This window comes from Alteromonas halophila (assembly GCF_014651815.1).
GTDB lineage: Bacteria > Pseudomonadota > Gammaproteobacteria > Enterobacterales > Alteromonadaceae > Alteromonas > Alteromonas halophila.
Window position 1 is genome coordinate 572,689 of the sequence record NZ_BMXP01000002.1, and the last position, 115,343, is coordinate 688,031.

General features: G+C 49.9%; 91 protein-coding genes and 3 pseudogenes. 54 read left to right on the top strand and 40 right to left on the bottom strand.

Features of this window, described 5'->3' with window-relative positions:
• The 4 genes and pseudogenes from IE054_RS06590 to IE054_RS06605 all read right to left on the bottom strand — a co-directional run.
• Positions 1-444, bottom strand: a pseudogene (locus IE054_RS06590) (transposase); the annotation flags it as partial.
• A gap of 134 nt (positions 445-578) precedes the next feature.
• Positions 579-2,108 (bottom strand): exopolyphosphatase, encoded by a 1,530-nt coding sequence (ppx, locus tag IE054_RS06595; RefSeq protein ID WP_189404556.1) that lies wholly within the window; start codon positions 2,106-2,108, stop codon positions 579-581.
• A 21-nt stretch (positions 2,109-2,129) separates the two neighbouring features.
• The gene (ppk1, locus tag IE054_RS06600; RefSeq protein WP_189404557.1) at positions 2,130-4,199 is read right to left on the bottom strand and encodes a polyphosphate kinase 1; all 2,070 of its coding nucleotides are present in this window, start codon (positions 4,197-4,199) and stop codon (positions 2,130-2,132) included.
• Between the two features lie 262 nt (positions 4,200-4,461).
• Positions 4,462-4,968, bottom strand: coding sequence for a glycine cleavage system transcriptional repressor (locus tag IE054_RS06605; RefSeq protein ID WP_189404559.1), 507 nt, complete (start codon positions 4,966-4,968; stop codon positions 4,462-4,464).
• A gap of 150 nt (positions 4,969-5,118) precedes the next feature.
• Here IE054_RS06605 and IE054_RS06610 point away from each other — a divergent pair, with 150 nt between their 5' ends.
• The 5 genes from IE054_RS06610 (at position 5,119) to IE054_RS06630 (ending at position 12,003) form a co-directional block, all read left to right on the top strand.
• Positions 5,119-7,344: an ABC transporter permease subunit gene (locus IE054_RS06610; protein WP_229805022.1), complete on the top strand. Its 2,226-nt coding sequence runs from the start codon at positions 5,119-5,121 to the stop codon at positions 7,342-7,344.
• A gap of 4 nt (positions 7,345-7,348) precedes the next feature.
• On the top strand, positions 7,349-8,905 hold the full coding sequence (gene pstA, locus IE054_RS06615; RefSeq protein WP_373293848.1) for a phosphate ABC transporter permease PstA: 1,557 nt from the start codon (positions 7,349-7,351) through the stop codon (positions 8,903-8,905).
• 6 nt (positions 8,906-8,911) lie between these two features.
• Positions 8,912-9,718: a phosphate ABC transporter ATP-binding protein PstB gene (pstB, locus tag IE054_RS06620; protein ID WP_189404560.1), complete on the top strand. Its 807-nt coding sequence runs from the start codon at positions 8,912-8,914 to the stop codon at positions 9,716-9,718.
• A gap of 15 nt (positions 9,719-9,733) precedes the next feature.
• Positions 9,734-10,450 (top strand): phosphate signaling complex protein PhoU, encoded by a 717-nt coding sequence (gene phoU, locus IE054_RS06625; RefSeq protein WP_189404562.1) that lies wholly within the window; start codon positions 9,734-9,736, stop codon positions 10,448-10,450.
• Between the two features lie 281 nt (positions 10,451-10,731).
• Positions 10,732-12,003, top strand: a complete 1,272-nt coding sequence (locus IE054_RS06630) for an inorganic phosphate transporter (RefSeq protein ID WP_189404564.1) — start codon at positions 10,732-10,734, stop codon at positions 12,001-12,003.
• Positions 12,004-12,069: 66 nt separating this feature from the next.
• On the opposite strand, the gene IE054_RS06635 is transcribed toward IE054_RS06630, so the two are convergent.
• The gene (locus IE054_RS06635) at positions 12,070-13,056 is read right to left on the bottom strand and encodes a universal stress protein (protein ID WP_189404566.1); all 987 of its coding nucleotides are present in this window, start codon (positions 13,054-13,056) and stop codon (positions 12,070-12,072) included.
• Positions 13,057-13,322: 266 nt separating this feature from the next.
• Between IE054_RS06635 and IE054_RS06640 the strand changes: the two genes are divergently transcribed.
• From IE054_RS06640 to IE054_RS06655, 4 genes are all read left to right on the top strand, one after another.
• On the top strand, positions 13,323-14,231 hold the full coding sequence (locus tag IE054_RS06640; RefSeq protein WP_189404568.1) for a hydrogen peroxide-inducible genes activator: 909 nt from the start codon (positions 13,323-13,325) through the stop codon (positions 14,229-14,231).
• Positions 14,232-14,448: 217 nt separating this feature from the next.
• Positions 14,449-14,979 (top strand): RNA polymerase sigma factor, encoded by a 531-nt coding sequence (locus IE054_RS06645; RefSeq protein WP_189404570.1) that lies wholly within the window; start codon positions 14,449-14,451, stop codon positions 14,977-14,979.
• 3 nt (positions 14,980-14,982) lie between these two features.
• Positions 14,983-15,663, top strand: coding sequence for a hypothetical protein (locus IE054_RS06650; protein ID WP_189404572.1), 681 nt, complete (start codon positions 14,983-14,985; stop codon positions 15,661-15,663).
• Between the two features lie 18 nt (positions 15,664-15,681).
• Complete coding sequence (locus tag IE054_RS06655) at positions 15,682-16,605, top strand: hypothetical protein (RefSeq protein ID WP_189404574.1); 924 nt, start codon at positions 15,682-15,684, stop codon at positions 16,603-16,605.
• A 65-nt stretch (positions 16,606-16,670) separates the two neighbouring features.
• On the opposite strand, the gene IE054_RS06660 is transcribed toward IE054_RS06655, so the two are convergent.
• On the bottom strand, positions 16,671-17,144 hold the full coding sequence (locus tag IE054_RS06660) for a protein-tyrosine phosphatase family protein (RefSeq protein WP_189404576.1): 474 nt from the start codon (positions 17,142-17,144) through the stop codon (positions 16,671-16,673).
• Complete coding sequence (gene trhA, locus IE054_RS06665) at positions 17,141-17,788, bottom strand: PAQR family membrane homeostasis protein TrhA (RefSeq protein ID WP_189404578.1); 648 nt, start codon at positions 17,786-17,788, stop codon at positions 17,141-17,143. The genes IE054_RS06660 and trhA overlap by 4 nt, the downstream gene beginning before the upstream one ends.
• Positions 17,789-17,954: 166 nt before the next feature.
• Between trhA and IE054_RS06670 the strand changes: the two genes are divergently transcribed.
• Positions 17,955-19,832: a M1 family metallopeptidase gene (locus tag IE054_RS06670; RefSeq protein WP_189404580.1), complete on the top strand. Its 1,878-nt coding sequence runs from the start codon at positions 17,955-17,957 to the stop codon at positions 19,830-19,832.
• 25 nt (positions 19,833-19,857) lie between these two features.
• Here IE054_RS06670 and IE054_RS06675 read toward each other — a convergent pair whose 3' ends face one another.
• The 7 genes from IE054_RS06675 to IE054_RS06705 form a co-directional block, all read right to left on the bottom strand.
• The gene (locus IE054_RS06675) at positions 19,858-22,947 is read right to left on the bottom strand and encodes an efflux RND transporter permease subunit (protein ID WP_189404582.1); all 3,090 of its coding nucleotides are present in this window, start codon (positions 22,945-22,947) and stop codon (positions 19,858-19,860) included.
• Positions 22,948-22,956: 9 nt separating this feature from the next.
• Complete coding sequence (locus IE054_RS06680; RefSeq protein ID WP_189404584.1) at positions 22,957-24,075, bottom strand: efflux RND transporter periplasmic adaptor subunit; 1,119 nt, start codon at positions 24,073-24,075, stop codon at positions 22,957-22,959.
• A gap of 101 nt (positions 24,076-24,176) precedes the next feature.
• The gene (locus IE054_RS06685) at positions 24,177-24,779 is read right to left on the bottom strand and encodes a YigZ family protein (protein ID WP_189404585.1); all 603 of its coding nucleotides are present in this window, start codon (positions 24,777-24,779) and stop codon (positions 24,177-24,179) included.
• Positions 24,780-24,946: 167 nt separating this feature from the next.
• The gene (locus IE054_RS06690) at positions 24,947-26,182 is read right to left on the bottom strand and encodes an ATP-binding protein (RefSeq protein ID WP_189404587.1); all 1,236 of its coding nucleotides are present in this window, start codon (positions 26,180-26,182) and stop codon (positions 24,947-24,949) included.
• Between the two features lie 5 nt (positions 26,183-26,187).
• A complete protein-coding gene (locus tag IE054_RS06695; RefSeq protein ID WP_189404589.1) occupies positions 26,188-26,889 on the bottom strand; it encodes a response regulator in 702 nt (233 codons plus the stop codon).
• Positions 26,886-27,245 (bottom strand): DUF3019 domain-containing protein, encoded by a 360-nt coding sequence (locus IE054_RS06700; RefSeq protein WP_189404591.1) that lies wholly within the window; start codon positions 27,243-27,245, stop codon positions 26,886-26,888. Before IE054_RS06700 ends, IE054_RS06695 begins: the two co-directional genes overlap by 4 nt.
• Positions 27,246-27,261: 16 nt before the next feature.
• Positions 27,262-28,131, bottom strand: a complete 870-nt coding sequence (locus tag IE054_RS06705) for a MipA/OmpV family protein (RefSeq protein WP_189404593.1) — start codon at positions 28,129-28,131, stop codon at positions 27,262-27,264.
• 304 nt (positions 28,132-28,435) lie between these two features.
• Between IE054_RS06705 and IE054_RS06710 the strand changes: the two genes are divergently transcribed.
• Entirely contained in the window at positions 28,436-28,657 is a 222-nt protein-coding gene (locus IE054_RS06710; RefSeq protein WP_189404595.1) for a hypothetical protein, read from the top strand.
• Between the two features lie 59 nt (positions 28,658-28,716).
• Here the strand turns inward: IE054_RS06710 and IE054_RS06715 are convergent, their stop codons facing one another.
• The 3 genes and pseudogenes from IE054_RS06715 to IE054_RS06725 all read right to left on the bottom strand — a co-directional run bounded on the left by IE054_RS06715 (position 28,717) and on the right by IE054_RS06725 (position 31,487).
• The gene (locus IE054_RS06715) at positions 28,717-29,943 is read right to left on the bottom strand and encodes a methyl-accepting chemotaxis protein (protein ID WP_189404597.1); all 1,227 of its coding nucleotides are present in this window, start codon (positions 29,941-29,943) and stop codon (positions 28,717-28,719) included.
• A gap of 277 nt (positions 29,944-30,220) precedes the next feature.
• Positions 30,221-30,459 (bottom strand): annotated as a pseudogene (locus IE054_RS17845) (tryptophan 7-halogenase); the annotation flags it as partial.
• Positions 30,456-31,487: a LacI family DNA-binding transcriptional regulator gene (locus tag IE054_RS06725; RefSeq protein WP_189404599.1), complete on the bottom strand. Its 1,032-nt coding sequence runs from the start codon at positions 31,485-31,487 to the stop codon at positions 30,456-30,458. The pseudogene IE054_RS17845 and the gene IE054_RS06725, both read right to left, overlap by 4 nt.
• A gap of 286 nt (positions 31,488-31,773) precedes the next feature.
• Between IE054_RS06725 and IE054_RS06730 the strand changes: the two genes are divergently transcribed.
• The 15 genes from IE054_RS06730 (at position 31,774) to ggt (IE054_RS06800) (ending at position 53,444) form a co-directional block, all read left to right on the top strand.
• Entirely contained in the window at positions 31,774-32,661 is an 888-nt protein-coding gene (locus tag IE054_RS06730; RefSeq protein WP_189404601.1) for a glucosamine kinase nucleotide-binding domain-containing protein, read from the top strand.
• Positions 32,658-33,656, top strand: coding sequence for a glucosamine-6-phosphate deaminase NagB-II (gene nagB-II / locus IE054_RS06735; RefSeq protein ID WP_189404603.1), 999 nt, complete (start codon positions 32,658-32,660; stop codon positions 33,654-33,656). The genes IE054_RS06730 and nagB-II overlap by 4 nt, the downstream gene beginning before the upstream one ends.
• Before the next feature lies 1 nt (position 33,657).
• Entirely contained in the window at positions 33,658-34,803 is a 1,146-nt protein-coding gene (gene nagA, locus IE054_RS06740; protein ID WP_189404605.1) for an N-acetylglucosamine-6-phosphate deacetylase, read from the top strand.
• Positions 34,800-36,125 (top strand): sugar MFS transporter, encoded by a 1,326-nt coding sequence (locus IE054_RS06745; protein WP_189404607.1) that lies wholly within the window; start codon positions 34,800-34,802, stop codon positions 36,123-36,125. The genes nagA and IE054_RS06745 overlap by 4 nt, the downstream gene beginning before the upstream one ends.
• A 265-nt stretch (positions 36,126-36,390) precedes the next feature.
• Complete coding sequence (locus IE054_RS06750; RefSeq protein ID WP_229805024.1) at positions 36,391-36,963, top strand: hypothetical protein; 573 nt, start codon at positions 36,391-36,393, stop codon at positions 36,961-36,963.
• 21 nt (positions 36,964-36,984) lie between these two features.
• A complete protein-coding gene (locus IE054_RS06755; RefSeq protein ID WP_229805025.1) occupies positions 36,985-38,280 on the top strand; it encodes a hypothetical protein in 1,296 nt (431 codons plus the stop codon).
• A gap of 24 nt (positions 38,281-38,304) precedes the next feature.
• A complete protein-coding gene (locus IE054_RS06760; protein ID WP_189404609.1) occupies positions 38,305-39,729 on the top strand; it encodes a soluble NSF attachment family protein in 1,425 nt (474 codons plus the stop codon).
• 29 nt (positions 39,730-39,758) lie between these two features.
• The gene (locus tag IE054_RS06765) at positions 39,759-41,741 is read left to right on the top strand and encodes an SUMF1/EgtB/PvdO family nonheme iron enzyme (RefSeq protein ID WP_189404611.1); all 1,983 of its coding nucleotides are present in this window, start codon (positions 39,759-39,761) and stop codon (positions 41,739-41,741) included.
• 147 nt (positions 41,742-41,888) lie between these two features.
• Positions 41,889-42,659 carry a MotA/TolQ/ExbB proton channel family protein gene (locus IE054_RS06770; RefSeq protein ID WP_189404771.1) on the top strand — a complete coding sequence of 257 codons (771 nt, stop codon included), beginning with the start codon at positions 41,889-41,891 and terminating at the stop codon, positions 42,657-42,659.
• Positions 42,660-42,671: 12 nt separating this feature from the next.
• On the top strand, positions 42,672-43,730 hold the full coding sequence (locus IE054_RS06775; protein WP_189404613.1) for a vWA domain-containing protein: 1,059 nt from the start codon (positions 42,672-42,674) through the stop codon (positions 43,728-43,730).
• Positions 43,730-44,677, top strand: coding sequence for a VWA domain-containing protein (locus IE054_RS06780; protein WP_189404615.1), 948 nt, complete (start codon positions 43,730-43,732; stop codon positions 44,675-44,677). The genes IE054_RS06775 and IE054_RS06780 overlap by 1 nt, the downstream gene beginning before the upstream one ends.
• A 379-nt stretch (positions 44,678-45,056) precedes the next feature.
• The gene (locus tag IE054_RS06785) at positions 45,057-46,334 is read left to right on the top strand and encodes a type III PLP-dependent enzyme domain-containing protein (RefSeq protein ID WP_189404617.1); all 1,278 of its coding nucleotides are present in this window, start codon (positions 45,057-45,059) and stop codon (positions 46,332-46,334) included.
• Between the two features lie 90 nt (positions 46,335-46,424).
• Positions 46,425-48,125 (top strand): gamma-glutamyltransferase, encoded by a 1,701-nt coding sequence (gene ggt, locus IE054_RS06790; protein WP_189404772.1) that lies wholly within the window; start codon positions 46,425-46,427, stop codon positions 48,123-48,125.
• A gap of 457 nt (positions 48,126-48,582) precedes the next feature.
• The gene (locus tag IE054_RS06795; RefSeq protein WP_189404619.1) at positions 48,583-51,606 is read left to right on the top strand and encodes a TonB-dependent receptor domain-containing protein; all 3,024 of its coding nucleotides are present in this window, start codon (positions 48,583-48,585) and stop codon (positions 51,604-51,606) included.
• A gap of 98 nt (positions 51,607-51,704) precedes the next feature.
• On the top strand, positions 51,705-53,444 hold the full coding sequence (ggt, locus tag IE054_RS06800) for a gamma-glutamyltransferase (protein WP_189404621.1): 1,740 nt from the start codon (positions 51,705-51,707) through the stop codon (positions 53,442-53,444).
• Positions 53,445-53,551: 107 nt separating this feature from the next.
• Here ggt (IE054_RS06800) and IE054_RS06805 read toward each other — a convergent pair whose 3' ends face one another.
• Positions 53,552-54,439 carry a LysR family transcriptional regulator gene (locus IE054_RS06805; protein WP_189404623.1) on the bottom strand — a complete coding sequence of 296 codons (888 nt, stop codon included), beginning with the start codon at positions 54,437-54,439 and terminating at the stop codon, positions 53,552-53,554.
• A gap of 13 nt (positions 54,440-54,452) precedes the next feature.
• Entirely contained in the window at positions 54,453-56,168 is a 1,716-nt protein-coding gene (locus tag IE054_RS06810; RefSeq protein ID WP_189404625.1) for a Na+/H+ antiporter NhaC family protein, read from the bottom strand.
• A gap of 259 nt (positions 56,169-56,427) precedes the next feature.
• Between IE054_RS06810 and IE054_RS06815 the strand changes: the two genes are divergently transcribed.
• The 4 genes from IE054_RS06815 to IE054_RS06830 all read left to right on the top strand — a co-directional run bounded on the left by IE054_RS06815 (position 56,428) and on the right by IE054_RS06830 (position 61,061).
• Positions 56,428-57,549, top strand: a complete 1,122-nt coding sequence (locus IE054_RS06815; protein ID WP_189404626.1) for a M14 family metallopeptidase — start codon at positions 56,428-56,430, stop codon at positions 57,547-57,549.
• Complete coding sequence (locus tag IE054_RS06820) at positions 57,546-59,123, top strand: N-acyl-D-amino-acid deacylase family protein (protein ID WP_189404627.1); 1,578 nt, start codon at positions 57,546-57,548, stop codon at positions 59,121-59,123. The genes IE054_RS06815 and IE054_RS06820 overlap by 4 nt, the downstream gene beginning before the upstream one ends.
• A gap of 320 nt (positions 59,124-59,443) precedes the next feature.
• The gene (locus IE054_RS06825) at positions 59,444-59,602 is read left to right on the top strand and encodes a hypothetical protein (RefSeq protein WP_189404628.1); all 159 of its coding nucleotides are present in this window, start codon (positions 59,444-59,446) and stop codon (positions 59,600-59,602) included.
• A gap of 115 nt (positions 59,603-59,717) precedes the next feature.
• The gene (locus IE054_RS06830; RefSeq protein ID WP_189404630.1) at positions 59,718-61,061 is read left to right on the top strand and encodes an aminotransferase; all 1,344 of its coding nucleotides are present in this window, start codon (positions 59,718-59,720) and stop codon (positions 61,059-61,061) included.
• A 181-nt stretch (positions 61,062-61,242) separates the two neighbouring features.
• Here the strand turns inward: IE054_RS06830 and IE054_RS06835 are convergent, their stop codons facing one another.
• From IE054_RS06835 to IE054_RS06850, 4 genes are read right to left on the bottom strand one after another with little or no spacing between them, the layout of a single operon-like run.
• Complete coding sequence (locus IE054_RS06835) at positions 61,243-63,357, bottom strand: putative bifunctional diguanylate cyclase/phosphodiesterase (RefSeq protein WP_189404632.1); 2,115 nt, start codon at positions 63,355-63,357, stop codon at positions 61,243-61,245.
• A gap of 2 nt (positions 63,358-63,359) precedes the next feature.
• Complete coding sequence (locus IE054_RS06840) at positions 63,360-63,854, bottom strand: Rab family GTPase (protein ID WP_189404634.1); 495 nt, start codon at positions 63,852-63,854, stop codon at positions 63,360-63,362.
• Positions 63,851-65,617, bottom strand: coding sequence for an OmpA family protein (locus IE054_RS06845; protein WP_189404636.1), 1,767 nt, complete (start codon positions 65,615-65,617; stop codon positions 63,851-63,853). The genes IE054_RS06840 and IE054_RS06845 overlap by 4 nt, the downstream gene beginning before the upstream one ends.
• 11 nt (positions 65,618-65,628) lie before the next feature.
• Positions 65,629-66,213, bottom strand: coding sequence for a hypothetical protein (locus IE054_RS06850; protein ID WP_189404638.1), 585 nt, complete (start codon positions 66,211-66,213; stop codon positions 65,629-65,631).
• A gap of 182 nt (positions 66,214-66,395) precedes the next feature.
• On the opposite strand from IE054_RS06850, the gene IE054_RS06855 reads away from it, so the two are divergent.
• Positions 66,396-66,953, top strand: a complete 558-nt coding sequence (locus tag IE054_RS06855) for a YceB family lipoprotein (RefSeq protein WP_189404640.1) — start codon at positions 66,396-66,398, stop codon at positions 66,951-66,953.
• 44 nt (positions 66,954-66,997) lie between these two features.
• On the opposite strand, the gene IE054_RS06860 is transcribed toward IE054_RS06855, so the two are convergent.
• Positions 66,998-68,587 (bottom strand): ABC-F family ATPase, encoded by a 1,590-nt coding sequence (locus IE054_RS06860; RefSeq protein ID WP_189404642.1) that lies wholly within the window; start codon positions 68,585-68,587, stop codon positions 66,998-67,000.
• A 322-nt stretch (positions 68,588-68,909) separates the two neighbouring features.
• On the opposite strand from IE054_RS06860, the gene IE054_RS06865 reads away from it, so the two are divergent.
• The 3 genes from IE054_RS06865 to IE054_RS06875 are packed head-to-tail and all read left to right on the top strand — an operon-like array spanning position 68,910 to position 71,487.
• Positions 68,910-69,323, top strand: coding sequence for a type 2 periplasmic-binding domain-containing protein (locus IE054_RS06865; RefSeq protein WP_189404644.1), 414 nt, complete (start codon positions 68,910-68,912; stop codon positions 69,321-69,323).
• 10 nt (positions 69,324-69,333) lie between these two features.
• Complete coding sequence (locus tag IE054_RS06870) at positions 69,334-70,452, top strand: putative porin (RefSeq protein ID WP_189404646.1); 1,119 nt, start codon at positions 69,334-69,336, stop codon at positions 70,450-70,452.
• 12 nt (positions 70,453-70,464) lie between these two features.
• Positions 70,465-71,487: a hypothetical protein gene (locus IE054_RS06875; RefSeq protein ID WP_189404648.1), complete on the top strand. Its 1,023-nt coding sequence runs from the start codon at positions 70,465-70,467 to the stop codon at positions 71,485-71,487.
• Positions 71,488-71,649: 162 nt separating this feature from the next.
• Here the strand turns inward: IE054_RS06875 and IE054_RS06880 are convergent, their stop codons facing one another.
• The 4 genes from IE054_RS06880 to IE054_RS06895 form a co-directional block, all read right to left on the bottom strand.
• Positions 71,650-72,072 carry a hypothetical protein gene (locus IE054_RS06880; protein ID WP_189404650.1) on the bottom strand — a complete coding sequence of 141 codons (423 nt, stop codon included), beginning with the start codon at positions 72,070-72,072 and terminating at the stop codon, positions 71,650-71,652.
• Between the two features lie 41 nt (positions 72,073-72,113).
• Entirely contained in the window at positions 72,114-74,681 is a 2,568-nt protein-coding gene (locus IE054_RS06885) for a PAS domain-containing protein (protein WP_189404652.1), read from the bottom strand.
• Between the two features lie 188 nt (positions 74,682-74,869).
• Entirely contained in the window at positions 74,870-76,669 is a 1,800-nt protein-coding gene (locus tag IE054_RS06890) for a hypothetical protein (RefSeq protein WP_189404654.1), read from the bottom strand.
• 121 nt (positions 76,670-76,790) lie between these two features.
• Positions 76,791-77,171, bottom strand: a complete 381-nt coding sequence (locus IE054_RS06895; protein WP_189404656.1) for a hypothetical protein — start codon at positions 77,169-77,171, stop codon at positions 76,791-76,793.
• A gap of 295 nt (positions 77,172-77,466) precedes the next feature.
• Here IE054_RS06895 and IE054_RS06900 point away from each other — a divergent pair, with 295 nt between their 5' ends.
• The 5 genes from IE054_RS06900 to rluF all read left to right on the top strand — a co-directional run bounded on the left by IE054_RS06900 (position 77,467) and on the right by rluF (position 83,838).
• The gene (locus IE054_RS06900) at positions 77,467-78,837 is read left to right on the top strand and encodes a hypothetical protein (protein ID WP_189404658.1); all 1,371 of its coding nucleotides are present in this window, start codon (positions 77,467-77,469) and stop codon (positions 78,835-78,837) included.
• 496 nt (positions 78,838-79,333) lie between these two features.
• On the top strand, positions 79,334-80,191 hold the full coding sequence (locus IE054_RS06905) for a PKD domain-containing protein (protein WP_189404660.1): 858 nt from the start codon (positions 79,334-79,336) through the stop codon (positions 80,189-80,191).
• Positions 80,192-80,201: 10 nt separating this feature from the next.
• Positions 80,202-81,509, top strand: a complete 1,308-nt coding sequence (locus IE054_RS06910; RefSeq protein WP_189404662.1) for a YfaP family protein — start codon at positions 80,202-80,204, stop codon at positions 81,507-81,509.
• 272 nt (positions 81,510-81,781) lie between these two features.
• Positions 81,782-82,990 carry a M24 family metallopeptidase gene (locus IE054_RS06915; RefSeq protein ID WP_189404663.1) on the top strand — a complete coding sequence of 403 codons (1,209 nt, stop codon included), beginning with the start codon at positions 81,782-81,784 and terminating at the stop codon, positions 82,988-82,990.
• Between the two features lie 110 nt (positions 82,991-83,100).
• Positions 83,101-83,838: a 23S rRNA pseudouridine(2604) synthase RluF gene (gene rluF / locus IE054_RS06920; protein WP_189404665.1), complete on the top strand. Its 738-nt coding sequence runs from the start codon at positions 83,101-83,103 to the stop codon at positions 83,836-83,838.
• Here the strand turns inward: rluF and IE054_RS06925 are convergent.
• On the bottom strand, positions 83,835-84,581 hold the full coding sequence (locus tag IE054_RS06925) for a TrmH family RNA methyltransferase (protein ID WP_189404667.1): 747 nt from the start codon (positions 84,579-84,581) through the stop codon (positions 83,835-83,837). The genes rluF and IE054_RS06925 overlap by 4 nt on opposite strands.
• A gap of 94 nt (positions 84,582-84,675) precedes the next feature.
• Between IE054_RS06925 and rlmE the strand changes: the two genes are divergently transcribed.
• Positions 84,676-85,296 (top strand): 23S rRNA (uridine(2552)-2'-O)-methyltransferase RlmE, encoded by a 621-nt coding sequence (gene rlmE / locus IE054_RS06930; RefSeq protein ID WP_189404669.1) that lies wholly within the window; start codon positions 84,676-84,678, stop codon positions 85,294-85,296.
• Between the two features lie 127 nt (positions 85,297-85,423).
• Here rlmE and ylqF read toward each other — a convergent pair whose 3' ends face one another.
• The 4 genes and pseudogenes from ylqF to IE054_RS06950 all read right to left on the bottom strand — a co-directional run.
• A complete protein-coding gene (ylqF, locus tag IE054_RS06935; RefSeq protein ID WP_189404671.1) occupies positions 85,424-86,428 on the bottom strand; it encodes a ribosome biogenesis GTPase YlqF in 1,005 nt (334 codons plus the stop codon).
• A gap of 216 nt (positions 86,429-86,644) precedes the next feature.
• On the bottom strand, positions 86,645-86,830 hold the full coding sequence (locus tag IE054_RS06940) for a hypothetical protein (protein ID WP_189404673.1): 186 nt from the start codon (positions 86,828-86,830) through the stop codon (positions 86,645-86,647).
• A 24-nt stretch (positions 86,831-86,854) separates the two neighbouring features.
• Positions 86,855-87,118, bottom strand: a complete 264-nt coding sequence (locus IE054_RS06945; RefSeq protein WP_189404675.1) for a hypothetical protein — start codon at positions 87,116-87,118, stop codon at positions 86,855-86,857.
• 242 nt (positions 87,119-87,360) lie between these two features.
• Positions 87,361-87,627: pseudogene (locus IE054_RS06950) on the bottom strand (hypothetical protein); the annotation flags it as partial.
• Positions 87,628-87,771: 144 nt separating this feature from the next.
• On the opposite strand from IE054_RS06950, the gene IE054_RS06955 reads away from it, so the two are divergent.
• From IE054_RS06955 to IE054_RS06975, 5 genes are read left to right on the top strand one after another with little or no spacing between them, the layout of a single operon-like run.
• The gene (locus tag IE054_RS06955) at positions 87,772-90,738 is read left to right on the top strand and encodes a SusC/RagA family TonB-linked outer membrane protein (RefSeq protein WP_189404680.1); all 2,967 of its coding nucleotides are present in this window, start codon (positions 87,772-87,774) and stop codon (positions 90,736-90,738) included.
• Between the two features lie 26 nt (positions 90,739-90,764).
• Positions 90,765-92,480 (top strand): RagB/SusD family nutrient uptake outer membrane protein, encoded by a 1,716-nt coding sequence (locus tag IE054_RS06960; RefSeq protein WP_189404682.1) that lies wholly within the window; start codon positions 90,765-90,767, stop codon positions 92,478-92,480.
• A gap of 41 nt (positions 92,481-92,521) precedes the next feature.
• Positions 92,522-93,832, top strand: coding sequence for a sugar porter family MFS transporter (locus tag IE054_RS06965; protein ID WP_189404684.1), 1,311 nt, complete (start codon positions 92,522-92,524; stop codon positions 93,830-93,832).
• A 13-nt stretch (positions 93,833-93,845) separates the two neighbouring features.
• The gene (locus tag IE054_RS06970; protein WP_189404686.1) at positions 93,846-95,921 is read left to right on the top strand and encodes a glycoside hydrolase family 32 protein; all 2,076 of its coding nucleotides are present in this window, start codon (positions 93,846-93,848) and stop codon (positions 95,919-95,921) included.
• Between the two features lie 23 nt (positions 95,922-95,944).
• Complete coding sequence (locus IE054_RS06975; protein WP_189404688.1) at positions 95,945-97,177, top strand: MFS transporter; 1,233 nt, start codon at positions 95,945-95,947, stop codon at positions 97,175-97,177.
• On the opposite strand, the gene IE054_RS06980 is transcribed toward IE054_RS06975, so the two are convergent.
• A complete protein-coding gene (locus IE054_RS06980) occupies positions 97,158-98,150 on the bottom strand; it encodes a LacI family DNA-binding transcriptional regulator (RefSeq protein ID WP_189404690.1) in 993 nt (330 codons plus the stop codon). The genes IE054_RS06975 and IE054_RS06980 overlap by 20 nt on opposite strands.
• Before the next feature lie 286 nt (positions 98,151-98,436).
• On the opposite strand from IE054_RS06980, the gene IE054_RS06985 reads away from it, so the two are divergent.
• The gene (locus IE054_RS06985) at positions 98,437-101,877 is read left to right on the top strand and encodes a glycoside hydrolase family protein (RefSeq protein WP_189404692.1); all 3,441 of its coding nucleotides are present in this window, start codon (positions 98,437-98,439) and stop codon (positions 101,875-101,877) included.
• Positions 101,878-101,940: 63 nt separating this feature from the next.
• A complete protein-coding gene (locus IE054_RS06990; protein WP_189404694.1) occupies positions 101,941-102,903 on the top strand; it encodes a carbohydrate kinase family protein in 963 nt (320 codons plus the stop codon).
• A gap of 188 nt (positions 102,904-103,091) precedes the next feature.
• Here IE054_RS06990 and IE054_RS06995 read toward each other — a convergent pair whose 3' ends face one another.
• Together IE054_RS06995 and IE054_RS07000 are read right to left on the bottom strand one after the other, a co-directional pair.
• Positions 103,092-103,682 (bottom strand): hypothetical protein, encoded by a 591-nt coding sequence (locus IE054_RS06995; RefSeq protein ID WP_189404696.1) that lies wholly within the window; start codon positions 103,680-103,682, stop codon positions 103,092-103,094.
• Positions 103,683-103,880: 198 nt separating this feature from the next.
• Positions 103,881-104,312: a MerR family transcriptional regulator gene (locus IE054_RS07000; RefSeq protein ID WP_229805027.1), complete on the bottom strand. Its 432-nt coding sequence runs from the start codon at positions 104,310-104,312 to the stop codon at positions 103,881-103,883.
• Between the two features lie 27 nt (positions 104,313-104,339).
• Between IE054_RS07000 and IE054_RS07005 the strand changes: the two genes are divergently transcribed.
• Both IE054_RS07005 and IE054_RS07010 read left to right on the top strand, forming a co-directional pair.
• The gene (locus IE054_RS07005) at positions 104,340-106,382 is read left to right on the top strand and encodes a TonB-dependent receptor plug domain-containing protein (protein WP_189404698.1); all 2,043 of its coding nucleotides are present in this window, start codon (positions 104,340-104,342) and stop codon (positions 106,380-106,382) included.
• Between the two features lie 344 nt (positions 106,383-106,726).
• On the top strand, positions 106,727-108,043 hold the full coding sequence (locus tag IE054_RS07010; RefSeq protein ID WP_189404700.1) for a site-specific integrase: 1,317 nt from the start codon (positions 106,727-106,729) through the stop codon (positions 108,041-108,043).
• Between the two features lie 112 nt (positions 108,044-108,155).
• Here the strand turns inward: IE054_RS07010 and IE054_RS07015 are convergent, their stop codons facing one another.
• Complete coding sequence (locus IE054_RS07015; RefSeq protein ID WP_229805028.1) at positions 108,156-108,512, bottom strand: ion channel; 357 nt, start codon at positions 108,510-108,512, stop codon at positions 108,156-108,158.
• Positions 108,513-108,661: 149 nt separating this feature from the next.
• Between IE054_RS07015 and IE054_RS07020 the strand changes: the two genes are divergently transcribed.
• Both IE054_RS07020 and IE054_RS07025 read left to right on the top strand, forming a co-directional pair.
• A complete protein-coding gene (locus tag IE054_RS07020) occupies positions 108,662-109,183 on the top strand; it encodes a DUF305 domain-containing protein (RefSeq protein ID WP_189404704.1) in 522 nt (173 codons plus the stop codon).
• Position 109,184: 1 nt separating this feature from the next.
• Entirely contained in the window at positions 109,185-109,916 is a 732-nt protein-coding gene (locus IE054_RS07025; protein WP_189404706.1) for a MauE/DoxX family redox-associated membrane protein, read from the top strand.
• Between the two features lie 82 nt (positions 109,917-109,998).
• Here IE054_RS07025 and IE054_RS07030 read toward each other — a convergent pair whose 3' ends face one another.
• The 3 genes from IE054_RS07030 to IE054_RS07040 are packed head-to-tail and all read right to left on the bottom strand — an operon-like array spanning position 109,999 to position 111,715.
• Entirely contained in the window at positions 109,999-110,460 is a 462-nt protein-coding gene (locus IE054_RS07030; protein WP_189404707.1) for a YybH family protein, read from the bottom strand.
• Positions 110,461-110,470: 10 nt separating this feature from the next.
• Positions 110,471-111,352 (bottom strand): CopD family protein, encoded by an 882-nt coding sequence (locus tag IE054_RS07035; RefSeq protein WP_189404708.1) that lies wholly within the window; start codon positions 111,350-111,352, stop codon positions 110,471-110,473.
• Positions 111,353-111,361: 9 nt separating this feature from the next.
• Complete coding sequence (locus IE054_RS07040; RefSeq protein WP_189404710.1) at positions 111,362-111,715, bottom strand: copper resistance CopC family protein; 354 nt, start codon at positions 111,713-111,715, stop codon at positions 111,362-111,364.
• 428 nt (positions 111,716-112,143) lie between these two features.
• Here IE054_RS07040 and IE054_RS07045 point away from each other — a divergent pair, with 428 nt between their 5' ends.
• The 3 genes from IE054_RS07045 to IE054_RS07055 all read left to right on the top strand — a co-directional run bounded on the left by IE054_RS07045 (position 112,144) and on the right by IE054_RS07055 (position 115,190).
• Positions 112,144-112,536 (top strand): hypothetical protein, encoded by a 393-nt coding sequence (locus IE054_RS07045; RefSeq protein ID WP_189404712.1) that lies wholly within the window; start codon positions 112,144-112,146, stop codon positions 112,534-112,536.
• An 80-nt stretch (positions 112,537-112,616) separates the two neighbouring features.
• Positions 112,617-114,431 (top strand): copper resistance system multicopper oxidase, encoded by a 1,815-nt coding sequence (locus tag IE054_RS07050; protein ID WP_189404714.1) that lies wholly within the window; start codon positions 112,617-112,619, stop codon positions 114,429-114,431.
• Between the two features lie 9 nt (positions 114,432-114,440).
• A complete protein-coding gene (locus IE054_RS07055) occupies positions 114,441-115,190 on the top strand; it encodes a copper resistance protein B (RefSeq protein WP_189404716.1) in 750 nt (249 codons plus the stop codon).
• The last annotated feature ends 153 nt before the right edge of the window (positions 115,191-115,343 follow it).

The window sequence follows — 115,343 nt, forward strand, 5'->3', positions numbered from 1 at the left end:
TTCATTCAGCGCACGCATAAACCAGCTGATGTCGTACAGCCTGGCCCGGTATACCTCGGCGGTCTGGCGAACCGACTCCAGCTCAGCCGGGGAGAGTAAAGCGGCCTGTTTCGGACAACAGTATCGCTGCGTCAGGTGTGTGCCGCGAAACACCCTATGCCAGCGACTGAGTATTTCGAAGTGACTCCAGGTTTGTGTGGCAGCCTTATCTGCTTTGAGTACGACATGGGTGTGGTTACTCATTACTGAGTAGGCACACATAAGCACCGAGAAGGCCTGGACAAGGACTATCAGACGGTCTTCTACCCACTGACGTCGATGCTCATAAGACTGACCCGATAGCGGATCATGGCCACACAGATAAGCCCGGCGCACACAGCGTGATACACAGTGATAGTAGGGTGTATCATCCAGACAGATAAGCTCAGAGCGGGGCCGGGCCATGATAAAGCGTCACAGTTAAACAGGTTATACCCGTAGCATGGATGATGCGGCGGGAAAAATCACCGGGACCTTAGGCCAGAATGGTGGGTGTCTATTGACTAACTGTGGGTGTCCACGAATGTGGATGGTTGCTATCAGGCGAACGTTAACGCAATGCCTATGGTCTTGAGGTAGCTCTTTTCACGCTTGAGATCGGCATGAATGATAGGACGTTGAGACAGCCAGCCCTCAGGAAACGTTAACGTGAGTGATGACTTGTCAGCACTAACAATAAAATCCGGCACGAAGCCTTGCTGACGTTTAATATTAAGCAATACGCCCAGCCGTAAGAGTGCCACTAGTTTGAAAACTGACTGGCTGTCATACTGAGAAAAATATGGCGCATCATCTTTACGAATTTTTTTACGATGAAAGCGGACTAGTGTCGCTAGTAAGCTTTGCTGCTCCTGCGTAAAGCCGGGCATATCGACATTTGCCAGAATATAGCCACTATGTCGCTGAACGCCTCGCGAGTTAATTTGAATACCGACTTCATGTAGCAGCGCAGCCCACCCGAGCATACTGCGAAAGTCCTGCTTTTTCAGCTTCCACGGCTTTTGTACCTGATCGAGCAAAAACAGTGAGGTGGTTAACACCATAGATGCTTGTTTAGTATCTACGTCATAACGTGTAGCAAGGCTACTGGCTGTTCGTCCGCGTATATCCGCATGATGGAGCTGTTCTTCCATCTCGTACAGCACACCTTCCCGAAGCGCGGCTGACGAGTAAACGAGCCCCTCAATACTAAGCGCTCTGAATGCGCCGATAAGAATTGCCAGCCCACCGGCGATCACTACTCGACGATCATCTGACAGTCCTGCCATTGTCAGCTTGTCAGTGTGACCGGCGTTGATGAATTGCTTCATCAGTCCTTTGAGTCGTCCCAGTGTCACTGGCACATCGTGCGCGCTATCTTCATCGTTCTGGGCCAGTGTGAACAAGGTTCGGATTGTTCCCGACGTACCTATGCACTGCGTCCATCCCAGATTTCTGAATTTGGTTTCAACCAGTTCGAGTTCTTGCTGTGCAGAAGTAATGGCTGTTTCAAATGCCTCTGGGGTGAGTGCGCCGTCGGGGAAAAAACGCTTTGTGTAGCTCACACATCCCATCTGCAAGCTTCTGCACAGCAGGGGATCAAAGCCTTTACCCACGACAAACTCGGTCGAGCCTCCTCCAATATCAATGACCAGTTGCTGGCCATCGGCGTGATTGGTGTGCGCGACACCACTGTAAATGAGACGTGCTTCTTCGGTTCCTGAAATCACTTCAATGGGGTAAGGCAGGATGTCCTTTGCTGCCCGAATAAAGTCTGCGGCATTTTTTGCTTTGCGAAGCGTGTGTGTGGCTACAATACGCACAGAGTCCGGTTCAAACCCCCGTATACTTTCGGCCACAACGCCCAACATATGCAAACCACGGTCCATTGCTTCCTGCGAAAGCATGTTCTGCTCATTCAGGCCATCCGCAAGGCGAACTTTTTGCTTAACGCGATGGAGGATTTGTACGGAGTCAGCGACAATCCGCGCTACCACCAGATGAAAGCTGTTAGAGCCGATATCCAGCGCCGCCACTTTGCTGCTCTCTCTGGACGCGACACTGTCTAGCGCGGATTCGTGTTGTACCATGGGTAAAAGATTGCGTTCCGGTTAGCCGTTTTCCTGTTGCTTCAGGTAGTCGTAAATTTCGATTTGCGAGCGCAACTTCTTACGATTACCTCTGCGAACGTACCGGTTCGTCTGATCCTTGTCAATAACGCGCGCTTTGAGGGTGTCACGAAATTGTAGTTCAAGAATATCGATAATTTGCTTCTTCAGGCGCGGGTCGTATATCGGACAGCCTACTTCTATGCGGTTATCCATGTTCCGTGTCATCCAGTCTGCCGAAGAAATAAAGACTTTTTTGTCACCGCCACTCTCAAATACCATCACGCGGGGGTGTTCGAGAAAACGGTCTACTACGGAGGTGATTTCAATGTTGTCACTCACCCCTTTCAGACCGGGTACCAGCGAACACATGCCACGCACAATACCACGAATCTTCACACCAGCCTGGCTGGCCCGGTATAAATCATCAATCAGCTCTTTATCAACCAGGTTGTTGAGCTTAAAGGTAATACCGGCCTCGCGACCTTCCTTTAAAAACTGGATTTCCTGACGGATCAGTGACTGTATCTTGGTACGTGAATTAAGCGGAGATATTTGAAGATGCTGAAACTTGTAGCGACGATACGGGTACTGTATGAGATCAAATACCGACGCGGCTTCTTCAGCCAGTTCCTGATTGCGTGTGAACAGACTGAAATCAGTATAAATTTTTGCCGTTTTCTCGTTAAAGTTGCCAGTGCCAAAGTGCGCATAATTAACCAGCGATCCACGCTCCTCACGGGTAACCAGGCATAACTTACTGTGGATTTTTAATGTAGGTATTCCCAGTACTACTCTGATCCCTGCATCGGTCATGCGCTTTGACCATTCAATGTTGGCCTCTTCGTCAAAACGCGCGCGCAGTTCCACGACGACGGTCACTTTTTTGCCATTATCAACGGCATCAATCAGTGAATTGACAATACGCGATTTACTGGCCACGCGATAAATGTTGATGCGAATAGCTTTCACATTGGGGTCAAACGCGGCCTGACGCACAAACTCAGTAAAGTGGAGAAAGCGGTGATACGGGTAATACAACAAAATGTCATGGGCGGTAATCGCGTCAAACACCGTGTTGTAGGCAGAAAACTGTTTTGAATCAATCGCCGGTAGTGCTGAATGCTCAAGGTAATCTCTACCAACGTTAGGAAATCCGATAAAGTCTTTAAAGTTACGATAGTGACCCGCTGCGTGCATCGTGTCCAGCGACGTGATCTTTAAACGCTTACGCAGATCCTTCACCATATCCTGAGGCATATCAGTGTCATAGATTACGCGCACTGGCTCGGCGATAAGGCGCTGTTTCATACTTTCCGACATTTTTTCTACGTAGCTCTCATCAATTTCATCATTGATGGAGTATTCGGAGTCGCGGGTCATTTTAAAGGAGTACGCTTCAATACTGTCGAACTTCGCAAATCCGCGGAAAATCTGTTCCAGACATAACTGGATCATGTCATCAAGCATAACCAGGTGCTTCTTCTTGCGGCTTTTTTCAGGTGGGATAAGCATGAAGCGTGACATTTCCGTGGTCGGCACCTGAACGACCGCAAATTTGGGGGAACGATCTTTGCGACGCAGCGCCACATAAAGGTATACCGATGTTCCGTTCAGTCGACTGAGCAGGTCGGTTTTCTTATCAATTAAAATGGGAGCAATATGGCGTAACACTTTGTTCACAAAGAAGTTTCGAACCCAGGTTCGCTGATATTCATTGAGGTCATTGCGGCGTAAAATGTGGATGTTGTAGCGAGCAAGGGTTTTGACAACATCTTTATGGATGGTGTCGAATTTATCGGAAAGCTGCACAACCTTCGCCTGAATTTTCTCCATGAGCGCAATTTGTCGCTCTGCTTCTTCATCATTGCCATCGTTTTGAGCGATAGTTATCTGACGTTTAACATCGGCGGCTCGTACCCGAAAAAACTCATCCAGGTTATTTGAATAAATGCCAAGAAAACGAATGCGCTCAACAGCGGGCGTATTCACGTCAGCCGCTTCCTGAAGCACACGTTCATTAAATGCAAGCCAGCTAATTTCTTTGGGGTAGTAAAGTTCAGAGTTATCCATGATACCCATGTAATTCTTTTAAAATGTTCAAAGACTGACAGGTGTCAGTGACAAAATGGTGACAGCTGCGAAAACTCATGCAACGAATGGTATTTTACCATTTTGCTGAAGATAAAGTTGCGACGCTATGGGTGTCCACATTTATCAATAGGGTGGACGCCCATATGTCAAAAACTGCCATGTTGTGTGGGTGTCTTCTCAAAGGCACAGAGCTGATCTGTGGGTGTCCATTTATCACACTTGTCGGCTTGGTACTGTGTACCTAGTACGTTGTGTGGATGTCCACGACCAGATCATTGGCCAGGTTTTCCAGAGCCTGTTGCAGCCGATCCTGGTCAAAGCTTTCTGGTACGGCAATAACTGCCGTGGCCTTAAACATCAGGCTTCCCCAGTTTGGAGCACTTTCGCAATGCGAATCAAAATTTACGATATTTAAGTTAAATTCGTTCAGCACGGATGTCAGTTCCTGCACGATACCTGACTTGTCGTTGCCCATTATTTCCACCTGAAGTCGCGTCGTATGCGATGACGCAGAATCAGCAGCAGAAACTGATTGTACGGTTAGATCCGGCATTTGATCCAAAGCGGCAATCAACGCCTGGTGGCTGTCCGCGGGTGCATGAACCTCTACGAATCCGGTAAACATACCCGCCATATGCGCAAAGCTGGAGCCCTGCCAGTTGCCACCATGCTGGTATACTTTCTTGGCGAGTGCGTCCACCAGACCGGGCTTGTCTTTGCCCAATACTGAAATAATGAGTGGTTGCATATGTGGCTCCTTGTAAACGAGACTAAGTACTTGCCGTTGTTGGTATTCGGCGCGTGGTCAGCGTACAATCCTGCAGCAGGTAAGTATCGCTGACGGGTGTTTCTCAAAATAGCATGAAATGCCAGTCTGTTAATTCATAATAGTGCCAAATTGTCTTATGCAACAATGAATTCCGATAACAAGCAAACTACAGCGAGGCGAACTCGCAAAGACAATCTGGTAAAAATTATAGTGACCGGGTTCGGTGGCCTGGTACTCCTTACGCTGGTGGTCCTGATCACTCACTTACTCATGCAGGCTTTTCCACTGGTACTCTCGCCGTCGTTCGAGCAACAGGCTCTGCCAGATTATTCGAGTCAAAAGGGCGGGCCGATTGTCGCAACCGGTGATTTGCTGGAAGGTCAGCCATTGGTGGTGCGTTCTCCCGCCTGTGCACTCTCAGCTAAATCGCTTAATTCCGGCGTTTATCAACAGGCAGGACAGGTCAGCCGACCCTGTACGCATGCGCTGGATGTAGTTAGCAGTCTCGGGCAACAATACATTGTTGACATTTCACCGGCCGGCCAGGTGCGTATACAAACCGTGCGAGGGTTGACCGCCAGTGACAGTGCAGAAGTCGCAACCGGCGCTTACAGTGCCACCCTAAGTGCGCCGGCCCCAGGAGGGGACAGCCTGTCGTTTGCTATTCCTGCCGATACCTGGCAAGACCGTCAGAGCTGGCACGTGAGGCTATCTGAACAATGGGTTGTGACGGTGATAAACACATCAGAGCAAGTCTATTTGTGGTGGGTAAACCGCAAGACACCCACAGAAATTGTTACGCAGACGTTTCCTGTTTCTATGCGTGTCCTGCCATTACCCGGCAGTCGCCAGACAGCGGTATATGATGAAAGCACGCTCCGCTTTCATGCCATACGTGATGCACATAAGGTGGGTGTCCAATTGGAAGAGCGGGATACGACAGTGGCTGTCCGGCTGGATGCACCAATGACATGGTGGCAGTCACTGGAAAAAGACCGCACGCTGTTTATTGCCGATACACAGGGCCAGCTGACGCGCTGGACACTGCGTAGTAAGGGAGGGCAAATGCGCTTTGCACCTACCTATACGATTACTGATGCATCGCTAGCTACACCTCAGGCTATACGGGATCATGCCAGTACGAACATGCTGGCACTTCTGACCAGGCAGGGTGAGGTCGCATTATTAAATCGTATTACCGGAGAAACAGTCGCGCTGCAGCAAATTGGACAAGGGTTTGAGGATATTCAATGGTACGGCAACCGGCTTTATGCCAATGGCAAAAACAAGGTGGCTGTCTGGGATATCGATCAGCTCAGCGGCGTGACGACCTGGTCATCGCTGTTTGAGCCACAGCAGTATGAAGGCTACCCAACGGCATCGACTGTCTGGCAAACCACCAATGCGTCAGACTATCTTGAAGCCAAATACAGTATTACTCCTTTACTTATCGGCAGTCTGAAAGCGTCACTGCTTGCCTTGCTGGTAGCCATTCCTATCTCACTCTGTGCGGCCGTCTACACGGCGTTTTTTGCTCGCAGCCGCTTACGCCATGTGCTGAAACCGGCCATCGAAATGCTTGAGGCCGTACCCAGTGTACTGATTGGTTTTATTGCCGCGATATGGCTGTCTCCGGTGGCGGGGCAGTTTCTTTTTTCCTTTGTGTTTTTTCTGATTACCGTGCCGGTTATATTGTTGATCCTGGCCTTGTTTCAGCACCGGCTGTCACTCAAACTTCCTGTGTTTATGCGTCACAGCAGTGAACTGGTGATAAGTTTGCTGGGCATTGTATTACTGGGCTATATCAGTGTTGAGTGGGCTCCATGGCTGCTTGAAGGATTGTTTGGGATCGGCAGTCTCGAGCAGCTCTCAGACAACACCCAGAGTCCGATTGGCAAAAGTACGCTGGTCGTGGCCATTGCGCTGGGTATTGCCATCTCGCCAAGTATCTATTCGCTGACAGAAGATGCTATCAGTGGTGTCCCTGAGTCACTTAAGCATGCCTCCTATGCACTGGGAGCCACCCGCCTGCAAACACTGATGCATGTGGTCATTCAGGTAGCGACGCCGGGGATCCTGGCGGCTGTAATGCTGGGCTTCGGACGGGCCTTTGGCGAGACCATGATTGTACTGATGGCAACCGGCAATACGCCGGTCTCAAGCTGGAGCCTGTTTGAAGGATTGCGGGCGCTGACGGCCAACCTTGCCATCGAGCTTCCCGAGGCTGACGTCGACAGTGCGCATTATCACATCCTGTTTTTTACTGCCTGTATTTTATTCGGCTTTACATTCGTGGTGAACACGCTGGCGGAGTTTTTACGCCGACGGCTAAGGAGCAGGGCGTACCGTGGTTGAGTTTTTGCGCAATATGACCACTGCGGCCCAGCGGCAGTCGTATGCTATCAGTCTGTCTGCGTTTTTATGCAGTATGTTGTTGCTGGTGATGATCAGTATTTTAATGTTGATCGTTGTGCGTGGCGCCGCTTACTTCTGGCCCGAGCCAATCGAACAACTGGTCTATACATCAGCAGAGTCTGGCGAACAAAAGCAGGTTTATGCGCAGACATCGCTGCATCAGACAGCCCCTCACAAGGTCTGGCAGCTGCAATACAGTGACGCCCGCTTCCCATTCGGCAACAAAGCGCTGGTCAATGCCGACGTCCTGAAGAGTCGTCGCAATGCCGCTGATGCCGCCTCGGTACGTTTACATGATGGCCGTCAGCTATTCGCCCGGCCACTTACCGTGACCATGCCACAGTCACACCCTTTTTCGGCCGAGCGTTTTGCCAAGGCGCAGCAGCATGAACTGGCGTTATCACAGCAAATTGAGCAGATCCGGGTGCAGGAGCTGGCCGCAATACACATTAAGCTTGCAGAATATGACCGGCGAAATGTTGAAAAGGAAGCGCCGGCCCGGGAAAAGCTCAGAGCACAGTTTGCGCACTGGCACAAAAAAATTCTGGCACTGGAAGAAGAACGTAATGCGTATACTTTGCAGGTCGCTTTCGCCAATCAGCAGCGCTATACGTTGCCCCTTGCAGACATTGCCAGCCTTGAGTTTGTCAGTCGCCTGAGCTGGATGGAAAAGTGGGGTGTTGCGTTTGACAATATTGCGGTTTTTCTGACGGAGTCCCCAAAACAGGCGAATACTGCCGGAGGCGTATTTCCAGCGCTGTTCGGCACGGTGCTGATGGTCTTTCTGATGACCATTATTGTTACGCCATTTGGCGTTCTTGCCGCAGTTTATTTAAGCGAATACGCGCCGGATAACGGGTTTACGGCGGCCATTCGTATCAGCGTGAGTAATATGGCCGGAGTTCCATCAATTGTTTATGGCGTGTTTGGACTTGGTTTCTTCGTTTATACGTTGGGCGGCAACCTGGATGCGTTGTTTTTTACTGAGCAATTACCCGCGCCAACCTTTGGTACGCCGGGGGTATTCTGGGCGGCACTGACGATGGCGATCCTGACACTGCCGGTGGTCATTGTGGCCACAGAGGAGGGACTGCAGCGCGTGCCAGACGGCCTGAAAGCGGGCAGTTATGCGCTGGGCGCGACCAAAGCTGAAACTATCATGCGTACAATTTTGCCCATTGCATCGCCGGGTATTATGACGGGCGTCATTCTGGCTATCGCCAGGGCAGCCGGCGAGGTGGCGCCGCTAATGCTGGTCGGGGCGGTGAAGTTTGCGCCAAACCTGCCGGTTGATGGCGAGTTTCCGTATCTGCACCTCGAGCGCCAGTTTATGCATCTGGGCGTGTTAATTTATGATGGTGCCTTTCACAGTCAGACTGACGCAAAAGGGGCGCCGATGATGTTTGCTGCCTGCCTGCTGCTACTGGCGGTCGTCTTTGTATTAAATATCGTGGCGGTAATACTGCGTACCCGCCTCAGAAAACGTTATCTGGTAGGTTGAAGTCTCATGCTGAAGCTGTTCGAACACGACAAACTCAATGTCCATGAATTAAGCGACGCGCAGACCGCGATTGATGTGCGGGATCTGAACCTGTGGTTCGACACCAAGCATGTACTGCATGATATTTCTATGCGCATTCCCAAGCACTGTATCACGTCATTAATAGGCCAGAGCGGCTGCGGAAAGTCTACGTTGATCAGCAGTTTCAACCGGCTTAATGATTTGCATCAGGGGTGCAGGTACACGGGCGAAGTCAATATTGATGGACACGATATTAACAGTAAGAAGCAAAATGTGTCGCAGCTTCGCACACGGGTAGGAATGGTATTCCAGCGCCCCAATCCATTTCCATTAAGTATCTATGAAAACGTGTGTTACGGACTGCGCCTGCAGGGGGTGCGTACCCGTCGCGCCCTCGATGATGCTGTCGAGCAGGCGCTGAAAGATGCCGCGCTATGGGATGAGGTTAAAGACCGCCTATTTGAGTCGGCACACATTCTGTCCGGCGGACAGCAGCAGCGTCTGGTCTTTGCCCGTGCACTGGCACTCAAACCTGAAATACTGCTGCTGGATGAGCCTACATCGGCGCTGGATCCGCTCACTACGTTGTTTATTGAAGAGCTAATGGCGCAGCTCAAATCCCGCTGTACGATTGTTATTGTCACCCACAATATGCAGCAGGCCGCGCGGGTTTCAGATTACACGGCGTTCTTGCATCAGGGGCAGCTTATCGAATATTCAGACAGCGATACCCTGTTTACGATGCCGGATAAAAAGCAGACCGAAGATTATATAACCGGCCGCTACGGCTAGGTTCTGGAGGTAGCGATGAGACAAGTTGCATTGAATACCCACATTTCCGGCACCTTTAATACGGAACTGGAAAACTTGCGAAATTCGGTGCTGACCATGGGCGGTGAAGTGGAGCTACAGCTAAACCAAACCCTTGAGGCAATCAGGGAAAACAACGGCGGCCTCGCTGAGCGTGTGGTACTGAACGATCTGAAAATAAACTCCATGGAAATTCAGATTGATCAGGAGTGTCTGAGAATTATCGCCAAACGCCACCCTACTGCCAGTGATCTCAGGCTAATCATGACGATTTCGAAAGCGGTCACCGATATAGAGCGCATGGGCGACGAGATTGAACGGATTGCCAGGCTTATTACCAAAAATAAACTGCCCGTATCAGAAACGATTAAAAGCAGCATGATTCTGATTGGTGATCGCGTGGCCGCAATGATGCGCGGCACCTTTGATGCTTTTGCCAGACAGGACGGCGATGCGGCGCTGCGCGTTTACGACCAGGATAACCGTATTGACAGCGAGTATAAAAAACTGCTGTCTTACACCACCTCAGAAATGGAAAAAAGCAAAGATGACATGCAGGACTGGCTTGATGTGTTGTGGTCATTGCGATCACTGGAAAGGATTGGCGATCGCTGTAAAAATGTTTGTGAGTACGTCGTATCTTTGAGTGAAGGCAAAGATTTGCGCCATGCGGCCATTGAATCGATGCAGCAGAAGCTGGATGAATTGTCGTGAATCGCTGGGAACGTGTCATAAAAATGAAACATTTGTTTCAAATACCAGCAAGTTATATAAAAGGCCTTCGAATTTGACCTTTTTCGCAAATGAAACCCTATTGCTGGCTGCACGATTACGTTATCATTCGCGCCAGCCGAATCCGGACTTGTTTGAAAAATACTCTATGTGTGTAATGTGTAACGTTGAAACTTCACACCCGACTTTGTATCTGAGCCAACGTACAGGCGTGAAAAACGTCGGCGCCGGTTCAGATTGCGGTTAAGACAGGAGCGATTTTCGTGGAATTTTTTGAAAGCTATGGTCTCATCCTGATAATCCTTGCTGCTACAGTTGGGTTTGTGATGGCATGGGGAATTGGCGCGAACGACGTAGCCAATGCGATGGGAACCTCTGTTGGGTCTAAAGCACTGACCATTAAACAGGCAATATTCATCGCGATGATTTTTGAATTTGCCGGTGCCTATCTCGCGGGGGGCGAAGTCACCTCCACAATACGCAAAGGCATTATTGACGCGAGCTACTTTGCAGATATACCCGAGTATCTGGTTCTGGGTATGATTTCGTCGTTGCTGGCAGCCGGTATCTGGCTGGCCGTCGCATCCTGGCTGGGCTGGCCCGTATCAACCACACATTCCATTATTGGTGCCATCGTTGGTTTTACGGCCGTCGGTGTCAGTATGGATGCTGTCTCTTGGGGAAAGGTGGGCGGTATCGTTGGAAGCTGGATAGTGACGCCCGCTCTGTCCGGTATCATCGCCTTTCTTATCTTTATGAGCGCACAACGTCTTATCTTCAGTACCGCAACACCGCTGGTTAACGCCAAACGTTATGTGCCCATCTATATGGCGCTGGCAGGCTTTGTAATGTCGCTGGTCACCATTAAAAAAGGTCTGAAGCATGTCGGGCTTGAGTTAAGCGAAATGAACGGTTATCTGGTGGCGATTGGGATAGCTGTTGGCCTGGGCATACTAGGTAAATATTTCATTGGCCGTATGCGCTTTAATGAAAATGAAAGCAAAGATATTCAGGCCGCAAACATTGAAAAAGTTTTTGCTTTGCTGATGGTGGTAACGGCATGTTGTATGGCCTTCGCGCACGGCTCAAATGATGTGGCCAATGCCATCGGTCCGCTGGCTGCTGTGGTCAGTGTCGTGACCAACGGTGGCGAGATTAATGCCAGCGCACAACTGGCGCCTTGGATCCTGCCACTCGGCGGTATTGGTATTGTTGCCGGTCTGGCACTGTTTGGTCATCGGGTCATAAAAACCATAGGTCAGGGCATTACACATCTGACACCAAGCCGCGGCTTTGCTGCTGAACTCGCTGCAGCCTGCACCGTGGTTATTGCATCGGGGACCGGGTTACCCATTTCCACCACACAGACGCTGGTCGGAGCGGTATTAGGTGTAGGCCTGGCCCGCGGCGTGTCTGCGTTGAATCTAGGTATCGTGCGCAATATTATCGTGTCGTGGGTGGTCACTCTGCCCGCCGGCGCCATTCTATCGATTATTTTCTTCTATATTCTTAAAGCCAGCTTTGGTGTGGCGTAAGCTCAGACAACGTAGGTAGTTAACTACAAAGGGGGCCTCGCGCCCCCTTCTTTTGAATTTATAGCGTTAGCTACCGGGTTTAGGCAGTAATGGCGATACGAATCCCCGAGGCTTAATGCCGACCAGCGCACAGTCAATTTGCTGAATGGTGTCTTCCGCGGTGCCGCCCATAACAAAGCCGGGCACTCCCAGGCGGGCGACTGTGCCCATAACCAGAACATCGGCCCCCAGCGATCGCGTTGTCGCTGCAATTTCCCGTCGTGGGTAACCGTGTACGATATGCCGCTGCGGCTGCAGATAATCCATCACGCCTGTGTCTAATTCTGATTCTAACTGGGCGAGCAATCTGTCCAGCTCCTGCTGTCGCTCATCATGAATCTTCGACAGGTCATGCTCCATACGATCATTGTCCACACTGATAAAGCCACTGCGAACAATCGTATCTGGCACAGCATCAAATACGTGCACAATATGCAGTTCAGCAAATTCAAGCAGCGCTATCTGAGATGCGGTGCGCAAGAGATCCATGTTCAGCGCCTTACGCACGGAAATTTCATGTTCAGGGTAGTGATAATTCAAGTCCAGCGCTGCGACGACTTTTTTATATTTTCTGCTATTTCCGCGGTGTAGTATCCACACTGGACACGGACATTTGCGTAGCAAGCGAATATCATCACTACCAAACAGCCGGTCCATAAAATCATCATCAGACAGCTTCACCAGCAAGTCAATGTCGCGTTCACCAACCAGCGAGACAACGTCCAGCAGTGGTTGCCCTATGCAGAGCTCTGTTTTAATCGGGTAGTCGGCCGACCACTGCTGCTGCTTATCTTCAAGCCATTGCCTGGCAGAAGACTGCATCGACTGTTCGGAGTCAATATATGAAAACGACTCCATAACAATGTTGGCATTTGGTGGCAGCGCTTCAAGTGCAAGGGCCAGGGTCAGTTTGGCCTGGTGACTTTTGGCGATATGTATGGCCTGTTCAATAATTTCGTCTTGCTCATGGGTGTCGTTGAGTACGCACAAAATATTTGAAAAATGACCTTTCATTGCTTCTCCATTATTCCGCATCTTTCTGAATCAGATGTTCTGCTTGTCATCGTAGTTCAACACTATGACAGTTGTGTGGGGTTATTAACTCAGTATACGTGTAATTGTCTGAATTTGCTGTTTCTTAGCGCACGCGTCAGATGAAAAATTTACGCAGCTTTTTGTATCCACGGGATCAGCTACGGTGCAGAAGGAGAACAGGATTGCCACCGTGTTAATCTTCATGGTAGATTGTTTTTGTTGTTTTTAATCATAAAAGGGGATTTATGAAGTGGCCCAATCTTAAGCATCTGCATTATCTGGTGACCTTGCATCAGGAGCAGCATTTCCATCGTGCTGCACAGCGCTGTAATGTCAGTCAGTCGACCTTAAGTACAGCGATCCAGAACCTTGAAGAGCACTTCGGTAGTCAGTTGCTGGAACGTGAACACAAAACGTTTGTGTTCACCTCACTAGGGCTGGACGTGGTAGAGCGCAGTAAAGCCTTACTGCAGGATGCGGCAGAACTGGTAGAGTATGCACAGAACGCTGGCCAGTGGCAGCGCGGCAAGTTACGTATGGGGGTTATTCCTACCATTGCGCCCTTTTTGTTTGAAGGCATGATCGGGGCATTCAATACGTTTTTACCTGAGATCCAGCTGGAACTACAGGAAGACACCACGGAAAATTTGTTGCAGCAGCTGCATGATGGACGCATGGATCTGCTGATCCTGGCACTGCCCATGCAAACTCCTGGCTGCAAACAAATGGTGGTGGGTCACGATCCCTTTCACCTTATCGCCCACAACGATACGGCCGCGTCACTGCCTGAGCCGGTAGATATCTCGCAACTGCCCAAAAAAAGCATCTTTTTGCTTCAGCAGGAGCACTGCATGACTGATCATGCTGTGAGTGCCTGTAACATTAAGCACAGTGAACAGGTTAGCAGTGTCGCGGCCAGCAGCCTGTATACCCTGGTGCAACTGGCGAACAGCAAACTGGGCTACACCTTTTTACCCGAGCTGGCACTCAATCAGAACATCCTGGAGCACACTGAACTGCGAGCATTCGCCGCGGAAGATAAGGCGTTTCGTGAGATTGGCCTGGTCTGGCGTAGCGGTACAACCCGCATGCAGCTGTTCCGTCGCATCGCAGAGATTGTCTCGCCGCTACTCCCCATTCCGACCCTCAAATAATCGCGGCCTGGCACTTTTCTGTTTTCAGCGTAAAAAAATTCAAACTTTTTCGTTGGGTGTCCCGACTATAGTTGTATGGGAAGTGCGGCAGGCCATGTCAGGTAGTAATACTCTGCCTGTAAGGACGAATAGTAATGCTTTGGCTCTTCCTTACTACAATAACAACGCAGGAGAGGGACATTGCGGCACCCAGACTCCTTTAATCTGAGGGCACACTGTGTTTGAAGTACGGGACGAGCGACTGGTCAAAAAAGCATTGAAAGGCGATAAAAAGGCCTGGCTTACGCTTATTGACCGGTATGAAAAGCAGATTTTTCATTATGCGATACGAATGACCGGTAACACGCATGATGCCGCGGATCTAATGCAGGATATTTTTTTGTCGGTGTTCCGCAGCCTGGATAATTTTCGCGGTGACGGAGCATTTAAAGCCTGGTTATTTCGTATTGCTCACTTTCGCTGCATGGAATTTTATCGGCGTAAGCGGCCAGAGCAGGGGCTGGATGATACCCCCGAGCAACCCTGTGACAAACCCTGTCCTGAGATGCACCTTCATGGCTCGCAACAAAGTAGTGCGGTTGTCACTGCCATGCAGGCGCTGCCGCTGGCACAGAAGGCCGTTGTAGAGTTGAAATTCTTTGGCCAATTTACGTTTGAGGACATTGCTCTGCAGCTAGGCATATCCCCCAATACGGCAAAGTCGCGCCTGTACAGCGCGCTTGCCAGACTTAAACTGGAGTTGGAGTAACCCATGACAGAAAACGACAAACACACACTGTTGGCTGCATGGTTGGAAGACAGCCTTACTCAGGCGCAGCGCAAAGCGTTCGAGCAGTTATGTACAGAGGATGCAGACTTTGCTCTCCGGGTCGAAATGGCGGGGCGCTGCTTTAGCGCCACTGAAAGCTTCACAGCGCCCGCACCACCTGCCTGGAATAAGTCAGCCACGTTTACCGATAATGCATCTCCACGCTGGTATCAATGGCAGGGGTTACCAGTGGCTTCTATGGCAATGTCGGTACTGGCTCTGGTGATGGTAATTACCGGTTTCCGGGTTGAAGTTAGCGACAGCCGTTTGTCACTGGGCTTTAGCGAGCGTCTGGATGCACAGGAGGTTGCTGCGCTGGTCGAGGACAGAGTCGATGCTTACAAGCAGGCTAATCAGGCTGTTTTCCGCGACTATGCGGATGCGCTGGCCAGCCAGCAGCGTCAAAGCAGCGCAGAGCTGACTGAATACCTGCTGGCGTCAAGCCGAAAGGAACGTCGCGAGGATTTTGCTGAGCTGGTGAAGTTTATTAATCAGCAGCGCAGTGACGATCAGCAATTTTATGCCAGACAGCTGCACAACCTGCAACAGGATGTGTCGGCACTGGAAAAACATCAATCAATGAATCCGTTAATATCTGGCGGCGACCCACTTGCCGACGAATAACGATCAGGAGTAGTGACTATGAAGCCTTTACTGTTATGTGCCCTACTGGCCAGCCCACTAATGTGCAGTGCCGCAATAAGCAGCAAACAAATTAATGCGTTAAATGATGAGCTGGAAATTATGTCGGGGGTTATCGACACCGCGCTTAAGCAAAATAATGAACGTGAGGGATGGCGGTATCGTCAGCTGCAAACTACCTACCTGGCCAGCCAGGGCGTGGTATTCACGGTGTCGGTAAATCAGGGCGCACTGCACGGTTTTTCCTTTGATGGTACCAGTATGCGGATCCCGCCTATCCCGCCAATCCCCGCTGTTGCGCCCATCGTGGTTGAGGGCGGAGACCGGGATATTCATATCGAGCTGGACCGGGAATGGGAAGCCTTTGCTGAAGAAGCCAGTCGTCAGGTGTCGCAGTTATTCCGAGAGTCTAACTCACAGTTACGTGATTTGCGGGATCGTGAGCGGGAACTGGCCTGGGAGCGTCGGGAACTGGAGCGGCGTAACCGCGATTTGAATTTTGAGTTGCGTCAGGCCGAGGGCGAACGCCGCGAAGAAATACAGCGTGAAATAGAGGGAATCGAGCAGGAACTTACGAGTTTTGCAGAGCGTGAAAAAGAGTTGCAGCAGTACGCCACGGACATCGAAAAAGAGCAGAAAAAGCGGCTGGAAAAACAAAAGCAGGCGCGGGATAAAGCGTATAAACAGTTTCTGACACGGTTTGAAAGCAGTATTGGGAAAACCTTGTGCCGGTTTGGCTCAGGTCTGCGCGGCCTCAGCGACGATGAGAATGTCAGCTTTGTCATCAAAGATTTTGTGCTTGGCGAGGATGGAACCCCCCAGGATAAAATCTATGTATTTGCTAAACGTAATATTAAAGCCTGTGTGCAGGAAAAAATGGATGTTGCAGCGCTACTGTCGTCGGCGACCAGTTACGCCTTTTGACCGCAGCGACGATAACTTTTTATCACTCTCAGCCTGAGCAACCGGCGCGGGCGCACCTCGCCGGCTTATCCGTACAGGTTCATATTAGCAACGGCACTCAGCTGAGCGCGTTTGACCTGATGAGTCTGATCCCCGGTCAGCGACCAAACTGCGAAATAGGCTGAACTCGTCGACATGCCCGCGTTAAGACATAACGCATAACTAAGCAGTATGCAGCGGGTAGCACTATCGTCACAAAATACATGAATTTTGGCTGGCTGCATGAGCATCGAACGCAGACTACTCAGGTAACGTCGCAAATAGTGGGTGTCACTGGCTTCATCAAGTGCAGATAGGGTGTAAGGCAGCCAGGTCCATTGAAGCCCCGCCTCGCGGGCACGTGACGGCAACGTCTCTTCAATTTCGCTGTCGGTCAGGCAACAGCCCACGTGCGTGTATCCCTGGTCAGCGAGCGTTCTGAGCTTTTCGTTATCAGGAACGGCACCTAGGCTTAACTGGCCTTGCCAGAGACTGATATTGTCGGCGTGTGATTGGGTCATACAACAAAATAATAAATGGAAAAATAGTGACAGCTACAGCCACCCAGCACAAACAAATGCCAGATTGCATGCGTATATTTTACCTTTTTTGCCACGTAAAAAAACACCCCAACGCTAAAGCAAAGGCCGCCGGCAACCAGCAACCATAAACCGCCGCCCGGCATCGCCAGATACAATGGATAAATAATCCCCAGGGCAATCCAGCCCATCAGCAGGTAGGTCATCACAGATACCTTGGGGAAGCGATGCTGTGCAACCAGCTTAAAGGCGACCCCACCAAGTGCCAGGCTCCAGATGATAGCCGTCATGGTGATCCCCAGCCAGCCGCCCACGGCCACCAGCAATAATGGCGTGTAGGTCCCGGCGATAAGTAAATAGATAGCGCTGTGATCGAACAGTTTGAGGATCCCTTTCGCCCTTTGATTTGAGATGCCGTGATAAAGCGTTGAGCTAAGAAACATCATGATCAGCGTGGCGCCGTAAATTGCCGCCGCACTGATTGCGACCGGATCGTCTGCTCTTAAGAGCATAAATACTAACCCGACGATGGCAGCAATCAGCCCAATGCCATGGCTGACACTGTTAAGCCATTCTTCTACTACGGAATAGGCCTGCCGGGTCATGTTGTCCAGGGATTTATTCATCTTCATATCGCCATTATAAATTTTCAGCGTACATGTGTACACTAAAACAATACGGAAGATTTACGACATTTGGATGACAAAAATCGCAGATTTCTTCGCCTGGCAGATGTCGATGATGAACTCTGTTAGGATGGCATCTTCCCTAGATACAGGAGTACCACCTACTATGAACAAAGCGCTTTGGTTGTTAACAGCCTCTCTGTTGCTTGCAGAGCCGCTGGCGGCGCAGCAGGGCCCTTCTGAAAAGAGCCCGGAAACCTCATCGCCCATTCAGGCTGGCAAAGATTACCATTCTTTTGCGAATCCTGATGAAATCAGGGTCACGCATCTCGATCTGGATTTAACCGCAGATTTTGACGCCCGGCAGCTAAAAGGCAGTGTGACCCTGTCGGTGAAGCGGGAGGATAAAGATGCGACCGCACTGGTACTGGATACCCGGGCACTGGATATTCTCAATGTAAGCGCAGAAGGACAGCCGGTGGATTATACACTGGGCAAGACCGATGCCGAACTGGGCACGCCGCTGAAGATATCGCTGCCAGCGGGCGCAGACACGGTTAGTATTCAGTATGAAACGTCACCCAAAGCCTCCGGGGTTCAGTGGCTTAGCCCGGTGCAGACCGCCGGGAAAAAGCATCCGTTTTTATTTACACAGGCTCAGGCGACGCATGCCCGAAGCTTCATTCCCCTGCAGGATTCTCCCAAAGTACGGGTCACCTACGAGGCAAACATTCAAACGCCGGAATCGCTGCTGGCGGTGATGAGCGCCGCCAATACCCCCAACACGCCGCGCGATGGTGACTATTCGTTTTCTATGCCACAGCCTATTCCGTCATATCTGATAGCGCTGGCCATTGGCGATCTTAAATTTAAAGCAATGGGCGAGCGCACCGGTGTGTACGCCGAGCCCTCAATGCTGGATGCGGCCGCCAGCGAGTTTGAAGATACCGAAGACATGCTGGAGGCCACTGAAGAAAAATACGGTCCGTATAGCTGGGATCGGTATGATCTGCTGATCCTGCCCCCCTCATTTCCATTCGGCGGCATGGAAAACCCGCGCCTGTCATTCATTACCCCGACGGTGATTGCCGGCGATAAGAGCCTGGTATCGCTGATTGCTCACGAACTGGCGCATAGCTGGTCAGGCAATACGGTGACCAATGCCACCTGGCGTGATCTCTGGTTGAACGAAGGGTTCACTACGTATCTTACCTACCGTATCATGGAAATGATTTATGGCCACGATCGCTATAAAAAAGAAGCGGTGCTGGGCTATCAGGATTTAATGGCGGACATCGACGCGCTACCGGCAAAGGATCAGATACTGGCTATCGATCTGCGGGGCCGCAATGCGGATGATGTCTTTTCTAACATCCCGTATGAAAAAGGCGCACTGTTTTTACGTGAAATTGAGCAGAAAATCGGCCGCGACAACTTTGACGCCTTTCTGACCCAGTATTTCGAAGACTTTGCGTTTCAAAGCATTACCACCGATACCTTTATCGACTACCTCGATAAGACGTTGCTGGCTGACTACCCTGAAAAATTGAGTGAAGCGCGGATCCGGACCTGGATATTTGAACCCGGGATCCCAAAAGGCGCACCAAAACCAGAGTCTGATGCGTTCGTAAATATCGACAAGACGCGCAGTGCCTGGCTGGATGGCGAAATCAGTGCCGCAGACATCATGACCGGCGACTGGACCGTGCATGAGTGGCTGTACTTTCTGAACAACATGCCTGACACCCTGTCTGATACGCAGCTAAAGGCCCTCGATGATGCCTTTGCGCTGACCAGTACCCAGAATAATGAGATAGCGCACAGCTGGCTTATGATTGCGGTGAAAAACACCTATAAAGCCGCCTATCCGCGTCTGCATAATTACCTGGTTAATATTGGCCGCAATAAGCTGGTGAAGCCGCTTTACCGTGAGCTGGCGAAAACCAAAGACGGCAAAGCGTTTGCCAAAAAGGCCTTTGAGCAGGCGAAGCCGGGCTATCACCCGCTGACCATAAAAGCCAATGAAGGGTTTGTGAACGACTAACCATGCTGGCGTGACGCGGCTTGCGTCACGCCTTGCTGCGGTGTTTAGCGGGTTGTAAACGAAAGAACAGAGAATACAGCACCGGCACCACACCCAGGCTTAGTATCGTGCCTACAGCAAGCCCATATGCAATGGCACTGGCCATGGCATAAAACAGCACATCGCCACTGACCAGCAACGGCACAAGCCCTAAAATAGTGGTAAACGCTGACATCAGAATGGGTCGCAACCGCCTGACACTGGCGGTGACTACTGCCTCGGCATGATCGCCATCCTCACCCAGCTCCTCGCGCTCGGCATCAATACGCTCAATCAGCACAATGGCGTTGTTTACAATAATACCGGCCAGCGCATAAAGTCCCAGGATCACCATAAACCCAAAGTTACCCTGCATCACAATCAGACCCATCGCCGCGCCAATAATAATCAAAGGCACGGTCAGCATAATAATGGCGGCGCGACGGTACGAGCGGAACTGAGCGACAAGCAGCAGCACGATAATACTGATACACAGTGGCAGGTATTCATTCAGCGAGCGCTGAGATTTTGCTGACTCTTCAATCACGCCGTCATATTCAATCTCGTAGCCATAGGGGAGGGTGTCGCGCAATGCCTGAATATCGGCATCGATCATGGGCACCATTTCCTCGGCGTTGTGCAGCGCATTTTTGGCTTCCACGGTAATGGTTCTGAACAGGTTTTCCCGGGCAATACGGGAAAAGCCGGTCTCATAGCGGATCTCGGCCACCTGGGTGAGCGGTACGCTGGTATTACGCGACTGTGAGAAAATATTCACACTTTTTATGCGTGATAAGTCGAAGCGCTCGCTGTCGCGACCACGCACCACAATAGGCAGAATATCGTCACCTTCCAGAAACTCTGAAATGCCGCGGCCACTGAAATAGGTGTTTAGCGTCTGTGAAATATCGGCCGAGCTGATCCCGGCGCGCCGGGCCTTTTGCTGATTGATGTCCAGCTTGATCTGGGTAACGCGGTTTTCCCAGTTATTTTTAATGTCGTAGGTGCCGGGTAATTGATTGAGTATTGCCTCAATATCGCCGGCGGTGCGGTACAACTTATCTTTATCCGGCCCTTTGACCTGGATATCGATTTTGCTGGAGTCGGACGGGCCCAGAAACATTTTGGTGACGCGCGCCGATACAGACGGAAAGTCTCTGGCGAACATGGCGCGCAGCGAATCTATCGTAGCAGCCACATGCTTGCGCTCACCGACATCGATCATCACAAAGCCTTTGGAGGGTTCGGGATCAATCGGGGTAAGCGATAGCACAAAGCGGGGGCCGCCGAAGCCTCCGTAGCCCACATGCTTCATTATATGTGGAAAATGTTCTCGATTATCGAGCCGGGCAAAAACCGATTCCAGCGTACGGTTGGTTTCGCGAATAGAACTGCCTGCGGGCAGATCCAGGTAAACCAGCACCTGGGCCCGGTCGGAGTCAGGAAAGAACTTGGCCGGCACTTTTGATAATCCGTAGCCGCCAACAAAGAACAGGCCGACCATGACCAGCAAGAATAAGGCGCGGTAATTAAGTAGCCGCCGTACACCGGATTCGTACAGCGGATTTAGTTTAGTGAAATAATGACTCACGCCTGCTTTTTCTTCATCTTTGCCTTTGGGAGGCGGGATAAAGTGATAGCAAAGATACGGTGTGATGGTCTGCGATAATAGCCAGGACACCAGCAAGGAGATCAGGATCACCAGTGAAATTGAGCGGGTGTACTCGCCCGCAACACTGTCAGCCAGCATCAGCGGCAGAAACACTAAAATGGTGGTCAGCGAGGAAGTCAGCAAGGGAAACGACAGCGAACGGCTGCTGTTGGCGAGCGCCTGTTCGCGCGCTTCACCATCTTCCAGGCGGCGCTTAAAGTCCTCTGCAACCACAATACCGTTGTCGACCAGCACCCCCAGTGAAATAATCAGCGTGGCCAGTGACATACGCTCCAGCACCATGCCAGAAAAGGCCATAACGGCAATGGTGATGAGGATAACGCCGGGCACAATTGCCCCTACAATGAGTCCGGCGCGTAAGCCCAGAAACAGCACGACCACACTACAGACGATCGCCAGGGTTTGCAGTACATTGATACTAACTCCGTTTACCGCATTCTCAACCACTTCCGCCTGCCGGGTAATGATGTCCAGTTGCATACCGGCTGGCAGCGTCGCGTTAAGCGCGGCGATTTCCCGTTCCATGTCCGGGGTAAATTTCAGGACATCCACATGGGCATTTTTGGCGATGGCAAATACAATGGCTTTTTCACCATTGAAATACGCGGTGCGGCTGGGCGGATCAACCACTTCGCGCTGAACATCAGCAATATCACGCAGCAGAAATGATTCCTGCTCTCCGGGTACGGTAATCAGGGCGTTGCGCACATCATCGACAGTTTCAAAGTACCCTGAGGGCTGAATGGCAAAGTTCTGGCCATTGGCATCTACAGTTCCACCAGGCTGTATAATATTCTGCTGCTGCAGAATGCTGATAAGCTGATTGGGCGACAGGTTGGTTTGTGCAAGTTTGCTGTTATTCACCTTGATGGTGATTTGCTCTGGCAACACCCCAAGCAGATCAATGCGTTTGACGCCGTCGATTTTGAACAGGTTGTCCCGGATGTGCTGGGCATAATCAGTGCGTTCACCCTCGGTGTAACTGCTATCCATTAACAACGCCACCGTCAGAACCGCCACATCACCAAAGTTATCGTTCACCAGCGGGGCGGAGGTGCCACTGGGCAGGTCACCCTGAACCTGTTCCAGCTCGTCTCTGAGATCGTCCCAGATTTGCTCAAGTGCAAAATACCGGTCCTGAATTTTGACATGCATAATCGACTGACCGGTCATCGACACCGAACGAATTTCATCGACTTCCGGTAGCTTGCGGGCTGCTTCTTCCAGTGTTTTGGTGATCAGCAGTTCCACCTTATCAGCCGGCAGGCCGGGGAACGTGGTGGTGACAACGGCTTCGCGGATGGTAATTGACGGATCTTCCTGTGCCGGCAATGTGATATAGCTGTACAGGCCAAACGCCATCAGCAGGCTGACAATCGCCAGCATCAGCCTGTTTTGCTTAAGACTCAGCTGAGAAAGTGACATGACCCACTCCTACTGATTAAACAGGCGGGTATCGCCATTGGCCAGATGGACGCGCTGACCGTCGCTCAGCAGACTGGCCCCGGATCGCACGACCTGCATGTCTGCTTCGAGGTTACCTCGCACCCGGGCGACATCAGTTTCCAGTGAGACGACCTCAACCGGCTGACGCATAGTGGTGTAAACAGGAATATCCTTGTCTGAGCGTGACGCATCCGCGCGCATCAGCTGCCACACGTAATGCTGATTGCGGTCTGATGAGACCAGCGCGCTTAAGGGAATTTCAAAGGTGGACTCGTTGCCCGGTTGTGAAAATGTGAAGGTGACCTCGGCACTCATTCCAGGTTGCAATCCTGGCACCTCATCGGTTAACCGCACGGTTACCGGAAACGCATTGGCGCTCTGAGCGCGGCTGCCAATTTCAAATATCCGGCCGCTAGCGTGCTGGTTGTCCAGGGCAAAAATTTCCACATCCACATTATCACCAGAGTGGATTTTATTGACCATGTTTTCCGGAACGGCAACCGAGATCTCAATGCCCGCCTGTCCTTCTATACTAAATGCGGGCTGGGCTGGTGTGATACGTTGTGACGGTTCAATCAGGCGCTCGGCAATGCGCCCCGGGTAGGGCGCGATAAGCCGTGTATCACTGAGCTCCTCTTCGGCAATACCCAGTTGCGCGCGGGCCACGTCCAGCTGATCCCGCAGCGCGGCGAGCTGAGTCACGGCGACATCCAGCTCAGCTTCTGAAACGGCACCGGAGGCCTGCAACTGACGTTTCCGTTCAACGTCACGCCGCGCTTCTCTGAGCCGCGCCTCAATTTCGGAGAGCGCTCCCTGGCGTTGCTTCTGATTAAGCTCAAACACTTTACTATCGATGGTCGCCAGCACATCGCCTTTGCGGATCATGTCACCAAGGTTAACGTTGACTGTTTCAACAATGCCGGCAACCTCGAAACTTAACTGACTGGTTTCAGCAGACTGGGCAACGCCCGACAAAATATGCTGCTGTTGTCCATCAAAGGGGGTCACCGGCGTCGCTACCACCGTGCGCAACAGATCTCTGTGCTGCGGCGGGTTATCACAGCCAGCAATGAAAAACAGGCACATCACAAGCGAAAGCGTGCGCATTGAATATAAACTCCTGATGTTTCCGGAGAAGGGATGCTTCCCGGGGATGGTTGGGGTTACTTTTTATTTTTGACTTTTACGGTGCTCTCACCATTTTAGTTTTATTCGGTGGCTCGTCGAACCTGAATATTCAGCGCGCCAATGCTCGTCTCGAACGGATCCGTTGCCTCATCGGGAAGATGCAGTGTCAGCGCGACGTTGTCGGTATAGACGACATCACTGATCTGGCCCTGATGCGTGTCGGCGAAATGTCTGATGAACTGCTCATGACGAAAGTCACTGACAATGGAAAGTGCTGTCAGCGAGACATGGTGTTTAATGGCAAGATCGGCCATTGCTGCCTGCGCAGCCCCTGAGTAAGCACGTACTAATCCGCCAGCGCCAAGTTTGATGCCGCCAAAATAGCGCACTACGACCACCATCACATCACTGACATCTTTGTGCTGAATGACATTCAAAATGGGCTTCCCGGCGGTCCCCGAGGGCTCGCCATCATCCCCCATCGCCGCGCTGGTGGGCGTGTCGGGGTGACCCAGCTGATACGCCCAGCAATGATGCCTGGCATCTGGGTAGTCGGCGCGGATCTTCTCGAGTATCGTCAGCGCCGCGTCGCGGCTGTCGGCATGGCTGGCAATACCAATAAACCGGCTTTTTTTCACTTCCAGCTCTGAGATAGCTGTTTTTGCAGGGATCGGATAATTCATGGGGACAGTGTAACGCAGTTTTGGCGGTGGCTGTAGCGTGCTTAATCTCAGTTTTGGTTCTCAGCGGTTATCTGGCGAGTGCATAAAAGTGAGCCTGTGCCCGTTGGCCAGCAATGGTACTGCAGTTCGCAGAGCGCCGACATCGTGAAAGACGGCACTGACATCGGTCACGTCTGGGCCCGGGATAACCTAAAGCGCAGCGAAAAGCGCGCGCCCCCTAGCGGACTCTTTGTTACTTTGCATGAGGCGTTAAGCCAGTTGGCAATACGGCTGACAATCGCCAGTCCCAGCCCTGCGCCGCCATCTGAACGGCTGCGGGCAGTATCCTGACGGTAGAAGGGTTTGAACACCGATTCCCTTTGCGATTCGCTGACGCCCTCGCCATCGTCATCAACATGAACAGTCACAGCCTCGCAGGTATGCTCCACCACCACTACGACCTGCCGTCTGGCATGTCGTACTGCATTATTTAAGAGGTTATCGAGCGCCTGCGCCAGAAAGTGCGCATCCGCATTAAGCTCTGGGTTGTCGCCTTGCACGTCTATCTTAAGCGACACGGGATGCAGACATCTCTGAACCCGGTCGCAGCAAAAATCATACAGCGGAATACACTCAATATGCAGGTCCGGCTGGCGGGCGTTCATGCGTGTAAAATCCAGCATCTCCTGAACCAGTGTGTCGAGTTCATCAATATCGCGCCGTGCCTCCTGAGTTTGCGCGGCACTCATACCTTCGTCGTCCGCCATGGCAAATTTCAGTCGTGCCAGTGGCGTTTTAAACTCGTGCGTTACCGCGCCTGCCAGCTCCTGTTGCTGGCGCAGCAGATGCGTCACCCTGGTGCTTAACTTTTCCAGTGCCCGGACGATCGCACGCAGCGGCGAACGTGAAGAGAGAGCCGGCACGGCAAGGCTGCCATCATCATTGAGTTGCTCGGTTGCCGCAACCAGTTTACGTAAATCCCGCCATAGCGGGTATAACCACAGGGCGATTCCCACGCCCAGTAGAATAAAAAACAGACTACTTACCAGCCACCAGTTACCGGCTTTGTCGGCTGGCGTAGCGAAACGGACGACAAACACATCCTGACCGGCAACCGGCACATAAACCTGCCAGTTGTCATCAAAGAAACCATGGACAAGCTGACCGCGTTCGAGCTGGGATGACAGGGTTGTGCTGGTGGTGAGTTCACGTCCGGCGAGCACCGAGTAAGATAAACCGGCGTCGCGAAGCTGGCGGTCAAGCAGGACACGGTTATCCTGATTGGCTTCAAACAGCGACAACCAGGCCTGCTGGTAAGGCGTTAATCTGGGCTGCGCTGGCTGAAACAGCTGATCCAGTCCAAGTGTCAGCGTGATAAGGCTAAGCGTTATGAAGACGTAAAGGCTGAAAAAAAGGCGCGTCATACTGTTTATTGCCAGGCGTCAGCGACGAAAAAGAACCCCTTACCCCAGATAGTTTTGATCCGGTAGGGCTGCTGGGTATTGTCGTTAAGCTTTTTTCGCAATCGCGAGATACGTACATCCGCAGAACGGTCAAGCCCATCGTATTCGCGACCAATGATGTCGCGGTAAATATGTTCACGGTGGACAACACAGCCAGCGTTTTCGGCCAGCATATACAGTAAATCAAATTCGTGGCTGGTCAGGCTGATGTTTTCATCACCAAGGGTGACAGATCGTGCTTCTTTGTCGATATACAGGTTGCCAAAGCGCAAAGACGCGTTTAATGCGCTCTGGCGTTGTCGGGTGCGGCGCAGCAGCGCCTGAATGCGAGCCAGCAGCAGGCGTGGTTCCACTGGCTTGCTGACGTAGTCATCCGCACCCAGTTCCAGGCCCAGAATTTCATCGACCGCATCGTTTTTCGCGGTCATAAACAGTAACGGCCCCTGATAGTGTTTGCGTAATTGCTGGCATAGCGACAGGCCGTCCTCACCTGGCAGCATGATATCCAGCACGATGACATCGGGCGGACTTGCACTGACGGTCTGTTGCAGTGTCTTACCGTCGGCCAGGGCAATAACAGTGAACCCTGATTGTTCAAGGTACTCGGTGACCAGGTGTCGCAGCCGGGTGTCGTCCTCAACCAGAATAAGCGTAGCAGACTGACTCATTCAAACACACTCCATGGTAATCGTACCCGCCGGCGTCGGGGACGTTGCTCAATGATCTGATACGGCAGCAGAAAGCTGTCGAGCTTTTCACCCTCAGCAGAGAGCAACGTGAAACGGGTATCGCGGGTAATTTTTAACGGAAGGATCATACGGTTACTGGTAAAGCAGCCTGCCGGTTTCTCGTTTACACGCAGGCAGGGGAGCGGCGTAATCCCTTCAATCTGAACCTCAACGTCAGCCTGACAAAATTCGTCATCTGACGACACCAGACATGCGCCTGGCTGAACCTCCCACTCCACTGCATCCGTCGCTGAGGCGGTAATTAAAAGGCCTGCACAAAGCAGTATGCGAAGCATGTCTTATCATCCTTCCCTAGAATCGATAGGCTACACCAGCAAACATCGTATAAACCGTGTTGTCTTCGACCAGCGGGCTGTCTGTCATACCACTATGCAGGCGACGCGCGCCCACCCGGGCGAGCCAGCGCCAGTGGTTGTTAATACGGTACAGGGCACTGATATCAACGCCTATCTGCATGCCTCCGGCAGCGGTATACACGGTAGCCGATGCTGGCTTATCATCAGCATGGATTCCATAATAATAGTCACTCAGACCCTTTCCTTTATACAAAAGTTTCGTGCCAACTGCGATCCGCAGGTGCTGGGTGGGCGATGTGGTATATCGGTATTCCAGTGCGCCATGCTGTCCGTTATACACACTGCTGATGTCGCTGGCCAGCATCAGCCGCACATGATGGTTACGATTGTGCCATTGCCAGCGTACGCCGGCATCCAGTGCCCAGCGCCGTGAAGACACGTCATCGACAGATATCCGCTGAGGCTCCTGCTGCGCCTTATCGACCAGGCCATTGCTACTCAGTGTAGCGGCAGGTATAAGAATATTGGCGGAGTGCCAGAAACTGAAGTTTGCCTTCTCAGCGTTGGGGACCACAAACACATCAATACTGGTATTTGAGGATGGAAAAAACTGAACGCCGGTTTCTAAATTATCAAAATAGAACGTTTCGCCGTAGTAGGCAATATCGGGCAGCAGAACATAAGGGATGGTGTCGCCGTCGACCAGCGGGTTGCTACGACCGCCAATTCCCACTGCCACTCCCAGTTGCCAGCTGTTGGCAGTGATACAGGACTGCCCGTCGCTGCACTGCGAACCGGCACTGTATGCTGACAAACTGTAAATGCAGGCGCACCACGCCAACAGGCTTACAAATCCACGTTTCATTGCTGACCACACCTATTTTCTGTCGCTCGCTACGCTGCGCGAGTGTAATACACCTCATGATGGCCCATAAGCAGCAAACTTTCGGTACATTGTGCACAAATACGTCCGGGTTGCAGACTTATCACCGCGCTGGACACGCACACCGAGGAACATCAGGAGAAGGTGGTGATAAATTACCAGAAGCCGGGGAACCAGACACGGGCCAGTTACAATTAATCACAAATATGTGCATATTCGATCGTTTTTTCTAAAAGTGATTGGGTAGCCTGTTAGCTAAACGATAAGCGTTAAGGGACTCACAAAAATGCGACCTGACAAAGATTTACTGACTTATCTGCTGGCAGTATGTATTGGCTTAACGGCGCTCGTCACCGGGCAGCGCGATAACACTGTAACTAAGGCCAGTGAACCGGCTGCGTCTGAACGCGCCGTGACAATCCTCACTGCCAGCCCGCGCCAGGCTGACCAACTTCTGGTTCGTCATCTGAAGGCGCAGGATAACAGCGCATCTGTTTATCCACTGTAACCGGCTCTACTTGGCCCGTTCAGGGCTGTTTGGCGTCCGGGGCATCCCGGCCGCCTTTTTTATTCAATAAACCGTGCCAGCTGCTCGCTGGTATTGCCGGACAGCGCCTGCGCCTGCTTCGCCTGACGATCAACCTCCTGCATCTGATGCTGGACCTGGTCACTGAGCTTTCGAATATCTGAGACGGAGTGTTCGGTATGTGTATATTTGTCTTTCAGGGAGCCCACCGCACTAAGAATATTGTCAATCTCGCGGGTATTGCGCTCAAAATCCTCAACCATGGTGGTAAAGGTCGTGGCTGTGTTGTCGAGTTGTTCACGCATGTCTTCGGACTCGCCCATCACTTTGGTCGACTCTTTCTGGGTGTTTTCGACCAGCGACTCCATATCGGTGAGAAAACGGCTTATCTGGCCCGTCGCATCGGCTACTTTCGCTGACAGCGTTCTGACCTCATCGGCAACCACCGCAAAGCCGCGTCCTGACTCGCCGGCACGGGCCGCCTCAATGGCTGCATTCAGTGCCAGCAGATTAGTCTGATCGGCAAACTCTTCCACCATTTTCAGAATGTTTCTGACATTCCCGGCGTTTTCCTGTAAGCCGTCAACGGTTTGTGAAAACTGCGAAAGCAGCGCGTTGATACGGGTGATCTGGCGCTGGCAATGCTGCAACTGATCGCTGGCCTGATTGGCACTGGTCATATTGTGCTGATTACGATCGGAAACCGTTTCCGATGCACCAACAATGTCCTGAATGCTGTTGCTGATGTCTTCGCTGGCCGCTGCCACATCGTGACTCAGTTGTTTTTGGCGGTCGGCGTTGCCATAGGTGTCCTGCACAGTCAGTGCAACCTCCTCATTAGCCAGGCTGCCCTGCTGTGCCTGCGTATGGATCTGCAGCATCAGGGCGGCCAGATTCTCAACAAACAGGTTGTAGGCGTCGGATAATTCGCGAAATTCATCGCGGGTAAATGCCGGCAACTGACCACTGAGGTTACCGCGGGTATGATTAATATTATTCAGCGATGCAAGCAGTGCCTTCACGGGGCGGACAATCAGGTAGTGAAGATAAAAAATGGTAAACGCGACACACAGCACGCTGCCAATAAACAGTACAAGGCTCCAGAACTTCAGGCTTTCGCGACTGTCTTGTGCGCCGCTGGCATACTGGTACAGCAGGAAAAAACTGGCCAGCTGGAATAAAAACAGAAATAACACATTGCCAATAATCTTGCGGTTTAAGGTGAAGAAAAAGGTTTTCTCAATGGTGCTGTAAAGGTTCCGGAACATAATAGTATGGCGGTTGCTGCAGGTCGCAGAAAAGATAGCGGAAACCGGCTGGCCTGTCGACCAGCCCCTGTGATCTGAATCAAGTAAGGTGCAAACTGGTGTGTCAGGCAGTGGGGAAATACCGGTTTACCAATGGTGTGACCTTTCCTTCGATGCGTCTGGGTTTGTCTTTTGTTCGGGGAAGCCGTCCCATACCGGCAAACAGGCAGTACCAGGAAGGCTTCAGGTACACCAGTTGCTCGCGCACCTCATTGAGCGCACCGTCAAAGTCGCCGCACCAGTTTGAAAAGCTGATCCCTACTTTATAGGTGGCATCACAGGCGCTCATCCAGGTCGCCTCGCTGATTCCCAGTGTTTTAAAAAAGGCGTAGAGCCCTCTCCCACACCTACGGTGCCGATGTCGGCAGACTATATAAGCGTGATATGTGATGCAGGCCAGTGTTTCGACAGCAGGCAGGCCGACATCCAGCCCGCCGTGCCGCCCCCTACGATGACAACCCTGGCCGGCGGTGTCATGCGTCCCTCCGGGTGGACGCGCGAACCAATAGCTCCGGAACAAAATAGACTGGCTCTGCTGGACTTAATTTGCCAGTGCGCTTACGCACTTTCAGGCTACTGATCAGTGACGAGGTAGCCGAGCGGGCAATATCCGCCGTTGGCTGCGTCGCCGTGGTCAGTGGCGGAAAAGTCTGGCGCGAGAAGGGGCTGTTTTCAAACCCGGCAATGGCGAGATCGCCCGGCACATCAAAGCCCTTCATACGTGCGCCATACAGCATACCGGCGGCAATTTCGTCGTTACAGGCAAATACCGCGGAAGGAGGGAGATCCAGCGAAAGCAACGATTCTGCACTGTGTACCCCGGTACCGAATGAGTAGGTACCGTCGATCAGCAAGGAAGGATCCTGCGTAATACCATGTTTGTTCAGTGCCGCCAGATAGCCGTTTTGCCGCTCGATGGTCGAGTGGTGCTCCCGTTCTCCGGCAATAAAGGCGATACGCCGGTGACCTTCTGTTATCAGGTGTTCAGTGATCGCAAACGCGGCCTCATAGTCGTTTATCAGCACACAGGGCAGAGATGTATCTGGTGCTTTCTCTCCAGACAGGACTCTGACATAACAGATCCCTTTGTCATCCAGTGCCTGCAGCACGTCGGGCATTTCTGAGAGGGGCGGAGAGAGGATCAGGCCCGCTACGCGTGCGCTTTCCACCATGGTCATGATTTCCGGAATAATGCCGGGACTTGCAGCATTACAGGGGTGGATTAACAGTTCATACCCGTTGTGACGGCATTCCTGCAAAATACCCTGCTGCATATCAATCACATAGTAGGCATTTGGGTTATCGTACACATAACTTAAAACGAAGTTTTCACGGCCTGCGAGATCCCGCGCTGCTTTATTGGGCCTGTAATCCAGCGCAGCAATTGCATCCTGCACTTTCTTCAGCGTGTCCGGCTTTACGGTGCCTTCGTTATTGATTACCCGTGACACAGTTTTTATCGACACCCCGGCTTGCTCTGCCACACTTTTAATGGTTGCTGGCACTGACGATCTCCAAAAAATTACCTTATTTCAGTAAGTTAAAATGTAATTTGGCGTAAAAAATACACAGGTTTTAACATTTGTTTAAATTTGAGTTTGCAAGAGTACTACTTCTGATGTAATGCTAACAATCAATGACAGCGTTGTCATTATTCTTGGCGAATAAGTGCAACGACTTGTCATTTTATTTCACAATAAATGACAGCGTTGTCATCTTGCGTTATGGTGACAATGTTCAGGAAGCCTGAAATACTTCCCTCTGCCTGAAGAGGGACAAAAACAGAGTGTAATGATGACGAAATATTTTATTGGCATTGACGGAGGCGGAACCCGCTGTCGCGCAAGACTTGAGGATGCGCATGGCAAGCTGCTAGGTCAGGGTGAAGGAGGGGCGGCCAACATTATGCGCAACCCGGCTCAGGCGACGACATCAATCGTCGATGCGTGCACCCGGGCAGTCGCGGCGTCAACGCTGCCGGTACAGTTAAAAGAGATTACGGTGGGAGCCGGACTGGCAGGCGCCAATATCCCCAGTGCCTGTCACGCATTCAGCAACTGGCAGCATCCCTTTGACAGCCTGTCAGTGTTAAGTGACTTGCACGCGGCCTGCCTGGGCGCGCATGACGGTCAGGACGGCGCCGTCATTGTGTGTGGCACCGGCTCGTCGGCCACACGGTGTGTGAATGGCGAATTTATTGATATTGGCGGACACGGCTTTCTGGTCGGTGATATTGCCAGTGGCGCCTGGCTGGGCCTGAAGGCGGTACAGCATACGTTACTGGCACTGGACGGACTGATTCCACGAGATCCGCTGTGTGAAGCGGTATGCGCAACCTTTGACGTGCAGGACGACAGCGCGCTGATTCAGAAAGTCAGCGCCTTTGAAGCAAAAGACTATGCCGTGCTTGCCCCGGCCATGGTAACCCTGAACACCGACGGTGATGCGGTGGCACGCAGCCTGTTTGACGAAGGCAGTGCCTATCTTCGTCGCATCGCGCATCACTTACTGGACAACAGCAACCTCCCGCTGTGCCTGATTGGCGGATTATCGGATACGTACAAGCCCTGGTATGACGAATCGGTTCGCGCGCGTATACAGCCATGTAAGTCAAGCCCGGAGCAGGGTGCGATTGCCTTTGCCAAACAATCAATCAAACAGGGAGCACAGCAATTATGAGAATGTCAATGATGGCGACTGAAGCCCGGCAGGCGCCGCAGGTGATTGCCCGGCAACTGGCCGACAATGCCGTGATTTGTGAACACATCGCAGAGCGACTGCGCGCTATTGCCCCCCATATGATTATGATTATCGGGCGTGGCTCTTCCGATCATGCCGGTGTGTATGCCAAATACCTGTTTGAGATTGAGATGGGCATACCGGTCTGCGCCGCAGCCCCGTCGGTATCCGGCGTTTACGGCCGGGACTTACAGCTGGAAGGAACGGTTACGATTGTGATTTCTCAGTCTGGGCGCAGCCCCGATATTCTGAATCAGACCGAAGCGGCCAAACGTGGCGGCGCCTACACCATTGCGCTGGTCAATGACGAAACTTCGCCTCTGGCTGAGATGGTAGATGCTGTGATCCCGCTGAAAGCCGGTCAGGAAAAAGCGGTCGCTGCCACTAAGAGCTACCTGGCAACGTTGTCAGCATTGCTGCAGCTGTGCACGTTCTGGAGCCAGAATAACGCACTGTCACAATCTCTGGCGGGCCTGTCTTCACAATTATCTGCAACGCTTACGCAGGCGCAGCAACTGTCCCGGGAAAAACTCGAGAATATCAGCAGTGCTGTAGTGCTTGGCCGGGGGCTGGGCTACGCGGTTGGCCGGGAAGTCGCCTTAAAGCTAAAAGAAGTGCTGGGACTGCACGCCGAGGCCTTCAGCAGTGCCGAGTTTATTCACGGGCCGGTGACCCTGGTAGAAAAACAGCTGAGCATCATCGAACTGAACGTAAACGATGCATCAAAGCCGGTTCATGATGAGATCATGCAGGATATTGTTCGTCGCGGCGCCAAAGTCCAGTCGCTGTCCTGCAATGGGGGCGATGTGCACCCTCGCCTTCAGCCGCTGTTACTGCTTCAGCGCTTTTATCTGGATATTGAAGCGATTGCTGTGGCGATGAGACTGGATCCCGATACGCCGCCGGGTCTCAACAAAGTAACCAAAACGGTGTGATATGAAGATTACCGCGAAAAAGGTACTGACATCTGCCGGCTGGGCAGAGAAGCAGACGGTAGAGGTGAATAAGCAGCACATTGTCAGTATCCGCCAGGCGAATGATGATGAGCTTAACCAATGCCTTGACGGCTATCTGATCCCCGGCTTTTTTGATACCCAGGTGAACGGCGGTGGTGGCATATTGTTTAATGCCACGACCAGCTACGAGGGGATCTGTCAGATGGCGGATGCACACCTTCAGTATGGCACCACCAGCATGCTGCCAACGATTATCACCGATAATGCCGACGTGATGGCGAAGGCTGCCGACGCGATCAGTGCGTGTATCGCACAGCAGCATCCGCAAATCGCCGGGGTTCATTTTGAGGGGCCATTTTTAAGTGTGGCTAAAAAAGGGGTGCACAGCGCTGAGCTGATTCGCCCGCCATCCGACCGTGAGCTGGCCATACTGTGCCGCAAAGACATTGGCCGGGTACTGACTACACTCGCGCCTGAACACACCGATGCAGGGCTTATTCGCGAGCTGGTCAGTGAGAATGTGGTGGTGGCCCTTGGCCATACCAACGCCAGTTATGAGCAGGCCCGCGCCGCGCTGGATGCAGGCGCATCAGGCTTTACCCATTTGTACAACGCAATGTCAGCCATGACCTCCCGCGCGCCCGGTGTGGTCGGTGCAGCACTCTCGGATGAAGACAGCTTCTGTGGCCTGATTGTCGATCATCACCATGTGCACCCGGCCAGCGCCAGAGCTGCGATTCGCGCCAAAAGTGCCGGCCGTATGATGCTGGTCACCGACGCGATGGCCCATGTCGGCAGTAGCCTGACCCGTATGCCGTTTTTTGACCGGGAAATAATGCGCAGCGGCGATAAGCTGACAACGGCCGATGGTACGCTGGCGGGTTCCTGTCTGGATATGCTGGGTGCGGTCATCAATACCCACCGGGATCTGGGCTTTACCCTTGAACAGGCGGTCATGATGGCCGCTGCCACACCGGCCGCTTTTATGGGGCTGGCGCAGCAGCAGGGCAGTCTGGCACCTGGGCAACAGGCCAGTATGCTGTTGCTTGACAGCGCATCACTACAGATCCGTCAAACCTGGCTGGCCGGTAAGGCCGTTAATCTACCACGCAGGAGTGAGTCATGAAGACCGCAGCGGCCGCCTACCCTGATACGTACAAAAGCAGCCTGTTTCCTATTCTGGCTATCGGCTTGCTGTTTTTTATTTTTGGCTTCATTACCTGGCTCAATGGCGCGCTTATTCCGTTTTTGCAGATGGTCTGCCAGTTGTCTGAAATTGAAGCCCTGTTCATTGCCTTTTGTTTCTATTTTGCCTACGTAGTGATGGCTCTGCCGATGGCCAGAATACTTGAATATACTGGCTATCAGAAAGGCATGGCGCTGGGCTTACTGATTATTGCTATCGGCTGCCTGCTGTTCATTCCGGCTGCGCTGTCGACCTATTTTAGCATCTTTCTGTTGGCACAATTTGTGGTGGGCTCGGGCCTGACCATATTACAGACCGCCTCAAACCCGTTTATTGTGCGGCTGGGCAGCAAAGAGGGGGCGGCTGCCCGCATTGCCTTTATGGGGCTGCTGAATAAAGGTGCAGGGGCGCTGGCACCGGTTATCTTTACGGCGCTGGTTCTCGGCGAGTTCGCGGATATTACCCGGCTTGAACTTACACAGATGAGCAGCGAGGCGCGGACCGCGCAAATTGACAGTATGTCGGTGAAGCTTATCCAGCCTTATATTGGGATGGCGCTGGCACTGGGTGTACTGGCACTCATTTTTAATAAAATTAATTTACCTGATATTCGCGAAGAACAGGTCAGTGATGCGCCTGATACTTCGTCATCGGCGACCTCGGTGACGCAGTTCCCGCAACTGGTATTAGGGGCGGTGGCGCTATTCTGTTACGTGGGCGTAGAAGTCATTGCAGGCGATACCATTGGCCTCTATGGCAGCCGGCTGGGGCTGAGCGGTGCGACGGCACTGACTTCCTTTACCATGACAGCCATGGTTATCGGGTATGTATTAGGCCTGATACTGATCCCTCGTTTTATTTCGCAGCGTACAGCATTGACTGCATCTGCGTTGTTCGGACTGGCACTGACCGTAGCGATTAGTCTGGCCTCTAACAGCAGCGATGTGATTGCAACGCTGTTGTGGGGCTGGATGGGTATTCGAACAGTACCAGACAGTGTGGCACTGATTGCGCTGCTGGGCCTGGCGAATGCTATGGTATGGCCGGCCATCTGGCCGCTGGCGCTGGATGGACTGGGGAAATTCACTGCCCGGGGCTCGGCCATTCTGATTATGGGAATTGCTGGCGGTGCGATATTACCACTTATCTATGGCGGCATGAGTGAATGGATCAGCAACCAGTCTGCGTATCTGGTGATGCTGCCATGTTATGGCTTTATCCTGTACTACGGCGCACTGGGTCATACCAAGCGTCACTGGTGAGGGCGCATCGCGCCCGATCACTTCCCGCCTTACCTTGTTACACTTTTCCCTGTCAGTTGCGATTGACTTAGCTGTGTGAATTCAGGCTATCATTAAGCGTGATACAAAAGCCCGGCGTGGCGCACATGCACTGAGCAAAATAGCTGTACTGACCTTGTCAGTTCCTCATAACGGGCTTAATACGTTTGAAGAGGTCGTTCAGACTTGGTTAAGCCCGGCTGGTTTACTGTGTGCAGCGAGAATGGCAACAGAATAAGTGATCGGTATGAATAGCAACTCTCAATATAGCGTTCCTGGCATCCGGCTGGTGATGCCATACTTAATTGCGTTACTCAGCACACTGCTGCCAGTATCAGTACAGGCCACCGATCCTGAGCCGGTTTACTATCAGGACTGTGCTTACATTGAGTTTGACGATATTGATAACGATGCACTCACCCGAAATGAGGAAATAGCCCTCATTGATGAGAATTTCTTTGCTGCGCTGGATCGCTCCGCCGAGTGCATGAACAGTGCAGCCGCCACCGGTGCCGGTAAAATTGGTGATGCCGCGGGCAATGCTGGTGGCGGCCAGGGGGCTGCCGGTGGACAGTCAGGTAATGCGGGCAGCAGTGGCCAGGCCAGTGGTTCCGGGTCACCGGTGCCGATAGCAGAGCAACAGCAAAATCCACAGCAAACCACGGACACAACCAAAGGGATTGATACGCAGCGCGGCACATCGTCGGGCGGCAGCTCAGCCGTATGCGATGCAGTAAAAGAGGGGCTGGCGTCTGCCACCACACAGGCAGAAAAAGAACATTGGCAGGGCCTTGCGGCCGAATACGGATGCCAGTCATAGGCAGAGAGAAGGAGAAGCTGTATGAATGAGGTCATGACAAGTGCGGGCAAATGGAGGCGACTCGTCGCATTGCTGTTTGTGTCGTTTTCACTGCTGATAAGCGGCTGTAAATCGACGTCGAACCAGACCAATGTGACCCGTGTTGGCCCCTCTATGACCGGGCCGGCATCGTCCAAGGCCCTGGGCAATGCCAATCGCAGTTATAACTATACCTCTGACATTTACCTGGATGTGGCGGTGCCGGTGTTTGATCCGGGGATTCCGCAGGACGAATACGGCAACATCGATGATGAAGCTGTGGTGGAACAAGATATCTGGCCGCAGGTCCGTCGTCTGGAAGCTAACCGGTTCGCGCTGGCAACCAAAGAAGCGCTCGGGGATACGCAGTCCTTCGGTAAAATTAATGTGACCCCCAATGCGAATGTCAGTGCCGATGTGTATGTGCTTGGCAAAATAAACTATTCCGACACGGAAACCGTCAAAATTGGCATCCGTGTGATGGATGCCACCAACACCATGTGGGGTGAAGAAGAATTTGAATACCGCGTCAGTCAGGGCTTTTACCGTGACGCGATGCGTAAAGGAAACAACCCGTATGAGCCGGTGTTTAAGCAAATTGCCGGGTATGTTTATGATTTGCTGAAACTGCGCTCAGAGCAGGACAAGCAGAACATTGAGCGGGTATCGGATGTCCGCTACGCAGCCATGTACAGCCCGGAAAAATACGCGCACTACCTGACCGAGGAAAAGTCAGGCTTCTTTTCAAAGGATGCGGCTATCGGGCTGAATGGCGCACCATCAGAAGACGACCCCATGTATCAGCGCATTCAGGCGATCAAAGCCAGGGATATGCAGTTTATTGATGAGCTGCAGGACAGTTATGAGACCTTTGGCGCCACGACCCATGATGCTTATCGTAAGTATCAGCGTGAAACCCTGCCTGTCGCCGCCAGAATTCGTAAAGAAAAAGAAAAACGTACCAAAGCGCAGGTGGCGACCGCCGCGCTGGGCATTGCCGCCATTATGCTGGGGAAAAATTCCGGCTCTACGGCCGGCCAGGTGGCAGCAGCCGCTGCGGGCGTTGGAGCCGCGTACAGCCTGAGTGAAGCGATTCAGTCAAACCGCGAGCTGGGGGCGCAGCGTAAGCTGCTCGACGAAATGGGCCAGAACCTGGATATTCAGGCCACCGACCAGGTTGTGGAGTTTAATGATCAGACCATAGAGCTGCAGGGCACGGCCGCCGAACAATACGCGCAGCTTCGCCAGCGCCTCTACGAGATCTACGAGATGGAAGCCACCCCCGATACACAGCTTTAACGACGGGGCAGGGAGCAGCAACGAATGGCAGGTGTCGACAGTGAAATAGCGGCCAGTCGGGCCAGAAAAAAAACCGCGATAAAAAGCACTGCGCTCGGCGTGCTGGGTGTGCTCATGCTCGGCGCGGTGGGCGCTGTCACGTATCAGATGTTTCCCACAGGTAAGGCTGCTGCCCCGGTCTCACAGCCTGATACCGCCGCGACCGACTCTGCGGCGGATGCGCGCATCGATCGCCGCGCTTTGCAGCAGGCGCTTGATAAGGTCAGACAGGCATTAACCGGGGCGCTCACTGAACATGTCGTCAACTGGGCACCTGACAGATCGCGCCAGCTACGCCAGAGTCTGGAGCAGGCATACCAGGATTATGGTACGGGTGAATACAGCAAGGCAAAGCTGGCACTTGAGGAAATACGGCAGGTGCTTGATACGCTTCGCGGCGACTTTCAGCAGGCCTATCAGGCGCCCTATGAAAACGCCACTGCCGCGTTCGATGATAACGATATACATCGTGCCCGTCAGCAAAACCGGCAGGCACTTAAGGTAAAGCCGGACTATGAAGACGCACTGGCACTTAAGGCGCGTCTTGATGCGTTTGAAGACGTGCAGGCCCTGTATGAACAGGCGCGTGTCGGTAAGGTTGAAAACAACCTGCAAAAGCAGCGTGATGCTTATGCCCGCATTGTTGCTATGGATCCGGCGCGAAATGACGCCCGGGAGGCACTCGCGCGAATTGATAAAACGCTGAACGCGCGGCGTTTCGGACAATTGATTAAAAAAGCAGTGGCGGCCGTCGATGCCCAGGAACTGGCAGTGGCGCAGCGGTTAGTAGATGAGGCGCGCTCGATAAGACCCGACAGTGCGGATATTAACGCGTTGCAGTCCCGGATTGACAAGGCGCTTGATACGCAGGGCGTGACGGCAGCGACAGAACAAATTCAAATGTTCGCCAGGCTGGATGAGTGGGAGACGGTAACAATGCTGGCAGAAAAGGCTATCGCGTCGTACCCGGACTCGCCGGCTATTCGAAATGCGCTGGACACCGCCACCGCTATTTCAAAGGCGCATGCGCGACTTGATGCCTACATTGACAAGCCTGCCAGACTGGCTGATAACACCATCCGCGAGCACGCCTATAACACGGTGGCCGAGGTCAGCAGCCTGCGTCAGGTCAGTGCTAAACTGGGGGCGAAAATTGACACTGTGGAGCAGTTGATTGAGCGGGAAAATACGCCGCTGGATGTCACCGTGACTTCTGACGGGGAGTCGTACCTCAAAGTACTGGGAGTCGGACATATTGGTAAGACGACGGAAAAAGTCATTCAGCTCAAACCCGGCCGTTACAAGCTGGAAGCCAGCCGCAACGGCTACCGGACAGTGATCCGGGACCTGATTGTACAGAAGTCTGCCATGCCAATTGACGTGCACCTGGTATGTACCGAAAAGATTTAGACACCAACGAATAGCAACAGGAGGGCTTTGTGGGGTCGATTGAGACGCAAATCGCCAAAGGCAAACGGCGCCGGAAACTGCTGGCAATCGTCATGACGCTCGGTGCTGTCACGCTGGCAGTGGTGTACGCGCTGTGGATGTTTTTTACTAAAGGTTACAGTCTGACCGTGCTGCCTGCCGAGGCTGCCCGTACGCAGCAGTTCGCTGTACAAAGCGGCAATGCGTTATTTATCGACAATAAGCTGTATGTGATTGGCAGCAATGCTGCGATCACCGTCAGCGCGCAAAAATTTCGCGCGGCCAGCCTCACTGTGAATGACGCGAGCCCGTCTAATATCGAGGTAGAACTGCAGCCGTTACCCGCGACGTTAAACATCACCACTGCGCCTGTTGCCCGCGATATTGTCTGGTCGGTTAACGGAGAAACTGTCGCCCGCGCTGAGCGCTTACAGACAACACTTGAGCCCGGCAACTATACGATCACGGCCCGTCACCCAGCCTATGAAACCGCCTCTGTACGTATTGACGCAGACATTGCCGCGCAAATCGAGCAAACCCTGACCCTTACGCCGGTGCGCGGTGAGATACAGATTGACTCTTCGCCGCAGGGAGCCAGCGTCACCGTCAACGGGAAGGCAGCAGGGCAGACACCGCTGAGCCTGGACCGTGAGGGCGGCGAGTACACAGTGACAGTCGAAAAAACAGGCTATCAGGTGGTGAGTGACACCATTGCCCTGACAGCGTCGCAACGCGACCCGCAACGTAACTATCATCTTCAGCCCCTGCAGGCCACCGTCACAGTGAACGCAACCCCCGCGGGCGGCGCTCTGCTTGTTAATGGCACACCGGTCACCAGCCCGGTAAGCATTGATGCGGATACGGCCGCGCAGTTTCGTTATGCCAAGCCCGGTTATCTTAGTGAGTCCAGGACATTAAACCTTGGGCCGGGTGAAACACAGACCCTCTCTTTTGCGCTGAAAAAAGAAATGGGGAGCGTGAGGATTGAGGCCAGTGAACAGGCCAGCGTTGAGGTCAATGGTCAGCCACAGGGCAACACCCCGCTGACTCTGTCACTGCAGGCGCTGCCAACCGATATTGTGGTCAGAAAGCCGGGTTACCGGCAAGTGCAGCAGTCGGTAACACCCAGTCAGGACAGCACAAAAATTGTGCGTGTCGAGCTGCTGCGCGAGTTTGACGCCAGGCGCCGGGAAGGCAAACCGCTGTTTGTGAGCGGGCTGGGTATTCAGATGATTCGGGTCAAACCCAAAGCGTTTACCATGGGCTCGCCGGACAATGACTCTGACCGGAAAAGTAACGAGCACCAGGTCGATGTTGATTTCAGCCGCCCGTTCTGGGTCTCAGCCCATGAGATCACCGAAGCGCAGTACAATGCTTCACTGGGTAAAGCCGGCGGCAGCACACTGCCGGTTACCGGTGTTTCCTGGGAGCAGGCGGCAGTCTTCGCTAACTGGCTGAGTGAAAAAGAAGGCTTGTTGCCGTTTTACGTTATCAGACAGGGGCGTGTGGCAGGGGTAAAACCTTCGGCGCGCGGCTACCGGCTGCCAACTGAAGCTGAGTGGGAGTTTATCGCCCGGCTCAACCGGCGCGCAGCGCCAACGCGGTATGTGTGGGGCACGCAGGAAACCCTTCGCGATAAGCAGGGCAACTTTGCTGATGAATCAGTGAAGGGTACACAAACGTTTTACCTGCGGGGCTACAATGATGGCTTTGCTGCGCTGGCACCGGTCGGCAGTTTTAAGGCCGAGCGCGGGGGCTTCTATGATCTTGATGGTAATGCCCGTGAGTGGGTGCATGATCGCTACACCATTACGCCGCCGGACAGTGAACGCCGCTACAGTGATTACCTGGGGGCACAGCGTGGTGACAGCCATGTGGTGAAAGGGGCCTCGTATAAAACCGGGCGGCTGAAAAATATCCGGGCCAGTGTGCGGAACGGCGAAAGTACGCCGGCCGAGGACATCGGCTTTCGCATTGCCCGCTATGACAGATAAACGGAGCTTAAGATGAAACGAAAACTACTTCTTGGTGCAGTTTTACTGATACTGGCAGGCAGTGCGGCGGCGTATTTTACCTCGCTGGATGCGCCGCAGGACTTCCCGACCAATATTTAAACGCTGGAACAGGCAATGCAAAAGACAATGCAGAAGAACTCAACGTTATCCATGAATCCCAGCCTGCTGGTCAGCGGCAGTGTCTTACTGGCCATCTTTATCGTGGTGCACTTTCTGTACGCAGGCGTTATCCGGCCGGCCGCTGAAAGTGTCATGGCAACCCAGGGCACAGCGGCACTGTCTTCACTATGGGTGATCCTAAAAGATGTCGAACAACAGATGTGTATGTCCCTGATGTTTTTTTGTTTGTTTCTGATGGCCTATAAGCTGTGGAAGCTTATCGATGAAGAGGAAATCTATACCCGCGATTTGTTACCCGAGCATGATAAAGCGTCGGCGCTGGACGTTGACGCGGCCATAGGTGAGCTGGAGGCCTCTCCCTATAAAGAAACCCCGGCCTATATGACGTGGCTGAACTGTATCCGCCGCTATCGCAATACCAGCAATGTGCAGCATGCCGCCGATGCGATTGAATCGTCGGTCGAGACTATCGCCACACAGCTTGAAAGTGGCAATAACATGATCCGCTATATCATCTGGGCCATTCCCTCCATTGGCTTTGTGGGGACGGTGCGCGGTATTGGCGCGGCGCTGGCGCAGGCCGACGCCGCTTTAGACGGTGATATCGCCGGAATGACGGCATCGCTTGGCGTTGCCTTTAACTCAACGCTGGTGGCGCTGTTTATCTCTCTGATTCTGATGCTGTTTATGCACCTGCTGAACAGCCGTCAGGACAAAATGGTGATCCGCACACAGGAATCCTGTGAGCGTCACCTGCTGTCTCACCTGCATAACTAGTCAGGCACAGGCATGCGCATCAGGCGACAGCCACAGGATGGCTTTAATCTCTCGTTTCTGGACGTCATGGCGTGTGGCCTGGGGGCCGTCATCCTGATTTTTATTCTGGTCGATTTTAAGGCGTTCACGCCTGACCCTGCCGAAGAGAAGCAAAAGCTGGAGCAGGAGCTGGCCGCGTCTGAACAGCAACAGCAGCAACTGCAGCGGTCACTGGATGAAATCAATGACAGGATTGCGCAGGAGTCGGCCCGTCAGGAAGCCGCCGAGGAAGCACAGGACGACACCACAGATACACAGTCGAAGCTGCTTAAGGACGTCGCGACGCAGCTCGCGGTGGTCGCCGATCTGGAAGATCAGCTTGTAGCCCTGTCTAAACGGGTGGAAAAATCAGCCAATGTGAGTATGCAGGGGAAAGGCGAGCAAAACTTTATTGCCGGCATGAAAGTGGAAGGTGCTCAGATTGGTCTGCTGATTGATAAAAGTGCCTCAATGATGGGCACAAGTCTGATTGATGTGCTGGGTAAGCTGTCGTTAAGTGATGCCGATAAGGTCGCCACCCCAAAGTGGGTGCGTACCCGACGGGTGGCGCAGTGGTTAATCGCGCGTCTGCCGCAAACCTCAAAGGTGACCATGGTGGCCTTTTCGGATACGGCAAAGCGCCTGGGGCAGCACGCGGTCAGTACCGCCTCGGTGAGTGGCTCTATGCAGGCGATTGTGCGGGATTTAGGCAACGTAGTGCCCGATGGTGGTACCAATCTGCAACTGGGTATCAGCACGCTGTTTCAGGCCAACGCGTCTATCACCGATGTATATATTGTCACCGATGGCTTGCCGACGCTGGGTGAAGGCTTGTCCCGTCAGTGCAAAAATGCGGTTGCGACCAGCAAGTCTATCTCGTCTGACTGCCGGCAGGCGCTGTTTATTGAAACGGTCAGACGCGCACCGAAAAATGTCCGTTATCATATTATTTTACTGCCCATCGATGGCGATCCTTACGCCCCTTCAATGTACTGGGACTGGTCACGTGCCACTGGTGGCGTATTCTTATCCCCCGCACCGGAGTGGCCCTGATGAAAAGACGTCAACGCGCCCCGGTTGAAATTTTTAATATCGCGTTTCTGGATATCATCTCCTGCGCCTTCGGGGCTGTGGTGATGCTGGTGTTGCTGGCTAAAAACGGCGATGAGGAGATGCAGCGCGGCCCAGGCAACTTAAGTACACTGATTGAGCAGGTACTTAAGGCACAACAGCATGTCGAAACCCTGAAAGGTGCACTGTTCGATAAGCAAAACGAACTGGCCGCAGCAAAGCGCGAAACGGCATCGGTGACAGCGCAGCAACAGAACCTGGAGTCCTCTATCCCGCGTGCGCAGCAAACCCTGCAGCAGTTAACCGATAAAGCCGCGTCGCTGCGTCAGCAAATACGCAGTGCCACAGCCATGCTTAATACCCCCAGCAGCACAGATACCCCCGATGATGATGTTGGCGGTATTCCCACTGATGCCGAGTACGTGGTGTTCGTGATTGATAATTCTGGCTCAATGTCGGGTCGTGGCTGGGGTAATGTGATCAGTGTGGTGAATGACATACTTAAAAATCACCCTAAAATGAAAGGCTTCCAGATAATGGCAGCCGACGGCGGCTATATGTTTTCGAGCAAGGCCGGACAATGGCTAAGCGATCGCGCATCAATGCGCCAGACAGCTATGAGCGCGATGTCCGGTTTTAAAGGCGGCGCCAGCGAGCCGGAAAAGGGGATCATTCGGGCCGTGGATACCTATAAAAATACACCCGGAACGGTAAGTTTGTATGTGTTTGGTGATGATTACCGGCCTGCCAATCTGGACAATATTGTCAAAGCCATTACCGATAAAAACCGCGGCGCGGACGGGAAGCCGGTGATCCGCATTCATGGTATTGGCTTTAGCCGCAGTAATGGCGATGCGGAGCGCTTTGCTGCGTTTATGCAGGCCGTGGCAAAGCGCAACCGCGGCGCGTTTGTTGGCCTGGTTTTCTAATCATCATTCACCCGACAACAACCGAACATAAACCATCCACAAACGACCGGTCGATTTTGACAGTATCAACAGACAAACGCTGCCGGTGACGAAATAAACAGTCGTCTGTATGGCATTCGCTGGGCATCAGGCAGTTCTGGCATCAGCTATGAAAATGCCCCTGCGGCTGCTTTTGCACGTACAGTTCATGGAATTAACCTTTCTTACATGCCCTCCATTTTGTTAAACCGATAACCTAAGGTTATACCGCTGCAAAAGATCGCTATTACCGCTTGGTGAGTATCTGGCTTACCTTTAAATTTTTCTGATTGAGTCTGTAAACCGAACCAATCTAAACCGAAATTTTGGGGAAATCCTAATACCCCTAGGGAATCAAAACATGATCCGAAAGCAGGATATTGTTCAACAAGCGGTACAAAAAGATATTCTGAATGGCGAGACCAGCGCGATTGGCATAATGGATTTTGATGCGCTAGAAAATACGATTATTGAACTCAATAAGGCGTTCCCAGAGCACTTTGTGCATACCTTTGCGGCAAAGGCCAATGCGCTGACCGCAGTCATGAAAAAACTGAACCAGACAGGTATTGGAGCCGAAGTCTCGAGTCCGGGCGAGTTGCTTATCGCCAAAAGGGCTGGTTTTGAAAACCACAGCATCATTTTTGACTCACCCGCTAAAACGATGGCGGATTTGACAACCTGCATTAAAAATGACATCGCACTCAACATTGATAATTTACAGGAACTGGAAAGAGTAGACGTATTGCTGAAATCGTATCCGCATACGCAATCGTCGATTGGCTTTCGAATCAATCCACAAATTGGCAGTGGCGCAATTTCTTCAACCAGCACCGCCACGTCGACGTCCAAATTTGGTTATGCCCTGGCTGATAGCGGCAATCGCCAGCAATTGCTGGAGATCTACGCTGAGCGCCCCTGGTTAACGAGCCTGCACACGCATTCGGGCTCTCAAGGGTGTGAATTAGAGCTGATGGCAAAAGGGATTGCTGAGATAGTCAATCTGGCAGAGATGATCAACGATAGAGTGGGCTTTCAGCAAATCAGACAGATTGATATTGGTGGCGGTCTACCCGTTAATTTTGCGAGCGAAGAGGTTACCCCAAGCTTCCAGCAGTACGCAGATGCCCTTAAAGAGGCCGTGCCTGCCCTGTTTTCGGGTAAGTACCAGGTTAAAACCGAATTTGGCCGTGCCATCGTCGCTAAAAACGGCTTTATTCTAACCAGAGTTGAGTACACTAAGTCCATGGGTGGCAGGCATATTGCGACCACACATGCTGGTGCCCAAATCATGACCCGTACCGTATTTTTACCGGACTCATGGCCACTAAGAGTGACGGGATTTGACGCACAGGGGAATATGAGAACTGAGACTAACTCCGAGGTAGTCGATACTGATGTTGCCGGCCCTTGCTGTTTTTCGGGTGACTTAATTTGTAAAAACAAAGCCTTGCCAAAACTCGAAGCAAACGATTATGTTCTGGTACACGATACAGGTGGCTACTATTTCAGTAATCATTTTGATTATAACAGCTTACCACGAGTCCCTGTTTACGCTGTCAGCGGCAATAGTCATGGCATGAGCATTGATCTTATCCGCAAAGCTGATTCACTCGAAGATGTTTTGTCCCGTATGTAAAAAACTCAAAAGTAGTACAATAAAGTGAAAAAACTAATAGTAAAAACCGCTGCCAAAATACTGAGAAAGGCGTCTGTCAGTCTTGGTCTAATGGCGTTAGCGCTGACGGTAAATGCGCAAAATCACGTTGACGAAAGTGAAGCCATCATTCGTTACGACTCAATTCACCACCCTGTTATTGGTACGAAAGGCATGGTGTCGAGCCAGCGTAAACTGGCAAGCCAGATAGGTGCTGAAATCCTCTCTCGTGGTGGTAATGCTGTCGATGCAGCGGTGGCAACAGGTATCGCTTTGGCCGTTATACTGCCCCGAGCGGGTAACCTTGGTGGCGGCGGTTTTATGCTGGTTCATATCGCCGAGCAAAACAAAACAGTTGCGATTGATTACCGCGAGATGGCCCCTAAAGCCGCCCACCGGGATATGTTTCTGGATGAACAAGGCAACGTCGACAACAAACTCGCCCGATTTAGTCATCAATCTTCTGGTGTACCGGGCACGGTTGCTGGCTTATCCCATGCACTTGAGAAATACGGCACCATGAGTTGGGCAAGTATAGTCGAACCTTCGATTCGTTTAGCACAGGACGGCATTGTTGTGTCATACGACCTGGCGGAAAACCTCAAGAGCCGTCACAAATGGCTAACAGCCAATGACGCAACCGCAAAGGCGTATTACAAAGCGAATAAAGTCCCTTATGAAGCAGGTGAAATACTGGTTCAGCCTGATCTGGCGAATACGTTAAAACTATTAGCGAAAGAGGGACCCAAGGCCTTTTACCAAGGTGCTATTGCTCGCAAAATAGCAAAAGAGATGAAAAAGAACGGAGGCCTGATCACCTTAGAGGATATGGCCAGTTACAAAGTTGCTCAGAGAGAAGTCGTGCGTACCAACTACCGTGGCTTTGACGTTGCCTCCATGCCTCCGTCCAGTTCCGGTGGTATTCACGTAGTGCAAATGCTGAATATTCTCGAGCAATATCCCGTTGCCGAAATGGGGGCGGGCAGCGCTAAAAACGTTCATTTACTAAGTGAAGTGATGAAACTGGCGTATGCGGATAGAAGCGAGTACTTAGGCGATTCCGATCATTTTGACGTTCCAATTAAAGGCTTAACCAGTAAGTCCTACGCAAGAGAGCTTGCGTCGAACATTTCTATGAAACGCGCACGCGCATCAAAAACTATCAAGCCTGGCAGCCCTCCACGCTTTGAGAGCCCGGACACAACCCATTTTTCCGTGATGGATAAATTCGGTAACGCGGTCTCAAATACTTACACGCTCAATTTCTCTTATGGTTCAGGTATCGTTATCCCGGGTACGGGGATGTTGATGAATAACGAAATGGATGACTTTTCTTCAAAGCCCGGTGTACCGAATGGATTTGGATTAATCGGCGGCGAAGCTAACTCGATTCAACCGACAAAACGGCCACTAAGTTCAATGACCCCGACGATGATCTTCAAAGACGGTAAACCTTTCGTGGTCGTAGGCAGCCCGGGGGGCAGTCGAATCATTACAACTGTTCTGCAAGTACTCATTAATGTAATGGACCATAAGATGAATATCGCCGATGCTATCCACGCACCGCGTGTTCACCACCAATGGTTACCGGACAGGTTAGAGTTAGAGCCGGGATTCAGCCCTGATACGATTGAAATTCTAACGCTGCTTGGTCAGAACGTGGAGCAAGCTAAAAGCATGGGCAGTGTGCAGTCGGTTATGTATAAGGACGGCTACTTTTTTGGCGCCTCGGATCCGCGTCGTCCGGATGCCGGTACCGTTGCTGCACAATAACAACACAGCAAAGATAAAGGGCCGCACGTCAAGCTGAACCCATTTCATATTTTGTTTAAAGATGTCGCGTCATTAAGCCAGCGTGAAAGGGAATTCACTGCTGCTAACATTCAAATCACCAGGCCCTAATCAGTGCTCCTCAGTTACCTCCTTTTGAAACGGTCTGTTTGTGCTGTCCAATTTTTGATTCTGCGCTTGTGCAATTTAGCACGTTGTCGACAAGCTTCGATGAGACTTTTTTAGTGGAAAATATTGGCCCTCAACTCTGATATATTCTTTATTTGCCATTTTCTTGCTGGACTACAAGCGACGCGGTTATTGGGTGTATAGCCACAGGTTATACCTTTGGAAAGCAAACTTATTGGTAACTCTAAATTCAACGTTCTAGTTTAGATTGGAACAGAATAACAAGAACGATTTGGCCGTAACAACGAGTAAAAATAGTCCGGAGAGCAACATGTTTAAGCTTAAGAAAGTATCAGCATCGATAATGATGGCCGCAACAGGCTGCGTTGCAATGAGTTCTAATGCCAGTGCCCAGGAACAACCAAAAGAAAAAGACATTGAACGCATTGCGGTTGTCGGTTCAAACATCAGAGGCAGCGAAATGACCTCCACGCTGCCTGTAACCAGTCTTAATGCTGAAGACATTGAAACAACAGGCGCCTTAGATGGTGACGAGTTGTTGCGCTCTATCCCACAAATCGGTGCGGTAGGGTTTACCAATACCCGTGGTGGTAACACCGGAACGAACGCGGCTCGTGGCGACGTTGGTTCAGTCAACTTAAGAAGCATCGGTGAGGGTAACACGCTTGTTTTGTTGAATGGTCGCCGTATGGTCAACCATCCGATTACCCAAACGAAATTTGGCGTACCGGTCACTTCCGTCAACTCAAATACGCTGCCGGTTTCTGGTTTAAGGCGGGTTGAAGTACTTCGTGATGGCGCGGGCGCACTCTATGGCGCAGATGCGGTTGCCGGTGTCGTTAACTATGTGACCAAAGACGATTACGAGGGGGGGGATTTCAATATCAGATACGGCGCTGAACAAGGCACAGATCGTAGCGACTTCACCTTATCGAGTAACTACGGTTTCGAATTTAACGATGGTGCGAGCTTCTTCATGGTCAGCGCAAACTACACAAAAAGACAAGGTGTGATGGCGTCTGAATACGATTTTTCCAGTAACCAGGACTTGCGTTCACGGGCACCGGAAGAATTTGCCGACAATACCGGGTTTGACAACCGCTCCAGTTTAGAGCCCTGGGCCGATGTTCACTTTATTGGTTTGTCCAGCTCAATCGATGATTACATTATTCGTCCGACTAACTATATCAATAACGCGGGAGAACAGGTCGACGGTAGTAGTTGTGGCGGTGGTGCCATTGCCGACGGTGCCGGTATTATGGATGATATTTGTATCGATGCCGCGGGCAGCCATGATCGTGCACTTCGTCCAAATCGCAACGAAGAAAGGACACTGATTCCCGATGTTGATCGCGTCAACATTTACACTAATTTCACTCACGAAATTAACGACGACATAGAGTTTTATAACGAGTCGACCTATTACCAGGCTAAAGCCAATCGTCAGTGGGAACAGTCGGCAATTCTGAGTAACGGTACGTTCGATGTACCGGCACATAGCTACTGGAACCCGTTTGGTCCAGTTACTTTTGCCGACGGACGTACTAACCCAAACCGTCTTCCCGGTTTAGACCCTGATGTGGTTCCGGTAGAGGGGTTAGCATACAACCTGCGTATTCGCCCCACCGATGTTGGTCCACGTCAGGTTGAAGTAGAAAGCACCAGCTTCCGCTTTTTAAATGGTTTCCGTGGCTACTACAACGACTGGGATTGGGACTCTGCAATTTTATACAGCGAGGCGCAAACTGACGACAACATGAGCAACCGCATTAGTTCACCGCTATTATTAGCGCAGCTAAGCTTAGACACGCCAGATGCTTACAATCCGTTTACGGGTGTTGATCCAGCGAATCCATCGAGCATCAATGATTTAACACCAAACCCACAGTCCAGCATTACCCCGTTTTTGACAACCGCGCAAAGAAGTGCAAAAACCAGTTTAACGTTAGTCGATTTTAAAGCCTCTAATCCGTTCGTCTACACGCTGCCAGCTGGTGACGTTGGCTTTGCATTCGGTGTCGAGTGGCGCCGAGAAGAGTTAGAAGAAGATAACAGCGATATTTTTGATGGCACCGACCCCTTTGTAGAAGGTAATGCTGACCCTGTTAATCTGAGTAGCCTGCAAGGGAGTAGTGTTCGTTTGGATGTAGATGGCGATCGCGACGTGTTTTCTGCGTACGGTGAGCTTGCTATTCCGGTTTTGGCGGATTTACCAGGCGCACATAGTCTGGATGTTCAGTTAGCCGTTCGCTACGAAAACTTCAGTGATATTGGCGACATTACCCGCCCTAAAATGGCCGTTTCCTGGTTCCCCATTGAAGCGCTTCAATTCAGAGCGGCGGCTTCAAAAGGCTTCCGGGCACCAAACTTAATTCAACTCAACTCACCTGGCGCTACATTAACGACCAGCGTAGATGACTTTGCTGAGAACGCTTTAGATGAGAACGGCAATGTTGTAGTGAACTCAACCACGTTGTCAGATGGCGGTCCGGGTAACGGCAACTACAACTTGTCGACCTCTGGTAACAAAGACTTACGTCCTGAGAAAAGTGACAATATAAGCATAGGTTTTACAGTACAGCCACTCGACGGCTTAACCGTGACTTACGATTGGTGGGAGGTTGAAACAATTGATTCTGTTGGTGTTTTGTCTGATGAAAACATATCACGACTGGACTTGATCGCGCGTGCCAATGGCTCATCCAATCCAGATGTGATCCGTGGCGAAATTGATCAGGACAACCCGCTGGGCGAAATTGTGCTTATTAATCGTCGGTATGAGAACTTAAACACCAGAACGATCTCTGGTTATGACGTTAGCGTGAACTATGGGTTTGACACTGGCATTGGTCAGTTTGATATCCGGCTTAATGGCGCCAGAACGCTAAAATTTAATCAGGTTGCTGGCGGTGATGCGTTGACGATAGTAAATGCCGGTGCACCAGAGGACGTACTAGGTTCAGATGTCGGCGACATTGTGGGAACAGCAAGTATTCCAGAGCTGCAAGCTACAGCAATGCTTTCGTGGGAATCAAACGACGGCTTATGGCGCTCTGGCTTATTCCTCAGATATGTGGGCGATGTACAGGAAACCAGCGTGAGTATCACTGAAGGCAGCGAAACCCGCTTTTACGAGGTGCCGTCGCAAACGCGAGCAAATGTTCACTTAACGAAACGTAATTTCATGGATTATGAAAACCTGAACCTGACCTTCGGTGTGAACAATGTAACGGATGAAGAACCGCCATTGGCAGACACCACATTCGGCTACGATGGACAACTTCACTCCAGCCGCGGTCGGTACTTCTACACATCGGTTAACTACAGCTTCTGATAGTCAGCCTGGATAATTAGTCGTTACCCGCAATTTAGCGGGTAACAACACTAAAGGCCTGATGTTAACCACATCGGCCTTTTTCATTGGGAGTGAATATGAAAGTTCTTTCGGCATTTCTGTCCATGTGTTTGTCATTGATGTTGCCAGCTGTAGCACAACCCGTTAAACATCCCTACAACCTGTCAAAATCCGGTATCGTGCGATATCAGGATGTCTTCTCCCCCGTGGTAGCGGAAAATGGCATGGTCTCGACTCAGAATACCCTGGCTACTGAAGTAGGAATAGACATTCTGAAACAAGGCGGAAACGCGATTGATGCGGCCGTCGCAGTCGGGTTCACGCTTGCGGTGACACTGCCCAGAGCCGGTAATCTTGGTGGTGGCGGCTTTATGGTATTCCATTCGAATCAAAAGCAGCAATCCTATGCTATTGACTACAGAGAAACCGCCCCTACTGGCGTTACAGCACAGCACTTTCTTACCGAAGCGGGCGAGAAAAACAGACAATCGGCCACCTCCTGGCATGCTGCAGGTGTACCTGGTACGGTCGCCGGGATGCATGAGGTTTGGCGCAAGTTTGGCAGCGGCAAACTTAGTTGGCCAGCACTTTTACAACCCGCCATTGAGCTGGCTGAGCAAGGCTTTGTAGTCAATTATGATTTGGCTCAAATAGTAGACGCAAAAAAAAGATGGCTAACTGAAAATGACAGCACACGGGCCTCATTCTACAAACCCGATGGGACGAGCTACCAGGAGGGCGATAAACTGATTCAGTCCGATTTAGCCTGGTCTTTAAAACAGATTTCCAAACACGGGCCCGATGCCTTTTATAAAGGTGAGATCGCAGACAAAATCGTTGCGGATATGAAGAAAAACGGTGGGCACATTGACCACCAGGATTTGGCCAGTTATCAGGTAAAAATCAAGAAACCGCTGTCGAGCGACTATCGAGGATATCAGGTGCTTGGCATGCCGCCTCCGAGTTCTGGCGGGGTTACTATTATGCAAATGCTTAACATTCTGGAGAATTATCCACTCGGCGAATGGGGGATCGGTAGTCAGTCATACCACGTGATGGCAGAAGCCATGAAGCTATCTTTTGCAGACCGCGGCACCTACATGGCAGATCCGGATTTTTATGCCGTTCCGGTTAAATGGCTAATTGATAAAAAAAGGGCAAATAAATTAGCGAACAAAATCAAGCTCAACGAATCGATTGATGCCTTAACACTTAAAGGCGATCGCTTAGGCGATGAAGGTCCTTCAACGACTCATTTTTCTATCGTGGATGGTGACGGAAACGCTGTGTCCAATACGTATACCCTGGGCTATTCCTTTGGCAACGGCAAAGTAGTTAAAGGCGCTGGTTTTTTACTTAACAATCAAATTCATACCTTCTCTGTCCGGGCCGGCATAAAAGGCGCAAAAGGCTTCATTGCCAGTAAAGTTAATAAACTGGAAGCGGGAAAACGACCAGTCAGTTCACAGTCGCCTGTTATTGTTTTGAAAGAGGGTAAACCGTTTATGGTTACGGGCAGCCCCGGCGGTAGCCGAATCATCAATGCCGTCGCGCAAATGATAGTTAATTCTATTGATCATGGCATGAATGTCACAGAGGCGACCAATCAACGGCGTATTCATCATCAGTGGATACCAGACGTGTTAGAGGTCGAGCCCGGCTTTAACAGAGATACCATTGAACTGCTGAAGCAAAAGGGGCAAAACGTCAAAGAAACCTACACGATGGGCAGTACTCAGTCGATTATGGTAAAAGATGGCTTCATCTTCGGCGCTTCAGACCCAAGACGACCTAACGCTCTCACTGATGGATTTTAAAAAAAGCGGTTAATGTTTGTTCATTTTTAGCAGGCGCTGAAAGCAAGCTAAGATTACGATACAAAGCCGTTATTGGTGTTTCTTATTGCCGTATCACCATTGCTTTTTTAAAAGTCAGAAGCAATGGTGTCTTTCAAATACGGAATAAACGCTTCGGCGACCTTGGGTATGCCTTTGTTTGCCAAATGCAATAAACAGACGTCGAAAGTCAGTTTGGGTTCAAATGAAGCGATGGCAACATCTCCGCACAGGTTGCTCTCCGCCGTATGTCTGTCAACAACACAAAACCCTATACCTTTTGCAACCATTCTCGCGGCGATGAAATAGGTTTGAACTTTTACCTCTGAAGAAAAGCGCACACCTTCTTTCATCATTCTGGTCCACAGCATATCCGCCAGTGGACCACTGTCAGCGATATCAATGAATTCTTTGTCCTCCAGATCAGACATCTGCAACGATGTCCTGGCTTCATCAAACCAGTGTTTGTTATACATGAAGACCAGTTCAGAGTCGGCGCATTTACTGGACTCCACACCAGGCATTTCCTTGGGCGAGTACAACATGGCAAAGTCACATTTGTGTTCAATTAATGATTGCATCACCTCGTCGTTGTGCATCGTTTTCACTTCAAAGCTGACGTTGGGATAATCCCGGTGAAAATCGGCAATGGCCTCAGGGACAGCCTCAAAACCCAAAGCAGGTGTTACTCCCATTCTGATGGTACCTTTGCTAGAGCGTTTTATATTACGAGCGGTGTTATTTATGGAGCGGATCTGCTGGTAAATTTTATCGACTTCGTCAAACAGCATTTCCGCTTCACTGGTAGGGATGAGCCGGCCTTTAACCCGATCAAAGAGTTGAAACCCCAGTTGCATTTCCGCATGCGATAAAACTTTACTCACCGAAGGCTGCGAGACACGAAGCAGTTCCGCAGCATTGGTGATACTGCCAGTGGTGTAAATTGCGTGAAAAATTTCGATATGTCGAAGTCGCATGGTCGATTTACCCTTAGGTGAATAACACCGCACAAAGTGTCCACAATAAACCGGCGATAGCTGCAGCAAAGGACGCAGGCACAATTTGCGATTTAACGTGATCCATAAGGTCACAGCCTGTGGTCATGGAACTGAGTATAGTCGTGTCAGAAATTGGTGAACACTGGTCGCCATATACGCTACCGTTCAATACGGTGGCGAAACAAATCATCATGAATATCTCGGGATTGTCCATGCCAGAATTAACGGCAATACCCCAGCTTAATGGCATCGCTAACGGAAACGCAATGGCATAAGTTCCCCAGCTTGTGCCAGTTGAAAAGGCGATGAGCATTGTCATGAGTTGCAGTGTGATGGGTAACAACCAAAACGGCAGGGTTTCGCCAATTTGTGACACTAAATACAGGCCTGCGCCAATCTCTTTGCTGATAGCACCAACAATTACGGCGAGCAGCAAAATAACGGACGCGTATACAACGCTTTTCAGACCACTACCAAATCCGTCCATAACGTCTATCAGCGACATGCCTTTTGCCAGGGAGATGAAAAAGGCCAGCAAGAGAGCCACGCCAAACGCCCAGTTAACTTTAGGGCTGCCTAAAAAAACAAATGTCAGAACCGCGCAGGAAATCAGAGAGACAAGTGGTATCAGAAATTCTAGGTAGTGAGGTTTGTAGTGGCTCGGCACTTCGGGGTGTTGCAGCTCTTTGGCTGTTAGTGGTGTTGCATCGGGGCCATCTAACTGGCCTGTTCGATCAGCTCTTGCTTTAGCTGCACGAATACGCGCACCGGCAAAGGTAGTGATATTCAGACTCAATAGCAACGTGCCGATAACAGCGAAAATACCATAAAAACTAAAGGGGATACTTGAAAAGAAAAAACTGATTCTGTCTGCTTCGGTGGCAAGGAAGGACACGCCCGGAACAAAAATAAGCGCTTGAATATATGCCGGCCAGGCGTTAAATGCGAGTACCGAAGCAATCGGTGAGGCCGTTGAATCGACAATGTAACTCATTTCTTCATGGCTTACTTTGGCTTTGTCCGCTAATGGCCTGACCGTAGTACCTACCAAAACTGTACTCATGGTCCCCCCCTGGAAAAACAGCACACCTAACATCCAGGAAATGCATTTTGCTGAGCGTGGACCGGTAACGAACTTTTCCGTCATAAACTCTGCAAAGGCTTGGGCCGCCCCCGTTTTTGACCAGATCCCCAATAATCCGCCAAGCAGCCAAAGGTAGAGCAAAAGTAATGCGGCGGCCCCTTCGGTAGATAAGTTTGGGATCAGTACTTTGTCGGTGAGGTCGTAATTACCAAGCATAATGGCGCCCGAGACAATCCCGGCAAATAGAGCGGTCAGGGGCTCTCTTGTTAACAAACAAAGTGCTACCGTGAGAAAAGCGGGCAGCAGCGACCACAGACCAAAATGAAAAGCTGGTTTGAGTAATTTAACCTGCCCGTCCTGGTCGACCCATTGCTGACCCAGTTCGGGCGGCTGGCCATTACTTAAATTAGCCTGATTTAACGGTGAAGATGCATAGGGCACTATCTGCTCAATGGTGATCTCCTGGCCTTTGAACATGTAGGACAGTCGGCCCTGTTCATTGTCGTACAAGTCATAAACGTAGGATTGTTCAACCCAGACTTTTTGTACCTTGCTGTTGATAAATTGCGCCGCGATTAGCGCCAGCAAAAAGATAGCAAATGCGAGTTTTCCTGAATTTTGCATTGCTGTGGTTCCCCTATTATTGGTGTTATCAGAACAAACTAGCAGCTTATGAAAGTCGTGTATTTTAACTATATTGGAAAAGCCTATAGCCTAAGGTTATGAGTTGTAAACAATCCGGTAATGGATTGTTGCGATTTAAATTGCCAAGGTAAGGGTCTGATAAAAGAATTACAGGAGTAGGCAAAGTTTGTTTTGTTACCTAAGCCCACTAAAAAAATACATGAAATACACCTGCACAATAGTGCTAGCGGCTATAGCATTGGCGCCTGCTGTAGCTTATTCCTGTGAGTTTGACCAGGTCACTTTTGACAATGACTTTGCCGGTGCCAGCTCTGATAAAATGATTGCGTCTTGCCAGAGCAACTCACAGAATAAAATTGAAATCGTTTTAAAACCCGAAAACACACCGATAAATAACAGCCCCTGGTATGCGTTTAAACTTTCCAGCGAGGAGAAAAAGCAGGTTGAAGTCACGATTAGGGTCACCGACGGCGACAACCGTTATCCCCCCAAGGTGAGTAAAGACGGGCAGCACTGGGAAGGTGTTGAGTATGTAAAAGATAACGAAAAGCTGGTCTTCACGGTCGCGCTCTCCAAACAACCCATTGTTATTGCAGCGCAAGAAATCATCACGAACCAGGACTATAGTGAGTGGGTTAACCGGCTTGCCAAGAGTCCTGTCACTTCGCAAAGCGTCATTGGTGAGTCTGTTCAGGGCCGGCCCATAAACGCACTGGAAGTAAGAGGCAATCGGCAGGCAAATGAGTGGTTAGTAATACTGGGCAGGCAACACCCGCCCGAAATTACTGGCGCGCTGGCGTTATTTCCTTTTACTGAGAATCTTTTGTCAGATAGCTCTGTCGCGAAATCGTTTCGGGACAGGTTTAACATTCTCATCGTGCCTAATTTAAATCCCGATGGCGTGCAGATGGGGCATTGGCGTCATAACGTTAACGGCGTCGATCTTAACCGCGACTGGAACAAATTTGCGCAGCCCGAGGTACGGGCGGTGCATGAACACATTAATAAGTTGATCCAGGCCGGTGGCAAAATGGTCATGGCGGTGGACTTTCACTCTACCCGCAGAGACATTTTTTATACTATGCCCAACGACTACGGTATGGAGCAAAGATACCTGGTTAACAATTGGCTGAAGGCAGTTGATAAACAATACAAAAACTTCAGTGTGATTCAAAAGCCAGGAAATAATCCTGGTCGGGGCGTTTTTAAGCAGTATTTCGCCGATCACTATAATGTTCACGCCATTACTTATGAAATGGGCGATAACACTGACAGAGCGTTTATTAACGATTTCGCTATTGATGCGGCAAATCAGTTAATGAAGACCATGATGATGGATAATCAGGAGCTGCAGCCATGAATAAAGTAATCCTATTGCTCCCTTTAATCCTTGCGTCAACACTTGGCGTTCAGGGGTGTAGCTCGGAAACAACGTCCGTCCTTAAAGCCGACACACTGATTCAGAATGGCAAGGTATATCTGGGTGATTCGAGTGGTGAACAAAACGTCGATGTGGCAATTTGCGGCGAACTCATTTGTGGTGTGTTTGAAGCCGATAGTCAGTCGGTGTCGGCGAAGACCATCATTGATGCTCATGGCCAGATTGTCAGCCCAGGGTTTATTGATCCCCACACACACAGTATGGATGAGCTGCTAAGCAATGATAAAAACCATAATTTAAATTATTTAACTCAAGGCGTGACTACGGTTGTTAACGGCAATGATGGCGGCGGCGATTATCAGATTGCTAAGCTGGCACAGCAGCTGGAAGATAATGGAATCGGTACCAACGTTGCGCTGCTGGTTGGTCACAATCGGGTGAGATCCGCGGTGATGGGAACGGAAAACCGCACCGCCAGCCATGCAGAAATAAAACAAATGCAGACGTTGGTTGATAATGCGATGAAAGAAGGCGCACTAGGCTTGTCTACAGGGCTTTATTATGTGCCCGGTAGCTACGCCTCTACTGAGGAGGTTGTCGCCTTAGCGGAAACAGCCGCTAAATACCAGGGTATTTATGACACCCATCTCAGAGACGAGGCCACGTTTAATATTGGTTTTATTGCCGCATTGGAAGAGGCGATTCATATTACAGGCGAGGCTGGTATACACCTCCACCTTGCCCATATTAAAGCCCTTGGCGTTGATGCCTGGGGCCTGAGTGAGGACGCGATTAATATCATCGAATCCGCGCAGGAGGCCGGGGCCAGTATCAGTGCCGATCAATACCCCTGGTTAGCATCGGGTACAAAATTACATAACGCTATTATACCAAAATGGGTCATGGCCGACTCGAAACAGGCCTTCTATGACAGACTAAATAATCCGGAGCTGAAGGCAAAGCTGGTAGCGGAAATTGGGGAGAATATCCGCCGTAGAGGCGGTCCAGAGGCGTTATTAGTCACTGCGTTTGACGATACTAATCTGGTTGGTAAAACCTTAAAACAATTGTCACAGGAATTGGGTTTGCCCCCTGCCGAAGCGGCGATGAATCTCGTTCAAAGAGGCCCAATACGCGTTGCGTCCTTCAACATGTCAGAGTCAGATTTAGCCAACTTTATGAAGAAAAGCTGGGTGGTCACGTCCTCTGACGGCACCAATGGTCATCCAAGGAAATATGCCAGCTTTCCCAAAAAGTTTGAAACCTACGTCAAAGACAAAAAGTATTTGAGCGTTGACGAGTTTATTACCCGTAGCTCAGGTCAAACGGCCAACGTGTTAGGCATTGAGCAGCGAGGGTTTATCAGGGAAGGCTACGCGGCTGATATCATAATCTGGGATGAAAATGCGTATCAGGCAAATGCGGACTTTTCCAACTGGAATCGTCTGTCCACAGGTCTTAGCGAGGTTTGGGTGAATGGGCAGCGGGTCATAGAACATGGCAAGTACAATGAAAAGTTAGCAGGCAAGTTTGTCGCCAAAGAACCCGATTAAAAGTGACCATTTAACTGCATAGGGGCCAAGGAGACAGTGAGTGCTTTCGCCCCTTTTTCATTTATTAAGGCCCGAATGCCTTTCACCCAAACGGTCAGAAAGGAGACGTTAACCTTTCGCTATATGGTACCTAACAAAGGGAATTACTCTAAATGTCTGAAATGTTCCATAGTTAAAACATGGAAGGGCTATACCTCAAATACCCGCTCTTTCTGGGAAGATGCGATTACGTCTATCATCACTCAGCGAGTCCTGAAGGGCGATAGACCTGCTCGCACCTTCTCTGACGATCGTACACTACTAACGCTGAGGATAAGAGCATGATCACGTCAGATTCAAACACTGAACAAAAAAACGAAACCAGACAAAACCAGCAACAGGAAGAAGCGTTACACCGCAACAACGACCTTGCTAACGCCCCTCAATGGAATGAAGATAGTTATGAAGATAATGCGTGTTTTGTATTGGGTTACAATTAAAATACGGAACTATTTGGTACTGGTTTAAGCTCAGTTAATATAATGGCTGCCTGAATAATTTATATACCCCAAAGACGCTACAACGACTAATACAGAGAGCACATAGAAAGCGATAATGAGCCAAATTATTTACCCGACAACTAATCTGTATGCGACAGAAACATTGACTATTGAACGTGGCGAAGGCGCATACGTTTTTGATAATCAGGGCAACAAGTACATTGAAGGGTTGGCGGGCCTGTGGTGTACCTCCTTGGGATACAACAATAAAGAGCTGATAGAAACTGCCACAGAGCAGATGAGCCGTTTATCGTATTCTCACATGTTTGGTGGAAAAACTCACCAGGTCGGCATGGACCTGTCAGAAAAACTGGCGCAAATGGTGCCGATGGATGACGCTAAAGTGTTTTTCGGTAACTCTGGCAGTGATGCCAACGACACGCACATTAAAATGCTGCGCTATTACTTTAATGCCATTGGAAAGCCCGGGAAATACAAAGTTATCGCCAGAGAGCGTTCGTATCATGGTGTCACTGTCGCGTCAGCGTCACTCACTGGACTGCCACCAAACCACACGCACTTTGGGTTACCGTTTGAATCCTTAGGTGTGTTACGGACTGATGCGCCTCATTACTATCGAAATGCTTTTCCTAACGAGTCTGAGGCAGAATTTGTAGATCGTATCGTCAACAATTTAGAGCGCCTCATCTTGTCTGAAGGGCCAGAGACCATCGCTGCTTTTATCGCTGAGCCGATTACAGGTGCAAGCGGCGTTATTGTTCCACCGGCAGGTTATTACCAGAAGGTTCAAGCGGTACTTAATAAATACGATATATTATTTTGGGCTGATGAAGTGATCACGGCCTTTGGCCGCACTGGCAGTGATTTTGGCTGCAATACCATGGGAATTAAAAAGCCCGATATGATGAGCCTGGCGAAGCAGCTTTCTTCTGCATACATGCCTATCAGTGCCTCGGTTATTAAAGGTGAAATGTTCGAGGCCATTAAGCAGCAAAGCCGAGATGTTGGTGTCTTTGGCCATGGTTATACCTATAGTGGTCATCCTGTTGCTTGTGCCGTCGCCCTGAAAACACTTGAGATTTACCTGAGAGATGGTGTGTTTGAGCATGCTGAAAAAACAGGTAATTACATGCAATCCAAACTGAAAGCGTTTGAACAGCATCCACTGGTTGGTGAGGTTAGAGGTAAGGGAATGATTGCCGCCATCGAGCTGGTGGCGAACAAAAAAACCGGGGAACCTTTCAACGACGGTGCGGTGGGTAGTTATGCTATGCAGGCCTGTCAGAACAACGGTTTGATTTGCCGGGCGGTGGCGGGATCCTCTCTGGCATTGTGTCCGCCTTTGATTGTGACTGAAGCGCAAATCGACGAAATTGTTGAAAAAATGCGCGTGTCGCTTGATCAAACGTTAGAGTACGTATCAACTTCCAGTCGCTAATGCTCCCAGGTGTTTTGAACGTTCGCCCGGAGATATTGCTGAAGGAGGCTCGCGTAAGATGTATTCAAAATTGAACAGGCACGGGCCTGCTGTGCAGAAATTACTCTGCGTCGTTAGCCTTGTGTGCGATGCAGAGTGCTGACCGCAGAGACAAGCGTGGGCCACAGATCACGACGTGTCATCACTCACAGGACAACAACTGGCAAAAATCATCCACCGGCACCGGGCGGCCGAACAAATAACCCTGCGCAATAAAGCAGGCATTGTCCATCAGAAAATGGCGTTGCGCCTTGGTCTCTACGCCTTCGGCGATCACTTCAAGACCCAGGCTTTTGGCGATCGCGATTACCGCCAGCACAATCGCCTTGTCGTTTTCATTATCAGATAAATCATGCACAAACGATCGGTCAATTTTGACGGTATCAACAGACAAACGCTGCAGGTAACGAAGTGAACTGTAGCCCGTACCGAAATCATCAATTGAGATACGGATCCCCAGCTTGCGCAGTTGTCTGATATGTCGCTCGACCCGCTCGAAGTTGTCAATTAACACACCTTCGGTAATTTCAAGCTCGACTTTACTGGCATCAATGCCAGTTTTATTAATGGTTGCCGTAAAGGCGTCCAGCAAATGTTCATCATTGAGTTGTTTAGGCGATAAATTGACCGATAAAGTCAGCTGATCGTTGTAAGAGTGTAACAGCTTGAGCATATTACCGGCTTGCTCAATAACCCAGTGACCTATCGGGATAATCAATCCGCAAAGTTCAGCAATCGGAATAAATTCATCAGGGCTGATAAGCTTGTTTGACTTATCACGCCACCGTATCAGCGCTTCAGCTTTGACGATGCCGCCGCTGCGCATGTCAATAATAGGCTGAAGAAACAATTCAAATTCGCGCGCCTTGATGGCTTTACGCAGGGCCTCCTCCATGGCAATACGCTTCATTGTAATGTCTTTGAGCGACTTGGAGTAGAATGCGGCATGGCTGTCCAATTGCCTTTTCGCGCTGTAAACCGCCATATCGGCAAAGCGTACCAGTTGTTCGCAATCAGTTGCATCCGAAGGATAATGCGCAACCCCGATATTTAATCCAACTCGCAGTTGTTGCTTGTCCGGCGTATAAAAGGGTTGTTCGACTGTCTGTATTAAACGCTGACAGAACGCATCACATTCTTTCGCACTGGTGGTGTCGTGCAGCAAAATGGCGAACTCGTCACCGCCCATTCGCGCCAGCAGGTTTTCATCACCTAGCAGCGGTTGTATGCGCTCGACCAGTTCAATAAGCAATGTGTCTCCCACGGCGTGCCCGTAGCGATCATTGACGCGTTTAAACCATTTTATGTCCAGATACAAAAAGTAGAATGGATGCTGGTCACTGACCGCGCTTTCTGTGTTTTGCAGTAACAAATGACGGTTGGGCAGGTCAGTGACAATGTCATACATCCCCAGTTGCTCATTACGCTGCTGCAGATACTTAAGCCGTGTCACGTCATTCAGGATAAAGATCCAGTTAACCAGCGCGCCCTGCGCATCGACAACTGCTTGTAGTGATAAATCCAGCCATTTGTTCACATACTCTGACATATGCCAGAACAGCTCACCGCGCCATTCGCTGTGCGTACTCAGTATTCGCTCAACGCTGGGGCATTGCTCGTTGAACAGTCGCATGGTGATTGATAGCGGAGATGGGGGAGCCTGTTGTTCTGAAAGTTCAAACAGCGCAAGGGCGCGGGGATTCTGTTGCACAATTTGCATATCTGCATCAGCGATTATGATGCCAAATTCTGCGTGTTCAATCACCTTATTGAGTGGCGCCTGCAATGCCGTCAAATTGTCTGCCTGACGTAAGATAGTTTCCAGCCGCTCCTGAAGATATTCCTGCTCGGCCAGCATCTTGTCATTAGTAATCAGTAGCTCTCTGGCGGACTGCAGCGTTTTTTGCTGTCGCGCATACTGCTGCTCAAGGTTATTTATAACCAAAAAGCATTCGCCTTTAGTCACGGCGGCAATGGCTTCTAAGCGCAGTAGTGAAGACGCGGTTTTTTCACTCCAGATGCCGGACTGGATCTGACCGTCGTTACCTATTTGCCAGAAATGCTCGGCGTCGATAAGAAAGTCCTGAAGATAGGGACTGTGATCATCAATTGTAAAATGCGTGTCGTCCCGGGCATGGGGCAGCAACGCATAAGCCCAGTCGTTTGTGCCGTATAAAAGCTCAAAGTTGTTGTTACCATGGCGTTTCACAATGGTGCAGTTAATAATGCCAAGTGCCTGAATTAAAGAAGTATACATAGTTAGTCTGCCATACAGAGTCTGGCCACGGCCTGAAACATCGCGTCAACCTGCTCCCCGGTTTTAGCGCTGGTTCTGAAGCAATCTGCGAACATGTGACTGCGTGTCTCCACTTCGTGCTCTGTCCAGTGCCATTGCTCTGGCAGGTCGGTTTTGTTAATTACCAGTACTGCCGGAATGTTGGTGGTCTCCTGAGCAAGCTGGAAGATCTCCATTCCTTCCTGCAAAGACTGTGAGCGGGTGTGATCAACGACAATAATGAAGGCTGAAGCACCGCGCAGGTATTTCGGCTGAAAGCCGCAGTACCTGTCAATTCCCTCTATGTCCCATACCATTAGCTGGATTTCACGGGGACCGAGTTGTACTTGTTTCTTATCGACCTTCACGCCAAGTGTTGTGAGGTATTTGTCACTGAACACGCCCTCAATATATTGCTTTATCAGGCTTGTTTTACCCACTGCTGAAGCGCCGAGCAGACATATTTTCTTTTGAATCATGGACGTTCTTCCTTGCGGGCTTCTGGCGTGAAATCCATCAGGTTGAACATGACTTTTCTGGCGCCCACTCCATCAATTGCGTCAATTTCAACCACGCCTAGCCCCACTGCATTGAGGTAGTCAGGGTCGGCCCCCTGACTCACTAAAAAATCCCGGACAGCCTGCGCACGTGCCTGGCTTAGCTGCTGATTAAACGACGTTGAGCCCGATGCATCACTGGCGCCCATAATCATCAGACCAACACTTAGCTGTAGTTGTCTGGCGAGCCTGACTGCCGTATCGAGCTGCTGATTAAGGGTTGTGAGCCTGGAAACAGCCCGTTCTGATAAGTCGCTGTTCCCTGCGTCAAACTCAATCTGCGTAGCGTCAATCTTAGCCGCGTGGAAATCAAACATGGCTTTCAACGACTGCTGCCGATCAGGAGTCGGTGCCTGTATCAGGTCTAACCGAGCCGTAAGTGCTGCCGCATCCGAAACGCCTGGTATGGCAGCAAGCTCATTGGTAAGGCGTTGCAATTGTGTGCGGTTTAGCTGTCCCTCAAGGTTAAATCCTGCCGGGCCTGGCGTCAGGGAAATCGCTGGATAGCGGGCGACGACACGCGCGATGCGACGTTCAACAAGAGGTCTTTCAAGCGACAGATACGGTTTTTCCTCTACGAGCACCCGATCGTCGCGTATGCCCTGTTGTGCCAGCCAATCGCTAACAGGCTGGCTGTCTGGATCCCTGAGCACCTGCAGGCTGACATCTGTCAGTCCTTCGGCTGTGACTGAGCGCACCAGGATCCCAGGGCTGCTATCCAGCATCGCCAGTTGTTGTTTCAGCTGTGATTGCTCGAAGGTGTGGTAGAGCCAGAAAATGAAGGCCAGTACGATTGCTCCCAGTACGATAATTGCAAACCAGGGGCGGCGTTTTTTGTCGGGCGTGTTTAGTTGCTCAACCAGGCATTCCCGGAGCTCGCTGGTGGTGCGTTCAAAGGGGGACGTGTCACCATTAAAGTGCTCGATTTCCCTGGCGTAAAGGCGATGGATGTTTTCTGTCGTTATCTGCAGGTGTTGTGAAACCTGAGCCGGCGCCTGGCCAGTCACCGCTGCTACCAGTACCAGGGACGGTCCCCGCTGCAAAAGCAGAGTGAAATCGTCCGTTTTAACAGACGCCAGCTGTTGTTCCTCCTGGTTGTTTGTGTGGGCAAAGGAGTCACCGACAAAGTCGTTAATTGCTGTCAGCATGCCTGATACCATATCGGCATCGGCGTGACTATGGTTTTCTCTGGCCACGGAATTGAGAAGAATGCCGGTGTTGGCGTCGATAAGAAATACCTGTTCAACCTGATAGGCAAAGGTCTGCGCTGCCACATATTGTGAAAAGGAAACACCGGCCTGTCTGGCCTTAATCCGCCAGACAAGACCTTTAACGCTGAGGCTGTTTTCAAGCAGCGTGTTGGTTTTTTCTAAAACGTCGGATAAAAAAGCAGCGACAGATTTACGGACCAGCTTGCCGACCACCGGATAAAAATAACCGATAAACTGGTCGCTATGCCGGGTAACAGATTTTTCTACGGATTTTTCAACCAGCGGTACGAAAACCGTGGATAAGTCATCATTCTGTTTTTGCCGGTCATGAAGGGCTTCGACAACCACGGCACCGACGATGTCGCGCGCATGCGACTCAATAGCACTGAGAACGTGTTCACGCTCCTGCCCCAGTACAATATTGCGAACAGCACGTAGCTGCTCTTCGTCGTCCAAATCACGGGCAGACTTCATCGGCGCACTCGCTATTGATCGGTTTCCAGATTAACCGCCATGGTCGCGAGTAGGTTCGCCAGCGTTTTGCGATCGGTTTTTGAGGAGCTTAATTCTTTGGTTACGCTATCCAGCTTGGCCAGTGTTTCAACAAACTTTTTATCGTAGGTGTCGGTTAACGACTGCAATTCCTGCTCTATGCGCTTATGAATTTCATCCGCTTCCTGGCGGCTGTTGGTATCCGTCATCTCTATATCAGAGGCCAGTTTATCGGCGTATTCCCTCAGGCTGGCCTCAGCGTCTTCATGGCTGCTATTGCTTGCGGCAAGTTGTGATTCATGGTGCTGACTGGTTTGCTCAATTTTTTTCTGAAGGTCGGAAAATTGTTTATCGATAGCGCGTTGAACAGCGTCAAACTTTTCAAGCATCGTCTTTTCGATTTCAGCGAGACGTTGCTGCATCTGTTGCTGGGCCTGACCGAAAAGAATATCCCTGAGCGTTGTCAGCTCGAGGCTGGGATCGGGGCTGGTTGCCGGATCAGAGGGTTCACTGGCATTGCCGTTACCAAGGGCAGTTGCAAGCGAGGGCTTGCTTTGATGTGCTTTTTCTTGTGGCATGTCACTTTCCTTTTTACAGCCGCATAACTTCCATTAAACGTGAGAAATGATGAATAATGCAACAAGTTTATTGGTTTTTGTTTGCCAGCAGTATTCAGGGTGACTCGCAGGTCGCACACAGTACTCGTAAGTCTGGCGACAAGTACGTATCCTGACACCTGCTGTATGAACGGGGAAAGATGATGAAAAAACTGCTTCTGGGAGGCCTGACACTTTTGCTGGCCGGGTGCGCGGGGCTGGCACAACTCTCAGCCTATTCAGTAACCCAGGCTGAGCTGGCGACACTGCTTGAAAAGCAGTTAGTTGCGCAGGAACGCCGTGTGAGGGTGCTTGGTATACCCTTACAACTCACTATTGATGAAGTGGCGACAAAGATCGGACCGGACGACCGTAATGTGGTACAACTGGGCTCGGTTGCCACGACAACGGTAGATGTGTTTGGGCTCACGTACGACGCCAGAGTGCGGCTGAAAGTAGAAGGGCAGCCATTTTATGATAATGACAAAAAAGCAATATTTCTGCGCTCGCTGACACTACTGGACAGTACTGTTGATGCTGGTGGTTATCGAGGCAACCTGACACCGCTGACCCGGGAGTTTAAGGGGGTACTGAACCGTTACCTTGAAACAAACCCGGTGTACCGGCTCGATACCAGCAACACGGCCATTAATTTGCTAACTAAGGTACCGTTGCAACTGGACGTTGAGTCAGGAAAACTAGTGCTGAAACCTCAGGGGTGACAGGTGAAAGCCGGGCGACCTGCCGTCGCCCTCTCATCGGCGTTTCAGGCCGCCAGGTGGGCGACAAATTCTTCGTAGCTACCGTCAAACTTGTTCAGTTGCCGATCTTTTATCTCGATGACCTGGGTCGCCAGCGATGATACAAACTCGCGGTCGTGGCTGACGAAGATCACAGTGCCATCAAAATTAAGCAGCGCATTATTCAGCGCTTCGATGGATTCCATGTCCAGGTGGTTGGTCGGCTCGTCCATGACCAGCACATTAATATCCTGCAGCATCAGTTTGCCAAATAGCAGGCGGTTTTTCTCACCACCAGAGCACACCCTGACCTTCTTATTAAAGTCATCAGAGTTAAACAGTAAACGACCCAGCATGCCTTTTACCTGAAGATCATCATGACGGGGAAGTCGCCACTGTGACATCCATTCGAACAATGTCAGATCACAGTCAAAATCACGGGTACTGTCCTGCGGAATGTAACCAATAGCCGCATTTTCGGCCCATTTTACGGTACCTTCACTGGCATCCAGTTCATTAATGAGACACTTCAGCAAGGTGGTTTTACCTGCCCCGTTCTCACCGATAATTGCCAGACGGGAACCGGCTTCCAGCAGCAAGTTGCCGTTACTAAACAGCGGCAGGTCCGGGTAGCCATGCCCCAAATCTTCCAGTGTAATTGCCAGGCGGTGCAGTTTTTTATGTTGTTTAAACTGAATAAAAGGCTTGCGACGGCTGGAAGCCTTGATGTCGGCCAGCTCAATTTTTTCCAGACGTCTGGCGCGCGAGGTCGCCTGCTTGGCTTTGGACGCGTTGGCGGAGAAGCGCGCAACGAAGCTCTGCAATTCCTCAATTTCCGCACTCTTTTTGGCATTCTCCTGGTGAAGCTGTTCCTGCGCCAGTGTCGATGCTTCTACAAAGGCATCGTAATTGCCGGGATAAATACGCAGCTCACCATAATCTATGTCAGCCATGTGGGTACACACGGAATTTAAAAAATGGCGGTCGTGAGAAATAATGATCATGGTCGATTTACGTTGACTGAGCTCCTGAGCCAGCCAGTCAATGGTATAAATGTCCAGGTTGTTGGTCGGCTCATCAAGCAGCAGAATGTCCGGGTCGGCAAAAAGAGCCTGGGCCAGCAGTACCCGGACTTTCTTGCCGGGCGCCACTTCCCGCATCAGACCAAAGTGATAGTCTTCCTCAATCCCCGCTGCAAACAGAATATCACCGGCCCGGGCCTCGGCGGTATACCCGTCCATTTCGGCAAAGCGGGTTTCCAGATCGGCCACACGCATGCCTTCTTCTTCGCTCATCTCGCTCTTGCTGTAAATGGCGTCACGCTCCTGCTTTATCTCCCACAGTTCTTCATCACCTTTGATCACGGCATCGACGACGGTCATGTCTTCGAATGCAAACTGGTCCTGACTGAGTACGCCCAGTTTGGTGCCCGGCGTCACAGAGACATTCCCGGACGATGGTGCAAGTTTGCCACTTAAAATTTTCATCAGTGTCGATTTACCGCAGCCATTCGCGCCGATAAGGCCGTAACGGTTGCCGTTGCCGAATTTGGCAGAAATGTTTTCGAAAAGCGGCTGTGCGCCAAACTGCATAGTGATATTGGCTGTTGTAATCAAATCGGATACCTGAAAATACGAAGGCGTGCAGGGGCGCGCACTATAAATATTCATAGCGCTGGTGTCGAGGAATTTTTGAACGGATTGCTGCGCTTGACTTTTGACCGCGGTGGGTCATTCTTAGGAATATGGTTGGTGAAAAAGTAAACAGATCATAAAGATGTCGCCATATGATTCTGACCAATGACGGTATGAAAACACAACAACAGGGCTATGGAATGAAAACGGGCACATACAGACAGTCACTCTCTAACCTATCACCGAGCATGGGGACATGCCCCCCAGTGCTGCTGACCTGGAATTAAATTAAGGAAGCGAAACAATGAACCGCATGATAAGCGCGGCACTGCTTGGTGTCTTTTTCAGTTCGCAAAGTTTTGCTGAGGTGGTCGTGGTCGTGAACCCGCAGAATTCAGCCACGCTGTCGGCAAAATCTGTTCAGCGCATCTTTCTGGGTAAGGTCACTGAGTATTCTACGGGTGAAGAACCGTTGGTGATTAACCAGGCGCCGGGGACGGCCCAGCGCACTGAGTTTGATCAGAATATACTCGGTCGTAGCACTGCACAGGTCACAGCCAGTCTGGCGAAACTGGTATTTACCGGACGCGGCGTAATGCCAACAGAAGTTGAGTCCGACAGTGAGGTTATCGACCTGATTAAGCAGGACCAGCAAGCCATTGGCTACATTGATGCCTCTTCACTAACTAATGACGTCAAAGTCGTGAACATAGACTAAGGAATTTGTCATGAAACAAGCACTTATTGCCTCGGCGTTGACATTGTGCTGCACCAGTCCGGTGTATGCAGATATAAGAATAAACGGGTTTGCAAACTTCATCGGTGGGATGACAAGCAGCGATGAGACGGTTTATGGGTATGACGACTCGATTAGCTTTAGCGAAGAAAGCCTGTTTGCGTTGCAGGCCAGTGGTGACATTAATGATCAAATGTCGGCCACGGTTCAGATCCTGGCCCGGGGGGAGGACGATTATGAGGTAGAATTTGAATGGGCCTACCTGAGTTACCGGGTCAGTAACAACGTGACCGCAACCGCAGGCAGATTTCGCTTACCGCTTTTCCGTTATTCAGACTCGCTCGATGTTGGCTATTCCTACCACTGGATTGCTGCACCTCGCAATGTCTATGACATTCCATTCAACAACATGGACGGCTTTCGTCTGGACTATTCTGACTTTGTCGGTGACTGGGAGATAAAACTGGGAGCTGCACTGGGAACCTTTGACAATGAAGTATTCAACGGCAATGTGGAAGGGGACAATACCTATATGCTGAGCGCCGAAGTCGGCTATGAATGGCTGAACCTGCGTGGCGTATATGGTGCGACCAAAGCGACGTTTAACCAGCAACTGGTAGATGCCACCATTAGTCAGGTTGCCATGGTCGCGCCGGAGTTTGCCGATTTTCTTGCTATCAATGAGGACAGCGGCAAGTTCATTGGTATAGGACTGGATATTGACCACTTCACCTGGTTTATTAAGGCGGAGTATACCGAAGTGGAAATTGAGCGATCTTACACGCCAACCGACAATGCCTGGTATGTCTCGGCCGGTTTGCGCCTGGGTAAATGGACGCCGTCTGTCACCTATGAGGATTTTGAAGGTGACGAGCAAAAAGGCCTTGACGAATTAAGTGCGCAGCCCGAAGCCTTGCAACCTGCGCTGCTGGGCGCCTTACAGGGCCTTAACGCAGCGTTTGCGCAAAACTACACAGTAGCCACCGCCACACTGCGCTATGACTATGATGCTAATATTGCCTTTAAGGTTGATATAAGCCGTTATGACGACGATTTGAATGACGCACAGGATGCCACGCTGGCCCGCTTCGCTATCAACTACGTGTTCTAGTGAGTCGCTGGCATGGACAAACCACTGAAGCGGTCTTTGGTGTATGTTGTAGTGATGGTTGCCGTACTGCTGGTGGTGGCAGGCTATTTTTTTATGAAAATGGATGCCTCACTGGACGCCGGTCAGCAGTACGTCAGCGAGCTTGAGCAGAAACGTACGGCGCTCGTAGCGCAGTCTGACCGTTTAAAGCGAAATGTCAGTCAGTTTGAACAACGCGTATCTGAACTGGAGGGGGCGATCGCCCGTCGCCAGTCCATACTGGCCGACCTGCAAGGTCAAAGCGAAAGCGCCGGACAAGACACTACCTGCGACGTCTCACCCAACCAGGCGGCTGATGACGGCTTGCAGCAGCAACTTGACAGTACGCGGGCAGAGAGTCAGCGCTGCAGCACCGCGCTGAGTAAGACCGAGGAAGAAACTGAGCGCCTGGCCCGTGAAATCAGGCGTCTGAAAGAAACCGACGCGGCGCTGCAAACGGCAACACAGGACCTTTCCGACCTGCGACAGGAATTAGCGCAGGTGAAGCAACAAAACGCCCGTTTGCTGCAGGCCCGTCGCGCTCAGTCTGATACCGCGGCCCCCACTGACACAGCCTCCTCAGCGCAACTCACTGCACAGTTACGTGAAGCCACGCAGGAAGTAACACGCCTTAAGGCCAGAGTAACGCAGCTACAGGCTGATAATGATGAACTTAATGCGGCAACACAGACCTCCGGCAGTCTGGCACTTATTGAGTTTCAGGCGACGCCCAGATTATGTGACGCCGAGGTGCCCGCAGGCCGTGTCTGCTTAACTTCGATTGATATTACAGCAACCTTTAACTTCAGCCCGAATGGCTTTGTTGCCATGACCGTTGTTGACCCCAATGGCGATGTGATTGGCAGAGAATCCATTGCTGGCCGTGCAGTCAATCAGATTGCCTTTGAAGTGGATGAGGCAACATCGATGCTGGCCGGTGAATATGCCGTTGAATTTAGAATAAATGACGTGTTTAACCGTTTTCGGCAAACTCAGCGCTTTATGGTGAGCCGCTGAGTTCACCGCGACGCAGGAAGGCATTTACACGCATACCTGGGTTTATCCCTTCCACGCTTAATAAACGTGTTAGGCAGAAAAGCAAACCTGTCTTGCAACATTGCACATCAGGACTCGCGAAGTATCGATAGACGCTTTTACACGTACGCCAGGGCAGGCCAGTTAGCGTAAAATCCCTCTGCTGCTCGCTTTTCTGCTCCATAGGATGAGCGCGATCGCAATAAGTAGCACCAGGGTTTGCATGACCGGCACCGTGGCGCCGTAAATGGCGACTGCGTCACTGAGCAAAAATAAATGTATATCCTGCGCAATCAGGCCAATCAGTGACAGATAAAAAGCCGCTACCGCCCAGCGCTGCCTCAGTAGCATGGCAATGCAGCCCAGCGCGCCAAGAATAACAGCCATTCCTGTTCCAATAACCGCCCAGACAGGCCGGGCCGCATACATGGCCTGTTCGGCCTCGCTTAATCTGGCAATGTCTTCTTCACTGACCATCAAGTCTGCGACAAAGGCCATGCACCCTAACAAATTCCATATCAGCGCCAGGGTGGCGATAACGTAATACCATTTTGAGGGGCTCTGCATATTCTTATCCTTTTTATGTAATGACGAGACATTTTTTCTGCCTACACATGCCGCAGTTGTTCGTATATCACACGCTGACTTTTCTGCAAGGCCTGTTTAGTCGGTTGCCACCTGACCAGCGCGTTATCTTTCATACCAAGTCGGCAGTCGCGGGTAAAGCTTTGTGCCAGGTCGATGAGTTGATCGGCATTGACCGTTTTAGATACCCGCTGCAATTGCTCGGCAATCTGGGATATTTCCGTCATCTGGGCTGATCGCACTGCACTGTCGCCGCGACGCAGCAGTGTATCGATTTCATCCAGCAGGGCACTTAACGACAGCGATAACCTGAAATCGGACGGTTGACTGGCCCAGAAGTAATTAAGATCGAACCAGGATACTGGCTTTGTGGGCAGCACGATGCTTTCAATATCGGGCCGGTTTTGCAGGATGGCAGAGAGGCTTTGCGGCGGCGTCGGTGCCTGCGAGCCAGCGGCTCGGGTCTGTTTCTGCAAAGCCGCGAGTTTGTCCGTAAGCTGGGTGTGGGCGTGGTGCGCTTCCTTAAGACGAGCCTGGTAGTCCTGCTCTTTTTGCTGCAGCGCCGCTAGCTGCGCATCGGTGTGGCGTTGTTGCTTCAGCTTCAGGGTTAATGTTTGTTTTAGTTGTGTCAGCTCAGTTTTCGTTCTGTCCAGCTCTGCCTGACGTTCGTTAAGTGCGCGCTGCAGGGCTTGCAGTTCAGCGTTTTGTCCGTGCTCACTGGCCGTCTGAGCCTGCTGTCTGACGTCGTCTTTAAGCGCGGTCAGCTGCGACATCAGTGTGTCAATAAGGTCGGTGTGCTGTTTATTGTCGGCCTGGTGCTGCTCACACGATGCCATTAATTCACGGGCATGCTTCTGGGTTTTATTGAGCGCGGCTTTGGTGGAGGCGAGGTCGGCATCGACTTTCGCTTTTGCTTCCAGCAACTGCTGCTTTTCCTTAAGGCTGTCGGCCATTACGGCGTCAAGCTGACCCCGCAGGGTCTGAATGGTCGTTGTGGCACTGTCTTTGGTCTGCGCGGTATTAAGTTGCTGCGCTGACTTTCGCTGCACGTTTAGCTGCTGCGTAAGCCTGCGAATAAAGTCAGTGGCATTTTCCTGTTCCGCCTCGAGGCGATCAAGCTGATAGTCCAGCAGCTCGTTCTCCTGTTGTTTTTTGTGCAGAGCCGATTTCAGCCCGGTAATCTGAGACTGTAGTGCAGAAATCTGCCGCTGTTCAGCCTCAAGACTAAGCGTCATGGCGGCGATTTTTTTATCACGTTCGCGCAGTGCGGTTTCCTGTGACGTTATTGTCGTGTCTGCGCTGCGCAACGTCTGCTTTGCGTCGGTAGCGGGAGTATCGGAGGAAGCGTCTGCTTGTCTGTTTCTCTCAGACAGCTTGAGTTCCAGTGCTTTTACCCGGTCAGTGGCTATGCCATGGTCCTGCTGAAGCTGTGTCAGCAGTGCCTGCGTTTGTTCAAGTTCAGTTTCGGTTTTGCGTAGTTGCTGTAAGGTCTGCGTTTGGCTCTGAGCCTTTTCCAGCCGAAGGGCTTGCAACTCGCTGGAGGTGGTTTTAAGCAATTCACTGGCTTGATGCAATTCGCGAAGATCAGTCCAGACACACATCAGAGAGTCCAGTTGATGAGCCTTGTACAGGGGCACAAGTGTGATCTCACAAGGTACCGTTTCGCCATTGATCTTATGTGACCACGGCAGGCTGCTCACCCCCCCTTTTTGCATGACAGTATCGACGAGCGAAGCCAGTTCATCGGCCTTTTCCTTGCTGTGATTGATTGACAGCGACTGAAGCGACAGGCCTTGTAAGCGCACTTCACTTTCCACTTGCAGGAATTTGTATGCGTTCTTATTGAGTTTGACAAAACCTTGCTTAGTCAGAATGCCGACAGGCAGGCCACTGTTTTCTAACAAACTATTGAATTTGTCATACTGAAACTGCTCATCTGAATAGTTAACGATCCAGCAAATATACTCTTCGTGCCCGTCAGCCAGTCGCTCAACGGTCAGTTCAACCGGCAGGCTGTCACCGTCACGGGTAATAAACTCGACATGCTCACCCGCGAGCCGTTGTTGTGATTGCAACAGGCGGGCACAACGCTCTGCGGTATCCGCATCCGCAAATAATTTAAAAATATCGCCTTTTCTAAGGTCGCTTTCCTGATAGTTCAGACGCGTAACAAGGCTGTGGTTGGCACTGATTATTTCATACTGGCCATTGAGACGACAGACACCCACCGGCGAGTCGTCCACAACGTTTTGAAGGGGAGGTGAGGGCATTGTACGCTCAGGTTTTTCTGTCTGGTCACCGGGTGTTACAGCGGTCTGCTCAGACTGCTCTTCCGCCAGCGCCCGGGCGTGTTGGCTGAGTGCCTGCCTGTGGTTTGACGCCCTCACAGCGCCGACGTAAAACTGCACAACCGGGGTAATAAGGAACAGGGCTAACAATCCCAGCAAGCCGTAAATTAGTGCAGCAACATTATGTGGGTTTTGTTGAGCGACAACGTCGCTGAGTGCATACGTTGCCGGGCTCAGGAGCAGAGCACTGATAAAACATAGTGTCCTGAAAAAAAACTGACGGGATGAATGACAACAAGCCATGTTTAGCCCTCTGTTATCGGTGCTTTCAGTCTGTACGGCTGGTCTGACGGGCACACATTGAATTGTTCTTTGTACATTGCAACGGTCCCCCATGGCATCGGCCACGGGTGTATCTGTACCTTTAAAAAGTGTAGTCCAGGATCATCTGTCCGCCACCGCCGCTGGCAACAGCTTAGTTCGCATCTTTCCTAGGCTAAGTCTGCGTCAGGGTCGCGAAAGGCCAAATCCAGATAGCGTTTATCCTCGCCGGGCAGCCGTTCATAAAAGTTGGCCAGTGCCAGTGCCGCGTCGACGATTTTCCACTTTCTGACACCACCTACCAGCGCTGCCACGCCGACAAACACGTCCAGCAATACTGTCAGCAAGTTGCAGGCAGTGCGAAAGCGTGCCACTGACAAATACAAATCTTTTTGCATTCCATTTATGGCAGATAGTGTGTGAGGCCCGTCGTCAATGAACACTGACACATCATAGTCACGATCACGAAAAACGGTGATCGCATCTGACTGATACATGACTGGCTGCATTACCCAGTGCACAGAGGTGGAAAACAGTTCTGTAATGCGAAAATAGTAAGTCAGTCCTTTAACCGCCAGTTGCTGTACAGCACGAATTATGCGCTGCACAAAGTGTGAAACTTTTCTGAATACGTTTTTTACTGACTGCCAGAACCACTTAGCCAGTCGCTTAACGCCATCAAGCACCATCTCGACAAGGCCACGTCCTTTTTGCCAGGCGCCGACATTTCGGTCGCGAGTACTTAGCCTTGTATACTCTTCGTTAATTCGCCTTATATGGGTCGTCTTATCCGGCATCGGGACCTGATCGATGATCGCCGCGCAGTGAATATTCTGCAATGCCATAGACGCCATGGTGAGGCGTCCCATTCGGATATTGTGTTTGATACTGGTAAGAAGCGGGTTGGTAATGGTGACTTTGAAGCCCGTCTTCACATTTTGCTCTTTCAGTGTGGTTGAAAGCTTTTTCGTATCCTGCCAGAACTGACGATACAGGCTCAACTCAGGGCCAATAATGTGCCTGGAGTTATGATTGCGACGTCGCCGCAGTGGCTCATTAAACGCCAGGCTAAAATCGTGCGCATCGATGGAGTCGCCGGGATCATACATGCCGTCTGAAGGGTCGTTATCCAGCGCCGACGCATAGCCCTGAAGCCACACTTCAATGCGGCTGTGAGCGACAAGCACACGCAGTGCCAGCTGCTTAATTTGCTGACGTGTAAGCGCGCCTGTAGGCAATGCGGTGTACGACTCCCAGCGCGGGTCAAGCCGGGTATGCTGCAACGTGCTGGCGATCTGACTGCGTCGTGCATTTAGGGTGCGGGTAAGGCCATCTATGTCGAACAGTGTTGCGGTAAGGTACTGATTGGTTGTGCCTGCAGCAGGGGGCATCCCCCATGTTTGCAACACTTTTCGCCACAGAATGAATCCATCCTGCAGTGTATCGCCCAGCTCATATTTACCCTGCTGATAGGTTCTCCCCTGTTCGAAAAAGCGCACATGGTTGCCGGGAATAAGGCCCGTGAACTGCATACGAACATAGATTGCCCGTTTCAGAAATGTGCTGGAGCGGCCGTGTTTATACCACAGTGACAGGTTGGTCGGCTCCTCAAAGGAAAACAGTTGCTGCATCGCTTTGAAGGTTTTTGACCCAATCCACTGATCGGTTTGCAGGCCGGCTTCCTGCTGTAGTAATTTTACCGAATGATTAAACTGCACAAGCCAGTCGCTTAGCGCCCTGGGGTTGCTGAAACCAGCGCGGGATAATGACTGGTATGTCGTAAAGTCATGGGATGAAAGGTACTGCAATAAATAAAGGCGACGACAGATCACCGGCCCGAGCGGACCGGTTACCAGTGTAGCGTTAGCATCATCCACCTGATTGAATGTACCAACCACGCCATGATCTATGGCCTTGTCGACGGCGTGATCATTTGCCTGATATTTTTTAAAAATGCTGTCAACGTCCATGGTGTCTGTCGCCGTAGGATGAGAAGAGCAGACAACGCTGCCATTGCAACAGAACGGGAAACACTGCGTCTGCCGCCAGTGAATGGTGCCTGGATATAGGTCGTCAAGTCACGGCTAGTCCCTACGACCACATCCCCTTTACCAGTGTTAGAAAGCCTTCGCGGGTCTCACGTCCAGCCTGAATAGCAGCGGTGTGGGCTTCCTCCAGCCCCTGATTGAATGCCTGATCCCGGTAAATAATGGCGTCGCCGTCAATTTTATGAATATTCATGGCTTCCAGCTTAAAGTTGGCCTGCTGAGCGGGAGCCAGCTCAGCATTGGTCAGCGCCGCCTGAAACAGCGTGTTCATATCCAGCGTATTGAGCGAAGGGTTAGCCTGACCGTCTTTTTGCGCGTTATCGAAAATGATTTTCAAATCGCCCGAGTAGGTAGTCACGGTCAGCGATGAAAAATCCACTATCGCGTTTTTTAACTCTGCCAGTGCATCAGATAGATTGCTCATCTTCGCCTCCCTGTATGTTGTTTGAATTTTGAGCAATTTTAAAATAGTTGGCATTTTTGTATCTGTCGAGAATTTTTATTGATGACAGGCAGTGACACGGGGGCTGGGTTTCAACAACTCAGTTGATGTGCTTAGGTTACGTTAACGACACTCTCAGCGTGTGTAAACGGCCATGCCTGCGGCTTTTGCGTCATTGATTTCAATAGCTTAGTTCAAGGGTCAGCCTTCAGAATTTTGACCTGGCTGCGCGGTTCTGATACTACTGATTAACATAACAATAATGACAAGGACGTACATGACACACACTAAGCTTGCTACCCTGCTCATCCCGACACTGCTCTCTACCGTCGCGTTTAACGCTTACTCCAGCCCCGAGGTATTAAATCATTACCCGGCCTGTGATTATGAAGTACTGAATACCACAAAGGCGAGCCAGCGGCTTAAATACCAAGGCTCCGACTCACGTCAGGCCCAGGTGGATAAAGAGTTTCAGGAACTGATGGGGCGGATAAAAAAAGAGGCAATCGCAGCCAATGCGCAAGGCATCGCGATTACGGATAAAGAAGTAGAACCCACCGGCCCCGATAACGCCACTATCAGGGTTGAGGTGGAGTTTATAGGCGCTTGTGATGCGCCTGCTGATGGCACAGGCGAGATCACCCCCTACAACGCCCGTGGTAAACGACAGCACTCATTCTCGATGGGCAGTTACTCGTTTGATTATTCCATCACGCTGGATCTCAATCAGGGTAAAGCGCAAATCGTAGAGACTGACTTAGGGGACAATGTCAAAGTGGGGCCTGAAATCGGTTTGTACGGCCTGAAGCTGGGGGCGAGCAAACAGCAGATGCTGGACAAGTTTGGTACGCCCACGCTGGAGTTTGCGTTGTCTGAAGATGCACAGCTGATCAGCTATGGTCGCGACCACTGGCTGGTTATTAAAAGTGGAAAACTTGCCAGGGTTACGTACGGTAAGTCACTATTTAGTCGTACGTTTATTAATTACCTTCCGTTTGACGAGCGTTTCGATGACCGCCAGTGGCAGATAACGCCTCAACTCAGCAAAGGAGCGAAAGTAGCAGCTGAGAAGCTGGATGAGTCTCCTGTCACGCTTACAAAACAAGGCGAGACAGTTCACGTTCATACTGATAGGTATCTTGCCAACAATCAGAAAAATGAAGTGGTAAAGGTAACCGGATTTACCTTAGAGGATGACAGCGAACCAGTAACCATGTCGGTCCCTGCTGCGTTGATGAATAACAAGGCTCTCAGCTTTCTGGCAGACACACTCAATAACGGTAATGTCCAAAGTATTGCGCTGGATGATGTGCCTTTCAGTAGCTTCGGGCGCTCACAGCCGGTACGCCGAGGACAGTATCACCTGTTCAGCGCAACGACATTGATTGAAACCGTCGGTAAAAACATCAGCAAGGTACATGTTAATCCCGGATATCTGGCAGCCGTTGAACCAGATGAAGCAGACTGGCAGTTCGGCGATTTCTACTTCGGCCAGTCAGAAGAAGACGCGCTTGCCGTAGCTGGCGACACTGCGTTTTACTTCGATAACATGCTGGAATACGAACGGGACAATTATACGGCTAAAATTTACTTAGAGCCGCATGAGGACAGTTACCGGGTACACAGCATGGAAATTTCGGTCTACTGACGAATAAGATCACAGCAGGCTTTGCCTATACAGAGCCTGCTACGCCCGAGCCAGTCCACTCATGCCGCCGCAATCTTAGGGCGGTATAGGACAGTCTGTGTGGTGCCTTTGCATATATGCATATATTTTCGTTTCACACCGATTCACAGGCAATTCCCTCAATAATCCCATCTCGCGCGACAAAAGGAAATAGATTGCTTAAGTTATGTTAAATAACCTGGAACGCCCGGATAAGGTCACGTAAGTTCTTGTATTTTTGTTTCTTTTATCTATAGTATTCGCGACTGAAGGAAACACAGCGTACATCCAGTTACGCTTTCATCAGAGACATGGATAGTTTTGTCTTCGTTAACTCATTGGTCGTGCCAGCGACTGTCGGGTTAATTGACCCCAAAGCACAACCTTCCAACCTTACCGGGCCACCGGTAACGCTCTGAATTACATTCCCAGTTGTTGAATGAAGAAACATCCATTGTATTGAAAAAGGAATTAACACATGAAGAAGCATGCTGTTTTGAGCGCCAGACGCTCGCTGATAGCGCTTGCACTGGCGTCAGTACTGACAGCCTGTGGTGGTAGTGACGACAACGACGTGACCACAACGCCACAACCTGAGCCGCAACCCTCAAATGAAGCCCCTGTCGCTGAAATTGTTGCTCCGGCCACATTATCAGAACGTGACTCAGCGGTGTTTGATGGCTCATCTTCTAGCGACACAGATGGCAGTATCGACAGCTATGACTGGAGTCTTGATGTCGGTGACTATGCTGGCGGCGCAATTACTATGACCCGCGACGGTGCAACCGCCGAGTTATTTGCCGGAGAAATAGCCGAATCTGTAACAGTGACAATTACGCTAAGCGTAACCGATGATGATGGCGAAACGACGGAGTCATCGGTCACTGTGACCATTGACGAAATTGATGCAGCACGCCTGCCTGCGATGCCTGCAACACCGGACAATACTGTCAACGGCGAAGATGCCGATGATGATGGTGTCCGCGACGATATCGAGATTGCGATTTACGAACGTTTTCCGCTTGATACCCATAAACGGGAGGTCAGCCGCAGAGCTGCGAGCGTCTATCAACAAATGCTTGAAGTGGGGTTAAACGGCAGCGACATCGAAGTCACAGACGTCGCCGAAGATGTGGTCAAAATGGTCAGATGCTACAACCTGGAAAATGCGTTCTCAGCCGAGGATGCGCGCAAGGAACGCAAGCTTCTGCGAGCGTTAATGCTAAATACTGAAGAGCGTCGTGCCGCGGCACAGGCATTCGATCAAAAAATGTCTGGCCGGGTGCAGCGATCGCTGCCTGTAACATCGAACTACTGTCGTTTAGAGCAAAATTAAGGAGCAGACCATGAAACGGATAATTCTACCTTTGGCTCTGTCCCTGGCAGCGCCACTGAACGCCTATGCCTCGCTAAATGGTTGTGTGGCCGAAGAGCAAACGGAAAAACGGACTATGTTTTATTATGCCAACGGTGTAGGGAACAGCTTTGCGGATGCGGTTGATTCCATGACAGCGCTGGAATCGGCGTATAAATACACTTTACCAGCTGAAGAAGAAACGTACACGTTTGGGGTGGCCTACAATAATACCCAGGGACTGCAAACGGACTTGATGCAGGTCATGGTACAGAAAATGACCGAGTATGGTATCGATGGTGATCCCTACCTGATGTATACACTCATCCTGGAAGATTTTGACGAATCGACAATTGAGCATTTCTTTGATGTGTTGTTAAGCGACAGTGAAATTCAGGCAATGCGCGATGCGATTCGAGAAACCATGGTCGATGCAATGCGCGATCTGGTCGCCGACCAGAATCTGCAAACCAATATTTATGAAAGTGATCTGCTTTCAGGACGCAGAGTGATGGTGGTGGCACATAGTCAGGGTAACCTGTATTCCAACTCTATTGTTAGTGCCGTTAAGGAACGTCAGCCGGAGCGAAGCAACAGTATTGGCTATTTCGGTGTGGCATCACCTGCCGGATCAGTCAATAACTACTCGGCATACGTGACGGTGCAGGATACTGCCTACGTGACCGCAGAAGATGACCGGGTGATTAACCCATTACGAGACTCATTCACGGTACTGCCTGCCAATATTGATAACGACCCCGGTATATTCGAAGGGCGGGATTGGATGAATCACGGGTTTCTGCAAAGTTATTTTGATTCAGAGCTTGATTCCCGGGCCCGGATTGATACAGGCGTTGGAGCGATGGCGGCAAATCTGACCTATCCTGCAACCACGGCAGGTGTTGGTGCACTTCGCGCCTCCCTGACGTGGGGAGAGCAACGCGATGTCGATCTGCATGCGTTTGAGCCTGACGGAACACATGTGTATTACCGGAACAAGCAGGGAAGCGACGGGTCGCTGGACGTAGACGATGTTACTAGTTTTGGGCCGGAAAACTATGTTGTACCTTGCGAGTCGATAAACCCTGGCGAATATACCATTGGCGTAAATTACTACGCAGGTAATGCGCCTGAAACCGCTTCTGTTTCGCTGTTTTTAGGAAATGGCCAGGTTTATGGTCCGCGAGAAACGTTACTCGAAAACAGTCGTGGCAGTAGTGGCAATGACAGCCCTGAGATAATGTTCACGATAACCGTGGCAGATGATGGCAACGGAAACGCTGTGTATACCGTGGAGTAAAAGAGAGGAAAATGGCCCGCTAGGCGGGCCATTTGAAATAAACAATATCTATTCTGCAGCTCAATTTATCAGCTTCGAAAGCATCATGAGGTACGGTGAAATGAGCAAGTCTTCCCTGAAAAGTCTGGTGCCAGCACCAACACCCAATACGACCTGAGAATCAGCTATCGGCAATGCCGCGAGTCAGGCTGGCCTGTTATCTAAGTGCTATCAACGTTAAGCTACCGCCTTTTTACTTTTTAATTTATGCAATTTTTAGCGGCGGAGACTTCATGACAACAGGTATTGGGGGCAAATCAGCAGAACAGGCGCTGGCCAGTCTGTCTGATATGACGGCAACGGCAGAGCCGATTCAGCCGGCGGAGTTTCAGGCGCGAATGGAAAAGGCCCAGCGGTTAATGCAAGCGCAGGGGATTGCCGCACTATACCTGAATGCGGGAACTAACCTGCAGTATTTTACCGGTATGGCGTGGTACCCCAGTGAGCGCATGGTTGGCGCAATTTTACCGGCGAAAGGGGAGGTGGTGTATATCGCCCCTACGTTTGAGATTGACTCGCTGAATGAACGCAAAGTCATGCCTGGCAACATGGCCGGCTGGCAGGAACATGAAAGTCCGTATGCGCGGGTCGCCGCCATAGTGGCGGATGTCGATACCGCCGGTGGCGACACGTTAGCCATTGACGAAGCTACTCCGTTTTTTGTGGTGGATGGTATACAGCAGGCGCTTGCAGATTTTGCGATCATCAATGGCGGCCCGCTGACCGCAGAGTGCCGGATGCACAAATCAGCGGCTGAAATTGCCCTTATTCAGCAGGCCATGGACATGACACTGGCCGTGCATAAGGCAACGGCAAGCATGTTACATGAAGGCATTACCACCACTGAGGTGGAAGCGTTTATTGATGCTGCGCATAAAAAGGTAGGGGCGACCGGCAGCTTTTTCTGCATCGTGCTGTTCGGCAAGGCAACGTCGTATCCGCACGGGGTAAAAGATCCGCAGCGCCTGAAACAAAACGATATGGTGCTGATTGATACCGGCTGTCGTTTGCATGGGTACCTGTCGGATATAACCCGAACCTACTGTTTTGGCGAGGCAAGCCCAAAGCAGCAGGCCATGTGGGAAAGTGAAAAACAGGCGCAGCTGGCCGCATTTAATGCAGCCAGACCTGGCGTGACTTGTGGTGACGTTGATGCCGCCGCGCGAGAACGCCTTGAAGCGGACGGACTGGGGCCAGACTACCGGCTGCCGGGGCTGCCACACCGCACAGGCCACGGTATTGGGATGGATATTCACGAATGGCCCTACCTGGTCAAAGATAATCCCAAAGCGCTGGCAGAGGGTATGTGCTTCAGTAATGAGCCGATGATCGTGGTGCCGGACGAGTTTGGTATACGCCTTGAAGATCATTTCTACGTCACCGCAGACGGCGCAAAATGGTTTACTGAGCCGAGTCATTCACTGGACGCGCCGTTTGGTTAAGGCTGCGTATGGCTAAGGTCTGTCTGGCAAGGCGGTAATCCTGTATACTTGATGCACCTTTACCAGCCTGCCAACGGGCTTTTTTAACGCTGTGAAACTGACGGGTTGATATGACTACCGACGCACCCAAGCGATTAAACAAATACCTAAGCGATACCGGCGCTTGCTCCCGCCGTGAGGCGGATAAACTTATTGAGCAGCAGCGCGTTACCATTAACGGTAAGCTGCCTGAGCTTGGCACCAAAGTGCAACCGGGTGACACCGTAAAGCTGGACGGCAAAACCGTTGGCAGTGTTGCCAAAGATAAGTCTGATCGTATTTACATTGTCTATCATAAACCGGTTGGCATTACCTGTACGACCGAGCGGCATGTGAAGGGCAATATCATTGATGCCGTGGGTCACAAGCAGCGTATTTTTCCAATCGGCAGGCTGGATAAGCCGTCAGAGGGCCTGATTTTACTGACCAGTGACGGCGATATCGTGAACAAAGTACTGCGTGCCGAAAATGCCCACGATAAAGAGTACATTGTTACCGTAAATCAGCCGGTGAGTGAGCGTTTTTTGAAGAAAATGGCCCGCGGAGTGCCCATTCTGGGTACCGTGACCAAGCCGTGTCAGGTCAGCGCACGTGGCCGCTTTCAGTTCAGTATTATTCTTACCCAGGGACTGAACCGCCAGATCCGCCGTATGTGTGAATTCTTAGGGTATGAAGTGACCAAATTGAAGCGTACCCGCATTATGCATATTCAGCTTGGTAAACTGCGGCCAGGGGAATGGCGTAACCTGACTAAACAGGAACTGACGCAGTTAAATAACGCCGTTAAACACTCAAAAAAAACGGCTTAACGAACAGACAGCTGGTAGGCACAAATTCCAACCGAACTGGCCAGGTTGAGCGAATCGATGGTGCCACTGCCGGCAATGGTAAACGCCTGCGCGTTAGACGCTGACACTTTATCCAGCGGCACGCCACGCGCTTCATTGCCAAACAGGTAGCAGTCGTAGTTGGCAAAAGCTGGTGTGGTAATGGCTTCGCCCTGCAAATCCAGGTAAGCAAATTTATCAAAGCGCTGCGGCAGGGTTTTAAGTGCGCAGTCGGTCTCGATGGGCAGGTGAAATATGGCCCCCATGCTGGCGCGCACTACCTTTGAGTTAAACGGATCAACGCTGTTAGGGCTTAGCAGCAACTGAAACCCTCCAAACCAGGCCAGTGTGCGGATGATGGTGCCTAAATTACCGGGGTCCTGTACTTCATGCAGATAGATACAGCGCGCGTTGTGCGCTACACCAGTTTGGCGCGTGCTGTGTGTGGGTAAGGGCACACAGGCGACGACACCTTGCGGTGTTTTGGTATCACTTAGCCTGGCCATTTGCTTATCGCTGACCATTTTTACATCAAAGTCAGACGCAAATTCGCGCGCCCAGTCCTGTCGTGCCTCGGTGATATACAGAGTGATACGCTGTGCATCGGCTGAATGCGTCAGGGCTTTATGCAGCTCAATGATGAGGTGCTCACCTTCCACCAGATAGTGGCCAAATTCCACGCGGTATTTCTTCTGATGCAGCTTTTTAACATCATCTAGCTTCATGATTGCGAGCCTGCTATGGGAGAGGAGTTTTGCAATTTAAGCCGGCAAGTTTACAATATCCGCCCCTTTTGCGATACCGGAGCAGGCGAACTTCATGGCGCGATCAAAAACCAGTAAAAAGTGGATGGACGAGCACGTCAACGATCCCTATGTTAAAAAAGCGCAGATGGATGGATATCGCTCCCGCGCCAGTTATAAGCTGATTGAAATTAACGAAAAAGACGGGCTTTTCCGCCCCGGCAGTGTGGTGGTGGATCTGGGCTCTGCGCCCGGTGGCTGGTCACAGATTGTGGCTCCCGTGGTGGGCGATGCCGGGCGCGTGATCGCCTCAGACATCCTGCCTATGGATGCTATAAACGGCGTAACCTTTATACAGGGCGACTTTACCGAAGAATCGGTGTATGAAGACATTTTGCAGGCGCTGGACGGCGGACAGGCCGATACGGTTGTCTCGGACATGGCCCCTAATTTAAGTGGCGTGAAAAATACCGACCAGTATGCCGCCATGTATCTGGTCGAGCTGGCCCTGGATATGGCGCGCAACGTGTTAAAGCCCGGCGGCAGCTTTTGTGCAAAGGTGTTTCAGGGCGTGGGGTACGAAGAATACGTGAAAGATGTTCGCCGCTCGTTCAACAAAGTGATTGTGCGTAAACCCGCCGCCTCCAGACCACGCTCCCGCGAGGTCTATCTGGTAGGAAAAGGGTTTAAAGGCTAAAAACCGGCGGGGCGCAATGATCCCGGCGATGCACCGGCTTTGCTCCCCCGCAACATATTTCCATGTCCAACGCCGCTGCTGATCATTTGCTGATATGCGGTCAGGCCCGGCAACACACCAATGACGTTTATCTGCGGCCCTGTTTCATCCGTTTGCTTTGTGCCTGACGTTTTTCGGTGCGCTTTTCTTTGCGGGCGGCTTTGTCGGGCGTTAACGAGCCTTCTTTAAAGCGCTGTTTGCGCTTGGCTTTTGCTGCCGCTTTTCTCTCTGCCTCGGCGGCCATTTCTGCTTTTTCACTTGCAATCATAGCCGGTGTTTCAAGGCTTACCCGGCCAAGTTTGCCGGACTGCAGTTCACTTAGCAGTACTTCGCAGATTTTATGCAGATTAACCCGACCGCCGCTCATAATGGCGCCGCGACGTTTGGCAGCGGCTTCCAGAAATTCCAGCTCGGTGTCGGGTAAGTCGTCTAGTTTAAAGCGCGCCTTCATCGCCTCCGGGTAGGCCTTAATCAGATAATCCGCGGCAAAGAAGCCCACATCATCAAACTCCATGGCGGTATTTTTCACCGCGCCCGACGCAGCCAGACGATAAATCGAGTTTGGGTTTTCAATTTTTGGCCAGAGTACGCCAGGCGTGTCGTACAGAACAATGCCACTGCCAAGGTTAATACGCTGCTGGCCTTTAGTGACGGCAGGCTCGTTGCCGGTTTTGGCAATGATCCTGTCGGCCAGAATATTAATGAGGGTAGACTTGCCAACATTGGGAATGCCGGTGATCATGGCATTGACCGACTTCACCGAAGCATTTTTATCGGCGCAGTGCTCACGGAGCAGACTTAGGATTTGTTTACTTTCAGCGGGTTTGTCGCTGGTGTTGGTAATGGTAAACACGCCGCGCTGGCTTTCCAGTTCCTCCTGCCATTGCCGGGTAATGTCGGGATCAGCCAGGTCAAACTTGTTGAGAATTTTCAGGCAGGGCTTATCACCACGGATCTTTGCAATCTCAGGGTTCTCACTGGAGTAGGGGATGCGCGCATCCAGCACTTCAATCAGAATGTCTACCTGGTTTAAGGACTCTTTTATTTCTTTCAGGGCCTTATGCATATGCCCCGGAAACCACTGTAATGCCACGTTGGTTTTCCTCAACAACTTCACTTTTGAGTATTGTACGTTACTCATGCGGGATATGTGCAAAGAATTGAAAGTAGGTTTCGGGGGAAGTCAGAAGGCGACATTCACCGCTTTACTGGAGCATCGTATGTAGATATGGCTGGTTTTGGTGTAGTACAGGTAAAAGTCCTGGAGTGACGCCAGGACTTTTCGGTCTTTTTGAAGGTGCGGTAAAACTTAGCTGTCTGACTTATCTTTTTGCCCAATCAAGACACCCAGCCCCAGACTTAATAACACCAAAAGCGCAGTCAGATATCGCTCAGGGCTTGCCGGTGTCAGCCCGACAAACTGTAAAAACACCAATGAAAATGCTATCAGAACGATAAGTCGGGTGATATCAGAGAACGATAAGCGAATGTTCATACCTGCTCCCCACGTAAAAAATCACTACTTGTTGAACAAGTCATAAATCCAGACCCCAAGTTTTGAGCCAACGGAGCCCAGATTGAAGGCAGTGCCAAGGCTATAGCCCGCATAGCCAGCGCCTATTATCAATCCACCTGCTACGGTGGCGTTGCCGATCGTTAGCATACTGGCTCCACTCACTGCCGCGCCTGTGCCACCGGCAAACGATCCCATTGCGATGGCTTCGCCAAAAGAAATGTCGCCGCCGCTCACCCAGTCGGCCTCTTTAACTGATAAATTTTCCATGTGATTAATTCCCTGTGTGTTTATGGCAATAATGCCAATTCAATTAAAGGACATAACTTGCGCGTTTGTAACTGATCAGTAGCACGGTTTTTAATGTGCCTGGGAGGAACCCGAGATCGCTTTTAAACAAATAAAGAACGCGTATATTTCCTGTCAGTTAGTACTTGCTATCAGCGGCTTCATTTTTATGGCTTGCGCTCACTGTGTTCTCGAAATTTTTTAGTGTTGGCAGAAGTATTTTTTCAAAATAGCAACACGGTCACATTGCCCCCCCAGGGAGCGGGAGGGGGCTCAACTGACTGACGTAAGTCAAAATCTACCCGAAACTCTCTGCCTTCCCGAACCAGCTGGTAGCTGAAGTGCTCTGGATAGATGAAAATTTTCCATATGTTATTGATGGATTGCGGCAAACCTTTTACAGCAAACATCCATTGCGTATAACTGTCTGCGGGAAACGATTGCACTTGCGCATAACCCGCTTCGTGATTCAGGCCGCCATACATGGTCACCTCGCTGAAACAAACGACTTAAAGCTGACACATGAAATTTGTTGTTAATTTTTTGTTGATCAATCTTTTCGGAACTAGTATAACGTAAAAAGACAACGTTGTTTATTTGAAAAGATTACACCACTTCAACTATCGGGACGCGATATGAAAGACTACAAATTGCATCCATTAGCAAGTCAGTTAAGAGCGGTTATAAAACCAGCTCCTCTGGCACTGATGCTGATGGCAACGTCGTTACAGGCGCAGGAGACTGAGTCTGACGCAGAACAGGCGGAAACGCCGAAAGAAGTAGAAGTAATAGAAATTTCCTACGGTTATAGCGCAGTCGAGAAAACAGATCTGACAGGCGCAATAGCCACAGTCGACATTGAAGATGTTATAGATCTTCCTGCTGGCAACATAATGCAAAATTTGCAGGGAAGGGTGCCTGGTCTTCAGATTACCACCACAGGTAATCCTAGCTCGACGGCGACGGTAAGAATTCGGGGACAGGGACTGGGTCCTCTCGGAAATAATGATCCGCTGTACATCATCGACGGCATTCCTACAAAGTCTGGTTTACACGAAATTAACAGTAACGACATTGCAGATGTACAGGTATTGCGTGACGCGGCAGCGGCAAGTATTTACGGTGCCCGCTCGGGAAATGGTGTAATTGTTGTCACTACAAAGAAAGGCCACGACGGACTGGACTTCAACTTCCGTTTTAATCAGAGCATCGAAGAGTACGACTACGACCTGCAGCCTCTGAACACCCTGGAACGTGGTGCAGTAGTATGGCGAGCGGCTGTCAATGATGGCTCAAATCCAAACTCTGCAAGCCCGCTTTATACCTTCGACTGGAATCAGGATTATGAAAACCCGGAATTAAATTCGGTCGTGTTGCCTACTTATACTGATCCTGAAGGCGTTCAGCGTCCGGCTGATACAAGATGGTTTGATGAAGTTACAAGAACGTCAAAAGTATCGGACATGAATTTTTCCGTGGCAGGTGGCAATGACGTTTCCAATTTCTACACCTCGTTGGGCTATTTTGAAGCCGAAGGGATTGTTGATGGCTCCAGGTTTGAGCGACTGGCTTTCAGGTTCAATTCCGAACATGAGGTTGTGGAAGATAAAATCAAAGTCGGTCAGACATTTCTGATTACCGATCAGAAAGCTAACCTTATCAATGATTTGGCCGGGCAGATCCTGGGATTATCAATTGAGCAGCAGTCCATTGTTCCCGTTTACAATGATGTGGGCGGTTGGGGTGGGCCAGTCCCGGGAATTACTGACAGAGACAACCCGGTTCGAATCATCGAGCAGAATCGTGATAACGGCCATACCTACAACAAAGTAATGGCGAATTTTTTTGTCGAGTACTCGCCAATCGAAAACTTAACGCTTAGAGGAAATGTAGGCGTTGACTACAGTCAGTTTTATTTCCGTAACTTTACTCGCGCATTTACTGCGGGCTCATTAAGTGGCGGAGATCGTTTAACGGTAGAAGATAACTGGAATCAAAGCATCATTACTGGCGCGACAGCCACTTACAAACTGGTATTAGATGACCTGCACAAGTTCAACTTTCTCGCTGGTGTCGAGCAAATTAACTATGAGCGTGAATTATCGCGAGGTATAGGTTCTGGCTTCGCATCTGATGATCGTTCATTTGCCTATCTTTCTCAGGCGACGTCAGATGTACGAGTTGAAGGTGAAGGTGAAACCTGGTCTCTAGACTCACAATTTGCTCGCGTAGATTACAATTACGATAATCGTTACCTCGCATCATTTACAATTCGCCGTGATGGCTCTTCGCGGTTCGGTGACGCAAATGAGTACGGTAACTTTCCTGCTGCTTCCCTTGGGTGGGTAGTTAGTAATGAAGACTTTTTTGATATTGACTTCATAAATACGTTAAAGCTGAGAGGGAGCTGGGGTGAAACCGGTAATCAGGAGATACCAACCAACGCGACAGTCACCACCTACATTCCGCGCTATGCGACACAGTCACTTTTTACAAATCAGCAAGATGAAGGCACAGCATACGACATAAGTGGTTCTAACGGCGGCACATTGCCGTCGGGCTTTGTAAGATCGCAAAGCGGTAATCCTGATCTAAAGTGGGAAACATCGACACAGGTAAACGTGGGCGTTGACTTTGAACTGTTTGATAGAACGATTTACGGAAGTTTTGACTGGTTTGAAAAGGAAACACGCGACATTCTTACACTCACTCAACCTATTGCGACGCTTGGTGAAGGGGCGCAGAAATGGGTCAATGGCGGCACCATTGAAAATGCCGGTGTAGAGCTGGTTCTTGGATACGAGAAGTGGGTTGATACAGGATTACTGGAAGATGAGCTGCTTGTAGATATTAACTTCAACGTGTCTTCTGCCGAAAATACCGTCACCGCGCTGCCCGAAGATGTAGTGAATTCCTTTGGCGGTAATGGTCAGGACAAAACGATTCTGGGCCGCTCAATAAACTCGGTCTATGGATATGTGGCTGATGGTATTTTCCGAAGTCAGGAGGAAGTTGACGCACATGCCACACAATCGGGCGCCGCACCAGGACGGATCCGTTGGCAGGACCTGGATGGAAATGGTGTTATTGATGAAAGAGATCAAGACTTCTTTGCCGACACAGATCCTGACTTTATCTACGGTATGAACTTCACGTTCAAATACAAAAACTGGGACTTCAACATGTTCTGGCAGGGCGTGAAAGGTGGACAAATCCGGAATAACTGGCGTTTGTTCACTGATTTCACTTCTTTAAACATCGGCTCAAACTATGGTGCCCGAACACTTGATGCATGGACACCTCAGAATACAGATAGCGATGTGCCTGCACTCACTCTGATCGATAACAATGGTGAAGGCCGCCAGTCAAGCTTCTTCTGGGAAGAGGGCACGTATCTTAAATTACGCAATATAAGTGTTGGCTACACCCCAACGCTGGACTTCATTGAACGCTTTGGACTCTCTGACGCTCGTGTCTACCTGCAAGCGCAGAATCTACTGACTATCACGCCAGACGGCACACTAAGCGAAGATCCGGAAACCCCCAACGAAGTCTTTCCTGTACCTCGCCGAATTACTCTCGGGCTGGAAGTTTCTTTTTAAGCGAACAGGATGATGGATTAAGAATTATGAATTGTATAAGCAAATTTTTGACAACAAGTCTGATTGCGCTATCGGTCGTTTCTTGCGGCGGAAGTGATGAATTAGACAGTGAACCCCAAGCGGTACTCACAGAAGATCAGGTAGCGACAACCGACAACATAGATGCTTTGGTTATTGCTACCTATTCCTACCTTGGAAATGACCATTACACAGCGCCAAATTTTCTCTGGCCGACAGGGAATCTTCGGGCTGGTGATGCGCATAAAGGAGGAAACGGTCCCTCTGATATATTTGCCTATCATGCACTTTCAATGTACGAGCCGTTAGTGCCTGATATGGAGTCTTTTCCACCTGACTTAATTGATCTTAACAATAAGAAATGGACGCGTAATTACACTGGTATATCTCGGGCTAACTCGGCGCTTCAGGTTATTGCAGAAACGCCATCTGGTGAGCTGCCAACTGCAGATGAGAAAGCTGCTGAGTTACGCTTCCTTAGAGCTATTTTTTACTTTGACCTGAAAATTCATCACAAACATATCCCCTGGATTGATGAAACAATGACGCAGGAAGAAGTATTAGCCACTACAAACAGAGACCTCACTGACCAGCAGTTATGGGACAAAATTGCTGCGGACTTTCGCTTTGCTGCGAATAACCTGCCAGAAGTTCAGCAGGATGTCGGCCGGGCATCGGCGCTGTCTGCAAAAGCCTATTTAGCCAAAACGTTATTGTACCAGGCGTATGAACAGGACGAGCTGCACAATGTAGTGAATATTAATCAGCAGAAACTTGAAGAAGTAGTCAGCCTGGTTAATGACATTGAGGCTAGTGGACAATACGGTTTATACGACGATTATGCAGAAAACTTTCTGTTTGAATTTGAAAATGGCAAAGAATCCGTATTTGCCATTCAGCGCTCACTGAACGATGGCAGTCCTGATGGCAGAGGTTCATGGTCAAGTGCCCTGAATGCACCCATGTCAGGTGGTTTCGGTTGCTGTGGTTTCCATGTTCCAACAGAAAACTTCGTCAACGCGTTCAAGACTGACAATTCAGGACTTCCCCGCTTCATCACGTTTAATGACAGCGTGTACAACGTGAATAATGACTATGTTGATCCCCGTCTGGATCACACCGTGGCGATGGAAGGCAAACCATTTAAGTACGACCCTGAAATTATCCATGGTGGCGATACCTGGGCACGCGCTCCTGGGATTTACGGTAACTATACCGGTATGAAGGACCTTGAGCATCCTGAGTGTGACTGCCGCGGTGAGAATGGTCCGTTTCCAATATTCTCTTTAAATACCGTATTAGTCCGGTATGCAGATGTATTGCTGTGGAAAGCAGAGGCGCTCATTGAGCTGGACCGCTGGGAAGAAGCAACGCCAATTATTAACCGTCTTAGAGAACGTGCTGCAAACAGCACAGACAGGTTAAATGATGCGAGCCTATACCGCATTGGAACCTACGACACGTTCGCCAGCAAAGCGGAAGCACGTCAGGCCTTGAGATGGGAAAGACGAGTAGAGTTAGGTCTGGAAGGGCATCGTTTCTTTGATCTGGTCCGCTGGGGTATAGCCAAAGAAACTATTGATGAGTACCTCACCACAGAGCGTGGCAGAAAGCCCTATCTGGAAGATGCTGCATTTACTAAAAACAAACATGAATACCTCCCAATCCCTAATCAGCAGATTAATCTGAGTGGTGGAATTTATGTACAGAACCCGGGCTATTAAGCCCGGCGTTTCTCAAGTGTTTAAGAGGTACGATACACACTATGAATAAAATAGTTTACTGGTCACTCACAGTTGCAATAGCTGGATTTTTATTTGGCTTCGATACAGCAGTGATATCCGGTGCGGACCAATCCATACAGGTACTATGGGAAACTACTCCGCTTTTCCACGGGTTGTTTGTCATGTCATCGGCGCTATGGGGAACGGTGATCGGTGCATTGATGGGTAACTGGCCTTGCGACCGTCTTGGGCGCAAAAAGACGCTGGTTCTCATTGGTGTGCTTTATTTACTTTCTGCAGTAGGTTCGGCGCTCGCTCAGGATCCGTATACCTTTGCCATTCTTCGGTTTATTGGGGGGTTAGGCGTTGGCGTATCTTCTATTGCAGTGCCAGCATATATATCTGAAATTGCGCCAGCGAACGTAAGAGGACGGCTGGTTGCGACCTATCAGTTTCAAATTGTATTTGGGATCCTGGTGGCGTTTCTTTCAAACTACTTGCTCTCCGGCGTTATTGTTGAAGACTGGCGTGTAATGCTGGGCGTTGAAGCCGTTCCTGCGTTAATTTACTTTTTGATGGTACTTAAAGCGCCTGAAAGCCCCCGCTGGCTGTTGCTGCACCGCAATGATGAAGCTGAGGCCAGGCGGATTTTTCTGGAATTACAGAGTGAGGATATTGAGCAAACCATTAGCGCTGTAAAGAATGATAAAACGGGGGGAGACAAAGAATCTTTGTTTAAAGCTGAATACCGACTTCCAGTGCTACTGGCGTTTTTACTCGCAGCTTTTAATCAGTTGTCAGGTATTAATTTCATAATCTATTACGCACCACGAGTATTTGATATGGCAGGTTTAGACGGCAGCGCAGCCTTGTTGTCAACTGCCGGGGTAGGGTTGGCTAATCTGGTTTTCACCATGATTGGATTAAGTTTGATAGACCGGGTTGGGCGTAAATCATTGATGTATATAGGGTCAGTAGGTTACATCCTGTCTCTAGCAACCGTAGCCTGGGCTTTTAGTAGCCAGGTAAGTGGTGCCATTGTCGTTAGTGCTGTGTTTATCTTCATTGCATCGCATGCGGTGGGGCAGGGCGCTGTCATTTGGGTTTTCATCGCGGAGATTTTCCCGAACTCTGTACGGTCTAAGGGGCAGTCTTTGGGAAGCGGCACCCACTGGGTCTTCGCCGCACTTATTACGCTCGTAATGCCTCAGGTATTAGCCACTTTTACAGCCACCCAGGTGTTTGGATTCTTCACGTTTGCAATGTTTTTACAGCTTCTTTTCGTTCGATTCATGATGCCGGAAACGAAAGGAAAAACGCTCGAAGACGTCTCAGCAGCGTTATCAAAATAGAGGCATTTTAGTTATGAAAACAATGTTAGGTCTTATTATTTCTACAGCTCTTGTTGGATGTTCCATGAATCAAACCAGTCCACTACCCGAGAGCCCGGCACATCATGTCGAGGCTGAACGCAACGAAGCTTTTCGTCCTCAGGTCCATTTCTCTCCCAGTGAAAAATGGATGAATGACCCGAATGGCATGTTTTATCTGGACGGTGAGTACCACTTATTCTTTCAGCATAACCCAGATGAGTCAGTATGGGGCCCTATGCACTGGGGGCACGCCGTAAGCAAAGATTTGATGCATTGGGAGGAGCTGCCGATAGCGCTTTACCCGGATGAACTCGGTACCATTTTCTCAGGCAGCGCGGTGGTTGACTGGAATAACACAAGTGGCTTAGGGACCAAAGACAACCCTCCAATTGTTGCACTGTACACGTATCATAATGCCGAAATGGAGAAGCAGGGGGCAATTGATCATCAGACTCAGGCACTTGCTTTTAGTCTGGATAAGGGAAGAACCTGGGAAAAGTACTCAGGTAACCCGGTTATTGAAAACCCAGGCATAAAAGACTTTCGCGATCCAAAAGTAATGTGGCACGAACCTTCAGAAAAGTGGGTGATGGTGCTGGCCCAAAAAGATCATATAGGCTTTTACAGCTCAGACAACCTGATTGACTGGTCTTTAGAAAGTACTTTTGGCAAAGAAATAGGAAATCATGGCGGCGTCTGGGAGTGCCCGGAACTACTGCTAATGCCTGTTGAGGGGACCAATGAATCTCGATATGTGTTATTAGTAAGCATCTCCCCTGGCGGCCCCAATGGCGGCTCGGCAACGCAATACTTTGTAGGCGATTTTGATGGTAAAGAGTTTGTTTTGGACTCTGCCTGGCAGCGTGAACTTGCACCAACGGTAGCGACGTTCCCGCAAGGCACGGTTTTCGAAGACTTTGAAGGCGGTGTTGGTAAGTGGACGTCAGAGGGCAATGCTTTTGCAGATGCTCCAACTGATGGTGGGCATGCTACGCAACCTCCCCCCACTGGTTATTCCGATGAGTTTCTTGCAAACAGTTTCGCTGATGAAGATCGTGCTACAGGTACACTTACCTCTGACCCGTTTACCATCTCCAAGCCATTCATCAACTTCAGAATTGGAGGAGGGCATCATCCTGACAGAGTAGGTATACAACTTGTAGTTGATGGTGAAGTAGTTAGATCTGAAACAGGGGTTAACCGTGAAACACTCCATTACGCAAGCTGGGACGTTAGCCAGTGGCAGGGTAAGTCTGCCTTGCTGAGAATTATCGATAAAGAATCCGGAAGCTGGGGACATACTTATATCGATGACATTGTTTTTGCAAAATCACCTGCATCGAATCGTATTGAGCCCGCTATTTGGCTGGATCACGGCACTGATAACTACGCTGGTGTGACTTTCTTCAATTCGCCGGATAGCAAAGAAAAGCGCCACGTTTTTATGGGATGGATGAGCAACTGGCTCTATGCCAATGAGGTACCAACAGAAAAATGGCGTAGCGCTATGACACTCCCCCGTTCGCTGAACCTCGTCAATACCGGTGAGGGACTTCGAGTCCGCAGTAAGCTAGTTGATGAGGTGGATAATTTAGTTGAAGCTTCTGCTGAATCTTCAAAACTGGCTTCAGGAGAAACAATTAGCCTTTCAGCCATCGATAGCACAGGAAGAGAGTCAGCGCTTCGCTATTCTTTTGAGGTTCCCGGCGATGCGACTTCAGCCGTCTCGATTCGCTTTGAAAACGAAAACGGTGAGTTTGTTGATATTAAAATCGACCAACAAAAATCGGAAGTCTTGCTGGATCGAAGTAAGTCTGGAGAAACGTCATTCAATGATAAGTTCGGGAAGGTGCAGCAGGGAGTTCTAACTACAACGAGTGATGCGTATAACGTAACCGTAGTGGTTGACCGTTCATCACTGGAGCTGTTTATTGATAATGGTACAACAGTAATGACATCACTGGTTTTTCCTGAGTCTGTCTACGATACGATGCGTGTGGAGGCAAACAGCCAAGCAGTGCATCAGATATCCGTTGAACGTTTGGCGTCCGTGTGGTCTTCTGATTAAGTAACAAAGCCTGGGATGTTATTATGAAGTGGCAGTCAAACTCTGCATACTGGTCATCCGCATTAACGTTCTTTGCGTTTTTCCTGACCTGGTCGTTTTGCTATTCCCTTTTTCCTTTATGGTTAAACCAAACCCTTGGACTAACCGGTAAGGAAACGGGGGTAGTTTTTGCGACCAATGCCATGGCTGCCCTATTCATAATGCCAGTATATGGTGTCCTTCAGGACCGGTTGGGAACCGGCAAGCAGCTTCTGTTTGTGTTGGGTATCCTTATGGCTGGTGTGGGCCCATTCTTTATCTTTATTTATCAGCCATTACTGGAATCTTTCTTCCTTCTCGGTGCCGTAGTTGGAGCGGTGTATAGTGCGTTAACTTTCGGTGCCGCAGTAGGAACGCTTGAAGCGTTTATTGAAAGGCTTGGTCGCCAGCATGATGTAGAGTTCGGTAAAGCCAGGTTGTGGGGGTCGCTAGGCTGGGCCAGCGCTACATTCATAGCAGGTGGCCTTTTTAACATTGATCCCAGATTGAACTTTGCACTTGCGACAATCACCGGGCTGGCGTTTATTCTTTGCTTATTCTGGTTACCTAAATCGACGAGTCAAGCTTCATCCAGAAAGAGCAAAGTTGGTCTGAGTGAAGTTTGGTCGCTTTTTCGGCAAGGTAAATTCTGGCGGTTAAGTGTATATGTGATGGGAGTATCCTGCCTTTATCAGATATACGACCAGCAATTTCCTATCTATTTCTCATCGTTGTTTTCATCGCCACAGGAAGGTAACAGGTTTTACGGTTATCTGAACTCGCTACAGGTATTTGTTGAAGCGGGAATGATGTTCGTAGCCCCCTATATTGTTAACCGTATCGGGCCAAAGCAGGGGTTACTTTTAAGTGGGGCCATCATGGCTATTCGTATGCTGGCCTCCGGCCTGGTAGCAGACCCTGTGTCAATTTCACTGGTGAAATTGCTACATGCACTGGAGCTTCCTATCTTACTGGTAGCGATTTTTAAATATATTGTTGTGAACTTTGACGCAAGGTTATCAGCAACGATTTACCTGATAGGTTTTCATGTATTTACGCAGGTAGTGACAACACTTCTCTCATCCCCGGTAGGAGAACTGTACGATGAGCTTGGTTTTGCAGATTCCTACTTACTGCTGGGAAGTATAGTAACCGTAAACCTCATCTTCTCATTTTGGTTGCTGGAAAACCGAGAACAAGCTACAAACCCGGAACCGGCTAAAATGACTGGCGGCTGACAAGCGTAAATTGAGCCGTTTCTTTTGCCTTGTCTGTGCGCTCCTCAAGCAGGTAATTAAATGCCCACTGTCCCATTTCATAGTGGGGAAGGGCCATGGTAGTCAAGCCTGGCTGTACGAGTGATGGAATTATATCCCAATCATCGAAGCTGCCTATGCCAATATCTTTTCCTACCTGAAGCCCCAACGCCTGAACAACAAAGTACACTTCAACCGCTATTGGATCCTGACCACAAAGGATAGCATCAGGTTTGAAACTGTTAATCAATTCTGCGGCCCGGTTCCGGGTAACTGAATGCTCCCCATCCTCATCATTAATGATGACTGATTCTATAATTAGGTTGTCCGGAGATTGTTTAGCGTCAGCAAATGCTTGTTCAGCGCCTTTCTTTCGAAGCCTCGCTGCAATGATATTTTCATTCAGGTTCAAAAAAGCAATGCGATTATAGCCTTTGCTTAACATACTGGCTGTAATCTGGCGTGCAGCTTCCTGTTCATCCGGGACAATAGAGGGGTAGTGGCCATCGCTGTCGTAGCAGTTAGCTAACACAGTGGGAACTTCTGAGAAATGAGAAGGCAGTTGCACTTCCCGGTGGTACATAGCGGCATAGATAATGCCCTCTGCTCGGTGCTCAAAAAGATGATTCACGGCCCCTTCAACGCTGTATTTATCCACATTAACGTTGAGAACCATCAACTCCTTATTATGCTTCCAAGCCAGGTCTTGTGCCCCTTTTATAAGATCAAAGGTGTAAGGCACTCTGAGTAACTCATCTGCAATAAAGCCAACAACACCTGACTTTTTGCGACGAGTCATTTGGGCAGCACGATTCGGACGATACCCAAGCTCTTCTATCGCCTTAAGTACCTTCTCTCTGTTCTTAGGCTTCACGGTAGGGTCGTTATTTATTACCCGGGAAACCGTTTTAAATGCGACACCAGCGTGTGCAGCCACGTCCTTAATTGTCACCATGTCAGATGATTTCCGAATTTTGGCCTCAATTTCAATACTCTAACGCTACACACTTTTGTCATATTTTTCTATAAGTTGATAACAACTCTGATGTTTTGCAGGACGAAAACAAAAATGTAAAAAAGTTGTTGAATTTCTGTTCGGCTGACACTAGCATTATAAAAAGACAACGTTGTTTATTTGAGCGGGACATCCGAGAAATGAATGTCGAAAGGCCGGTAGGTTTTTGACATACCCAACTAAAAGCAAACGGACATAGCCCTTCTGGAGGCTATGGAGGAAAACCATGAAAACATCAAAACCCAATATGAAAGGGTGGAAACTATCAGGACTAATGTTGTTGGTGAGTGCTTCTCTTTCAGCATGCTCCGATGATGATACAGATAAAAATAAGGTCGATGCTGAGCTAATTATCTTACAGGAGGGACAAAACGCTTCTGATGTCATTGGCGGTGGAAATGCTCCTGACGAGCAAGAGCCTGATCAAGATATTGTCATCACAGATAATCCGGAAAATTCTGGTCACCCCCTGTTTAGCAACCCTGAAGATAGTGAACAGGTACTTTCGGGCTTTGAGTTTTGCTGCGGTCAGTACAACACTTATGCCGAACATGGTTTTGGGGCAGTAACCGGTGACTTTAATAAGTTAGATGGAGGCTGGTGGGGAGCCGACGTAGCCGGCGTTATTGGGGAACGTGTTTTCTCAAGCTTCGGCGATGGATTCAACAGTGATGACGAAGCGCTGGGCTGGATAGGCTTTGGTGCAGTCGGTACCATGGATAGCCCATCCTTTGAAATATCCGAGCGATTCATAAACTTTCTGGTAGGTGGTGGTAGCAATGGCGTATCAGAATCAAATACCACCGCGCTGGCGCTGATTATTGAGGATGAAATAGTGCTTCAGGCCAGTGGCGACGATACTGCCATGAGTATGCGGTGGGTAAGCTGGGATGTTGCAGACTATGCTGGAATGACTGCGAAAATTCGCTTTATCGACCACCACTCTGATGATAAATCTGATACTTCTTTGCCTTATCTTTTGGCAGATGAGTTCAGAATCTCTGATGAAGCGGCCGCTGTTCCAGAAGCAAGCAGTAAGATGTTGGTGTCGGCTACTATTTCCGTTGAGCCCGAGGTGGAGGGTGTACCCGCGTTTAGTCGCGTGTCAGATCCTGAGCAGAACATCGCTGGATTTGAGTTTTGCTGTGGACAGTTTAATACTTACGCTAATCACGACTTTCGTGCTACAGGCGACATGGACAAACTTGATGGTGGCTGGTGGGCAGCAGATATTATCAACCATCAGGGAGAACGGATCTTTACCAGCCGAGGGGATGGTTTTTCGGCCGACGGCACCGGACTGGGATGGATTGGCGACGAGGCTACTGGCACATTGAGTTCTCCTCCATTTGAAATTACGCATAAATTTTTAAATTTTCTTGTGGGCGGCGGTACCAACGACTTCACCAGTGACAATGCAACCGCGGCAGTACTTAGAGTAAATGGCAAGATTGTGCGCCAGGCTGTTGGAAATGGTCTGGAGTCGCAGGTTGACTGGTATTCCTGGGATGTTAGCGCATTACAAGGTGAGACTGCAGTGCTGGAAATTATTGATCAGCACAAGGGAGAAGACGATGGAAGTCTGCCTTTCATCATGCTGGATGAAATTCGTCTTGCTGATTATGCAGCTGTAGAGCCCAGTAAAGATGACTTTGTCACTATGCCCGACGGCCACAATGTTTCCCTGCCTCTGGTAATGGCTGATCCAAACCCGTTTTTCCGTGATGGTGAATTCTACATTTACTATTTAATCGACACGGCATTCCATGATTGGTACCTCACGAAATCGAGCGATCTTCAGCATGGTAGTTTTCCACAAAGAGTACTTGAGGCTACAGGAGATACCAACACACAAGACCAGTGGACAGGATCTGGTAGCGTCGTAGAGGATGCACAGGGGCAAACTCATATTTTCTTTACCGGTCATAATGCTGACTTCAATCCAGTAGAAGCGGTTATGCATGCCGTGGCAACAGACAACACGCTGACAGACTTTACTAAAGTTCCTGAAGATACCTTTACGGGGAGTAACGGTTACAGCGATTTTGACTTCCGGGATCCGAAAGTATTCTGGAATGAAGATACCGGTAATTACTGGATGCTTATTACCACCCGTTACAATGAACAAGCAGCAATTGGTTTGTATACCTCTGATAATCTTGTTACCTGGGCTCCACAGGAGCCCCTGTTCACGATGAATTCACCTCTGAATCTTGAAGTGCCCGACTGGATCGACTTTGGTGACAACCAGTTCATGGTGTTCTCAGATCAGAATGACGGCGAAAGAGATATTAAGTATCTGCATCAGACGAGTGCTGGGTGGGAACTGGCTGATTACACTTCTCTTGATGGTAAGTTCTATTACGCCGGGCGAACTGCTTCCTCAGAAGACATGACGCTCATGTTTGGTTGGATCCCGCACAAGGTTACCCGAACCAATGCCGGGGTTGGTACTTTTGGCGGAGATTTGGCAATTCATCAGCTACAGCAAACGGACTCTGGTGAGTTGGCTGTAAAAATCCCGGACACTTATAAAACAGAGTTTTCCGAGGCTATCGCTACCGATATACAGAGTCAGGAGGGGGCGGTATCAAATGATACTCCAATTTCATTGATGTCATCGTCTTCTTTTACATTGAATGCGGTGAGCGAAAAGAACCGCTTGTCTATGACTGTAGAAAGTGAAACATCAGGCGGAAGATTTGGACTTTACTTTCCAACTGATGCAGAAGGTGAGCAGGTTGCCAGACTAGAGTTTGACACCAACAGCAATCAGGCATCGTTTTACTTTGGAGACACCCCTCCAACAGGTGGTGCGAGCGTTACTCCCACTCCCGCACTAGAAGGCGAGCCTCTTTTTTCCAGAACGGAAGCGCCTGAACAGAATATTGCTGGATTTGAATTTTGCTGCGGACAGCACAACACATTGTCTGTACATGAGTTCACTAACGTCACAGGCGATTTTGTGAAGCTAGATGGAGGCTGGTGGGGTGGCGATGTCGCCAATAACGTCGGTGAAAGGGTGTTCTCAAGCTTTGGTGATGGTTTTGAAGAAGATGGAACCGCTCTTGGCTGGATAGGCTTCGGCGCAACCGGAAGCGCAGATACACCTGCTTTTGAGATTACCAAGCCCTATATCAACTTTTTAATTGGCGGTGGTTCCAACCCATTTGACAGTGCAAATGCGACGGCCATCGTGTTACTTGTAAACGGCGAGGTTGTGCGCAGCCAGTCAGGAGTAGACGCTGAAAAAACGTCGGATGATAAGTTCTTACTGGAGTGGGCTACCTGGGATGTCAGCGAGTTTATCGGACAGACCGCGGTTATCAGACTGATAGATCATCATTCAGATGATGGTACAGATACCGCCTTGCCATATTTGATAGCAGATCAGTTCAGAGCAGCGGATTTACCCGCAGTGAGTGACGGTGAAGAAGTGAGTTCCGGGAGTCTGGATGCACAAGTAGCGGTACCAATGGATCTTACCTCCGGCGTGAAGCTTGACGTGTGGCTGGATCCGCAGTCGGGTCTAGGCACAGCATATATTAATGATTTCAGAGCGCTAAGTTTCCGGCTTTATGATCTTGATGAGCGTCCTGTAGGTGTTTATACGCGAGGTCAGGCCGTTTCAGTATCTGATCTACAAAGATTTATCGAAAATCAGTGAACGTGAACCAGAAGCAGGCCAACTTAGTGTGGTCTGCTTTTTTATTTATATAAGCGAGAAATGATGAGCAAAAAAGTTATTTGTATTGGTGAGGCGCTAATCGACTTCGTTTGTACTGATGTGGGAGAAAACAAGACTGATAAGGAGGTGTATTTAAGAAAACCTGGAGGAGCCCCCGCAAACGTTTCAGCATGTATAGGAAGATTGGGTGGGCAGGCAGAGTTTCTAGGTGCAGTCGGCAAGGATGCTTTTGGTGATTATCTGATAGATACGCTTAAAAAATATTATGTCGGAGTTAGCGGAGTTCAAAAAGTAAGTGTTCCTACTACGCTCGCGTTCGTTACCTTGCAGGACGATGGTGAAAGGGAGTTTATATTTAACCGGGGGGCGGATGCTGAATTTACTGTTGAAAAGCAAAGTGACTGGGATAAATTCTCAAATGCTATTTTTCATTTTGGCTCAGCGACCGCCTTTTTAGAAGGCAGCCTGCAAAACGCTTATTTTGCAATGGCTGAGCGCTGCAGAGACAACAACCTAGTGTGCTTCGACCCCAACTACCGGGTAGATCTTTGGAAAAACAGACTGGAGATTTTTAAAGCAAAGTGTAATGCCTTTTTTAAACTGGCCGACATGGTAAAGGTCAGCGAAGAGGAGTTACAACTTCTTACCGGCGAGCCTGATTTACAAATGGGGTGCAACGTTATCCACGAGTTTGGTGTTGATATAATATTCGTGACCATGGGAAATAAAGGCTGTCACTTGTCAACGCATGAAGAAGCTCGCACCGTTGCTGCTTTCAAAATTAATGCAATTGACACTACCGGAGCTGGAGATGCGTTTATAGGGGCCATGTTATATAAACTTTCATCGTTTGACTCCGTGGATGATTTGACTTTTAACGAGCTTCAGACGGCAGTTATTTTTGCACAAAAGGTAAGTGCGACGGTATGCGAGAAAATGGGAGCAATGACCGCATTACCCACTGAATCTGAAGTTCAGACGAGAGAGTTTGAAGCCGCAGACTGAGGCTGCTGCTAACCGCTGTGGCCCCTACCGCCCAATTTATTAGAGGCCGTTTTAAACGAAGATGGAAAGCGTACATTTCCAGTCAGATAGTACTTGCTATCAGAGGCTTCATTTTTATGACTTGCGCTAACTGCGTTCTCGAAATTTTTTAGTGTTGGCAGATGTATTTTTTCAAAATAGCAACACGGTCACATGGCCCCCCAGGGAGCGGGAGGTGGCTCAACAGACTGACGTAAGTCAAAATCTACCCGAAACTCTCTGCCTTCCCGAACCAGCTGGTAGCTGAAGCGCTCTGGATAGATGAAAATTTTCCATATGTTATTGATGGATTGCGGCAGATCTTTTTCAGCAAACATCCATTGCGTATAACTGTCTGCGGGAAACGATTGCACTTGCGCATAACCCGCTTCGTGATTCAGGCCACCATACATGGTCACGTCGTCTTCGCTGCCGTCTTTGTGCCGGTGATCGTGCTTAAGACTCAGGCCGCTTCCGGTCCGGGTGATGATCCAGGTACGAGAACGGTCATCACCGACATGAAACGGAATATGTATTTGTGTGTCGCTGCATTTTCTGACATGCATGACAAGCGCTTTACCAGCAAATGATTCTGAGCCAGTTGTGTCGACTGTCACTTTGCCTGAAAACGCCTTTCCACATAATTCTGTCAGGGCCTGAAAAAAGGCCTGCTGGTTAGGATGAGAACTTAGCGAAGGAGACGTTTGGGCAGCCTGCAACGACGCATTGATGAAGACGAGAAATAGCGCGACGAATCTCATGGTGGTTGGTCCTGTATATGGGGTATTGCGGTCAGTATACATGAGCCTGATGACAGGCTCTCTTCATATCTGCCTAAACAATAAATACCGCGTCTGAATGAAAACATGGAAAGTCTTAATAGCTGTCTCGATGGAGTTTTTGTTACCTGGCTTCGGTGCCGAATGAATGCGACAGCGCTTAGAAGTGCAAAAGCGAAATCAACTTGATTTTAGCTTTTGCAATATTGAGCAATTTTCAATCCTTTGACTATTACAAGACGTGGCTAATGAAGACAACGAGCTTTCTAGCATGGCAAGCTCTTTTTGGGTTTGCCTAATGCGACTAAGCTGTTTATCGATCATCTCATCTACCACAGAGCAAGAAGCTTTAGGATTTTGTTGCCCGTCCAGTAATTGCCTGATGTCATCAATTGAAATATTTAATTCCCGGCAACGCCTGATAAAGACAAGTGTTTCTATATCACCGTCTTCATATTGTCTGTAGCCGTTCTTATTCCTGCGTGCAGGAGCGATTAGTCCAACTTCTTCGTAATAACGAATCGTTTTAGCAGACACGTTTGCTGCGGTAGCGACGGCGCTTATTTTGATATTGACCTTCCAGTAGCAGTAACCTTTACAATCAATATACATCAAAAGTTACCCTCACAGAACGCACTTATGTCTTCTTTATCTCGTCTGGCTTTATGCCTCATCTCTGTTAGCTCTGCTACGCAGAGTTTTGCCAATCAAGAGTTTTCGTCATCACAATCAAATGACAATGAACAAAACCGGGCACAAGAACTTCATGATGAAAGTGAGCATCCTCATGAAGAGCACAAGCATTCAGGTGATGTCGAGAAAATTGTTGTTCAGGCGACGCGTACTGGGCGCATTGCTGATGACCAGCCTATGCGTGTCGAGATCATCAATCGCGAAGAAATAACTGAAAAAGCCACAATGCGTCCGGGCAATATTTCCATGCTTGTGGCAGAAACGGGCGGGGTTCGCGTTCAGACCACATCACCTGCACTAGGTAGTGCAAATATCCGCTTACAGGGGATGTATGGCAGGTATACGCAACTATTGGCTGATGGCTTGCCTCTTTACGGAAATCAGGCGGCATCAATTGGCCTGTTGCAAATTCCCCCAACTGATTTGGGGCGTGTAGAAATCATCAAAGGTTCCGCTTCCTCACTATACGGTGGTTCGGCATTAGGTGGGGTAATCAATCTGGTCTCACGACGACCCGGCGATGTATTCAGTGGTGAGACATTAATTAACCTGACCACGCGTGATGGACAGGATATGACCGCATACGCAGAATCGCCGCTGTCTGACTCATTAAAAGGTTCGGTTACCGCGGGCGCACATCATCAACAGAGTGTGGATACCGACGGCGACGAGTGGATCGATTTAGCGGGTTATGAGCGATATTCGGTTCGCCCTCGACTTTTCTGGCAGGGAGATGACGGTGAGAGCCTTTATTTCACCGCGGGTTATATGACAGAAAATCGAAACGGCGGTACTCTGACAGGAGGGCAGGTTGCCGATGGCAACCCGTTCCCACAAGCTCAGGACTCACAGCGAACGGATGGAGGGCTTGTTTTCTCCATGCCAATAGGTGACAGCTATACGTTTTCCACCAGAGCGTCCGCAATGGTGCAACAACATGATCATCTGTATGGTGTTGTTATAGAAGATGATAAGCACGAAAGCTATTTGATTGAGAGCAGTGTATCCGGCTACAGTGATAAGAGTGACTGGGTTGTGGGTCTGGCCTATCACTCAGACATATACGCATCAAAAACTTTTACTGAGTTTGATTATTCATATGAGGTGCCCGGGCTTTTTGCGCAATTAGACTACGAACTGACTTCTGAAGTTACCACTTCTTACAGCTTTCGCGTTGATGAACACAATGAATTTGGTACCCAGATAAGCCCCAGAATCTCTGTGTTATACCGCCCCGGCGATCTGACTATCCGGGGATCATACGGACAGGGGTTTTATGCGCCTACCCCCTTTGTTGAAGCAATTGAAGCGGCTGGGCTGTCGCGACTTGAGCCTATTCAAAATTTATCAGAAGAACAGGCTGAGACCGCCTCTCTGGATTTTACCTATACCTTTGAAAACATCGAAACCAGTCTAACGCTGTTCGGCTCAAATGTTGAAAACGCGACAGAGCTGGAAGCATTTTCCTCTACTGATACCGCAATAATGGATAGGGGGAGACTGGTCAATGCTGACGGAGAAAGTCAGATTCGAGGTTCTGAGGTGTTGCTTCGGTACAAGTGGCAGGATATTAAACTGACCGCAAGCTATCTGTATCTGGATGCGACCGAGGAAGTGACACAAGCGAAAGATAGACAGGAAATGGCGCTCACTCCCCGACATTCAGCAGGTTTTGTTGCTATGTGGGAACAACATGGAAATTTCCGGGCAGGCTTTGAGGCTTACTATACTGGCTCTCAGCAATTAAATAACAACCCGTACATGAATGAATCTAAACCCTACTGGCATTTAGGCCTGATGGGAGAAATCACAATGGGGCGTGTGAGCTGGTTTATCAACATGGAAAATCTGCTGGACGTAAAGCAAAGTGACGAACACCCCCTGTTATTACCCGCAAGAGCACCTAGTGGGCAATGGACAACAGACATTTGGTCAAGAAATGATGGGTTTATTGCCAATGCAGGAGTAAGAATTAAATTTGGAGGGTGACCTGTTCACTTTTGATTTCGATTCTCAGCTAAATGTAGCGGCTTACCACTACGCGTGGCTATTTGTGCGCCGGGCGTCAACGCCGTTAATTCGTGAGTACCGTAGAGCGTAACTATCATCTGAAAGCAGAAAAATGGTGGCCCCACCCTGACTTGAACAGGGGACCTGCCGATTATGAGACTCAAACCGAGCGTTTACCGATAGTTACTTTGTTTACCTGTTAATTACTTATTGTTCCATATAAATCAGTGGGTTATTGAGGTTTTGTTATCTCTGTTGCTTAATTTTTTAAGCAATTCAGCGCATTAGATTTTGCGCTCAAAGTAGCACAGAGGTAGCACAGCATGTCAGCAACAAAATTCAGATTTACAGAGCAGGCCATTGAAAAACTGTCAGGCTCAGAAAAACGGGTTCGATATTACGATGCTCAGATGCCAGGTCTCATCATTGACGTTCTTCCCTCAAATAAAAAAACCTTTCGGGTATACAAGAAGCTTCCTGGCACACAGAAACCATTGTCGGTCACTATCGGCACATTTCCATCTATTTCCTTAGAACACGCTCGTAAACAAGCCAGGAAGGCCATGGCGGACATCGCTGATGGAATGAACCCAAATGATAGCAAACGTCACTTCAGGGCCGCCTCAGTCACGTTAGAAACAGTTTACGAGAGCTACAAACTCTCCAGAAAGCTTAAAGAAACTACGTTACGTGGCTACGAGCAGGTGATGGACTGTTATTTTGATGATTGGGCAAAGAAGCGTTTGGCTGACCTCACAGAAACCCGCATCTATCGAAGGCACTGCGAATTGACTAAGCGCAGCCCTGCACAGGCAGACTTGGCCATGAGAACGCTTAGGGCGCTTTTTAATTTCGCTAGAGCTGAGTATAAATCCTCAGACGGGAGAACGTTGTTTCCTCACAACCCTGTCACTATTTTGTCGGAAAAACGTTGCTGGAACAACGTAGCCCGCAAGCAGACAAGACTTCGACCCTCACAGTTACAGCCATTCCTTAAGGTAGTTAATGAGATGCGTGATGAAGCCATGGTTCTCCGCCAAGACTTTACTGCAACAGTGTGTGATTTTGTCGAGTTCATGGCGTTTACAGGGCTGCGCAAAACGGAGTTGCTTGAGCTGGAATGGAAAAACGTATTTTTATACGACCAGTTATTCTGCTTAGACGATACAAAGAATGGTCAGGGGCTGGAACTGCCAATCACTAAACCGCTTGAGGAAATCCTTAAAAGAAGGGCTGAGTACCGCGTTTCCGGCTTTGTGTTTGGTGCTGACAACCATCATGGCAGGGTGGTGGAGCCTAAGAAAATTATTAAACAAATGAACGAACGGGCGGATGTTTCTTTTACACTTCATGATCTTCGCCGCACATTCTGTTCGGTTGCTGAAACAATTGGCGTAGGTACTTACACATTAAAACGGCTGCTTAATCACAAAACCAGTCGTAGTGATGTTACTGCTGGATATACAGTGCTTACAGCAGAAGAGTTAAGAGAACCAGCAGAAAAAATTTGTCAGAGGATTTCTGAATACGCTGGTTTTGAATTGGATATCCCTGATAAATCAATGGTGAAACTAACAAAGCAGCTAAAAAGTTTGACCAAGGAGCAGCGAGTCGAGCTTATGTCTGTGTTGATCGGGTAAGTTTCCTATATATTTGAACTTCCGGTTACATAGCGAAAGCAATAATAGAAACACTGAAACCCGGTAAAGAATGCTCGGATTGAAATTATTGAAAGTGCTCAAACTACAGTTTCTACATGGTTCTGAACACTTTCGATGCAGAACAGCTGATTAAGAGAAACCCTGTAGCCGACTCGACACCTGCCAGCATTCGTAAATGTCCGGTCGGCTCGATACTTCCAAGACCTAGTGTAGTAATCGTCGTGAGCGAAAAATAAAAAATATCGATGATCATAGCAGGTTGTTTAAAGCCTCCAAGTTCAAGGTAAATCCCTACCTCATACGCGAGTGTAAAAATGATAGCGAGTAAGAGCTGGCTTGAAATGGCAATAAACACCACCGCCTGAGTTTTTGCCCGGGTTTTTTCCAGTTTCCCGCAAACGTAGTCGGCTATTACCGAGATATTAAATAGATGAATTGTTACGCTCATTAAAAGTACAGCAGCGCTGATAATTATCGCGAAAAGCATTGTGGTTCCTTCACTGGTATGGATCTTGACTAGTCATATTATTAGTTCCTTATCCCGTTCTGATGGGAGGATATTACACAAATTAGTTTTTTCTTAAGTAAGGATTACAAATGAAATACACAAAATTTGCTGCAATGATCATCACATCAACCATTGCGATGTTCATTATGATGTATTTGAACACTTACGCAGTTTCGCATGTATGGTTCAGTGAAACGCGAACCTATATGGCGCTGTATATGGGGGCGGGTATGGCAATCATCATGCTGGCTTTCATGCTGGGTATGTACAATAACAAAAAACTAAATGTGGCCATTTTCATTCTGGCTGCAGTTCTCTTCGCGGTTTGTCTCTACCTCGTTCGTTCCCAAAGCACGGTGTCTGACTCAGCTTATATGAAAGCGATGATCCCACACCATTCCATTGCCATTCTTACCAGCGAGCGCTCGAACATTGAGGACGTGCGCGTGCGTGAACTGGCAGACGGAATTATCAAAGCGCAGCGAAAAGAAATTAAAGAGATGGAGTGGCTGATTAACGATATTTCTGAAAACGGAAAGGTAACGTCTCAGGCCCAGGCAGAGCAACGGCCGCTTCCAGAATTTGAGGGCAAACTGAATAAAGGTGAGTAGAATGAGTAAGACAGCTATCCTGTATCGAATGGTGACTGACGAACATATTTGTCCTTATGGATTAAGATCGAAAGATTTGCTGGAGCGTGAGGGGTTCTCCGTAGAAGATCATCACCTCACCTCGCGTAAGGAGACGGATAAGTTTAAACAGAAACATGACGTCGAAACGACACCTCAAACGTTCATCAATGATGAGCGGATTGGCGGGTATGATGACCTCAGGGACTACTTCGGTAAGGGCGAAGCTGGCCAAACGGGGACCACCTATACGCCTGTCATCACCATTTTTTCTGTAGCGGCACTGTTGTCCCTGGCGTTTCAGTTTGTTGTCTCAGGTGAGTTCGTATCGATAAGAACCCTGATGTTGTTTATTGCCTTTTCGATGACACTTCTTGCGGTTCAAAAGCTCAAAGACTTATACAGCTTTACCAACTCTTTTATCACCTATGACCTCTTGGCGATGAAATGGTTACGTTATGGCTATATTTACCCGTTTATTGAGGCTTACGCAGGTATTGGCATGATTGCGCAACTGCCAGCTCTCGCCGTAGCACCATTCTCTTTGTTCATCGGTACGGTTGGTGCGATATCCGTTTTCAAGGCGGTTTACATTGATAAGCGTGAGCTTAAATGTGCCTGTGTAGGTGGTGACAGCAATGTGCCGTTGGGGTTTGTGTCGCTGTCTGAAAACCTGTTTATGATTGCAGGTGCGTTGATCATGTTGCTGATGTAAGTCGTGCAGACTTTCCCGGTCGCCTCTGGACTGGCGTACAGAGGGGAGCGGGAATAGCCACAGGCTTCAGGCAGTCATTTACTTACTTTGCTGTTGACCAGTGCAAGTGTGCGATTTTCCACTTGCCTTCATGTTTTGTCAGAACCGCCGTTTCGTACGAGCGATATGTTTTGCCTGATTCAGTGGTATTTTCAGACACCGAGAGTGACGTAGCGGAATCGCCATACTCGGTTACTGTGTGCTCAAGGAGTTTTGAAGACAAGCTGCTGACATATTTCATATCTGACAACATATGGTGAGATGCGTATTCCTGTGCGCTTCGTTCAATACCACCACCCTCAACAATCATGACATTTTCTGCCAGCAATGATTTTGCAACGACGTTGTCCTGGTCTTTTAAGGCCTTATGGAATGCCAGTACAGCCTGCCCCGGTGCTGTCTCGCTGCCAGACAGTTTTGACTCGTGTGCCCTGGTTTCGTTGCCATGAGCCAAAAGGGTGGGTGAGACGGCAGTCAATATCAATGCCACTAAGAGTTCCCGCATTATTATTCTCCTAATTAAACTGGGGGCCCACCACACTGGTTAATACCGAGGTGATTAACAGCAGCGTAAAGGCTAAAAGTATTTCAATATTAATAGAGCGTTTCAGTTGCGCTTTGTCGTCAGCATTCTGCATAGTCGGAACCAGAACAAAGCGGTGTCGTGCAGCCAGTAATAGTAATAGGCCGACAATCAGCATTTTACTCAGAAAGGTGAGGCCATATTGCGACTGAATCAGGTCTTCTGGTGAGGTGAAGAGGGTGTACGCCATATAGATACCGAGCAGGACTAATGTGGATACCAGGTAACCTGCCGTCCTGCCAAAGTCAGTCATTATTGTTTTTGTGTCTTCTGCGCTGAAGTGCAGACATACCATCTTCAGCGGTAACAGCGCGCCAAACCACCAACCCATAATGGCGACATGCGTCGCCAGTATCAGTTTATCGGCGAGTCCTTTTTCTGCAATGTGTCCCACGAGCGTGAAGCTATAAAGGCCATAAACTATAATGACAGTCATTATCGCTCTTATTGCAAGCAGTGGGACCTGCTTCATTAAAACCAGAAGCAATGTCGCTATCGCTAGGGCAGACATCAGCATTCTGGTCAGCGCGACGTCACCCACCGGCGAGTCCCACATCACTTCAAGCATGATGGGATCAAACACCCCTTGCAATCCGCTTTCAGAAAACGCGCCGGTCTTGGCAAAAAACCATGCCGCAGAGGCAAAAAGTGAGAGCACCAGCACAGGAGCCAGATGGTAAACGACATGTTTGCGAAAATCCCGATTCTCAGCGGGCTTGTGCATTAAAAAAGCAAAACCAACAATGCTCGCAAAGCCAAAATAGAAAATGGCTTTGGAAACAACGATAGATGCGTTCCAAAGAATCAACTCCATGGGGTTAGCTTAGTGCACCATAAAAGAGAACGACGCTTTCATTTTATGGCCATCTCCGCCCATCGCTATCCACTCAACCGTATAGGTATCGGGCTTTAAGTCTTTCAATTGCCAGGTGTAAGCAGCCTGCTTCTTAGCGGTTGGCCTAAAATCAAAATCGACCTCACCGGTTTCATTCCCCGTAATGCTGACTTTCATTAGCCGCAATGGTTTGGAATAGGTTAACGTCAGTTGTTCAGGGGAGTTCATCAACATTGCATTGTCTGATGGAGAACTGCTTTCCAGCTTAACGTCACCGTGTGCAATCGCGCCTGCACTGAACATGAATAGTACGGCGAACCCAAGATTAATGATGTTTCGCATTTTTACCTCTTTTGTAACTATTGGGCTCTACGCCACTGTGGTGTGGCCTGAAAGTACGTGGGGAGCACGAGTATCCACACGTTACCAAGAGCCTGTAACTCAAACCGCGTCAATGATACGCAAATTTGATGGTTATTTCTTGCTTTTATAATGGAGGCTGTCCGTCGCCTTAATTGGCTAACATTTACATTTATAATGTAGATGTGTGGGATTTTTTATCGCTGATATTAAAGGCGTCGATTACGTAGTTGAATGGCTATTTCCGTAAGTGTTGAAATTCGCTGTCGATTAGGATCGATCTATTTTTTGGGTCGCACGTATATTAACTAAAATTCATGTAAGCGTTGAAGGCTCAAAAACCTGCGCCTATACTTTACGCTGCAGCGTTAAGTTACGCGTTAAAAATCAAGGGAAAAGGTTCACTACCCATGAGTATTAAGGTTCTTATCACGTGCATTGTTATATCTCTGGCCGCACTAGTGCTGCCGGTAAGTGCGTGTGATGCAGAATCAGGTCAACAGACAGTAGCAACGGTGGAAACGTTAATAAAAAACGCAAGTTCTGTTGATAATCATTCCATCGAGTTAGTAAACAATCCGCAATCAAAGAAAACAGCACATTTGCACTCGTTGCTCAAGAGTAATTCGGATTGCTGTGAGGACGGTTGCCAGTGCTTTATGGCAAATTGTCATCATGGGTCAATGTCGGTTTGCTTTTCACAAAGCGAAATGGCACTTAACTATGTTGAGCAATATGCTTTTATTGCTCTAGCTGTCCCGGTAAGTATTTATAGCCCCCCGTATCGACCGCCAATAGCCTGACTTTCGAGTTTCGAATCAAGATGTTTTTCCCAGGTTGACGTTATTCAGCCTGAACACATTCATTTTTAAAGGCTAACTTTATGAGTAATTCATTTAACGACGGTCGTCGCAGATTCGTTCTGGGCGCCATGACTGCGAGTGCCGCGGCGGCCCTGACTAAGGTCAGCCCGCTTTGGGCAGCGCCTGCAGGGCGTCATTTCAAAGATCAGGTACTGACAGATGATATTAAAAATCTGACAATTTCTGAGGCCAATTTAGCAATAGGATCACAAACGGGTTTACCCATTACTATTAACGGACAGATGCCAGGCCCGCTAATAAGGCTAAAAGAAGGGCAGCGTGCTCAACTTAATGTTACCAACCGACTTGAGCAGGATACGTCGATCCACTGGCACGGCATTATTTTGCCCGCGGGTATGGATGGTGTCCCAGGCGTTTCGTTCGCCGGGATAAAGCCAGGTCAGACATTCAATTATGCGTTTGATGTAGAGCAAAACGGAACATATTGGTATCACAGTCATTCCGGTCTTCAGGAGCAACGAGGGCATCTTGGACCGCTCATCGTTGAGCCTGCCGACGGAGACATCGGCGCTGACCGGGAACATACCATCATTCTTAATGACTGGACCTTTTCTGATCCACACGATGTGATGAGAAAACTGAAAGTGGCTGAGGGGTATTACAACTACCAAAAGCGGACCATCTTTGACACATTAGACGATGTCGAGAAAAAAGGGCTTGCTAAGACATGGAAGGAGCGCGCCATGTGGGGTGCAATGCGCATGAGCCCTCGAGACATAGCAGATGTGACAGGCAGCACTTATACCTACCTAATGAATGGCCGCACTCCGGAGGACAACTGGCAGGCATTATTCAATGTGGGTGAGAAGGTGCGCTTGCGGATTATCAACGGATCTGCAATGACCTACTTTGATTTCCGCATCCCAGGATTAGAAATGACGGTTGTTGCTGCTGACGGTCAGCCGGTTAAGCCGGTCAACGTGGATGAATTCCGCATTGCAGTAGCTGAAACGTACGATGTCATTGTCCAGCCAAAAGAACGAAAGGCTTATACCTTCTTTGCTGAGAGTTTTGACAGAAGCGGCTATGCCCGTGGCACGCTCACTCCATCAATAGGCATGACTGCTGCTATTCCTCCGCAACGAACTATCACGGAGCGCGGCATGGCAGCAATGGGCATGGACATGTCAGGCATGGACGGTATGAACATGCAAAAATCAGGAGGCATGAAAAAAGGAAAGGCTTCTTCAGAAATGGAAATGAAGAAAATGGCCCAGCATGGCGAGCACACGATGCATAGCAACATGATGCAGGGGGATATGAAGTCCAAACGCGTGCTGCCCATAGAGAAAATAGACATTGTCCATGATGACGATGGCCACGGACCAGGGGCCGCTATGATCGCGCAAAATCCGCAACCGCGTTTAGATGAACCGGGGATTGGATTAGAAGATAGTCCGCATCGCGTGTTGGTTTACGCTGATCTGGTAGGAGAGCATTCATGGCCTGATGAGCGGGAGCCTGAGCGCCAAATCGAGCTTCATTTAACCGGGAACATGGAAAGGTACATGTGGTCGTTCGATGGTAAAAAGTTCAGTGAGGTAGACGGGTATGTCCGTTTTAATTACGGAGAACGGCTTCGTCTGATTCTGGTGAACGATACCATGATGGACCATCCCATTCATTTACATGGTATGTGGATGGAATTGGAAAACGGCAATTATCCCAGACCCAGAAAACATACTATCAGTCTCAAGCCTGCCGAAAAAGTATCGCTGCAAATCAGCGCAGATGCCCCCGGGGAATGGGCTTTTCATTGTCACCTGCTTTACCACATGGAAGCGGGAATGTTTCGTGTCGTTCAGGTCGCCTAGGAGGTTAAAATGAAACAGTTATTAGCAGCAGGATTCATAACTCTCAGTTTAGGCTCCGGCAATACCGCCCTGGCCCAATCAAAAGATAACTGGCCGTCTCCCATTCCGGATGAAAATTATGGCCGGGTACTATTTGACCGGCTGGAATATACCCGTACTGATGAGCAACAAAACAGAGCTGTATGGGATATGCAGGCCTGGTACGGCGGCGATTATCATCGCTTCGTGTTTAAAAGCGAAGGTGAAAATACCCAAAACGATGGCATGCCCACGGATCTGGAACGCGCCGAGATCCTCTATGGTTATCTGGTCTCTGCCTTTTGGTCTGTGCAGGTGGGAGTGGGTACCAAAGGTGAACTTTCTTCAGATGCAGACATGGAAAATTATGCGGTGATCAGTTACCAGGGACTCGCCCCCTATTGGTTTGAAATGGAAAACTCACTGCGTATTAACGAAGACGGTGACATGCAGTTCATTAACGAAACCGAGTATGACTGGCAATTAAGCCAGGTTTCCTATCTGCAACCGCGCCTGGAAGTTGTTGCGAACCTCACCGACTCGGAAAAATACAACCGTCACAGCGGGCTGAGTAACATTCGCCTTGGCTTGCGCTATCGCCATGAAATAGTGAGGGAGATAGCTCCCTATGTCGGCGTTTATTACAGCAAAGCCTTAGGCAATACAGCTGACGCACTGAAAGCAAACGGCGAGTCAACCAGTGAAACTGGCGTCGTGTTAGGTGCCAGGATCTGGTTTTAAGAATTCTGCTCCAGAAGAGAGATACCGGCACTGGCGTGCCGTTTTTTTCTAAAAGTAACACCTTCGAAAATCTATTTTACTGGCCAATATTTTCATGTTCGCAGCAAGCGACTACTGCGACCGTTTTGGCTCAGATGACAAAAAGGGTTAAAT

What these genes read in the sequence shown, in the direction of transcription:
- IE054_RS06745 (WP_189404607.1), top strand. Translation starts at nt 34,800, where the DNA reads ATGAAGACCGCAGCGGCCGCCTACCCTGATACGTACAAAAGCAGCCTG.
- IE054_RS06840 (WP_189404634.1), bottom strand. Translation starts at nt 63,854, where the DNA reads ATGATTCAAAAGAAAATATGTCTGCTCGGCGCTTCAGCAGTGGGTAAA.
- IE054_RS06605 (WP_189404559.1), bottom strand. Translation starts at nt 4,968, where the DNA reads ATGCAACCACTCATTATTTCAGTATTGGGCAAAGACAAGCCCGGTCTG.
- IE054_RS07025 (WP_189404706.1), top strand. Translation starts at nt 109,185, where the DNA reads ATGAGTAAGACAGCTATCCTGTATCGAATGGTGACTGACGAACATATT.
- IE054_RS06680 (WP_189404584.1), bottom strand. Translation starts at nt 24,075, where the DNA reads ATGCGCACGCTTTCGCTTGTGATGTGCCTGTTTTTCATTGCTGGCTGT.
- IE054_RS06855 (WP_189404640.1), top strand. Translation starts at nt 66,396, where the DNA reads ATGAAAAAACTGCTTCTGGGAGGCCTGACACTTTTGCTGGCCGGGTGC.
- IE054_RS06970 (WP_189404686.1), top strand. Translation starts at nt 93,846, where the DNA reads ATGAAAACAATGTTAGGTCTTATTATTTCTACAGCTCTTGTTGGATGT.
- IE054_RS06695 (WP_189404589.1), bottom strand. Translation starts at nt 26,889, where the DNA reads ATGAGTCAGTCTGCTACGCTTATTCTGGTTGAGGACGACACCCGGCTG.
- IE054_RS06775 (WP_189404613.1), top strand. Translation starts at nt 42,672, where the DNA reads ATGCGCATCAGGCGACAGCCACAGGATGGCTTTAATCTCTCGTTTCTG.
- IE054_RS06755 (WP_229805025.1), top strand. Translation starts at nt 36,985, where the DNA reads ATGAATGAGGTCATGACAAGTGCGGGCAAATGGAGGCGACTCGTCGCA.
- IE054_RS06915 (WP_189404663.1), top strand. Translation starts at nt 81,782, where the DNA reads ATGACAACAGGTATTGGGGGCAAATCAGCAGAACAGGCGCTGGCCAGT.
- IE054_RS06700 (WP_189404591.1), bottom strand. Translation starts at nt 27,245, where the DNA reads ATGCTTCGCATACTGCTTTGTGCAGGCCTTTTAATTACCGCCTCAGCG.
- IE054_RS06690 (WP_189404587.1), bottom strand. Translation starts at nt 26,182, where the DNA reads ATGACGCGCCTTTTTTTCAGCCTTTACGTCTTCATAACGCTTAGCCTT.
- IE054_RS06865 (WP_189404644.1), top strand. Translation starts at nt 68,910, where the DNA reads ATGAACCGCATGATAAGCGCGGCACTGCTTGGTGTCTTTTTCAGTTCG.
- rluF (WP_189404665.1), top strand. Translation starts at nt 83,101, where the DNA reads ATGACTACCGACGCACCCAAGCGATTAAACAAATACCTAAGCGATACC.
- IE054_RS06845 (WP_189404636.1), bottom strand. Translation starts at nt 65,617, where the DNA reads ATGAAGTCTGCCCGTGATTTGGACGACGAAGAGCAGCTACGTGCTGTT.
- IE054_RS06885 (WP_189404652.1), bottom strand. Translation starts at nt 74,681, where the DNA reads ATGGCTTGTTGTCATTCATCCCGTCAGTTTTTTTTCAGGACACTATGT.
- IE054_RS06955 (WP_189404680.1), top strand. Translation starts at nt 87,772, where the DNA reads ATGAAAGACTACAAATTGCATCCATTAGCAAGTCAGTTAAGAGCGGTT.
- IE054_RS06685 (WP_189404585.1), bottom strand. Translation starts at nt 24,779, where the DNA reads ATGAATTATCCGATCCCTGCAAAAACAGCTATCTCAGAGCTGGAAGTG.
- IE054_RS06835 (WP_189404632.1), bottom strand. Translation starts at nt 63,357, where the DNA reads ATGTATACTTCTTTAATTCAGGCACTTGGCATTATTAACTGCACCATT.
- IE054_RS07015 (WP_229805028.1), bottom strand. Translation starts at nt 108,512, where the DNA reads ATGAGCGTAACAATTCATCTATTTAATATCTCGGTAATAGCCGACTAC.
- IE054_RS06905 (WP_189404660.1), top strand. Translation starts at nt 79,334, where the DNA reads ATGAAGAAGCATGCTGTTTTGAGCGCCAGACGCTCGCTGATAGCGCTT.
- IE054_RS06980 (WP_189404690.1), bottom strand. Translation starts at nt 98,150, where the DNA reads ATGGTGACAATTAAGGACGTGGCTGCACACGCTGGTGTCGCATTTAAA.
- IE054_RS06750 (WP_229805024.1), top strand. Translation starts at nt 36,391, where the DNA reads ATGAATAGCAACTCTCAATATAGCGTTCCTGGCATCCGGCTGGTGATG.
- ppk1 (WP_189404557.1), bottom strand. Translation starts at nt 4,199, where the DNA reads ATGGATAACTCTGAACTTTACTACCCCAAAGAAATTAGCTGGCTTGCA.
- ggt (WP_189404772.1), top strand. Translation starts at nt 46,425, where the DNA reads ATGGCGTTAGCGCTGACGGTAAATGCGCAAAATCACGTTGACGAAAGT.
- IE054_RS06960 (WP_189404682.1), top strand. Translation starts at nt 90,765, where the DNA reads ATGAATTGTATAAGCAAATTTTTGACAACAAGTCTGATTGCGCTATCG.
- IE054_RS06900 (WP_189404658.1), top strand. Translation starts at nt 77,467, where the DNA reads ATGACACACACTAAGCTTGCTACCCTGCTCATCCCGACACTGCTCTCT.
- IE054_RS07040 (WP_189404710.1), bottom strand. Translation starts at nt 111,715, where the DNA reads ATGCGAAACATCATTAATCTTGGGTTCGCCGTACTATTCATGTTCAGT.
- IE054_RS07045 (WP_189404712.1), top strand. Translation starts at nt 112,144, where the DNA reads ATGAGTATTAAGGTTCTTATCACGTGCATTGTTATATCTCTGGCCGCA.
- IE054_RS06925 (WP_189404667.1), bottom strand. Translation starts at nt 84,581, where the DNA reads ATGAAGCTAGATGATGTTAAAAAGCTGCATCAGAAGAAATACCGCGTG.
- rlmE (WP_189404669.1), top strand. Translation starts at nt 84,676, where the DNA reads ATGGCGCGATCAAAAACCAGTAAAAAGTGGATGGACGAGCACGTCAAC.
- IE054_RS07055 (WP_189404716.1), top strand. Translation starts at nt 114,441, where the DNA reads ATGAAACAGTTATTAGCAGCAGGATTCATAACTCTCAGTTTAGGCTCC.
- phoU (WP_189404562.1), top strand. Translation starts at nt 9,734, where the DNA reads ATGAGACAAGTTGCATTGAATACCCACATTTCCGGCACCTTTAATACG.
- IE054_RS07020 (WP_189404704.1), top strand. Translation starts at nt 108,662, where the DNA reads ATGAAATACACAAAATTTGCTGCAATGATCATCACATCAACCATTGCG.
- IE054_RS06805 (WP_189404623.1), bottom strand. Translation starts at nt 54,439, where the DNA reads ATGCGACTTCGACATATCGAAATTTTTCACGCAATTTACACCACTGGC.
- IE054_RS07005 (WP_189404698.1), top strand. Translation starts at nt 104,340, where the DNA reads ATGTCTTCTTTATCTCGTCTGGCTTTATGCCTCATCTCTGTTAGCTCT.
- IE054_RS06895 (WP_189404656.1), bottom strand. Translation starts at nt 77,171, where the DNA reads ATGAGCAATCTATCTGATGCACTGGCAGAGTTAAAAAACGCGATAGTG.
- IE054_RS07000 (WP_229805027.1), bottom strand. Translation starts at nt 104,312, where the DNA reads ATGTATATTGATTGTAAAGGTTACTGCTACTGGAAGGTCAATATCAAA.
- nagB-II (WP_189404603.1), top strand. Translation starts at nt 32,658, where the DNA reads ATGAGAATGTCAATGATGGCGACTGAAGCCCGGCAGGCGCCGCAGGTG.
- IE054_RS06660 (WP_189404576.1), bottom strand. Translation starts at nt 17,144, where the DNA reads ATGACCCAATCACACGCCGACAATATCAGTCTCTGGCAAGGCCAGTTA.
- IE054_RS06820 (WP_189404627.1), top strand. Translation starts at nt 57,546, where the DNA reads ATGAATAAAGTAATCCTATTGCTCCCTTTAATCCTTGCGTCAACACTT.
- IE054_RS06705 (WP_189404593.1), bottom strand. Translation starts at nt 28,131, where the DNA reads ATGAAACGTGGATTTGTAAGCCTGTTGGCGTGGTGCGCCTGCATTTAC.
- IE054_RS06985 (WP_189404692.1), top strand. Translation starts at nt 98,437, where the DNA reads ATGAAAACATCAAAACCCAATATGAAAGGGTGGAAACTATCAGGACTA.
- trhA (WP_189404578.1), bottom strand. Translation starts at nt 17,788, where the DNA reads ATGAATAAATCCCTGGACAACATGACCCGGCAGGCCTATTCCGTAGTA.
- nagA (WP_189404605.1), top strand. Translation starts at nt 33,658, where the DNA reads ATGAAGATTACCGCGAAAAAGGTACTGACATCTGCCGGCTGGGCAGAG.
- pstB (WP_189404560.1), top strand. Translation starts at nt 8,912, where the DNA reads ATGCTGAAGCTGTTCGAACACGACAAACTCAATGTCCATGAATTAAGC.
- IE054_RS06940 (WP_189404673.1), bottom strand. Translation starts at nt 86,830, where the DNA reads ATGAACATTCGCTTATCGTTCTCTGATATCACCCGACTTATCGTTCTG.
- IE054_RS06675 (WP_189404582.1), bottom strand. Translation starts at nt 22,947, where the DNA reads ATGTCACTTTCTCAGCTGAGTCTTAAGCAAAACAGGCTGATGCTGGCG.
- IE054_RS06990 (WP_189404694.1), top strand. Translation starts at nt 101,941, where the DNA reads ATGAGCAAAAAAGTTATTTGTATTGGTGAGGCGCTAATCGACTTCGTT.
- ggt (WP_189404621.1), top strand. Translation starts at nt 51,705, where the DNA reads ATGAAAGTTCTTTCGGCATTTCTGTCCATGTGTTTGTCATTGATGTTG.
- IE054_RS06710 (WP_189404595.1), top strand. Translation starts at nt 28,436, where the DNA reads ATGCGACCTGACAAAGATTTACTGACTTATCTGCTGGCAGTATGTATT.
- IE054_RS06780 (WP_189404615.1), top strand. Translation starts at nt 43,730, where the DNA reads ATGAAAAGACGTCAACGCGCCCCGGTTGAAATTTTTAATATCGCGTTT.
- IE054_RS07035 (WP_189404708.1), bottom strand. Translation starts at nt 111,352, where the DNA reads ATGGAGTTGATTCTTTGGAACGCATCTATCGTTGTTTCCAAAGCCATT.
- IE054_RS06890 (WP_189404654.1), bottom strand. Translation starts at nt 76,669, where the DNA reads ATGGACGTTGACAGCATTTTTAAAAAATATCAGGCAAATGATCACGCC.
- IE054_RS06965 (WP_189404684.1), top strand. Translation starts at nt 92,522, where the DNA reads ATGAATAAAATAGTTTACTGGTCACTCACAGTTGCAATAGCTGGATTT.
- IE054_RS07050 (WP_189404714.1), top strand. Translation starts at nt 112,617, where the DNA reads ATGAGTAATTCATTTAACGACGGTCGTCGCAGATTCGTTCTGGGCGCC.
- IE054_RS06880 (WP_189404650.1), bottom strand. Translation starts at nt 72,072, where the DNA reads ATGCAGAGCCCCTCAAAATGGTATTACGTTATCGCCACCCTGGCGCTG.
- IE054_RS06850 (WP_189404638.1), bottom strand. Translation starts at nt 66,213, where the DNA reads ATGCCACAAGAAAAAGCACATCAAAGCAAGCCCTCGCTTGCAACTGCC.
- IE054_RS07030 (WP_189404707.1), bottom strand. Translation starts at nt 110,460, where the DNA reads ATGCGGGAACTCTTAGTGGCATTGATATTGACTGCCGTCTCACCCACC.
- IE054_RS06870 (WP_189404646.1), top strand. Translation starts at nt 69,334, where the DNA reads ATGAAACAAGCACTTATTGCCTCGGCGTTGACATTGTGCTGCACCAGT.
- IE054_RS06995 (WP_189404696.1), bottom strand. Translation starts at nt 103,682, where the DNA reads ATGAGATTCGTCGCGCTATTTCTCGTCTTCATCAATGCGTCGTTGCAG.
- ppx (WP_189404556.1), bottom strand. Translation starts at nt 2,108, where the DNA reads ATGGTACAACACGAATCCGCGCTAGACAGTGTCGCGTCCAGAGAGAGC.
- IE054_RS06825 (WP_189404628.1), top strand. Translation starts at nt 59,444, where the DNA reads ATGATCACGTCAGATTCAAACACTGAACAAAAAAACGAAACCAGACAA.
- IE054_RS06760 (WP_189404609.1), top strand. Translation starts at nt 38,305, where the DNA reads ATGGCAGGTGTCGACAGTGAAATAGCGGCCAGTCGGGCCAGAAAAAAA.
- IE054_RS06635 (WP_189404566.1), bottom strand. Translation starts at nt 13,056, where the DNA reads ATGAAAGGTCATTTTTCAAATATTTTGTGCGTACTCAACGACACCCAT.
- IE054_RS06975 (WP_189404688.1), top strand. Translation starts at nt 95,945, where the DNA reads ATGAAGTGGCAGTCAAACTCTGCATACTGGTCATCCGCATTAACGTTC.
- IE054_RS06640 (WP_189404568.1), top strand. Translation starts at nt 13,323, where the DNA reads ATGAAGTGGCCCAATCTTAAGCATCTGCATTATCTGGTGACCTTGCAT.
- IE054_RS06830 (WP_189404630.1), top strand. Translation starts at nt 59,718, where the DNA reads ATGAGCCAAATTATTTACCCGACAACTAATCTGTATGCGACAGAAACA.
- IE054_RS06670 (WP_189404580.1), top strand. Translation starts at nt 17,955, where the DNA reads ATGAACAAAGCGCTTTGGTTGTTAACAGCCTCTCTGTTGCTTGCAGAG.
- IE054_RS06910 (WP_189404662.1), top strand. Translation starts at nt 80,202, where the DNA reads ATGAAACGGATAATTCTACCTTTGGCTCTGTCCCTGGCAGCGCCACTG.
- IE054_RS06810 (WP_189404625.1), bottom strand. Translation starts at nt 56,168, where the DNA reads ATGCAAAATTCAGGAAAACTCGCATTTGCTATCTTTTTGCTGGCGCTA.
- IE054_RS06715 (WP_189404597.1), bottom strand. Translation starts at nt 29,943, where the DNA reads ATGTTCCGGAACCTTTACAGCACCATTGAGAAAACCTTTTTCTTCACC.
- IE054_RS07010 (WP_189404700.1), top strand. Translation starts at nt 106,727, where the DNA reads ATGTCAGCAACAAAATTCAGATTTACAGAGCAGGCCATTGAAAAACTG.
- IE054_RS06945 (WP_189404675.1), bottom strand. Translation starts at nt 87,118, where the DNA reads ATGGAAAATTTATCAGTTAAAGAGGCCGACTGGGTGAGCGGCGGCGAC.
- IE054_RS06650 (WP_189404572.1), top strand. Translation starts at nt 14,983, where the DNA reads ATGACAGAAAACGACAAACACACACTGTTGGCTGCATGGTTGGAAGAC.
- IE054_RS06795 (WP_189404619.1), top strand. Translation starts at nt 48,583, where the DNA reads ATGTTTAAGCTTAAGAAAGTATCAGCATCGATAATGATGGCCGCAACA.
- IE054_RS06770 (WP_189404771.1), top strand. Translation starts at nt 41,889, where the DNA reads ATGCAGAAGAACTCAACGTTATCCATGAATCCCAGCCTGCTGGTCAGC.
- IE054_RS06875 (WP_189404648.1), top strand. Translation starts at nt 70,465, where the DNA reads ATGGACAAACCACTGAAGCGGTCTTTGGTGTATGTTGTAGTGATGGTT.
- IE054_RS06655 (WP_189404574.1), top strand. Translation starts at nt 15,682, where the DNA reads ATGAAGCCTTTACTGTTATGTGCCCTACTGGCCAGCCCACTAATGTGC.
- IE054_RS06730 (WP_189404601.1), top strand. Translation starts at nt 31,774, where the DNA reads ATGATGACGAAATATTTTATTGGCATTGACGGAGGCGGAACCCGCTGT.
- IE054_RS06785 (WP_189404617.1), top strand. Translation starts at nt 45,057, where the DNA reads ATGATCCGAAAGCAGGATATTGTTCAACAAGCGGTACAAAAAGATATT.